Here is a 115,343-nt window from a genome sequence, read left to right on the forward strand (position 1 = left end):
ACAACCCCCACAAAAAACGGAAAACTAGGCGCGGCCCCGTCAACCCCCCACACCCCCCCCCCCCCCCCCCGCCCCCCCCCCCCCCCCCCCCCCGCCGCTGTTTTCCATTTCTGTAGCACGTCGCCGGGAACCGTCACGGCGATCTCACTGTCACGTAACACTCTCGTCATGGGCACCCTGTTTCCTTCTATTCGACACCGATTCCTATAGTGAAACCACCAGTCGAATCCGAGGAGCCCCCATGACGCTGGAAGCCACCGACACGTCCGTGCTGCGCCTCCCGTCCACGAACGGCCATGTCCCCGCGGCATCCGAGTCCCCGAGCCTGACCGAGCTCGCCCACGCGGCCGGTACCCGTTTCATCCTCGCCGTCTTCACCACCCTGTCCGGAAAGCCTTGCGCCAAGCTCGTTCCCATCGAATCCGTCGAGGAACTCGAGACCGAGGGCGTCGGCTTCGCCGGCTACGCTGCCGGCTCGATGGGCCAGGTTCCGAAGGATCCCGACCTCGTCGCCATTCCCGACGCCTCCTCCTTCACTCCGATCCCGTTCGTCCGCCCGGGTCTCGCGCTGGTGCACTGCGACCCGCACGTCGAGGGCAAGCCGTGGCCGTACGCACCGCGTGTGATCCTCAAGTCCGTGCTTGCACGAGCCGCCGAGCTGGGCCTCGAGGTCAACGTCGGCGCCGAGATCGAATACTTCCTGGTCAACAAGGACGAGAACGGGACGCTGCGCACTGCCGACGCGCTCGACATCTCCCGCCAGCCCTGCTACGACGCCCGCGACGTGACCCGCATGTACGAGCACCTGACGTCGATCTCGGAGGCGATGAACACCCTCGGGTGGGGCAACTACGCCAACGACCACGAGGACGGCAACGGCCAGTTCGAGCAGAACTTCCAGTACGCCGACGCGCTGACCACCGCCGACCGGGTGGTGACCCTGCGCTACCTGATCTCGGTGCTCGCCGAACAGCGCGGCATGACCGCCACGTTCATGCCCAAGCCGTTCGCCGACCGCACGGGATCGGGCATGCACATGCACCTGTCCCTGTGGAGCGACGGCGCCTCGGCATTCCCCGACGCCTCCGACCCGCGCGGCCTGGGCCTGTCGAAGACCGCCTACTCCTTCATCGCCGGGATCCTCGAGCACGCCTGCGCACTGCAGGGCGTCATCGCGCCGACGGTCAACTCCTACAAGCGCACCGGCGCGACCAGCACCTCCTCCGGCGCAACCTGGTCGCCGCGGTACGCGACCTACGGCGGCAACGATCGCACGCACTACCTGCGCGTCCCCGACCACAACCGCGTCGAACTGCGCGGCGGTGACGGCTCTGCGAATCCCTATCTCGCCACGGCCGCAACCGTCGCCGCCGGCCTCGACGGCATCGAGCGCAACCTCGACCCGGGCACCCCGGGTGTCGGAGGATCCACCGACACGCTGCCGATGACGCTGCTGCACGCGATGGACGCACTCGAGGCCGACCCGGTCGTCTCCGGCGCCCTCGACGCGGCCGGCGCGAATGTCTCCGACTACTTCGCCTCCCTCAAGCGCGAGGAGTTCTTCCACTGGCACAACACGGTCACTCCGTGGGAGATCGACAGCTACCTGACCGCCTTCTGAAAACCCTTCGGCTTCTTCCGGATTCATCGAACAGAACCATCGAACAGGAGAGACGACCATGTGTGGAATCGTCGGACTTCATCTGCGGGACGCCTCGCTCGAACCCCGACTCGGCAGCCTGCTGACCGGAATGCTCGGGCAGATGGTGGACCGCGGACCGGATTCGGCGGGCGTCGCCGTCTACGGCAACCCGGCCTTCTCCCCCGCTGGCGAATCGTCGGTCTCGGTGCTCGATGCGCCCTCGGATCTCGCCACGGTCGTCGGCGACGCACTGGGTGTGACCGTCGGTGCGCTCGACCTGGCACCGACCACCGTGCTGCACGCCCCCGTCCCCGCGGCCCTGCTCGCCGACACCGTCCGCAGCGTGGCCCCCACGGCGACCGTCATCGGCTTCGGTGACGACGTGACCGTCCTCAAGGGAATCGGCGACCCGCGCGTCCTCGCAGAGAACTTCGGCCTGCCGGCCGCGTCCGGCTGGCAGGGAGTGGGCCATACCCGCATGGCCACCGAATCCGCTGTCACCGCAGCGGGTTCCCACCCCTTCGCCGTCGGCCCGGACCAGTGCCTCGTCCACAACGGATCGTTCTCCAACCACCTGTCGATCAAGCGCGAACTCGAGGACGAGGGCGTGGTGTTCGACAGCCGGAACGACACCGAGGTCGGCGCGCGCTTCGTCGCGAAGCACCTGGCGGAGGGCGCGGATCTCGAGAAGGCACTGCGACTTCTCGGCGAGCGCTTCGACGGGTTCTACACCCTGCTCGTCTCCACCTCCGATTCCTTCGCCGTGGTCCGTGATCCGATCGCCTGCAAGCCCGCGATCGTCGCCGAGTGCGACGCCTACGTCGCCATGGCCTCGGAATTCCGCGCTCTGGCAGGACTTCCCGGCATCGCCGACGCCCACATCTTCGAACCCGAACCGGACCGGGTCTACGTGTGGCAGCGCTGACCGGCGCCGTGACCACCGACTCCGTCGCAACGACCACCGACCCCGCCGTCCCCACCTCGTCCCCGGAGGCAACCATGACCACCGACACCCTGCTCCCGACCGCCACCTACGACCTGGCGGTGACCACCACCCGCGAACTCAACGCGGCACTGCACGCGACGGAGGCCCCCGCCTCGGTCGAGGTCGTCAATCCGCAGGGCGCCCACGCGCTCGCGTGCGGACTGAACCGGCCGATCGACGTCCGCATCGACGGCCACGTCGGCTACTACGCGGCCGGGATGAACCAGCACGCGAACGTGACCATCGACGGCAACGCCGGCGTCGGGGTCGCCGAGAACATGATGTCCGGCACCGTGCGCGTCACCGGCGACGCGTCACAGTCGGCCGGCGCCACCGCCCACGGCGGACTGCTGGTGATCGAAGGCAACGCCGCCGCCCGCTGCGGAATCTCGATGAAGGGCGTCGACATCGTCGTCGGCGGCAACATCGGTCACATGAGCGCCTTCATGGGCCAGGCCGGCCGCCTCGTGGTGCTCGGCGATGCCGGTGAGGCCCTGGGTGATTCGCTGTACGAGGTGCGGATCTACGTGCGAGGCAGCGTCGCCTCCCTCGGCGCGGACTGCGTCAAGAAGGAGATGCGCCCCGAGCACATCGCCGAACTGCAGGAACTGCTCGACGCGGCCGGCTTCGACGCCGACCCGGCCGAATTCACCCGCTACGGCTCGGCCCGGCAGCTCTACCACTTCCACGTCGACAACGCTTCGGCGTACTGACGCCCCCGACGTACTTCCGCCCGCTCGACCCCCGAGGAGACTTCCATGACCTTCCAGCCCGGACTGCGTGAGTCGGCCACCTTCGACCGCAACGTCATCCACGAGATCCAGCGCGCCGCCGCGACCGGCATCTACGACATCCGCGGCTGGGGTGCCAAGCGCAAGGTTCCCCACTTCGACGACCTGCTCTTCCTCGGGGCGTCGATGTCGCGCTACCCACTCGAGGGCTACCGCGAGAAGTGCGAGACCGACGTCGTCCTCGGCGACCGCAACGCGAAATACCCCCTGCACCTGGATATTCCGGTGACCATCGCCGGTATGAGCTTCGGCGCCCTCTCCGGTCGCGCGAAAGAGGCCCTCGGACGCGGCGCCAGCGAGGTCGGCACGTCCACCACCACCGGCGACGGCGGCATGACCCCGGAGGAGCGCGGACAGTCCAAGCACCTGGTCTACCAGTACCTGCCCTCCCGGTACGGGATGAACCCCGACGACCTGCGCAAGGCCGACGCGATCGAAGTCGTGCTCGGGCAGGGCGCCAAGCCCGGCGGCGGCGGCATGCTGCTCGGCCAGAAGATCACCGAGCGGGTCGCGGGGATGCGCACCCTGCCGGTCGGCATCGATCAGCGCAGCGCGTGCCGGCACCCCGACTGGACCGGACCGGACGACCTCGCCATCAAGATCCTCGAGCTCCGGGAGATCACCGGCTGGGAGAAGCCGATCTACGTCAAGGTCGGCGCGACCCGCACCTACTACGACGTCAAGCTCGCCGTGAAGTCCGGCGCCGACGTCGTCGTGGTCGACGGCATGCAGGGCGGCACCGCCGCCACCCAGGACGTCTTCATCGAGCACGTCGGTATCCCGACCCTGGCGGCACTCCCCCAGGCCGTGCAGGCCCTGCAGGAGATGGGTGTGCACCGCACCCCCGGCGGCGTGCAGCTGATCGTCTCCGGCGGCATCCGCTCGGGCGCCGACGTCGCCAAGGCGATGGCCCTGGGTGCCGACGCCGTCGCCATCGGCACGGCCGCCCTGATCGCCCTCGGCGACAACGACCCGAAGTACCAGGCCGAGTACGAGAAGCTGGGCTCGGCCGCCGGCTTCTACGACGACTTCCAGGACGGCAAGGACCCGGCCGGCATCACCACGCAGGATCCCGAGCTGCAGGCCCGCTTCGATCCGGTCGAGGGAGGCCGCCGGCTCGCGAACTACCTGCGCGTGCTCACCATGGAGGCACAGACGATTGCCCGGGCGTGCGGCAAGTCGCACCTGCGCAATCTCGAACCGCAGGATCTCGTCGCCGTCACGATGGAAGCCGCCGCCATGGCTCGGGTCCCCCTGGCCGGCACCGACTGGATCCCCGGCCGCAGCAGCTTCTGACCCCGTGACGACCCCCGCAGCCCTGCTCGACGACCTCCGGGACTGGCAGGCACAGGCCGTCTGCCGGTCCCGGGACGTCGACTTCTTCGACGACGCACCCGAGGCCGTCGCCCGCGCCAAGTCCGTCTGCGCCTCCTGCCCCGTGCTGGAACCGTGCCGCGACCACGCGGCACTGGCCGGTGAGACACACGGGGTCTGGGGCGGGTTGACACCCACGGAACTGATTCGTCACCGGTGGCTCGCCCGAGCACGACACGAACGGGCCTGCCACAACCTATTCTCGAGAGGACACGACAGATGACCGCCTTCGACTCGCTCTGGGCATCGATCCTCGACGTCGGCAAGCATCCGACGACCGGGGGCTACCGTCGATTCGCTTGGAGCGACGCCGATCTCACCCTTCGGGAGTGGTTCCGCGGGTGTGCCGCCGAACGCGGCATGGACGTCGAAGAGGACCGCAACGGAAATCTCTGGGCCTGGTGGCTACCCGAAGGCTGGGTGGGCGATCCGACCGGCGCGTTCGTCACCGGCTCGCATCTGGACTCGGTGCCCGACGGCGGCGCGTTCGACGGTCCCCTCGGCGTGGTCTCCGCCTTCTCCGCGGTGGACATCGTCCGCGAGCGCGGCATCGTCCCGACCGTCCCGATCGCGATCACCGCGTTCTCCGACGAGGAGGGGGCTCGCTTCGGAGTCGCGTGCGTCGGCAGCCAGCTCACCACCGGAGCACTCGCTCCGCAGCGCGCGCTCGGTCTGCGGGACCGCGACGGAATCACCCTGGCCGAAGCGATGACCCGCGCCGGCCGGGTGCCCGAACACATCGGCGCCGACCCGGCTCTCGTCGACCGGGTCGGGGTGTACGTCGAACTGCACGTCGAACAGGGCCGGGCACTCGACCTCGTGGACGCGCCGGTCGCGGTCGCGTCGTCGATCTGGCCGCACGGCCGCTGGCAGTTCACCTTCACCGGCGAAGCCAACCACGCCGGTGCCACGCGCCTGGTGGACCGCCACGACCCAATGCTGGCCTACGCGTCGTCGGTGCACAGTGCCCGCTCGTGTGCCGCGTCGGCCGGCGCGGTCGCCACCTTCGGCAAGATCGAGGTATTGCCCAACGGCGCCAACGCGATCCCCTCGGAGATCAAGGCGTGGCTGGACGCTCGTGCCGCGGACGAGGAGACCCTGACGAAACTGGTCGCCGAGATCGAGGCCGAGGCCCGCCGGCACTGCCTGCCGGACGAGATCGGACTCGACGTCTTCGCCGAATCCATCACCCCGATCGTCGAATTCCCCGCCGGACCCCGCGAACGGCTGCGCCGGGCACTGTCCCATCTCGGAGACATTCCGGTGCTCCCCACCCAGGCCGGACACGACGCCGGCATCCTGTCCGAGAAGGTCCCCACCGCAATGCTGTTCGTGCGCAACCCGACCGGAGTGTCGCACTCCCCGCACGAGTTCGCCGAGCCCGGCGACTGCAACGTCGGCGCGCAGGCCCTGGCCGACATCATGGCCGACTGGACGGCGGGCAGCTAGATGGCGATACAGGTGGTGCGGGCCGGCGACCGACGTCGGGTGCCCTGGCGCAACGGCGCCGGGACGACCGAGGAGATCGCCACCGGCCCCTCCGGCGGTGGCGACCGACCCCTGTGGCGGATCAGTCTGGCCGATCTGGGGTCGGAACCGAGCGAGTTCTCCGCCTTCCCCGGCACCGACCGCATCTTCACCGTCGTCGGTGAGCACGGCGTCGAACTCGACGCGGGCCACGGATCCGAGTCGGTGAAGCCGTGGAGCCCCCACCCGTTCGCCGGGGAGGATGCGCCCCGCTGCATCCCACAGGGCGCCACCCGCGCGTTCAACGTCATGACCGACCGCGGGGGTGCCGGCGCCACCGTCACGTACCTGCCGCTCGACACCGAATTCGTCTCCCGGCCCGACGGAATCACCGCCCTGTACGTGCGGGCGGGCACCGTCCACGCGGGCACCGAGCACGCCGAGGCCGGCGACTGCATCGTGATCCGCAACGAGGCGATCACGCTGCGAGGAACCTCCACCACCGGACTGCTGGTGCACATCCGTCCGACCCCTGCTTCCCTCCCGTAGAACCGATCTCTCCCCCATCGACATCGACTTCCCCACGGACCTCCCTCGGGACGTCCGTCCGAACAAAGGATCCTCAGGTGACGGACACGACAAAGTTCCTGATCGTCGGTGGCGGCCTCGAAGGCCTGGCCATCGCCTACTCCCTCGCCGACCGCGGCGAGACCGACGTCCTGGTGCTCGAACGCGACACCCTCTGCTCGGGCATGACCGGCAAGTCCAGCGGCGTCGTGCGGTGCCACTACGGCACCCCCTCGCTGGCGGCGATGTCCTGGTACGGCGTCGACATCTTCACGCGCGCGACCGAGATCTTCGGTGACGACATGGCATTCCGCCAGTGCGGCTACGTCGTCGGGGTCGCGGAGAACAACGTCAAGCCGCTCGAGGCGAACATCGAGATGATGCAGGGCCTCGGGATCGCCACCGAACTCATCGCGCACGACAAGATGGCGGAGCTGTGGCCGGGCCTGAACCTCGACGACTTCGCACTGTTCGCCTACGAACCGCTCGGCGGCCGGGGTGAGGCCTACATGGCCGGAATGGCGTTCGGGGCGACGGCACGTCGGATGGGCGTGAAGATCCGGCAGAGCACCCCGGTGGTGTCGCTGCTGCAGAACGCCGCCGGCCGGGTCTACGGCGTCACGCTCGCCGACGGTTCCGAGGTGCACGCCGAGCAGGTCATCGTCGCCGCGGGCCCCTGGACGCCGGCGCTCGTCGCCGGAGTCGGCGTCGACATCGACGTCAAGGCGCAACGCGCCCAGCTGGTCCTCGTCGACCAGGGCGTCCCGACCCCGGAGGTCCCCGTGCTGTCCGATCTGGCGGGCCTGCAGTACATCTGCCGCGAGCCGAACGGCGAACTGCTGGTGGGCAACTCCGATCATCAGGCACCGGAGTACATCGATCCCGACAAGTACGTCAACCGCGCCGACGACTCGACGATCGAGAAGAACATCATGAAGCTCGGCAACCGCCTGCCCGACATGCCGGATCCCCGGCTCACCAGCTCGTACGTCGGCGCCTACGACGTCACCGAGGACTACAACCCCGTCATCGGCCCGTCGCCGGTCGAGGGCCTGTTCCTGGCGACCGGCTTCTCCGGGCACGGTTTCAAGATCTCCCCGGCCGTGGGCAAGCTGGTCGCCGACCTGCTCATCGACGGCAAGACCGACCTGCCGAACGTGAATCCGGACGATTTCCGATTCTCCCGCTTCGAGGAGGGCGACCTGCTCCTGAGCCTCAATCCCTACGAAGGAGCCGGTGAGATGCGCTGATCCCGGCACCTCCGACGGCCCTGCGCCCTCCGCGGATGCACTCGCAGCCGCGGAGGGCTCGCCCGTCACCGAAATACCCACCGCGAGAGGGTGTCCACTACCGGTGAACAAACGCTACGCTGCTGACATGGCCAGCCCCGACCGTCCCGTCCTCTACGACGATTCCGGACGCGAAGTCCCCCGCGGCACCCCCACGGGTGTGGATCTCGAACGGGCGATCGCCCACCAGGTGCGGTCGTTGCGCCTGGCCAGCGGGCTGTCCGTCGGGGACATGGCCGCCAAGGTGGGGATCTCCAAGGCGATGCTCTCGAAGATCGAGAACGCGCAGACGTCGTGCAGCCTGTCGACCCTCGCCCGGCTCGCGGCCGGCCTCGACGTTCCCGTCACCTCCCTGTTCCGCGGCGCCGACACCCGTCGTGAGGCCGTGTTCACGAAGAATGGCCAAGGCGCCGAGATCGTCGGCCGCGGTACGCGCGTCGGCCACCACTACGAGTTGCTCGGGGCACTGCGCGGACAGCACAAGCGGCTCGAACCGGTGCTCGTCACCCTCACCGACGCGAGCGACGTCTTCCCTCTCTTCCAGCATCCCGGCACCGAATTGCTGTACATGCTCGAGGGTGAAATGGTCTACGGGCACGGCGATTCCGAGTACCACCTGCAACCCGGTGACGCCCTGCTTCTGGACGGCGAGGGCCTGCACGGACCGAACGAGCTCGTGACGCTTCCCATCCGGTTCCTTGCAGTCACCGCGTACCCCGACAATCACCAGGGGTAGAGCGGCGTTCAGTCCAGGAACAGGTCGAGCTGGAGTTCGCCGTCGCCGGCCCGGTACTTGTCGAGGTCGGTGATCCCCGCCGCGGCGAGCACCTCGTCGTCGATGTAGAAGTTCCCGGTCGCCTCCGTGCTCGGTGACGTGAGCACCAGATACGCAGCATCCGCGTAGATCTCCGGTGTCCGGGACGAATTCACCATCTGCTCGCCGCCGAGCAGGTTCCGCACCGCGGCGGTCGCGATGGTGGTGCGCGGCCACAACGAGTTCACGGCGATGCCGTCGCCCTTCAACTCCTCGGCGAGCCCGAGCGTCGTCAGGCTCATGCCGTACTTCGCGATGGTGTACGCGAGCGCTCCGCCCGCCCATTTGGGATTCAGGTTCAGCGGCGGCGACAGCGTCAGGATGTGCGGATTACGCCCCGCGCTCGCGGATTGCCGCAGCGACGGAATCGCCAGCTTCGAGAGCAGGAACGTGCCGCGACAGTTGATGTCCTGCATGAGGTCGTACTTCTTCATGGAGATCCGGTCGGTCGGCGACAGGTCGATCGCGGACGCGTTGTTCACCACGATGTCGATTCCGCCGAACTGTTCGACGGTCCGGCGCACGGCCTCGGCGACCGCCTCGTCGTTGCGTATGTCCCCCACGAAGGGCAGTACCCGGCCGCCCGCCTCCTCGAGTTCGGCGGCCGCGGTGTAGATGGTGCCCGGCAGTTTCGGGTTCGGTGTGTCGGTCTTGGCGATCAGCGTGATGTTCGCGCCGTCCTGCGCCGCGCGGAGCGCGATCGCCAGGCCGATGCCCCGGCTGCCGCCCGACATGATCATGGTCTTTCCGGCCAGTGGCTTCGCGTCCGGTGTGCTCATGTGGGCTCCTCGTCGACTGCCGTCCGATTATGCCCGTCCGGTCACTGCCGTGTGCCCGAAACGCGCGGGTTCCCTCCTGCCACGGCAACGGCAGGAGGGAACCCGTCAGCGGTTCACTTCACGGTGGGAACGACCACCTCCCGGTCCGCCGCGAATTCCTCCGGACGCATCTTGGACGGCGCGCTGGCTCCGAAACTGTCCATGACGTAGGCGGTTTCGCCGTGCACCGGGACGTCGATACCCATGATCTCGGTTTCCTTGTCGACGCGCAGGCCGATGGTCTTGTCGATGGCCTTGGCGATCAGCCAGGTCACCGCGAAGCTGTAGGTGAACACCGCGGCCATGGCCAGGATCTGACGGCCCAGCAGGTCGATGCCACCGCCGAAGAACAGTCCGTCGACACCGGCCGGCGCCGCGGCAGTGGCCACGAACGCGATGAGCAGGGTGCCGACGACACCGCCCATGAGGTGGATGGCGACGACGTCGAGCGAGTCGTCGTACCCGAGCTTGAACTTCAGGCTCACGGTCAGGAAGCACACCGCGCCCGCGGCGAAGCCGATGAGCAGCGCGCCGAGCGGGGAGACGAGGCTCGCGGCAGGGGTGATGCCGACGAGCGCGGCGATCATGCCGGACACCGCGCCGAGCGTCGTGGCGTGCTTCTCCCGGATGCGTTCGACGAGCAGCCAGCCGAGCAGGCCCGCGACCGCGGCGATCATCGTGTTCAGCACGACCACGCCCGCGGTGTGGTTGGCACCGCCCGCGGAACCACCGTTGAACCCGAACCAGCCGAACATCAGGATGCCGCCGCCGAGCACCACGAGGGGGAGGCTGTGCGGACGCGGGACGTGCGGGAACCCGCGGCGCTTCCCCAGCGCGATCGCGAGTGCCAGCGCGGCGACGCCGGCGTTCATGTGCACGGCGGTGCCGCCGGCGAAGTCCTGCGCGCCGAGCACGTTGGCGATCCATCCCCCCTTGGTGCCGGCGTCCTCGTCGTCGAATGCGAACACCCAGTGCGCAACCGGGAAGTACACCAGCACGACCCAGATCCCGGAGAAGATCATCCATGCGGAGAACTTCATGCGGTCGGCGACGCCACCCGCGATGATCGCGACGGTGATGCCCGCGAACAGCAGGTGGAACGCCGCAGTCAATGCGGCGGGCAGCCCGTCCGACGGCTCGAGCAGCGAGCCGAGTCCGATGTCGGTGAACGGATTACCGATGAGTCCGAGGCCTCCGACACTGTCACCGAGCACCGCGGCCGGGCCGAAGAACACCCACACCACCCCGGCGACGGCGAAGCCCCCGAGAACCATCATGATCATGTTGAGTGCGCTCTTGACCCCGAGCATGCCGCCGTAGAACAGCGCGAGCCCCGGGACCATGAGGGCGACCGCCGTGAATGCCGCGAGAACCCAGGCAGTGTCGGCGGCAGCGATTGCCTCTTCCATACGTGTCCACCTTGTTCAGTCCTGAGGGAAATCCCTCCAACGTTTACCGGCGATCGTCTTATGTCGTTCATCACCGTTCCCCGAGAGTGAACGGTCTGTGTAAAACGCGGCCTCGCCCGCGGTGAACATTTCGTTAAGCACCCGAGTGGCCGAGGCAACATGAGCCGGGTCACTATGGACTCATGACGAGACGCGCACCTGTGGACGACATCGACGAATCGACGCTCGAGGTCACGGAGGCAAAGGACCACGCCGCCGGGGTTCCGGCAGTGCTCGTGTCGCTGCAGCGCGCGTACGCGCAGATGGGGGCGGCCCGCACCGTCTCGACCCTGACCCGCCTGAACCAGCGCCACGGATTCGACTGCCCCGGCTGCGCCTGGCCCGAGACGCCCGGCCACCGCAAGCCCGCCGAGTTCTGCGAGAACGGCGCCAAGGCGGTCGCCGAGGAAGCCACCCTGCGGACGGTGACCCCGGAGTTCTTCGCGCAGCACTCCGTCGACGAGCTGGCCGGAAAGACCGACTACTGGCTCGGTCAGCAGGGCCGGATCACCCATCCGATGGTGCTGTGGGCCGGTGGCAGCCACTACGAGCCGATCTCCTGGGACGCCGCGTTCGAGCTGATCGCCGACGAACTGCGCGGCCTCCCCTCCCCAGACGACGCCGTGTTCTACACCTCGGGGCGCACCAGCAACGAGGCCGCGTTCCTCTACCAGTTGCTCATTCGCAGCTACGGCACCAACAACATGCCGGACTGTTCGAACATGTGCCACGAATCGTCCGGCAGTGCGCTGATCGAGGCGATCGGCATCGGCAAGGGGTCGGTGTCGGTGCCCGACCTCGAGCAGGCCGATCTGATCCTCATCGCGGGGCAGAATCCCGGGACCAACCATCCGCGGATGCTGTCGACGCTCGAGAAGGCCAAGCACAACGGCGCGAAGATCATCGCGATCAATCCGCTGCCGGAAGCCGGCCTGCGCCGGTTCAAGGATCCGCAGAAGGTCAACGGCGTCCTCGGGCACGGCGTCGACATCGCCGACGAGTTCCTGCAGATCCGGCTGGGCGGCGACATGGCCTTGTTCCAGGGTCTGGGCCGGCTGCTGCTCGAGGCCGAGGACGCCGCGCCCGGCACCGTCGTCGACCGCGCGTTCGTCGACCGGTACTGCGCCGGGTTCGACGAGTACGAAAAGCACATCCGTGCAGTCGATCTCGATGTGGTCACGGAAGCCACCGGCCTGACCGAGCAGCAGCTCCGTGCCACCGCGGCGGATCTTGTCGCGTCGAAGGGGACGGTGATCTGCTGGGCGATGGGCCTGACCCAGCACACCCACGCGGTCGCGACGATCGGCGAAGCCGTGAATCTGCTGCTCGTGCGCGGCATGATCGGCAAGCCCGGGGCCGGGGTGTGCCCGGTGCGCGGGCATTCGAACGTGCAGGGCGACCGCACCATGGGTATCTGGGAGAAGATGCCCGAATGGTTCCTGGCGGCACTCGACACCGAGTTCGGGATCACCAGCCCCCGCCGGCACGGCTACGACACGGTCGAGGCGATCCGGGCGATGCGCGACGGCCGCGCATCGTTCTTCATGGGGATGGGTGGCAACTTCGTCTCCGCGACCCCGGACACCGCGGCCACCGAGGCCGCGCTGCGCAACTGCGCGATGACCGTCCAGGTGTCGACCAAGCTCAATCGCAGCCACGTCGTGCACGGCCGCACCGCGCTGATCCTCCCGACACTCGGCCGCACCGATCTCGATGTGCAGGCGAGCGGCAAACAGATGGTGTCGGTGGAGGATTCGATGTCGATGGTGCACCTGTCGCGCGGCCGACTGCACCCGGTCTCCGAACACCTGCGCAGCGAGGTCGCGATCGTCTGCGGTCTCGCCCGAGCCCTGTTCGGCCCGGATCATCCGGTGCGCTGGACCGCATTCGAGGGCAACTACGATCTGATCCGCGATTCGATCGCGCGGGTCGTGCCCGGGTGCGAAGACTACAACACGCGGGTGCGCCGGCCGGACGGCTTCCAGCTGCCGCATCCGCCGCGTGACGCGCGCGAATTCACCACGAGCACAGGCAAAGCCAACTTCTCGGTGAATCCGCTCGAATGGGTGCCGACGCCTCCCGGCCGGGTGATCCTGCAGACCCTGCGCAGCCACGATCAGTACAACACCACCATCTACGGTCTCGACGACCGCTATCGCGGGGTCAGCAACGGACGCAAGGTGATCTTCCTGCACCCGGAGGACGTCGTCGAACTCGGTTTCGCCGACGGGGATCTCGTGGATCTGGTGTCGGAGTGGACGGCGGCGGACGGGACCGTCGAGGAGCGTCGCGTCCACGACTTCCGCATCGTGCCCTACAGCACACCGCGGGGCAACGCGGCCGCCTACTACCCCGAGACGAACCCGCTCGTGCCGCTCGATCACGTCGCCGCGAAGTCGAACACCCCTGTGTCCAAGGCGATCACGGTTCGGCTGGAGAAGTCGGGGTCGGCCTGATGGGACGCGTCACGGCACGACGACCGGTCCTGCGGATCACCCCCGAAGGGAACGTCCGCCGGCCCGACACCCTGGCCGTCGAGGAACCCCTCGAGATCAGGCTCGCGGGACGGTCGCTGACGGTCACGATGCGCACGCCCGGCCACGACGTCGAACTCGCGCACGGTTTCCTGCTCGCCGAGGGCATCATCGGCAGCCGCGAGGACATCGTCGCGGTGCGGTACTGCAACGGTGTCGACGAATCCGGCGCCAACACCTACAACGTGCTCGACGTCGCGCTCGCCGACGGTGTCGACGTCGCGGACGGCGCCGGCACCCGGAACTTCCTGACGTCCTCGGCGTGCGGGGTGTGCGGGAAGGAGTCGCTGGACCAGGTCCGCACCCGCACCCGCTTCCCGCTCGCGACCGACGGGCCCGCGGTCACCGCCGAGGCGCTGGCCTCGATGCCCGACGCGCTGCGGAGGCGGCAGAAGATCTTCGACACCACCGGTGGACTGCACGCCGCGGGGCTGTTCACCCCGGACGGCGTGCTGCTCGCGGTCCGGGAGGACGTCGGCAGGCACAACGCCGTCGACAAGGTGCTCGGCTGGGCACTGATCGAGGACCGGGTCCCGCTCGCGGAGACGGTGCTCATCGTCAGCGGCCGCGCGTCGTTCGAACTCGCCCAGAAGGCCGTGATGGCCGGGGTCCCGATGCTCGGGGCGGTGTCCGCGCCGTCGTCGCTGGCGGTGGACCTCGCGGCCGACGCCGGCCTGACGCTCGTCGGATTCCTGCGCGGTGGATCCATGAACGTCTACACCGGCGCCGATCGCATCAAGGCCGGCGGCTGACCCCGACGGTCGGCGGTTGGCAGTCGGCGGCGACGGGTCGGCGACGGCAGCCGCGTCACCCCCCGTCTTCTCCGAGCGAATGTACCGTTCGCTCGATCCAAGGAGACGAACGGTACATTCGCTCGGAAGCAGGGGGCGCTCGGAAGCAGGGGCGGTCAGCTCCGGCGCGGGCGCGGGACGGTCTTGTCGACGAACAACGCTTCGACCGACACGCACACCGTGCCGTCCGCGGTCCTGATGTCACCGACCGTGTTGATCTTCGCGCCGTCCTGGGACATCAACCGGCCGCGGACGGTGAGCGGCACGAACAGTGGGGTCGGGCGGTGGTACCGCACGTTGAGCTGGGCCGTCGCGCCGCTGCGCCCGGCCCACGCGTTCGCGACCCCGAGGGTGTGATCGAGCAGCAGCGCGGACACACCGCCGTGCACGTGCCCGGGCGGGCCCTGGTACGGCAGCGTCAACGTCACGACGCCCTCGACCGAGCCGTCGTCGCGACCGGTCAGGACCAGCGGCGGGGCCACCGCGTTCTCCGGTCCGGCGACGGGGTCGTGCCGGGTGACGCCCTCCCCGTTCCACATGTCGACCAGGCGTTCCTCGACCTCGGGTGCATGCTCCTCGAGGTGCTCGGCGATGCTGTTCAGTTCTTCGGCGACGCGTTCGAGGTTGGCGTTGCCGCGATCGGTGCGCAGCAGCGCGTTCACGACCCGGCGGGCCGCGGCGGTCGCGCGGTCGACGGGGGTGTCCTGCGGCGCCGACGTCAGGACCGTGCCGTCGGGCGCCTTCCCGACGATGGGGTGTGTATCCGGATCGACCTTCATCGGACCTCCGTGGTTGCGTGGGTGAACACGTGCCGACCGCCCCCTCGGGGGCGTGCTCACTTTCCGGGTTCGGGATCGCGCGGCAGACCGAGGAGCCGCTCACCGATGATGTTCAGCTGGACGTTGGTCGTTCCTCCGGCGATGGACAGGCACTGCGCATTGAGGAACATCTGCGTCGGGGACCGACGGTCCTGCCCGCCGAGCAGTGCCGTGGGGCCGATCCATTCCATCGCGACCTCCCACACCTGCTGGATGTGCTCGACGCCGAGCAGTTTCGCGATCGACGACTCCGCGCCGGGCTGCGCGCCGGTCAGCGAACGCAGCGTCGACCGCAGTGCCATGAGGCCACCGATCTGCGCGTCGCACAGCATCTTGCCCAGGACCGTCAGCTGTTCGTCGTCGAGTCCACCTGGGACGTTCTCCGCCAGGGACAGCAGGGTTTCGCCACCCGCTCCGAGCGACGAGTCGTTCGACAGCGACACCCGCTCGTTGGCGAGTGTGGTGCGAGCGAGTTTCCAGCCGTCGCCAGGCTTGCCGACGAGGCATTCGTCGGGAACGAAGACGTCGTCGAGGAACACCTCGTTGAACAGCGCTTCACCGGTGATCTCCCGCAGCGGACGGATATCGAGACCCTCGGAGTTCTTGATGTCGATCAGGAAGTACGACAGGCCCTGGTGCTTGGCCGCACCGGAGTCGGTGCGCGCCAGACAGATTCCCCAGTCCGCGACGCGGGCCATCGACGTCCACACCTTCTGGCCCTGCAGTTTCCAGCCCCCGTCGACCTTCGTGGCCTTGGTGGACAGCCCGGCGAGGTCGGAGCCGGCACCGGGCTCGGAGAACAGCTGGCACCACACGATGTCACCGCGCAACGACGCCGGAACGAAGCGCCGCAGCTGCTCGTTGCTGCCGTGCGCGATGAGCGTGGGCACCACCCAGTTCCCGATGATCATGTCGTGCGGTTCGAGCTCCGCGGACCGCAGTTCCTCGGCGATCACGAGCTGGGTGACGGCATCGGCGCCCTTGCCCCACGGCGCGGGCAGATGCGGTGCGGTATAGCCCTTCTCGGCGAGGTACCTCGTCCGATCGGCACCCTCGAGATCGACGGCCGGTGCGAGTTCGGCACGGACGTCGGCGCGGATCTGCTCGGCTTCGGCGGGCAGGTCGACACCGAGGACGCGGCGGGCGCCGCCGAGGGTGAGCGTCGCGACCCGGCGCTTCCAGGATGCGGTGGAGCCCGACAGGATCCGCAGCGACTGCGCGCGCCGGAGATACAGGTGCGCGTCGTGCTCCCACGTGTAGCCGATGCCGCCGAGGATCTGGATGCAGTCCTTGGTGACCTGGAACGCGGTCTCGGGCGCGACCGCCGCGGCCGCCGCGGCGGCGAGCGACGCCTCGTCGGCCGGGATGTCCTCGCCCTGCGCCCGCGCGGCGTCCCACGCGGTGACGCGGGCCTGCTCGGTGAGGCTCAGCATGCGGGCCGCCTTGTGCTTGACGCCCTGGAACTGGCCGATGACCCGCCCGAACTGCTGACGCACGCGGGCGTAGTCTGCGGCGGTCGTGGTGGCCCAGTCGGCCAGGCCGGCCGCCTCGGCCGCAAAGAGGGTGGCGGCGAGATCGAGGACCCGCTGCGCGTCGAGCGTCAGCAGGTCGCCGGCAGCGAGAACCACGCCGTCGACGGTGATCTCGGCGTTGCGCCGGACCACGTCGTGGCTGGGCAGGTCGGTGACGTCGAGACGGTCGCGATGCAGGGTGACGAAGGCGAGTTCGCCCGCGTCGTCGGCGGCGAGCAGGAACACGTCGCCGACCTGACCGCCGAGCACATAGCCCGAGGTACCGGACAGGGTGGCGGTGCCGCCGTCGCGGGTGATGCGCAGACCGCCGGGTTGCAGGGACACCGCGCCGGACAGCGCGCCGTCGGCCAGCCCCGCGAGTTCGCCGGTGCGACCGGCGGCATGCAGGACGGCGGAGACGATCACGGTGGGCAGGAACGGGCCGGGCACCATCGCTCGACCGAGTTCCTCTGCGACGATTGCGGTTTCGAGGAGGGTGAACCCGGCGCCACCGACCTCTTCCGGCAGGTGCAGTCCGAGCATGCCGAGTTCGGCGAGCGAACCCCAGTACTGCGGTCGCGTCTCGGTCTTGGCCTCGACGGCGTCGCGGATCACAGCGGGGGTCGCGTGGCGCGCAGCCCATCCGCGCACGGAATCGCGGAGTTCGCGGTCCTCGTCACTCAGTCCGATGGTCATGAACGGGTCCTTAGGTCGGAAGCTCGGGAAAGTTTCGCCACCCCTCCGCCTTTCCGAGCGAATGTACCGTTCGCTCGATCCAAGGAGACGAACGATACATTCGCTCGGATAGGGGCGGGGGATTCGGCGGGTGGGGGGTGCACAGCCGGGATGGCGCGGGTACAGGTGGAACGGTCTAGATGCGCTCGATGATCGTGGCGGTGGACAGCGCCCCGCCCGCGCACATGGTGATCAACGCGGTGGAACGATCGGAGCGTTCGAGTTCGTGCAGGGCGCTGGTGATCAGCCGGGCACCGGTGGAACCGACCGGATGTCCCAGCGCGATCGCGCCGCCGTTGACGTTGACCTTGCTCATGTCGGCATCGAGAACCTGCGCCCACGACAGGACGACCGACGCGAACGCCTCGTTGATCTCGACGATGTCGATGTCCGACAGCGACATTCCGGTGCGTTCGAGGACGTCCCGGGTGGAGTCGATCGGGCCGTCGAGATGGAAGTACGGGTCGGAGCCGACGAGGGTGGACGCGAGGATCCGGGCTCGCGGGCGCAGGCCTGCCGCGCGCGCCTTGTCCTCGTTCATGAGCATCACCGCGGCCGCGCCGTCGCTGATCTGGGACGAGTTGCCGGCGGTGTGGATTCCGCCGTCCATCACCGGTTTCAGGCCGGCCAGCGCCTCCGCGGTGGTGTCCCGGAGGCCGCCGTCGGTGGTGACGGTCGCGACCTCCCCGGTGGGTTCGCCGTCCTTGGTGACGACGGGCGCGACCACCGGGACGATCTCACGGTCGAAGCGGCCTTCGCTCCACGCCAGCGCTGCGCGTCGCTGCGATTCCAGCCCGAACGCGTCGACGTCGGCGCGGGTGATCCCCCGGTGGGCGGCGATCCGTTCGGCGGAGGTGAACTGGTCGCCCATGTCGACGGTCCAGTCGTCCGGGTAGGGATTGCCGGTGCCGGGTGTGTTGGCCTGGCCGAGGAATACGCGGCTCATCACCTCGACGCCGCAGCCGATTCCGGCGTCGATCTGCCCGGACGCGATGAGCCCGGCGACCATGTGGACGGCCTGCTGCGACGATCCGCACGCGCAGTCGATGGTGGTGGCGGCGGTGCGGTACGGGAACCCGGCGTGCAGCCATGCCTGGCGGGTCACGTTGTTGGACTGCTCCCCCGCCTGGGTGACGACGCCACCGACGAGTTGCCCGATCCGGTCCGCGGGCAGGCCGGTCCGGTCGAGGACGGCCTTCTGGGCGGCGCCCAGCAACACAGCCGGATGCACTCCGGACAGTTGCCCGCGACGACGGCCGATCGGCGTCCGCGCGGCCTCGACGATGACGACGTTGCTCATGTCCACTCCCTGCTCCCCGAATACTGAAATTTATTCTATTCCGCCGACGGGCCGCTCCCCCGTCCATCCCACCGAGCGGGACCACACTGCTCAGCGCCGATGTCGGAGACACACCGGGGGCACGAGATCGCCTGTAGCGCTGGGAAAATTGCCTTCACGACCAGCTCACCGGTGTTACAGTGCCCACACCCGTATCCAGTTCGAACGAATCGACGCACTGCGCCGGGAACGCCGACCGGCGCCCACCGCTGTCACGAGGAGGGCTCCATGCCCGATTTCTCCGGCAAGACCGTCGTCGTCACCGGCTGTTCGTCCGGGGTCGGCGCTGCCACCGTCACCAAGCTCGCCGCCCGGGGCGCCACCGTGATCGGCGTCGATCGAGTCGAGAGCACCGATCCCGCGATATCCCGGATGGTGGTGGGCGATCTGTCGACGCACGCCGGCGTCCTGGACATCGCCGAGCAGATCGCCGGTCCCGTCGACTCGCTCATCAACAACGCCGGTGTCGCCGCGACCCTGCCGTGGCGGACCGTGCTGTCGATCAACACCCTCGCACCGCGCGACCTCACGCGCGCGCTGACCCCGAAGTTCACACCGGGGCCCACCGTCGTCACGACCGCCTCGCAGGCCGGATTCATGTGGCAGCAACACTACGACCTGCTCAACCAGTTCCTCGCCGTCGACGACTGGGACGCCGCGCTCGACACGTTCGCGAACCATCCCGGTATCGAAGGCGCGTGCTACAGCCTCTCCAAGGAGGCCGTCATCATCTGGTCGAAGAACCTGGCCGTCGAGGGCAAGGCCACCGGGCTGCGTTCGAACAGCGTCTCCCCCGGCACGATCGGCACGCCGCTGCTGAAGGACTTCACCGCGACGATGGGTGAGGACACCATCAACGGCGCCGCGGCGTGGGCGGGCCGGCACGGTCGCCCCGAGGAGATCGCCGACGCCCTGCTGTTCCTCGCGTCGTCGGAGTCCACCTGGATCAGCGGCGCGGATCTTCCGGTCGACGGCGGGTTCGGCGCATACGTACACCGCACGTTCATCGCACCGGCGCTCGCCGCGATGGCCGCGCAGGACACCGGGAACTGAGGACAGACCGCAAGGGGCAGTGCATCGATCACCACACCGCCCCTTGCGTTTTCGGCTCGCTACGGCGCCATGTCCAGCCAGCCGGTGAAGCCCGACGGATCGTGGCGTCCCATGACCGCGTGCTCGAACATGCCCCAGCCCACCCGGCCGTCGATGGTCGCCTTCGCGACGTGGTCGATGGTGGAGAACGGGAGCCGGCCCAGAAAGTCCCGGCTGGTGGTGTCCACGAAGGACGACGACGACCAGTTCTCGCCCTTCCACTCGCCGTGCGTCCACTCCGGGTCACCGCCGTAGCCGGCGCCGTGACTCAGCGAGATGAACCCGAGGGGCTCGATGTCCACGACGACGGGCTCGCCATTGGGCGTGGTCAGGTGCAGCCGTGCGGACTCGGGATGCCGTGTGCCGCTGCGGTAGTTCACCTCGACGCGGGGCCAGCCCAACTGCTCGACCCGGCCGTCCGCGAAGACGCGGGTGGCGTGATTGAGGGTGCGGTGCCCGTCCTGCGACTCCTGCACGATGACGACGAGCGCGAAGTCGTCGAAGCGCAGCGGGACGTAGGTCCAGTAGTGGCCGCCACGGTTCTCGTAGGTCCAGCGACCCTGCGGATCCGGCTCGCCGACGGGACGGATCCCCCAGGAGCGGTCGCGCGTGCCCATCCAGATCTCAGGATCGACGGCGAAGTCCTTGCCCTGCACCGACAGGGTGCCGGACCAGCTACCGACCTGGGCGAAGCGGGACGCGTCGAGGATCGGTCGCGGACCGGACATGAGGATGTGCGCCTCCTCGAGCACGGCGGGAAACGAGCCGTCCCACGTGATGTCGCACGAGAGGTCGTCGTGCTCGCAGATCACCCGGATCTTCTGCAGGGGCTCGACGACCTCGAGCCGATAGCCGCCGACCTTGCTCTCCATCGAACGCTCGTCGAGCGCGTCCGAGAACCGGACTGCGACCTGCGAGTCACCGTGCCGCACGGTGACGAACGCGTCGACGACACTCAGGTTCGGGTAGACCCCGAAACCGGTGATCAGGAAGATGTCACCGGTGCCGTCGTGGGCGTTGAAGTAGTTGCGGTCGTAGAAATTCCGGTCCGTGGAGGACACACGACCCAGCGACAGCGGCGACTGGTGAATCGGATATTCGTCGAGCTGAACCGGTTTCATCGGCGTCACTTCTCCCAATCGTAGGAATCGTCGATCAACTGCGCGAGCATCGCGTGGTGGAGCACCAGACGGTCGGGGTCGGCGGGGATCTCCATTTCCCCGAAGTGCACGCGGCGCCGCATGATCTGCGACATCACGATGCCGTGGCGCAGTGCGGCGTACACGAGGTAGAAGTCGAGGTCGCGGACCTCGACGCCGGAGATCCTCTCGTATTCCGCCACGACGTCCGAGCGCCGGAGGAATCCCGGCAGGCCGGGGATCGAGAACTGGTCGGCGATGTCCTGGAACATGCGATGGAAGAAGATGAACCAGCCCAGATCCAGTTCGCGGGGAGCGAGCGCAGCCGACTCCCAGTCGAGGACCGCAGCGACGTCGGTGCCCCGGTACATGATGTTGCCGATCCGCGCGTCGCCCCAGCACAGCACGTCCGCGGACGGCTCGGCCGGCCAGTTCTCCTCGAGCCAGTCGAATGCCTTCTCCAGCACAGGGATACGAATCCCGTCCTCGCGGCGGGTCCATTCGTAGTAGGCGCACTCGTTCTCGAAGTGCCGACGCAGGCTCGACTGCCCGTCCGGAGCGACCAGCGCGGGAAACTTGGACGCGGGATCGACGATCGCGTGGATGTCGGCGAGAACCTTCACGCTCGCGCTCTGCACGGCCCTGCGGGTGTCGTCGTCGGCGTCGAGCAGCCAGCCGGTGAACACGTACGGCGGGTTGTCCACGGGCACGACACCTTCGGCGCGATCCATCACGAGGAACGGCCGGCCGAGCGGGCCCGCGGAGGTCTCGACCCACCGCACCTTCGGCACCGCGATGCCACCGTGTTCGCGGACGGCGGTCATGACCTCGAACTGGCGCTGCAGGTCGTAGCCGGGGAACACCGGATACGCGTCCTCCTCGGGGGCGAGCCGGGCGACGAGCTGTGCCGTCTGCTCCGCACCGTCCTTCGTCCAGTCGAGATCGAACAGGACCGAGATGCTGGACATTCCGGAGTGTTCCGGTCGCGTCAGGTTGTGGACACGCGGCGGCGCGTCGGCGCCGAGACGCTCGCCGAGCCGGCCTTCGAGCCGGCCGCGCAGCTCGTCCAGGTCGGTCTCGCTGGTCTTGATCTCCTGCTCCGCACCTTCAGGCACCACACTCTCGGCGGTCATGCCCGTACCTCCCGTTCGTCGACGAAGTAAGCCCGTGCGACGCGCTGCGGTTGCCGGAAATCGTTCGCGTCGAAGCGGGGTGTTCGGATGAGGGTCGCGATCGTGGCGGATCTCGTGCTGCGTAAGCATTTTCGATCCGCCCTGCGACGGGAGCGCCTTGTCCCATGTAGTCACCCCCGTTGCCGACCCCCTGGGGACAAAGATAGACGCTGGTCCAACTTCTTGGAACCCGTTCCAGGAATTCTCGCAAGTCCGGGCGAACCTTCTACGCTGACAACGACTCAGCGCCTCGCCCACGCGTACGGCGGAACGAGAGGCCCGACGAGGAAAGTGCGGACACCATGAGCGAGCCCACGGCACTCGGTCGCCGCGAGCGGAACAAGCTGCGGACCCGGCAGCGCATGCTGGACGCGGCCAGACGGCTGTTCGCCGAACGCGGCGTCGCCGGTTCGACGATCGAGGACATCGCCGATCTCGCCGACGTCTCGCGCGCAACGGTTTTCAACTACTTCCCCAGCAAGGACGACCTGATCACGGCTCTGCACGCGAGTCACATGGACGCGCTGACAACCCTGATCGACCAGCTGCTCGCGCAGGACCTCACCACCGCGGAACGGATCGCGGGCGTCTTCGCCGACTTCGCGCGTGAATCACGTCGGTATCCCGGTTACATGCGGGCGGTCACCGGCGAGATCGAAAGGGATCTCGGCACACCCGATACCGCCCGCGAACGCACGCAGCGATTCGACGAGCAGATGCTGCGCATCGTCGAGCCCGGTGTCGAGCGCGGCGAGGTCCGCACCGACTACCCGCTGCCGTTCCTCGCGCAGATGGTCGGCGCCGTGTACGTCTCGACGCTGCGGCACTGGCGTCAGAACCCGGACGACGACGGCACCGAGAGCTTCGACCGGGCAGCACGATTCGCTGCCGACGCCCTTGCGCCCGGAACCGGACCCGGTCGCGGTCACGGGTAGCGCACCCGCGACCGCGACCGGTACAGGGACTACTTCGCGGCTTCGAGAGTTGCCTTGGCCCACCGGTAGTCGGCCTTGCCCGCGGGAGAACGCACGATCGTGTCGACGCCGACGACCAGTCGCGGCACCTTGTAGCCGGCGATCCGGTCGGCGACATGCGCGATCAGCTCGTCGAGCTCGGGCACCGCGTGGCCCTCGCGCGGCTGCACGACGGCTCCGACGCGCTGCCCGTAGCGTTCGTCCTCGACTCCCGCGACGAGCACATCCATCACGGCCGGGTGGCTCTTGATGGCCATCTCCACCTCTTCGGGATACACCTTTTCCCCACCGGTGTTGATGCACAGCGAGCCGCGTCCGAGCAGCACGATCGTGCCGTCCTCCTCGACTTCGGCCATGTCCCCGAGGACCGACATGCGGACCCCGTCGATGACCGGGAAGGTCGCCGCGGTCTTCTCCGGGTCGCCCCAGTACCCGAGCGGCACGTGGCCGGCGCGGGCGATATAGCCGATCTCGCCGGAACCCGGCTCGATCGGGCGCATCCGCTCGTCGACGACCTTGACGGTCGGCTTCGCGGCGATCCGCATCCGGCCGTCCTCGCCGATCGACAGATCGCCGTCGATGCCGGACTCGGAGGATCCGAATCCGTCGCGCACCATGACGTTCGGCAGCAGCGAGACGAGCTGCTCGCGGACCTGCTTGGAGAACAGCGCGCCGCCGGACCCGACGACGAACAGCGAACTCAGGTCGTACTCGGAGCCGTGTTCGGCGATCGCGTCGGCGAGCGGACGGGCCATCGCGTCGCCGACGATCGTCATCGTCATCACGCGTTCGCGTTCGACGACCGCGAGCACCTCCTTCGCGTCGAACGCCGGGAGCACGACCTGCGAGACGCCGAGGCAGAAGGCACTGAACATGCTGTACATCGCGGCGCCGTGGATAAGCGGCGCGGTGAGCAGCCACGTCATTTCCGGCATGTTCGCGGCCTGGTTCGCAACCGACGCGATGTCCGAGTGCGGCTCCCCCATCGAGTTGCCGCCGGACAGTGCCGCGAAGAAGAAGTCCTCGGCGCGCCACATCACGCCCTTCGGCATGCCGGTGGTGCCACCGGTGTAGATGATGAACTGGTCGTCGCCGCTGCGCGGTGCAAAGTCGCGCGCGTCGGACTCCGCGGCGACCGCCTTGTGGAAGTCGGCGGTGGTGACCGTCCCCCAGTCGACGTCGTCGGCCGGTCCCACGGTGACGATGTGCCGGACCGTCGGCGTGCGCGGCAGGACCGCGGCCGTCCTGGGCGCGAACTCACCGTCGGCGACGATGGCGGCGAGTTCGGCGTTGGCGAACAGGTAGGCCAGCTCGGCGTCGACGTAGCGGTAGTTGATGTTGATCGGGACGGCCCGGATCTTCAGGATCGCCAGAAGCGCTTCGACGAATTCGGTGCTGTTGCGCATGTAGAGACCGACGTGCTCACCTGCGGAGATCCCCGCACCGGCCAGATGGTGAGCGAGCCGGTTGGCTGCGGCATCGAGTTCGCGGTAGGTGAGGCGGCTGTCCCCACAGATGATCGCGGTGCGATCGGGGACGGCGTCGGCGATGGCTTCGAACAGGTCCGCGAGGTTCAGCGACATCGAGATTCCTTCTGACACAGTGGTGGAAACCGTCGCGACACCGTGACATCTGTCACCCCGGCGATTCCGGCTACTCCCGACCAGTGGGACAGCGCCGGACCGGCCGTCCGGTCCACGCCACAAACTAGAACCAATACTAGTTCTGCCCCGGGGGGCGCGTTGCGACCCGTGGCATCCGCACACAGGAGAGATCGCATGGGCGAATCAGTCAGCTTGGCCGGCCGCACCGCCGTCGTCACCGGAGCCGGCGCGGGTCTCGGCCGCGCCGAGGCGCTCGCTCTCGCCGCCGCAGGCGCCGCGGTCGTCGTCAACGACATGGGCCCGGCCGCGCACGACGTCGCCGACGAGATCACCGCGGCAGGAGGCCGGGCGGTCGCCGTCACCGGCGACGTCTCCGACTGGTCGCTCGGCGGCCGTCTCGTCGACGAGGCCGTGAGCACGTTCGGCTCCCTCGACATCCTGGTCAACAATGCGGGCATCCTGCGCGACAAGATGATCTTCAACCTGTCCGAGTCCGACTGGGACGACGTGATCCGCGTCCATCTCAAGGGCCATGCCGCCACCTCGCACGCCGCCGCCGTGCACTGGCGCAATGCGAGCAAGGCCGCCGGCGCCCCCGTCTACGGCCGGGTCGTCAACACCTCCTCCGAGGCATTCCTGTTCGGTTCGGCCGGGCAGCCCAACTACTCGGCGGCCAAGGCGGGAATCACCGCGTTGACCCTGTCCACCGCACAGGGCCTGGCCCGCTACGGTGTCACGGCGAACGCGATCTGCCCGCGCGCCCGGACCGCGATGACCGCCGGGACGTTCGGCGAGAACGAGAACCCGAACGGCGGACTCGATCCCCTCGCACCCGAACGCGTCGCGACCCTGGTGTCCTACCTGGCATCGCCCGCGTCCCACGAGATCACCGGCCAGGTCTTCGTCGTGTACGGCAAGATGGTCGCGCTCATGGCCTCACCGAAGGTCGAGAACCGTTTCGACGCAGCGGGATCCGAGTTCACGGTGAACGAACTCGACGAGCAGCTGTCCACCTACTTCACCGGCCGCGGCAGGTACGAGACGTACTCGGCGTACAGCGTGGCCGAGCTGGAGAAGCCCGCACTCGCCATCGACTGACCGGATCCGAGACCGAAAGCAGACGCACGACATGAGGCTTGCAGGCAAGGTTGCGATCGTCACCGGCGGCGCCGGTGGTATCGGACGAGGCATCGTCCGCGCGTTCACCAAGGAAGGCGCGAAGGTTCTGTTCGTCGACGTCGACGCGACCGCGGGTGCCGCGCTCGAAGACGAACTGGGAAGCAGCACAGCACGATTCCTCGAAGCGGACATCTCCGAGGAGACGAGCGCCGACCGGATCGTGGCGGCTGCGGTCGACGCGTTCGGGAAGGTCGACGTGCTGGTCAACAACGCGCACGCGTCGAAGCAGGCACCGCTGCTCGAGACCACGCAGGAAATGCTCGACCTGTCCTTCGGAACGGGCTTCTACCCGACCTTCCGGCTGATGAAGGCCGCGCACGCCCAATTGGCCGCGAACCGCGGTTCGGTGATCAACTTCGCGTCCGGAGCCGGCATCGAGGGCAACGTGACGCAGAGTTCCTACGCCGCGGCCAAGGAGGCGATCCGCGCGATCAGCCGGGTCGCGGCCAACGAGTGGGCCGCCGACGACATCAACGTCAACGTCATCTCCCCGCTGGCGCTCACCGAGGGCGTCCAGGCATACATCGAGGCGAACCCCGGCGTCGAGCGGGCGCTGCTGTCGAAGACGCCGCTGGGCCGCTTCGGCGACCCGGAATCGGACATCGGCCGGGTCGCGGTGTTCCTCGCCAGCGACGACGCCTCGTACATGACCGGTCAGACGCTGATGGTCGACGGCGGCAGCGTCAAGCTGCGCTGAGCACCGAATCCGCAGGAACGGCCCCCGCAGAACCGACACGGCCCCCGGCAGATGCCGGGGGCCGTGGTCGTGAAGTTCGGAGCCGTCGAAGTTCGGAGCCTAGGCGGTCTTGTCGCGACGCTCGCGGTCCTGCTTGCGGGGAACGATCGTCGGCAGCACGTTGTCGGTGACGGTCTCCGCGGTCACCACGACCTTCTCGACGTCGTCGCGGCTCGGGATGTCGTACATCACCGGCAGCAGCACTTCCTCCATGATCGCGCGCAGGCCGCGGGCACCGGTGCCTCGCAGGATCGCCTGGTCCGCGACCGCTTCGAGTCCGTCGGTGGTGAACTCGAGTTCCACACCGTCCATCTCGAACAGGCGGACGTACTGCTTGACGAGGGCGTTCTTCGGCTCGGACAGGATCTGGACGAGCGAGTCCTTGTCGAGGTTCGTCACGGACGCCACGACGGGCAGGCGGCCGATGAACTCGGGGATCAGACCGAACTTGATCAGGTCCTCCGGCATGACCTCGGCGAAATGGTCGGTGGTGTCGATCTCGGCCTTCGAGCGCACCTCGGCGCCGAAACCGATTCCTCGCTTGCCGACGCGATCGGACACGATCCGCTCGAGGCCCGCGAACGCACCGGCCACGATGAACAGCACATTGGTGGTGTCGATCTGGATGAATTCCTGGTGCGGGTGCTTGCGTCCGCCCTGCGGCGGCACCGACGCCTGCGTGCCCTCGAGGATCTTCAGCAGCGCCTGCTGCACGCCCTCCCCCGACACGTCGCGGGTGATCGAGGGGTTCTCGCTCTTGCGGGCGATCTTGTCGACCTCGTCGATGTAGATGATGCCGGTCTCGGCCCGCTTGACGTCGTAGTCCGCGGCCTGGATGAGCTTGAGGAGGATGTTCTCCACGTCCTCGCCGACATAGCCGGCTTCGGTGAGGGCGGTGGCGTCGGCGATGGCGAACGGCACGTTCAGCATCTTCGCCAGCGTCTGCGCGAGATAGGTCTTGCCGCAGCCGGTGGGGCCGAGCAGCAGGATGTTGGATTTGGCGAGTTCGACGGTCTCGCCGCGCGCGTCGCGGGTCCTGTCGCCCGCCTGGATGCGCTTGTAGTGGTTGTAGACCGCGACCGCGAGGGTTCGCTTCGCGGAGTCCTGGCCGATCACATAGTTGTCGAGGAATTCCCGGATCTCGGCCGGTTTGGGCAGCTCGTCGAGCTTGACCTCACTGGATTCGGCCAGTTCTTCCTCGATGATCTCGTTGCAGAGATCGATACACTCGTCGCAGATGTAGACACCGGGGCCTGCAATGAGCTTCTTGACCTGCTTCTGGCTCTTTCCGCAGAACGAGCACTTGAGCAGATCTCCGCCATCACCGATACGTGCCATCTGTCAGGTCCCCTACTTCCTCGTGTGCGTGCAACCGACCCCGGGACCGCCGACAGTGCCGGTCCGGCGAGCGCGCCTCGGTTCGACCGTACCCGGAGATCACCACGCAGGTCGACCTGTTGTCCGCGTTTCGAAGGTCATATTTGTGTGGTGCACTGTGGTTTCCTCATGCGGCGCACAGTGTTTTCTTCGTGCGGCGCAGTTTTCTTCGTGCGGCGCACCGGGATTTCGTTCCGCCGCGTGTGGACCGGCCCGGTCCGGAAGCCCGCGGTGGCGGTGCCTCGGACCGGGCCGTGCCGGTCACTTCTGTGCCGAGAGCTTGCGGTACTCGAGCACGTTGTCGATCAGGCCGTATTCGACGGCCTCGGCCGCGGTGAGGATCTTGTCGCGGTCCGTGTCCTTGCGGATCTGGTCGGGATCCTTGCCGGTGTGCTTGGCGAGCGTGGTCTCCATGAGGCGACGCATGCGCTCGATCTCGGCGGCCTGGATCTCCAGGTCGGAGACCTGGCCCTGGATACCGCCGGTGGCGGGCTGGTGGATGAGCACGCGGGCGTTCGGCAGCGCGAGACGCTTGCCGGGGGTGCCGGCGGCGAGCAGCACGGCCGCGGCCGAGGCGGCCTGGCCGAGGCAGACGGTGGTGATGTCGGCGCGCACGTACTGCATGGTGTCGTAGATCGCCATCAGCGACGTGAACGAGCCACCCGGCGAGTTGATGTACATGGTGATGTCGCGGTCCGGGTCGAGCGACTCGAGAACCAGCAGCTGCGCCATGACGTCGTTCGCCGACGCGTCGTCGACCTGCACGCCGAGGAAGATGATGCGTTCCTCGAACAGCTTGTTGTAGGGGTTGGATTCCTTCACGCCGTAGCTCGAGTGCTCGATGAACGACGGAAGGATGTAGCGCGAGGAGGGGCCGGCCGGTGCGGCTCCGCCCAGAGCGCGGGGATCGAAAAGGTTGGTCATCGCTTCTCCAAGAAGTTCGTGATGCGGGGGACGGATCGTCGGGGTCGGCTAGTTGCCGGTGCCGCCGGCCTGCGTGGCCCGGGACACGACGTGGTCGACGAAGCCGTACTCGAGCGCCTCGGCCGCGGTGAACCAACGGTCCCGGTCGGAGTCGGCAGTGATCTGCTCGACCGTCTGACCCGTGTGCTCGGCGATGAGCTCGGCCATCTCCCGCTTGGTGTGCGCGAACTGCTCGGCCATGATCGCGATGTCGCTGGCGGTACCACCGATGCCCGCGGACGGCTGGTGCATCATGATCCGCGCGTGCGGAAGGGCGTACCGCTTGCCCTTGGTACCGGCGGACAGCAGGAACTGTCCCATCGAGGCGGCCAGGCCCATGCCGAACGTCGCGACGTCGCACTCGACGAACTTCATGGTGTCGTAGATCGCCATACCGGCGGTCACCGAACCACCCGGGGAGTTGATGTAGAGAGAGATGTCGCGCTCCGGATCCTCGGCCGCGAGCAGGAGGATCTGGGCGCAGAGCTTGTTGGCGATGTCGTCGTCGACCTGGGTACCGAGGAAGATGATCCGCTCGCGGAGCAGGCGCTCGTAGACCGAGTCGCTGAGGTTCAGCCCAGCGGTGGCCGAGGTCATCGTCGGACCGATGGATGTCGCCGGATTCTGAGGAGTCACGGTACCTGCCTTCTCGTCAATCGTGGATTGCTGACACAGACACTAACGAAAGCGGGGCGGCACCGGATGCCCGGTGCCGCCCCAATTCGCTTACAGCGGAACGATCAGCGTGTTCTACTCGGCCGACTCGTCGGCCGCAGCCTCGTTCTCCGCGCCCTCGGCCTCGGCCTCGGCGCCCTCTTCGGTCTTCGAACCGAACAGCGTCTCGGTGTCGACGGTCGCACCGGTGGTGTCGGTCACGGTCGCCTTGTTCACGACGCTGCCGAGCGCCTTGCCGCGACGCACGTCCGCGAAGATCGCGCCGAGCTGGTTCGCCTGGCTGATCTGCTGGATGAACTGCTCCGGCGGGATGCCGTAGCGCTGCGCCTGGAAGAAGATGCGCTCGGTGAGCTCCTGCTGCTCGACCGTGGTGCCCTCGGCCTCGGCGATCGCATCCAGCAGCAGCTGGGTCTTGACGGAACGCTCGGCGGACTCGCGGGCGTCCTTGTCGAACTCCTCGCGGCTCGAACCCTGCTCCTCGAGCAGCTCGTTGAGCTTGGTCTCGTCATGGTCGAGCGCGTGGATGGCGTCGTGCAGCGCGCTGTCGATCTCGGCCTGGACGACGGCCTCGGGCAGCGGGACCTCGACGGCCTCGAGGAGAGCCTCGAGAACCTTGTCGCGGATCTGGCCGGCCTGCTCGACCTGCTTGACGCGCTCGACGCGCTCACGCAGGTCCGCCTTCAGCTCGTCGAGGGTGTCGAACTCGCTCGCGAGCTGCGCGAAGTCGTCGTCCTCGGCGGGAAGCTCGCGCTCCTTGACGGAGTTCACCTTGACGGTGACGACGGCTTCCTTGTCGGCGAACTCACCGGCGACGAGCTTCGAGGTGAACTCGGTGGAGCCACCGGCCTCGAGACCGATGATGGCCTCGTCGAGGCCCTCGATGAGCTGGCCGGAGCCGACCTCGTGGGACAGGCCCTCGGTCGCGGCCTCCGGGACGGGCTCGCCGTCGACGGTGGCCGACAGGTCGATGGAGACGAAGTCGCCGTCCTGCACGGGCCGCTCGACACCCTTGAGGGTGCCGAAGCGCTGGCGCAGCGAGAGAAGCTGCTCGGCGACGTCCTCGTCGGTGATCTCGACGGGATCGACGGTGACGGCGATCTCGGAGAAATCGGGGAGGGTGATCTCGGGGCGGACGTCGACCTCGGCGGTGAACGCCAGCTCGACGTTGTCCTCGATCTTGGTGAGCTCGATCTCGGGCTGGCCGATGACCTTGACGTCGTTGGTGGTCACGGCCTCGCTGTAGCGGGGGCCGATCGCGTCGTTGACGACCTGCTCGAGCACGGCGCCGCGGCCGACACGAGCCTCCAGCAGCTTGCGGGGAGCCTTGCCGGGACGGAAGCCGGGCAGGCGGATCTGGCTGGCGAGAGCCTTGAACGCGCGGTCGAAATCAGGCTGGAGCTCCTCGAAGGGCACCTCAACGTTGATACGGACTCGCGTCGGGCTGAGCTGCTCGACGGTGCTCTTCACGGACATGCTCCTTCTGTGTCGTGCTCTTGTCTAGGTCTGACTACAGGCGCCGATTTCTCCGCCGCCGTTCGTTCTGGTCGGGATGACAGGATTTGAACCTGCGACCCTCCGCTCCCAAAGCGGATGCGCTACCAAGCTGCGCCACATCCCGTCGTCCAACCGGTTCCCGTCGACCGCCCGGGGACCCGCTGAGGAATCCTACGGCCCCCCGATTATGAAATCCAAAGCGAGGTTCGGTACAGTCTCATCCGGCAGCGACGGAGACGGCGATCCCGGCAGAAGTCGCTTGCTCGCGGGGATGTAGCTCAATGGTAGAGCCCCAGTCTTCCAAACTGGCTACGCGGGTTCGATTCCCGTCATCCCCTCCACGGGACCTCACGCCCGCCACCACTTCCGGTGGCGGGCGTGAGTCGTTTCCGGGCACCCCGTTCCTGTTCCTCCCGGTCACCGTTTCGACTCGAAACGGTCATCACACCGAGATCGAACGGGTTCCGCCGGTGTCGGTATGAGAACGTTCCGAGCATGAACGACGCTTCCGGCCGTCCCGCCGCGCCCTCTGAGCAGACGGCGCTGCGGTCGACGATCGTCGCCGCCGTCCTGCTCGACGCCTCGCCCGACTGGGATCGGGTCGGCGAGATGCTCTCCGGCGGAACCCCCGAAACGCCGGCGTTCCGGCACCGCGTTCTCGACGTGCCGTTCGGGTTGGCGCCGCCGCGATGGGCCGGCGAACACGACTCGGACCTGCCGTGGCAACTCGATCGGGTGACCCTGCCCTCCCCCGCGACCTTCGACGACGTTCTCGACTACGCCCGCACGACCTCCGCCGCCGCGGTCCCGGAACATCCCGGGTGGGAGCTGACGCTGGTCGAGGGGTTGCTCGGCGGCCAGTCCGCCCTGCTGATCCGCATTCACCACGCGTACGCCGACGGCGCCGACGGCACCCACATCACCGCCCGCATCGTCGACCTCGAACGACACGGTCACGAACACCCGGAACCCGAGCCGGAAACGACGACCGCGGAGGACGCGACCGATCGGGCAGCCGGCTCGTTCGGTTCCCTCGTCGAGTCGATCGGCGGACTGGTGCAGTCCCTCGCGGCGCCGCTGCGGTGGTTCACGTCGTCCGCCGAACCCGCCAGGACCGGCGCCCGCCGGCTGCACGTGGTCGACGTGCCGCTCACCGAGTTGCGGGCGGCCGCCGAGCGCGCGGGCAGCACCCTGGACAGCGCGTTCCTCGCGGCGGTGCTGCTCGGGCTGGCCGATTACCGGTTCCGCTGCGGTATCGACGTCGACGAGCTGAGCCTGGCGATGCCGCTGGCCCCAGAGAACGGTGGTACAGGGAACGGCGGTGCCGGTATCAGCCTGGCCCGAGCCGACCTGCCGGTCCCCGCCGACGATCCGGCGCTGCTCATGCGACTGCTCGACGAGTACTCCGGCCCCGCCACCGAACCCGGCCGGCACCTCGCACCCCCACCGAACCTGCTGCCGGCGGTGATCGACGACCCGCTCGACCACGACGACGTGTTCGCCTGCACGGTGCCGGGATCGCACGTGCCCTTGTACGTGGCTGGCGCGAAGATCGAGAAGTACTACGGCTTCGGGCCGACGCTCGGTTCGGCGTTCAACGCGACCCTGATGTCGTACCTGGACAGCTGCTGTCTCGGGTTCACGATCGACACCGACGCGGTGCGCGACGCCGAGATGTTCGACGACTGCATCCGCGCCGGTCTGCTCGCAGTCCTCGAGAGCTGACCGTCGGTAGGCTGGGCGTCGTACCCGCACGCACAGTCGGAAGGCGCATCGCCGTGGAACTCCTGCTCATCGTCCTTGCCGTCGGCGCGGTCGTGTACTTCGTGTCGCGGAGCCAGAAGAAATCGTCCGGCCACAGCGCGGTCCGTCTCGACGATGCGAAGGCGGACGCCCGTCAGGCGATCGAGCGTCTCGGCGGTCAGATCTACAACCTGACCGGGACCGACGACGCCTCCAAGCAGGCGCTCGCGGACGCGTCCGAGCGCTACAACGCGGCCGGCTCGCAGATCGAGCAGGCGCAGACGCCGGCGCAGGCGCGCCTCGCGAAGCAGAGCGCTCTCGAAGGGCTGTACTACATCCGGGCGGCCCGCATCGCGATGGGCATGGATCCCGGACCGGAGATCCCGCCGCTCGACGGCCAGAAGTCGGCCGGCGCCGTCACCGAGGAACGGCAGATCGAATTCGAGGGCCGGCAGGTGTCCGCATCCCCGTCCCCGTCGCCGCGGACGCCGAACTACTACCCCGGCGGCCGGGTCGCGGGCCGTCCGGTGCCGGCGGGCTGGTACTCGGAACCGTGGTGGAAGCCGGCGCTGGTCGCGGGCGCCTGGGGCGTGGGCTCGATGCTGCTGTTCTCGGCGATGTTCTCGGGCATGGCCGGGGTGCCGTACGACGCGCAGGCGTTCGAGAGCGGTGTCGGCGACGGCACCGCGGACGCCGGTGACGTGGGCGGCGGTGAGGACTTCGGCGGAGACGATTTCGGCGGCGGAGACGACTTCAGCGGTGGTGACGACTTCGGCGGCGGCGGCGACTTCGGGGGCGGGTTCGACTTCGGTGGCGGCGACTTCGGGGGCGGGTTCGACTTCTGACCGGCGCAGCCGAATTGTCGATCCTGTCGACGTAGGCAGCCGCTCCGATCGGCGGCCACCGGTGTTCGGGGACTTCCGACCGGAACGGCCGGGATCGTGGACTCTGGCTGCGGCGCTCGCAAATGTGGGATCGTCCGAACATGGGCACCGCAGGACGGCGCATGGCGCAGACCGATTTCCTGACGTGGAGCATGGAGCAGGACCCCGCGCTGCGCTCGACGATCGTCGCCGTCATCACACTCGATTCGTCCCCCGACTGGGACCGCGTCGTCGAGATGATGGACCGCGGCACCCGGGACGTCCCGCACTTCCGGCACCGGGTCGTGTCCGTCCCGTTCGGCCTGGGCGCGCCACGCTGGGTCGCAGACCCGGACTTCGACCTGTCCTGGCATCTGCGGCACACCGCGCTGCCGTCCCCCGGCACGATCGACGACGTCCTGGAACTCGCCCGCATCGCGGCCATGACGGCGTTCGACCGGGCCCGGCCGCTGTGGGAGCTGACCGTCGTCGACGGCCTCGCCGACGGAGGCGCAGCGATCCTGCTCAAGGTGCACCACGCGCTCACCGACGGTCTCGGTGGCATGCAGATCACCGCGCACATCGTCGATTTCACGCGGGAGGGCACCCCGCGGCCGGAACCGCCCGCTCCCCCGGAACCCGAGCGCCTCGGCTCGTGGGACCTCGTGACCGAACTGCTCGAGGATTACGGGTCCCAGGCCCGCGGCATGGTCGGCCGGGGACTGCGGTCGGTGTGGCCCGCGACCCGCGCGGTGGTCACCGACCCGGTCGGAGCCGCGCGCGGTGTGCTCGGCACGGTGTCGTCGGTGGCCCGCTATCTGCGGCCGATCACGACGACCGCGTCGCCGGTGATGACCGAACGCGCCTTGGGCCGGGCGCTGTTCTCGTTCGATGTCCCGCTCGAGGGGCTCCGCGCGGCGGGGCATCGCGCCGGATGCACCGTCAACAGCGCCTTCCTCACGGCACTGGTCGTCGGCCTGCACCACTATCACCGCGCTCACGACGCCGACGTCGAGTCGTTGCGGGTGACGATGCCGCTGAGCGTGCGCCGACCGGACGACGAGATGGGCGGCAACCGCATCAACCTGGCGCGATTCGCGCTTCCGGTACACGGCGGCGACGTCGACGACCTCATGCGGGAGATCGAGTCGATCGTCCGTGCGTGGCGGGCGGAACCGGCGCTCGATATGGGCGAGGTGCTCGCCGCTCCGCTGAACATGTTGCCGCCGGCGGTGGTCGGCAGCATGCTCGAGCACGTCGACTTCCTGGCCTCGAACGTGCCGGGATCCCCGGTCCCGCTGTATGTGGCGGGTGCGCGGGCCGAGCGGTACTACGCCTTCGGGCCGACACTCGGGTCGGCGTTCAACGTGACGATGGTGTCGTATCTCGGCACGTGCTGCCTGGGCGTCACGCTCGACGTCGGGGCAGTGCCGGAACGGGCCGTGTTCGAGGAGTGCATCCGCACCGGGTTCCGGGACGTCCTCGGCGAGGAGTCGGACGAATCCGTGTCGTGACGGTCGGGCGGGGTCGTGACGGTCAGGCGGGCTGGCAGGTCGGGCACCAGAACAGGTTGCGCGCCTGCATGACCGAATGCAGGACGGGGGTGCCGCACACGCGGCAGGGATCACCGGCGCGGCGGTAGACGTAGGTGCGGGGCCGGTCCTTGGCATAGGCCGGGGCGCCGTGATCGTGTTCGGGCCGAACGACGTGCATACGGCCGCGCTCCATCCCGATCTGCATGAGTTCGACCAGGTCCGCCCACATAGCGTCGAATTCGGTGCGCGACAGGTTCTTTCCGGGTCGTTCCGGGCTGATGCCGTGGCGGAACAGCACTTCGGCCCGATACACGTTGCCAACCCCGGCGATCACCGCCTGGTTCATGAGCAGAGATCCGATTGCGGTGCGGGACTTGGATATCCGCGCCCACGCCAGATCCGGGTCGGCGTCGGCGCGCAGCGGATCGGGCCCCAGCCGGGCCTCGATGGCGTCGACCTCGTCGGGGGTGAGCACATCACACGCCGCGGGGCCGCGCAGATCGCTGCCGTGCTCGACCCCGATCATCCGCATGCGCACCTGACCGACCGGCGGGCCGAGCGGCAGCGCGGATTCGGTGAACTCGCCGTAGATGCCGAGGTGCACGTGCACCACGGCGCCGGTCTCGTAGTGATGGAACAGGTGCTTGCCCCACGCTTCGGCGTGGGTGAGTACCCGCCCGTCGACGAGCGCGGCACCGTCCGAGAACCGCCCCTGCGGGCTCGAGACCCGCACCGCCGCACCGGCGTAGTGCCGCTGGTGCAGGCGGGCGAGCCTGTGGAGTATGTGTCCCTCGGGCACCGGGCCCCCGGACTACGCGCCGGGGACGGCGGGAGCGACGCCGGTCTTCTCGTACTCGGCGAGGATGTCGATGCGACGCTGGTGCCGCTCCTCGTTCGACCAAGGGGTCGCCAGGAACGCGTCGACGATCGCGAGCGTCTCCTCGAGCGTGTGCATGCGACCACCGATGCCGATGAGCTGCGCGTTGTTGTGCTCGCGGGCGAGCTTGGCGGTCTCGACGCTCCACGCGAGGGCACAGCGGGCGCCGGGCACCTTGTTCGCGGCGATCTGCTCGCCGTTGCCGCTGCCTCCGAGGACGATGCCGAGGCTGCCCTCGTCGGCGACGGTGCGGCGAGCCGCTTCGATGCAGAACGCGGGGTAGTCGTCCTGGGCGTCGTATTCGTGTGCGCCGCAGTCGACGGCTTCGTGACCGTTGGCGGTCAGGTGTTCGATGATCTGGTTCTTACGTTCGAAGCCGGCGTGGTCGGCACCCAGGTAAACGCGCATGAGTCAAGAGTCTAACGAGCCCGATGCGGGGCCGACGAACGGCACGGAGCACCCCGTATGCGGGAGGCCGGCAGCAACCCGACGGATTGCCCGAATCCTCGGAACTGGCTGCCGGCCTACCGGATCTACTCGAAGCTCGGACCCTCGGTCCGGGTGCGCTTGAGTTCGAAGAAGTGCGGGTAGCTCGCGAGCGCGACCACGCCGTCCCACACCTTGCCGGCTTCCTCGCCGCGCGGGATCTTCGAGAGCACCGGGCCGAAGAACGCGACCCCGTTGACGTGGATCGTGGGGGTTCCCACATCGGGGCCCACCGCGTCCATGCCGGCGGCGTGGCTCGCGCGCAGCGCCTCGTCGTAGGCATCGGTGTCGGCGGCCTTCGCCAGTTCCGGGTCCAGGCCCAGATCGGCGAGGGCTTTGCCGATCACGGCGGGGAAGTCGTCGTTGCCCTCGTTGTGGATCTGCGTGCCCAGCGCCGTGTACAGCGGGTCCAGGATCTCGTCGCCGTACTTCTGGGCGGCGGCGATCGCCACACGCACCGGACCCCACGCCTTCTTCATCTTCTCGGCGTACTCGGCGGGCAGGTCGCGTCCCTCGTTGAGGACCGCGAGGCTCATGACGTGGAAACGCGCCTCGATGTCGCGCACCTTGGTGACCTCGAGGATCCATCGCGAGGTGATCCAGCACCAGGGGCAGAGCGGGTCGAACCAGAAGTCGGCAGTGTCCTTGGTGATCGCTTCGCTCACGGGGTCCTTGGCGGTGGCTTCGCTCACGGAATTCTCCTCAGATGTCCCGTCGTCGACACGTCGACGACAACCGATGCTGTCGACAGCACAACGTCGCAGCAAGCCGGATTCTTCCCGAACCGCACCAGCGCCCGCGCGGCACACCGTACGGTCGAATCGACCGCACGACTCGTGACACGGGAGACTGCGATGCCCAGCGAAGAAACGTTCGTGATCGTCGGCGGCGGACTGGCCGGTGCCAAGACCGCCGAGGAACTGCGCGCCCGCGATTTCCCCGGGCACATCGTGCTGCTCGGCACCGAGGAGCATCTGCCCTACGAGCGACCGCCGCTGTCGAAGGAGTATTTCGCCGGCAACAAGCGGTTGCTGGACTTCACCGTCCAGCGCGGCGACTGGTATCGCGACCACCGGATCGAGCTGCGCCTGGGCACCACCGCCACGGCGCTGGATCCGGCCGCACACACGGTGACGCTGCCGGACGACTCGGTGCTGCACTACGACAAGCTGGCGCTCGCGACCGGCTCGCGGCCCCGGACGATCCCGCTGCCGGGCGCCGACGCGTCGGGGGTGTACGTGTTGCGCACCGTCGACGACGCGGACGCGCTGCTCTCGGTGGTGCGCGCGGACGGGGCCCGCCTGGTGATCGTCGGCGCCGGCTGGATCGGGCTCGAGGTCGCCGCGAACGCCCGCGGGCACGGCGCGGAGGTGACGGTTCTCGAGACGGCCGCACAGCCGTTGCAGGCCGCGCTGGGCCCCGAGATCGGTGCCGTGTTCGCGGACCTGCACCGCGCGCACGGCGTCGACCTGCGGTTGCAGACGTCGGTCGAGGAGATCGTCGTCGAATCGGGTCGCGCCACCGGGGTGCGCCTCGGCGATGGCGGTGTCGTCCCCGCCGACGCGGTGCTGCTCGCCGTCGGCGCGGTGCCGAACATCGAGCTCGCGCGGGAGGCGGGGCTCGCCGTCGACGGCGGGGTCCTCGTCGACAGCACGCTGACCACCAGCGACCCGGACATCGTCGCGGTCGGCGACATCGCCGAGGCCGAGCATCCGGTGCTCGGCGGCCGGGTCCGCGTCGAGCACTGGGCGAACGCGTTGAATCAGCCGGCGGTCGCGGCGGCGACGATGCTGGGCCGGCCGGCGTCCTACGAGCGGCTCCCCTACTTCTTCACCGACCAGTACGACCTGGGCATGGAGTACGTGGGGCACGCACCGCGCGATGCGACGGTCGTGACCCGCGGCGACGTCGCGGGCCTGCAGTTCCTGGCGTTCTGGCTCGACTCCGACGATCGGGTGCGGGCGGGGATGAACGTCAACATCTGGGATGCGGGCGACGAGATCCGCGCGCTGCTGGGCTCCGGCACCGCCGTGGATCGGGCGAGGCTCGCCGATCCGGGTGTGGCGCTGGCCGATCTCGCGGGGTGAGCTTCGCCGCCCGCAGCGGGTCCGACGGGTCCACGGTGTCCGCACGTGGTGGGATTGGTTCGTCGCAACCCGTCGTGTAGAAGGAGATCTTCGTGGCACCACCGAATCTGACCCGTGAGCAGGCTGCTGAACGGGCCGCGATCCTGTCGGTCGACAACTACCGCATCGAACTCGATCTCACCGACGGCGCGGGCGCACCCGGCACCACCACGTTCCGTTCGATCACGACGGTCACGTTCGGAGCCACCGAGGGTGCGTCGACGTTCATCGACCTGATCGCGCAGAAGGTGAACTCGGCGACGCTCAACGGCTCCCCCCTCGACGTGTCCGGCTACACCGAGGACACCGGTCTGGCGCTGACCGGGCTGGCCGAACGCAACGAACTGGTCGTCGACGCGGACTGCCTGTACACGAATACAGGTGAGGGTCTGCACCGGTTCGTCGATCCCACCGACGGTGCGGTGTACCTGTACTCACAGTTCGAGACGGCCGACGCCAAGCGCATGTTCGCGTGCTTCGACCAGCCGGACCTGAAGGCCACGTTCGACCTCTCGGTGACCGCGCCGGAGGACTGGGCGGTGATCTCCAACGCCGAGACGGTGCAGACCGTCGCCGCCACGCCCGGCAAGCACATCTTCCGCACGACACCGCGGATGAGCACCTATCTGGTCGCGCTGATCGCCGGCCCGTACTCGGTGTGGACGGATGCGTACACCGACGAGCACGGCACAATTCCGCTGGGCATCTACTGCCGCGCGTCGCTCGCAGAGTTCATGGACGCCGACCGGCTGTTCACCGAGACGAAGCAGGGCTTCGACTTCTATCACCGCAACTTCGGGGTGCCCTACGCGTTCGGTAAGTACGACCAGTTGTTCGTGCCGGAGTTCAACGCGGGCGCGATGGAGAACGCCGGGGCCGTCACGTTCCTCGAGGACTACGTCTTCCGGTCGAAGGTGACCCGCGCGTCGTACGAGCGGCGCGCCGAGACGGTGCTCCACGAAATGGCGCACATGTGGTTCGGCGACCTCGTGACCATGCGCTGGTGGGACGATCTGTGGCTCAACGAGTCCTTCGCGACGTTCGCCTCGGTGCTGTGCCAGTCCCGCGCGACCGAGTACACCAACGCGTGGACGACGTTCGCGAACGTCGAGAAGTCGTGGGCGTACCGCCAGGATCAGCTGCCGTCGACGCATCCGATCGCCGCGGACATCCCCGATCTGGCGGCCGTCGAGGTCAACTTCGACGGCATCACCTACGCGAAGGGCGCGTCGGTGCTCAAGCAGCTCGTCGCGTACGTCGGCGAGGAACCGTTCCTGGCGGGTCTCCGCGACTACTTCCGCGACCACGCCTACGACAACGCGACCTTCGACGATCTGCTCGCGGCGCTCGAGAAGGCGTCGGGCCGCGACCTGTCCGGGTGGGGCGCGCAGTGGCTCAAGACGACGGGCCTGAACATCATGCGCCCCGATTTCGAGGTCGACGCCGACGGGAAGTTCACCCGGTTCACGGTCGTGCAGGAGGGAGCGCAGCCGGGTGAAGGCGAGTTCCGGGTGCACCGCCTGGCGATCGGCGTGTACGACGACGACGGTTCCGGGAAGCTGCTGCGCACCCACCGCGTCGAGATCGATGTCGATGCCGCCGCCCGCACCGACGTGCCGGAGCTCGTCGGGGTGCCGCGCGGGCAGTTCGTGCTCGTCAACGACGACGACCTGACGTACTGCTCGGTGCGGCTCGACGAGCAGTCGCTGCGCACGGTGATCGAGCGGGTCGGCGACATCGCCGAGCCGCTGCCCCGCACGCTCGTGTGGTCGGCGGCGTGGGAGATGACGCGGCAGGCCGAGCTCAAGGCCCGCGAGTTCGTGGCGCTCGTGCAGCGCGGTGTGGCCGCCGAGAGCGAGGTGGGTGTCGTGCAACGGCTGCTCATGCAGGCACACACCGCGCTGGGCAGCTACGCGGATCCGGCGTGGGCGGACAGCCAGGGCTGGGCGGACTACGCGAACCGGCTGCTGGAACTGGCCCGCGCGGCCGAGCCGGGATCCGATCATCAGCTCGCCTTCGTCAACGCCCTGACCACGGCGCAGTTGTCGGCGTGGCACACCGAGGTGCTCGCCGAGCTGCTCGCCGCCGATCCGTCGACGGTGGGGTTGCCGGGGCTGGTCGTCGACACGGATCTGCGGTGGCGGATCGTGCAGGCGCTCGCCGCGGCCGGAGAGATCGACGCCGACGGTGTCGAGTCCCCGGTGATCGACGCGGAGGCCGAGCGCGATCCGACGGCCGCCGGTGCCCGTCAGGCGGCGGCCGCGCGGGCGGCCCGTCCGCAGGCGGCGGTCAAGGAACAGGTGTGGCAGACGGTGATCTTCGACGACACGGTCCCGAACATCACCGCCCGCGCGATCATCGGCGGGTTCGCCCCGGCCGGCCAGAGCGAACTGCTCGAGCCGTACGTGGCGCGGTACTTCGCGGACGTTCCGGGCGTGTGGGAGCGGCGATCGAGCGAGGTCGCGCAGACCGTCGTGGTCGGCCTGTACCCGGCGTGGTCGATCTCGGAGGCGTCGGTCGCGGCGGCCGACGAGTTCCTCGCCGGTGACCTGCCGCCCGCGCTGCGCCGGCTCGTCGTCGAGGGCCGCGCCGGCATCGTGCGGTCGCTGAAGGCCCGCGCCTTCGACGCCTCCTGAAAGCGGCTGTCTCCAGAAAACCACTGAGGGGTGTCTCCCCGCTGCCGAACAGCAGGGAGACACCCCTCAGTGGGAAGCGCCGAAGATCAGGGCGCGACGATCGCGTTCGCGATGACGCGGACGGCGCTGACCAGGCCGTCGAGAAGGTGGCCCTGGCCGAAGGACGCGACCGCGGCGGTCACGCCGAGCTGCGCGACCCGGTCCGTGACGCGATCCGCGACGTCGACGCCGCTGCGGATCTGGATCGACCGCTGGTTCGGGTAGACGGCGATGAGCACCGAACGCGCCGCCTCGGGGGTCTGCGGGAAGACCGCGTCGGTGGCCGCCGCCGGGTCCGTCGCATCGCCGATGTAGGTGTTGAACCGCACCTTGGTGGCGCGGGTGGCCTCGGAGAGTGCGTCGTCGAGCGCGATCAGGTCCCGCTCGGCGAACGGCGGGTTCTCGTCGAACGTGTGGTCGAGGCCGGCCGGGATGGCCCGCGAGATGCGTCCGCTCGCCGTCAGTGCGGCGGCGTACGGCAGGTTCTCCGGCGCGATCGCCGGGGCGTGGATCACGTCACCACTTGCCACTTGCGGTACCTCCGATCAGTTCCGTCGCCGAACCGGCGTGTCCGTGCCCACCGTGGTGTCCGTGTCCGGTCACCTCGTCGACAGCGCTCCACAGCACCGGCTCGTGATCCCACTTGTCACCGAGCTTGTACTCGGCCGGATTCGGGGTCGCGTACTTCGGCCCGATGTAGCCCAGCCCCGCGACGATCAGGACCACCAGCAACGGGATGCCCACGAATATCAGGGTTGTCTCGAGAATGCTCACACCGCAAACGGTAGCCCAGCCGGTACCATCCCGGCGCACTTGGCCCGGGATGTCTCCGTTGCGCTCAGGCGGCGCCCTCTCCCAGATACGGCAACCAGGTCGGATGCAGCTCCGGCAGGGTGGCCAGCAGACGCCAGTGCCGACCCTTCGGCGGCACCAGTGAGGCCCGCAACGTCCAGCCCAGTTCGCTGAGCAACCGGTCTGCTTTCTTGTGGTTGCACGACGCGCAGCAGGCGACGCAGTTCTCCCAGGAATGCTCGCCACCGCGGCTGCGCGGAACGACGTGATCGATGGTTTCGGCCTTGGCGCCGCAGTAGGCGCACCGGTTGCCGTCCCGGTGCATGAGCGCGGCCCGGGTCATCGGCACCCGCGCGTGGTAGGGCACGCGGACGAAGGTGCGCAGCCGGATCACCGAGGGAAGCTGCACGGACCGTTCCGCCGAGTGCACGACCGGTGCCTGCGGGTCCTCGTGCACCGTGTCGGCCTTGCCGCAGGTCATGAGCACCACCGCGCGGCGCGCCGGCAGCGCGGTCAGCGGTTCGAAGGTGGCGTTGAGCAGCAGCACCCTCAACGCGAACCAGTCCGGTAGGGCACCGGGGTCGCGCACGACCCGCAGAGTGTTGGCCCCCGGGACCCCGTCGAGGGTCTCCGCGGGCGGGAGTTGTCGATGTGCGCTGCTGCGGTGCTTCATGCGACCTCCGGAAGACTGGCAATAGTGCACCACGGATGCCGCGACATCGCACCCCGAATTCGCCGACATGTTGCGGTCGGGGTGTGAACGTCCCGTACCGCCCCGGCGCCCTTACTGCAGAAGCAGGCACAATGGGCGGGCGAGAGGGAATGGTGAGCAACGATGAGTGACGAGCAGACCTTCTACGACGCGATCGGTGGGGCCGAGACGTTTCGGAAGATCACCGCGCGCTTCTACGAAGAGGTCGCCAAGGACGAGGTCGTCCGGCCGCTGTATCCGGAGGAGGATCTGGGCCCGGCGGAGCGCCGCATGCGCATGTTCCTCGAACAGTACTGGGGCGGTCCCCGCACCTACTCCGACGAGCGGGGGCACCCGCGGCTGCGGATGCGCCACCACCCGTTCAAGATCGGCCCGATCGAGCGGGACGCGTGGCTGCGGTGCATGCACACCGCGATCGCCTCGATCGACGACACCACGCTCGACGCCGCGCATCGCCGCCAGTTGCTCGACTACATCGACATGGCCGCCGACTCGCTGATGAACTCGCCGATCTGACCCTTCCGGCGCAGTTCGGCGGCTCAGCCGCGGCCGAGCACCGACCGGATTCTGGTCACGACGCGCAGCGCGAACGCGATCGGCGCGGGGAGGTTCCGGCGCAGGATCGCGTGCTTGCGCACGTATTCGGGGACCTGCCAGACCGCCCAGGTTCCGGCGCGGAACAGGGCGGCGTCCCCGGCACGCAACGTGCGGGGCGGGAAGTCGTCGGCGGACACGGTGACGGCGCCGTCGACGATGTGCACGATCTCGTCGACGGCGAAGTACCAGTTGAACCGGCCCGCGGTGCAGTCCCAGACGTGCGTCGTCGTGGTCCGATCCGTGCTGGTCGACCACTGGCCGCAGCGCGCGCGGGGGTCGCCCGCGATGATCCAGGCGGGGTCGATCGGGTCGTCGGCGAGCTCGACGTCGTCGAGGCGGGCAGCCACCACGGATGTCCGTTTCATGCCGATCGTCCTATCACGCGGGGTCCCCCGGCCGCGACCTCGTGACTCGCCTCCCACGACACCCGCGGCCGAGATTTGACACCATGTTTGCGTGTCAAGGCCGCAGAGCACGTCGTCCCCGGCACCTCCTGTTCCGGTGCCCTGGTGGCGCGATGCCGTCTTCTACCAGATCTATCCGCGGTCGTTCGCCGACGCGAACGGTGACGGTGTCGGCGATCTCGCCGGCATCCGTGAGCGCCTCGGTTACGTCGAACTGCTCGGTGTCGACGCGATCTGGCTGAACCCGGTGATGCGGTCCCCCATGGCCGATCACGGTTACGACGTGTCCGATCCCCGGGACATCGATCCGCTGTTCGGCGATCTCGACGACTTCGACGAGCTGGTCCGGGAGGCGCATGCCCGGCGGATCCGCGTCGTGATGGATCTGGTGCCGAACCACACCAGCAACGAGCACCCGTGGTTCCGCGCCGCCCTCGCCGCACCGCCGGGCAGCCGCGAACGCGCCCGCTACCACTTCCGCGACGGCCGGGGCCCCGGCGGCGACGAGCCCCCGAACAACTGGCCGAGCATCTTCGGCGGTCCCGCCTGGACGCGGATCACCGAACCCGACGGCACCCCCGGCCAGTGGTATCTGCACCTGTTCGCCCCCGAACAACCCGACCTCAACTGGGGCAACGAAGAGGTCTTCGCGGATCTGGAACGGACCCTGCGGTTCTGGCTGGATCGGGGCGTCGACGGCTTCCGCATCGACGTCGCGCACGGCATGGCCAAACCGGACGGCCTGCCGGACCACGACGGGTGGCAGTCGAACAAGCTGCTCTCGCACTTCGACACCGATCCGCGGTTCAACGATCCGAACGTGCACCACATCCACCGGCGGATCCGGAAGGTCTTCGACGAGTACCCGCACGCAGTGGCGATCGGCGAGATCTGGGTGCACGACCCGCAGCGGTTCGCGGAGTACCTGCGCCCGGACGAGCTGCATCTCGGATTCGACTTCCACCTCGCGCTGACCGGGTGGGACGCGACCGCGATCCGGGAGGCGATCGAGGGTTCGCTCGCCGCGGTCGCTCCGGTGCAGGGAACCCCGACGTGGACGCTGTCCAATCACGACGTCTCCCGGGAGGTCACCAGGTTCGGCGGCGGTCCGGCCGGGATCGCGCGGGCCCGGGCGATGCTGCTCGTCGAACTGGCGCTGCCGGGGGCGGTGTTCGTCTACAACGGAGCCGAACTCGGGCTCGCCGATGTCGACCTGCCCGACGAGGCCCTGCAGGATCCGGTGTGGAAGAGGTCCGGGTACACGGACCGCGGTCGCGACGGCTGCCGGGTTCCGCTGCCGTGGGAGGGCGACCGGCCGCCGTTCGGGTTCACCTCGGCCGCGCAGGGCTGGTTACCGCAGCCGGAGGACTGGGCGGAGCTGACCGCCGAACACCAACTCGAGGACGTGACGTCGATGCTGTCGCTGTACCGGGCGGCGCTCGAGCTGCGCCGTCGCCGCCCGGAGTTGTCCGGCGGGATCGATTGGTACGGAAGCCCACCCGGCTGCCTGGCGTTCCGGCGGCAGGGCGGGCTGACGTGCGCGCTCAACACCACGGACGATCCGGTGCCGCTGCCCCCGGGTGCGGTGCTGCTCGCCAGCGCACCGGGTGCGGACACCCACCTGCCGCCGAACAGCGCGGCCTGGTTGCTGTGACACCGGAACGGCCGCCACGGTTACGAAAAGCTTTGCGTCACAACACGTTCAGACCAATTCCCCCGCCGCGTCGCAGGTACACCGAACCGTAGCGGGCGTCGAGCCGCAGCCACGTCGCGGTGGCCCGCACCCGCACCACCTCGGCGGGGTCGATGCGCGCGAGGTCGATCTCCGCGGTGGCGCCCGCCGGACCGACGGGCACGAAACCCATGCCGTTGAGCGCGAACACCAGCCGCATGGGCACCCCGACCGTGAGGCCGCCGCCGGTGACCTCGAGCACCTCCTGCGCGAGCAACGACACCGGCGGTCCCTGCGCCCCCTGTTCCCGGGTCGCCGCGACGCCGCGCTGGGCGAGATCGACGAGCACACGCGCGGGAACGTCGTCGACGTGGACGTAACCGTCCTCCGGTGGCAGCGACCCCCGCCAGGCCGAATCGACCGCCCAGCCGGGGTCGATGTTCTCCCCCGCATCGGGTGCGGTCAGTGCCGCACGCAGTCCGTCCGCGGCCACGCACGTGTCGGCGGGGGTGACGGTACCGCGCAGCACTCGCACGGCCAGGGCGTCGAACCCGGTGCGCACCCACGCCGCGAGCAGGCCGTCGCGCCGGCGGTGCAACCGCACGACGGTCGATTCGTCGAGCCGCAGTGCCCGCCCGAGGAAGGTCGCCAGGTCGGCCCGGTCGTCCGCGTCCGGGATGTGGACCTGCCGTTCGGCGTGTCCCGGCTCAGCCACGGCGCCACCGCTGCAGGAATTCTCGTTCGGGGGCAGTGAGTCGGCGCAGCTTCTGGGTGTCGATGTCGAACGCGGCGATCTGCGTCGACGCGACGATCGACGGCGGCGTATCGACGGGCGCGCCACCGGGCCGCACCTCGTAGCCGATCGTGAAGTCGACGGCGCGCACCTGTTCGGTCCACATCACCACGTCCAGCGGGCTGTCCTCGTGCCGCAGCTGGCCCCGGTACCGCACGTGCAGGTCGGCGATGACGGCTCCGTCGCGCAGGTTCACGGTGGGCCGGCCGTCGGCGAACAGCCACGGGATGCGGGCCTCCTCGAGCAGGGTCACCATCCGCGCGTGGTTGACGTGCTGGAACACGTCCATGTCGGACCAGCGCACCACCACCTCGGTCCGGAACCCGAACTGCTCCGCCGCATCCTTCACGTGCTACCTCCGATCGGGTGCACCCGCGCGCACCATGGTCCTGATCTGCCGTGCCGCCACCAGCAGCGTGGCCAGGTCCAGGTTTCCAGATGCGAATATCTCCTCGAGCGCCGCCCTCGCACGCACGAGCCGCGACCCGTTCGACAGCTCCCAGTCCTCGATCATCTCGACGCTGGTCTCCTCCGGTTCGGCGCCGGCGAGCACGTCCCGGGTCAACGCCCGCAACGATCCGTACAGTTCGTCGCGCAGCGCGAGCCGCGCGAGCGAATGCCACCGGTCGCCCCGGTCGAGTTCGGAGACCGCCGACAGCAGCCGGTCGACACCGAGGTGCGCGTCCATCGCGTAGTACAGCTCGGCGACGATCTCCTCGTCGCGTTCGACGATGTCGGCGATGTCGATGACGTCGAGCAGCGGGAACTGGTCGAGCAGTCGGAACACGTCCTCGGTGAGTGCGCGGGGGGCACCCCGGGAGAGCAGCGGCGCCATCCGGTCGCCGAGGTCCTCGCGGACGTGGCCGCGCATCCATTCCCCCACCCGCGGGGCCAGCTGCGCGAACGGCGCCCGGTAGCGGGCGATCTCGGCGCCGACGGCCAGCGGCTGCGGCCGGTTCGACAGCAGCCACCGCGACGCCCGGTCCAGCACCCGGTTGGATTCGAGCAGCAGGTCGTCGGCGACGTCGGTGGGGATGTCGGCGCTGCGGATGCGCGTCCACAACTGCGGCAGCCCGAAGATCTCGGTGGCGGCCGCGTAGGCACGGATCGCGTCCGTGCTCGACGCCCCGGCGTCCTCGCTCAGCCGGTACACGTAGGTGATGCCGCCGTTGTCGACGGTCTCGTTCGCGAGGATCGTCGCGACGATCTGCCGGCGCAGCGGATGCGCCTTGATTCCGTTGCGGAACCGCTGCCGCAGCGGCTCCGGGAAGTAGCCGGGCAGCCGGGTGGCGAACGTTTCGCTGTCGGGCAGGTCGGTCTCGAGCAGGTCCTCGACGAGGGCGAGTTTGACGTGGGCGAGCAACGTGCACAACTCGGGTGAGGTCAGTCCTTCACCGGCCTCGAGCCGCTGTTCGATCTCCTCGTTGTCCGGCAGCGCCTCGAGGGTCCGGTCGAGGCCGCGTTCGGCGACGAGGGCGTTGATCAGGCGCTGGTGCACCCCGAGGAGCGCCGGTGCCGACGCCCGGGACACGCCGAGCACCCCGTTCTGGGCGATGTTGTCGGCGAGGACGAGCCGGGCGACCTCGTCGGTCATGGATTCGAGCAGCGGATTGCGTTCGGACTCCGGCAGTTCCCCGGCGGCGACCATCGAATCGAGCAGGATCTTGATGTTGACCTCGTGGTCGGAGCAGTCCACCCCGGCGGAGTTGTCGATCGCGTCGGTGTTGATCTTGCCGCCGGCGCGGGCGTATTCGATGCGGCCGCGGGGGGTCACACCGAGATTGCCGCCCTCCCCCACCACCCGCGCCCGGATCTCGTCGCCGTCGACGCGGACCGCGTCGTTGCTCTTGTCTCCGACGTCCGCGTGCGTTTCGGTGTGGGCCTTGACGTAGGTGCCGATGCCGCCGTTCCACAGCAGGTCGACGGGGGCGCGCAGGATCGCGCGGATCAGCTCGGGCGGAGGCAGTTCGGTGACCTCGTCGGGTAGGCCCAGCGCAGCCCGGGCCTCCGGCGCGAGCGGAATCGACTTGCGGGTGCGTTCCCACACCCCACCGCCGGTACCGATCAGCTTCGGGTCGTAGTCCGCCCAGGAGGACCGGGGCAGTTCGAACAGCCGGCGTCGTTCGGCGTAGGAGCGGGCCGCGTCGGGGTCCGGGTCGAGGAAGATGTGCCGGTGGTCGAACGCAGCGACGAGCCGGATGTGCTCGCTGAGCAGCATGCCGTTGCCGAACACGTCACCGCTCATGTCGCCGATGCCGACGACGGTGAAGTCCTGTGTCTGCGTGTCGAGACCGAATTCGGCGAAGTGGCGTTTGACGCTCTCCCACGCCCCGCGCGCGGTGATGCCCATCGCCTTGTGGTCGTATCCGGCCGAACCCCCCGAGGCGAACGCGTCGTCGAGCCAGAAGCGATGCTCGCGCGCAACCTCGTTGGCGAGGTCGGAGAACGACGCGGTGCCCTTGTCCGCGGCGACGACGAGGTAGGGGTCGTCGCCGTCGCGGCGCACGACCCGGGCGGGCGGAATCGCCTGGTTGGTGCCTCGGTCGAGGTTGTCGGTGATCTCGAGCATGCCGCCGACGAACCGGCGGTAGCAGCGTTCGCCCTGCACGCGGACGGCGACACGGTCGACCGCGGGGTCCCCGGTGGGGGCGACGGGCTTCTTGACCACGAAGCCGCCCTTGGCGCCGACCGGCACGATCACCGCGTTCTTGACGGCCTGAGCCTTGGCGAGACCGAGGATCTCGGTGCGGTAGTCCTCGCGGCGGTCGGACCAGCGCAGCCCGCCACGCGCGACCGGACCGAACCGCAGGTGCACACCCTCGACTTCGGGCGAATAGACGAACATCTCGAATTTCGGCCGGGGACGCGGTAGTTCGTCGATCTCGCTGGGATCGAGCTTGAACGTCAGGATGCGTCTCATCGCGTCCCGGTCGTCGACCGGAACGAAGTAGTTGGTGCGCAGGGTGGCCCGGATCAGCGCGAACAGCCCGCGCAGGATGCGGTCGGCGTCGAGACCCGTGACGGCGTCGATCGCCCGCTCGAGTGCCGCGACGAGGTCGCGTTCACGGGCCGCCGAGACCGCCGGGAGCAGTTCCGGATCGAACATCGTCTCGAACAGTTCGACGAACAGACCGGTGGTGCCCGGGGCGGCGAGCAGCACCCCGGCGATGCGGTACTCGCTGTACGGGAAGCCCGCCTGCTTCAGGTATTTCGCGTAGGCGCGCAGCATCGCGGCCCGACGCCAGGTCAGCCCCGCGCGCAGGACCAGTTCGTTGAACCGGTCGCCGGCGACCGCCCCGTGCCACACCGCCTCGAATGCGTCGGTGAAGCGTTGCGGCATCGCGGATTCCGGGTCTACGTCGACCGGCATGTCGAGCCCGAAATCGTATATCCAGCAACTCATCCGGTCCGCGCGGATGATCTGGTACGGCCGCTCGTCGACGACGTCGACACCGAGGCTCTGCAGCGCCGGCAGCACCCGGCTCAGCGTGATGCCCTCGCTGCCGATGTAAAGCGCGAAACGCCACCGGCGCGGCACGGCGTCGTCGGGGCGGTACAGCAGCATGTCGATCGAGTCCGCCCGCAACGCCTCGAGGCGCGCCACGTCGGCGAGGGCGTGCGCCGGGTCGAAGTCCTCCTTGTACGCGTCGGGAAAGACGTCCGAATAGCGCTTCACGAGCGCAGGATCGATGGTCGGGTCGTCCGCGGCGATCTCGGCGAGCCGGTCGTCCCAGCTGCGGCTGGCCTCGGCGAGCAGACCCTGGATGCGCAGCCGTTCGGCTTCGGTCGTGTCGACCCGGACGTCGGGTGCACCGACCGCCGAACGGATCGTCACGTGCAGCTGCGCAAGATCACCCTCGGTGACACGGGCCGTGTAATCGAGTGTCCCCCCGCCGAATTCGCGCAACAGTATCTGCTGCATCGCGACGCGGACGCGGGTCGTGTAGCGGTCGCGCGGCAGATACACCAGGCACGAGACGTACCGGCCGAACGGATCGACGCGCACGAACAGCCGGACCTGACGACGCATCCCCACGACCGAGGACACGGTCCGGTACAGGGTGTCGGTGTTCATCGAGAACAACTCGATCCGCGGCATCGACTGGATGATCTCGAGCATCGCCTGCCCGGTGAACGAGGACATCGGCACGCCCGCCCGGGCGATGGCACCGCGTACCCGGCGCGACAGCATCGGGATGTCGAGGACGTTCTCGTGCAGTGCGGTGACCGTGAGCACCCCGAGGAACCGGTGCTCGCCGACGATGCGGCCGTCGTCGTCGAGGTTCGCCACGTCCACGAAGTACGGGTACACCGACCGGTGCACGGTCGCCGGCAGCGAGCCCTCGGTGAGCACCAGCAGCGGACGGTCCGCCGGTTCCGCGACGGCCGGCAGATCGATCGGATCGTGTGTCACCTGGTCGCGGAGCAGACCGAGGCCGCTGCCCGGTACCGGGTGGATCGGGCGCGCACCGTGCTCGTCCGGGTCCCCGAGGTTGTACTGGCGGTAGCCGAGGAGGGCGTAGTTACCCTCCCCCAGCCAGCGCAGCAGCGCCGCCGTCTCGGTCAGCTCCTCGGCGGTGCGCGCGCCCGGCGGGTCGGTGGCGAGCGCCTCCAGGTACGCCTCGAGTTCGCGGCTGCGATCCTGCATGGCGTCGGTGTCCGTCACCACCTGGCGGACATCGGCGAGCACCACCGGAAGCTCGGCGTCCACGGCGTCGAGCGCCGAATCGGTCGTGGTGGGGTGCAGCTGCACGTGGATCCACGATTCGGCGGTGGCGTCGTCGGCTCCCGCCGGGACGGTGGTCAGCGCGACCAGCTCCCCCGTCGGTCCGCGCCGGGCCCCGAAGATCGGGTGCACGACCTCGCCGACGGTGACACCGAGGCGCTCCAGCAGGGACGTCACCGACTCCACCAACAGCGGCATGTCGTCGGTGACGATCTGCACTGCCGGACCGATCCCGTCGCGGCGCCCGGCCCGGTACACGTGCGTCACGGCGGTACCCGACGGGCGGTGCCGGCCCAGTTCCAGATGCGCCTGAATCGCACGGCGCAGATCGGTGAGCTCGCCGCCGCCCTGTCGATATGCCCGTTCCAGTACCTCGACATCCGACGAAACATGCTGCGATGCAGGCGACTCGGCCATGATGACCCTCCTCACTCGGATCTGCTGCGCAAACGCGAACGCCGCGGACAGGCCCGAAGTCGAGCCTATCCGCGGCGTGGCGTCCGAGGAGGGAAACGAGCGTCAGCCGACGGCTACGGCCAGGTATTCGCCGAGCATCCGGCGCTCGTCGTCGGTGAGCGCCCGGGCGGAGTCGGTGGCCGGGTCGAACCCGACCAGCACCGCGTCACCGAGTCCGCACACGTTGCCGTGCACGTCGGTGACGACGTGCCGGAGCGTGTAGGACGTGGTGCCGAGCCGCAGCACCGTCACCGTGACGGTGATCGGACCCGACTCGTCCTTGAGCGGCCGCAGGAATTCCACGTCGGTCTTGCGCACGACGACCGGCAGGGGCTCGAACGGTGCGGATCGGAAGAACTTGATCCGCGCCTCCTGCATGTACTCGACGAACTTGGTGTTGTTCACGTGCCCGAGCCGATCGGAATCGGCCCAGCGCACCTCGAGCTCGCAGGCGAACGCCTTGCCGCCCCGGTCGGCCACGCGCGGGTCAGTCACGCGTCAGCTTCCGGTGGGTGACCCGGTGCGGGCGGGCGGCCTCGGCGCCGAGACGCTCGATCTTGTTGGCCTCGTACGCCTCGAAGTTGCCCTCGAACCAGAACCACTTGCCCTCCTCGACGTTGCCCTCCCACGCGAGGATGTGGGTGCAGGTGCGGTCCAGGAACCAGCGGTCGTGGGAGATCACGACGGCGCAACCCGGGAACTGCTGCAGCGCGTTCTCCAGCGAGCTGAGGGTTTCGACATCGAGGTCGTTGGTCGGCTCGTCGAGCAGGATCAGGTTGCCGCCCTCCTTGAGGGTCAGCGCGAGGTTCAGGCGGTTGCGCTCACCACCGGAAAGAACCTCCGCCGGCTTCTGCTGATCCGGGCCCTTGAACCCGAACGCCGACACGTACGCGCGCGACGGCATCTCGTTCTGGCCGACCTCGATGAAGTCGAGCCCGTCCGAGACGACCTCCCACACGGTCTTCTTGGGGTCGATGTTCGCGCGGGTCTGGTCGACGTAGCTGAGCTTGACGGTCTCGCCGACCTTGACGGTGCCCGAATCGGGCTGCTCGAGACCGACGATGGTCTTGAACAGGGTGGTCTTGCCGACGCCGTTGGGGCCGATCACACCGACGATGCCGTTGCGCGGCAGGGTGAACGACAGGTCCTTGATGAGAACCCGGCCGTCGAAGCCCTTGTCCAGGTGCTCGACCTCGACGACGACGTTGCCCAGGCGCGGCGGCGTCGGGATCTGGATCTCCTCGAAGTCGAGCTTGCGGTGCTTCTCGGCTTCGGCGGCCATCTCCTCGTAGCGGGCCAGACGCGCCTTGTTCTTGGTCTGCCGGGCCTTGGCGCCGGAGCGGACCCACTCAAGCTCCTCCTTGAGGCGCTTCTGGAGCTTCTGGTCCTTCTTGCCCTGCACCTCGAGGCGCTCTGCCTTCTTCTCCAGGTAGGTGGAGTAGTTGCCCTCGTAGGGATGCAGCTTGCCGCGGTCGACCTCACAGATCCACTGCGCGACGTGGTCGAGGAAGTACCGGTCGTGGGTGACGGCCAGCACTGCGCCCGGGTAGGACGCGAGGAACTGCTCGAGCCACAGCACGGACTCGGCGTCGAGGTGGTTGGTGGGCTCGTCGAGGAGCAGCAGGTCCGGCTTGCTCAGCAGCAGCTTGCACAGCGCGACACGGCGGCGTTCACCACCGGAGAGGTGGGTGACCGGCTCGTCCGGCGGCGGGCAGCGCAGCGCGTCCATCGCCTGCTCGAGCTGCGAGTCGATGTCCCACGCGTTGGCGTGGTCGAGCTCCTCCTGGAGCTTGCCCATCTCCTCCATCAGCTCGTCCGAGTAGTCGGTGGCCATGAGCTCGGCGATCTCGTTGAACCGGTCGAGCTTGACCTTGATCTCGCCGAGACCCTCCTCGACGTTGCCCCGGACCGTCTTCTCCTCGTTGAGCGGAGGTTCCTGCAGCAGGATGCCGACGGTCGCTTCCGGGTCGAGGAATGCCTCGCCGTTGCTGGGCTGATCCAGCCCGGCCATGATCTTCAGGATCGACGACTTGCCCGCGCCGTTCGGTCCGACGACACCGATCTTGGCTCCCGGGTAGAAGCTCATGGTGACATCGTCGAGGATGACCTTGTCACCGTGCGCCTTGCGCACCTTCTTCATCGTGTAGATAAACTCCGCCATGCGTACCAGCGTATCGGGCCGGGCGTGGGAACCCACATCCTGGACTTTCTCCCCGGCCCGCGAGCGCACGCACGGCCGGAGTAGCTATCCGGCGAACAACCCCGCCACGAACGGCGTCGTGTCCGGCAGCGACGCGAACATCGTGTCGTCGTGATCGCCCGGATACGGCCGGAACCGCAGGTCGGCGCCGCCCGCGGTGAGGTCGGCGGCCAGCTTCACCGACAGCGGCGGCGGCACCATCGTGTCGCGCACCCCCTGGCCGATGAACAGGGGACGGTCGTAGCCGCGGGTCGGAACCCCCACGTAGTCGGCGAACACCGACCGGAACCGTTCGTCCCAGAGCGGCCGGGAGAGCAACTCCCCCACCTTCACGTCTCCGTACCGCTCGTCGAACTCCTCGTAGCAGAGCGTCTCGGCGGCCTCGAGCAGCTCGACACCGCGAGGTGAGAGAAAGCTGTTCACGTCCAGGTCGGAGCGTGCCGCCCGGAGCCCCGCGAACAGGTAGCCGGTGTAGGCGGTCAGCCCCTCGAGACCGAGGTCGGGGAAACCGGGGAAACCGAGCGGGTACAGCAGCTCGAGGTTCGACGGCGCGCCCGTCGCGACCATGCCCCGGAAGTCCAGTTCGGGGGCGCGGGCGGTGGCCGCGTGCGCGGTGTGCAGGGCCGCGTGCCCGCCCTGGGACTGGCCGATCACCACCCAGCGGTCCGACAGCGAGGGTTCGACCGCGCGGGCCGCGCGGACGATGTCGACGATGCTGTTCGCGGCGCTCGGACCGTCCAGGTAGGTGTGGATGCCCTCGGTCCCCAGCCCGGGATAGTCCGCCGCGACCACCGCGTATCCCTGCGCGAGCCAGTGATCGAGGTAGGCGGTGTCGCGGGGTCCGCGCGGTCGCACCGACGGTGCGCAGTCGTCGGCGATGCCGTACGTCCCGTGCGCCCACGCCACCACCGGACGGCCCTCGGCGGGTGCGGGGCCCGGCGGCAGGAACAGCACCCCGGTCCCGACGGCCGGGGCACCCGACCGCCACTGCGTGCGGTATTCGATGCGCTCGGCGACCGCGGCCCCCGGCACCGACAGCTCGGCGGGCAGCGGCCGCACGTCGATCACCGAGCCGGGGACCGGGTCGGCACCGGCCGTCGGCGACAGCGCCGCACAGAGGACCACCGCGCCCAGAACCGTCGCGAGCCCGACCCGCACCCGACCCATCTCCCACCCCCGTGTCCGCCGATCTGCCGCTCTCAGCGTGGCAGACGCGGACCGGTTCGGTGTCCGGTTCTCAGCGGCCTTCGCGGTCGCGGCGGGCGAGTTCGGCGAACATCGCGTTGTGCGCGGCGAGTTCGGCGTCGTGGTCCCGCTCCGCCGCCCGGTCGACGCGCCGCGCGACGCGTTCGTCGCTGCGCGACCACTGCACGAGCAGCGCGAGCATCACCAGCACCAGCGGGATCTCGCCCGCGGACCACGCGATGCTGCCGCCGACCTTCTGGTCGGAGAACAGGTCTTCGTTCCACGGCAGCGCCAGGCCGCGGTAGTACGTCTCGGCCATCACCGTGCCCATGCTCATGAGCGTGACGCCGAAGAACGCGTGGAACGGCAGCGAACCGAACACCATCGCCAGCTTCGTCACCGGCTGCACGTCCCGCGGGGACGGGTCGACGCCGATCACCACCCAGTAGAAGAGGTAGCCGCTCATCAGGAAGTGCAGGTTCATCAGCACGTGCGCGGCGTGACTGTCGACGGAGGATTCGAAGATGCCACCCAGGTACAGCGCGTAGAAGCCGCCGACGAACATCACCGACGCCACGAGCGGATGGGTGAAGAACCGTGACGGCGGGCTGTGCAGGAATTCGAGGATCCACTCGCGCGGGCCGGGCGCCCCGTCGCGGCCGGCCGGCTTGAACGCGCGCAGCGCGAGCGTCATCGCACCGCCGAGCGCGAGCAGCACGGGAGCGAGCATCGACATCGCCATGTGCGCGCCCATGTGGACGCTGAACATCGCCGGCGAGTACATCCCGACACCCGAGGACGTCGCGACCAGCAGCACGAAGCATCCGCTGAACCAGGCGATCGCCCGGCCCACCGGCCAGGAGTCGCCGCGCTTGCGCAGCGTCCACATGCCGAGCGCGTACGCGGCGGCGAGCACGACGGCCGCGGTGCCGAAGATCAGGTCGAACCGCCACGGGCCGAAGAACAGGTTCGCGAAGGTGGGCGGGCCGTCGAGGTTGTAGCCGAGTTCCACCTCGAGGACGCTCGGCGACGTCGTGGGGGCGGGCGGTGGGGTGCGTCCCAGTCCGACGGCCAGGCCGACCGTCGCCGCGAGCAGGATCGTTTCCACCGCCGCGAACCGGACCAGGGCGCCGCGGCTGGTGGGGTCGGCCTCGAGGGCCGGCAGCGCGCGGCGGCGCTGCGCCCAGCCGAGGATGCCGATCAGGATCAGGGCGACGGCCTTGGCGATGACGAGCCGTCCGTAGGTCGTGGTCAGGAGATCGTCGAACGGCACCCGCACGGCGGAGTTGACGATGCCGCTCAGCGCCATCACCACGAACGCGATGCCGGCGACGACCGAGAACCGGCGGGCCGCGAGATCGGTGTGGTCACCGCCGCGGCGCGCATGCACGAACAACGCGAACAACCCACCGGCCCACACCGAGGCCGCCACCAGGTGCAGCACGAGGCTGTTGGTGGCCATGTCGTGCGAGCCGCCCGAGGAGGAGTGCCCGGTCAGGGCGATCGGCAGGAGCGCGATCAAGGACAGCAGCAGCAGGTAGGGCACCCACGCCCAACGCACCGCGAAACGGATCAGCATCGCCAGCACGACGGTGAGGACGAGCGTCCATGCCCACGCCGACGCGACCTCGACCTGCCCGACGGCCCGCCACATGTTCACCGGCTTGATCGCCTCCCCGAGCGGCTGCCCGGAGGTGTCCGACAGGGTCAGCGGCACCAGCAGCGCCGAGCACAGGGCCCATACGAGCGCCGCCGCCCCGGCGGTCCGCACCGACCGGTAGCCGTCGACGTCGAGCACGCCGCTGCGTTGCGGGGGCACGAGGAAGGCCGCGAAGAACAGCGAACCGATCGTGGCGACCGCGGCGATCTCCGCGACACCCCGGACCGCCGGCAGCCCGTAGGTGGTGAGCGGGCCGGGATCGGGGATACCGAGCAGCACGAGCGCCTGCGACGCGGACAGTCCGACCACGATCGCTGCGACGATCGCCGAAATGACGCCGAACACGACATACAGGGCGGTCGTGCCCGATCGTGGGGCGGAGGTGGGTTCGGATTCGGGCTGCGCGAGCTCGGGTGCTGCCATGGCTACCAGGGTAGGACGTGCCCGGAGTCCCCTACGACACGACGTCGGAGCACAGTGTCCACCGTCACCACCGCGTCCGCGTCGACGATGGGACCGCGGCCCCGGGGCTCATTCCGGGCGCGTGGGCACCGGGTCTCCGTTGCGGAGCGAGGATTCGTATCCGGTCGTCAGCCAGAAGACGGTGCGATCGATCGTGGGGATGATGTCGGTGATCGCGATGTGCCCGTCGTGGTATCGCCCCACCAGCCCGTAGACGAGGCTCGACAGGATCGATTCCAGTTCGGCGACGAAGTCGGGGTCCACGTCCGACAGGACCGCCTGGCCGACCGGCACGACCACGTCGAAACCCCGCAGGGCGAGGGTTTCGCCGCCGGGTGCGGTCCGCACCCGGAAGTAGGCGAGGAGCATCGCCGGGTGCTGCACCCACGGTTCGAAGATCGCCCGCATCACCCGCATCATCGCCGGGTGCAACGGCTCGCCGGGATCGCGGCTCTGCTTGACGATGCCGGAGTGGTTCTCCGCCATCCAGCGTTCGATCGCGGCGAGGATCAGCTCGTCGCGCGTCGGGTAGCGCTTGTAGATGGTCGACAGCGAGGTGCGGGCGCGCCGCGCCACCTCGCGTAGCTGGACCGCGTCGTATCCCCCGCTTTCGAGGAGTTCGACGACGGTGTCGAGGAGTCGGTCCGAGGTCCGGTCGACCCCGCCCTCCACATCAGCATTCTCCATTTTGTGAATTTCCTTGCCGCATAGTGGTAACCCGGTTATCGTATGCCCAGTAACAAGGTTACTCGGCTCCGACGCGGCGACGGGGCGATCGGAAACACCCACGCCGCCGGTTCCAGCCCGCACTCACCCTGTGGAGCACCCATGCCACCGATACGACTGCACGTCGATCACGATCTCTGCGAGGCGCACGCCCTGTGCACCGAGATCGCACCGGAGGTCTTCGACCTCGGCGACGACGACCTCGCCCACTGCGACGAATCACCACCGGAAGCGTTGTGGCCCAAGGTGAAATCCGCCGCCAGTGCCTGCCCTCGCCAGGCCATCAGCTTCACCGAGACATAGCCACTGCCCGAATCGAAAGGCCGGCATTCCGATGACCGATCTCGCATCAGTCGACTACTTCTCCGACGGAGAGGTCGCACAAAGCCCCTTCGAGTACTTCGATCAGCTCCGGGACCGAAACCCGGTCTACCGCGAACCGCACTACGGCGTCGTGGTCGTCACCGGCCACCAGGAGGTGGTCGAGGCTTTCAAGAACAGCGACGCCCTCTCGGCGGTCAACTCGATCGGCGGGCCGTTCCCCCCGCTACCGTTCATGCCCGAAGGCGACGACATCACGGAGCAGATCGAAGCGCACCGTCACCAGTTCCCGATCTTCGAGCACCTCGTCACGATGGATCCGCCCGATCACACGAAGGCCCGCGCGCTGCTGGGCCGGCTCCTCACTCCGAAACGCCTGAAGGAGAACGAGGAGTATCTGTGGACGCTCGCGAACGAGCAACTCGACGAATTCATCGACAACGGTCGCTGTGAATTCCTCGGCGAGTACGCCAAACCCTTTGCGACGCTGGCCATCGCCGATCTGCTCGGTGTCCCGCAGGAGGACCGCGACGAGTTCCGGCGGGCGCTGGGTGCGGACGCACGGCCCGGCGCGCGGGTCGGCGCCCTCGACGGCGAGCCGGTCGGTATCAATCCGCTCGAATACCTGGACGATCGTTTCAGCGGCTACCTCACCGAGCGGCGACGCGAGCCCCGAGGCGACATCCTCAGCGGCCTCGCCACCGCTACCTACCCGGACGGCTCGATCCCCGAGATCATCGAGGTCGTACGGCCCGCGACTTTCCTGTTCGCGGCCGGTCAGGAGACCGTGACGAAGCTGCTCAGCTCGGCACTGCGGGTCCTCGGCGAGCGACCGGAATACCAGAAGATCCTGCGTGAGGACCGCAGCCTCATCCGGCCCTTCATCGAGGAGTCCCTCCGCTTCGACAGCCCGACGAAGGTCGATTTCCGCCTCGCCCGCAAGACCACCACGATCGGTGATGTCGACATCCCGGCCGGGACCGTGGTGATGCTGAGTCTCGCGGCCGCGAACCGTGATCCGCGCAAGTTCGAGGATCCGAACGAGTTCCGCTTCGACCGGCCGAACGCCCACGACCACATCGCGTTCGGCCGCGGACTCCACACGTGCGCGGGGGCACCGCTGGCCCGCATCGAAGGCCAGATCACCCTCAATCGCCTGCTCGATCGGATGAGCGAGATCCGGCTCTCCGAAACCGAGCACGGGCCGGCGACCGACCGCCGGTACACCTACGAACCCACGTTCCTGCTGCGCGGACTCACCGAACTCCACATCGAGTTCACGCCGAGCTAGTGCGCTTCGCGCCCGTGTGCCTTTGTGGCGACTGGAGCCGCCACAAAGGCACACCGCAGGGGTCAGCGCTGCAGCCGGGCGAGTATGTCGGCCAGGTGATTTGCCAGCTCGTCCTGTTCGGGGACGATCGCCGGATCCGCCACCAGGGTGATCCCCAGCTCGCCCGCGTACGACAGCACCGCGAAGGTCACACCCACGTTGCCGGGGGTGACCACCAGCGGCACCAGCGACCGCACCCGGAACCCGGCCAGCCCCACGGGCTCGGCCGGGCCGCGCAGATTGGTCACGAAGGTGTGCACCATCCGCTGATGATCGATGAACAACCGGAACAGTCCGAGCCGGCTCAGCGCCCGGAACGCCGATCCGAGCGGCCCGCCGGACGACGCACGATCCGGAAGATGTTCGCGGGCAGCGCTCGTCGCCGCGACGATCCGCGCGAGCCGGGTCTCGTCGTCCGCGATGGCCGGTACCGAGACGGGGCGGACACCGGTGGCGTTGCCGAGACGGTCCGCGGTCGTGCTGCGGCGCCCCGAGATCGGCACCGACACCACCAACCGGTCGGGATGCTCCCCGCGAGCTCCCAGGACAGCCAGCATGGCACCGGTCACTGCCGTCACGACGACGTCGTTGACGGTGCCGTGGTGGCGGTGCGCCAAGGATGTGACGTCGGCCAGCGGAACGGTGATCCGTGTGACACGCCGCCGGCTCGACGTCGGCCGGTTCAGCGAGGTCGGCTCAACGAGGCGCGGCACGCTTCGGCCGAGACCGAGTTCGCGCAACCCCGCGAATCCTCGGCGCATCGCGACCGGGAACGCCCGCACCGCCGCGAGCTTCGCTCGCGCGGCATCGGCGGCCAGCGCCTTTCGGCTCGGCGGTGGCTGCGGAAAGACCGGGCCGGCGATCGGCGGTCCGCCGTCGGTCAGCGCCGCCAGCACCGCCAAGCCGCCGAGGCCGTCGGCGAGCACGTGGTGCAGGACCACGATCAGGGCGCTTCGTCCGCCCGATCGGTCCGTCACCAGTCGCGCCTGCCACAACGGACGGTCGTGAGGAAGGGGGGTGCAGACGAATTCGGCTGCGAGGTGGAAGAGTCGCCGTTCGTCTGCCGGGACGGGCCAATCCTGTTCGGCCAGATGCTGTTCGAGCGCGAAGCCCGGGTCGTCGACCCACACCGGATGCCCACAGCCGAACGGCACTCGCTGCAGTCGCTGTCGCAGCCGCGGAATTCGGGGAGTCCGCTCCGCGAGGTGCGTTCTCAGCGTCGACAGATCGGGCCCGGGCGCTGCGTCGAACTCGAGGATCGCACCGATGTTCATCGGTACCGGTCCACGATCGGTCGCGAGCACGGTGAGGTCCGCCGGACCGGCGCGCTCGATCCGGACCCGACCCGAGGTGTCGGTGTTCGCGTTCGACACGGAGATCACCTCCAGCACCGGATCATCGCTCCGCGACGACGGTTTCGAGCACGTCGTGCAAGGCGCCGAACGTGTCCGCGGGCAGCAGCGCATCGCAGTACGGCAGCGCCGCGGCCATCGCCCCGGTACTCGGCGTGAAGCCCGGGCTTCCGGCGCGGGGATTGAGCCACACGACGCGGTGCGCGCGACGGCGGATCCGCGCCATCGTCCGCGCCAACTCGGCCGGTTCGTCGCTGTCCCAGCCGTCCGAGGCGATCACGACGATCGCGCCGCGCAACAGGTGCCCGCGGTGCGATCCGAGGATCTCGGCGAGACTGCCCGCGATGCGGGTGCCGCCGAACCGGTCGGCGACCTTCGCGTTCGCCTCGTCGACGGCCCGCTCCACGGAACGGTGGGCAAGGGTCGCGGTCAGACGGGTCGGCGCGGTCGCGAATGCGAAGACCTCCGCATCACCGGACCGGACCGCCGCCCGCATCAGGTGCAGGTAGATCTCGGCGTAGCCGCGCATGGACCGGCTCACGTCGCACAGCACCACGATCCGGCGGCGGCGCCTGCGGGGCTGCGAATGCACCAGCCGGACGAGTTCGTAGCCGGTGTGCCGGGACCTCGCGATGCTCGCGCGCAGATCGATGCGTCCGCTGGTGCGCTGTTCCCGACGGCGTGACCGGCGGGTCGGCCACCGCACCGCGAGTTGCTCCAGCGCGGCGCCGAGATCGCGCAGCGCCGCCGGATCCATGTCCCCGAACCGCTGGTCCGCGGAGCCCGCCAGCGCGGAGGCCAGCTTCTCCCCCGGCCTGGTGTCGTCGCGGGTGTCCGCCACCGCGGCACGGGTGACCCACGGAACGGGGGCCGCGGCGTGGGAGGTGGAGGCGCGGGCGTCCGCGACGTTCGGCTTTCCGATCGGATCGGCGCCGCGCCGGGCGCTGTCGTCGGGACCGGTGCGCCGTGCGTGCGGATCCAGTTGCAGCGCAGCGTGATCGAACACGGCGGTGAACGCGGCGTCGAATCCGGCGAGGTTGTCGTAGCTGCCGACGAGGGACAGCCGCGCCACCCAGTACAGGCGGCTGCGGGTGCGCGGCGGGTGCAGGTGCAGGGCGCGGCTGAGGGTGGCGGACGCGTCGGCGGGCACGGTGACACCCCCGGCACGCAGCCGGTCGACGAGCGCGACCGCGAATGCGGCGCGGTCGACGCCGCGCAGCACGCCTCCGTCGTCGGGTTCCTGCGGCATCACGGGGTTCCCGCGAACTCCCCGTAGGCGCCGCGGATCGTGTCGAGGTCGTCGGGGGTCTTGGCGAGGGCGGCCAGCCCGGTCGCGTCGGACCGCACGAGATCGCTGACGCCGAGCGCAGCGAGCGCGGACACCCAGTCGATGGTCTCGGCGATTCCCGGGGCCTTGTCCAGGTCGAGGGTGCGCACGGTCGCGACGAACTCCGCGGCGCGGGCGATCAGCGCCGCGTTCGCGACGGGCACGGTGCGGCGCAGGATCGCGACCGCCCGTTCCCGGTCGGGATAGTCGATCCAGTGGTACAGGCAGCGGCGGCGCAGTGCGTCGTGCAGGTCGCGACTGCGGTTGGAGGTGAGCACCACCACCGGCCGCCGGGTCGCGGCGAGGGTGCCCAGTTCCGGCACGGTGACGGCGAACTCGCCGAGGAATTCGAGCAACAGCGCCTCGAATTCGTCGTCGGCACGGTCGATTTCGTCGACGAGCAGCACCGGTGCGGTGGGGCCGCGGTGTCGCACGCACTGCAGGACGGGCCGCTCGAGAAGGAATTCCTCCGAGTACAGGTCGGCCTCGCGCAGGGTGTCGCCGCGGGATTCGGCGAGGCGGATGGCGAGCAGTTGCCGCTGATGGTTCCAGTCGTAGAGGGCTTCGCTCGCGGTCAGCCCCTCGTAGCACTGCAGCCGGATGAGCGGCGCGTCGAGTGCCAGGGCGAGTGCCTTGGCCGCGGTGGTCTTCCCCACTCCCGGTTCGCCTTCGAGCAGCAGCGGCCGGCCGAGTTCGACGGCGAGGAACAACGCCGTGGCGGTCCCCTCGTCGAGCAGGTAGTCGTGCGCGTCGAACCGGCGGATCACGTCGTCGACGTCGGTGAACGTCGGGGCCGGGCCGGGCACCGTCACGCCGCGTGCTCCTTCTCGTAGGCGCGGCGGCAACCGGGGCAGCAGAACCACACATCGGTGCCGTCGAGGTTCAGGTGCGGGGTGGAGTCGGTGACGGTCACGGTCATGCCGCACACCGGGTCGACGGCGGTGATCGGCTGCGGCGCGGACACGGGCGGTGCCACCTTGCCGCTGCGGATCGTGCGCACCACGTCCGCGACGATGGACAGGCCGATCTCCGCGGCGGTGCGGGCTCCGATGTCCAGGCCCGCCGGGGTGTGGATGCGGGCAAGTTCGGAGGCGGTGGCGTCGAGCTGCTCGAGGACCTCGGGCCCGCGCTTGCGGCTCGCGACCAGACCGATGTACGGGGCACCGGCGTCGAGGCCGGAGCGGATCACCGCGGCCTCCTCCCCGCCGAGGCTCGCGACGATCACGGCGGTCGCCCCGTCCGGCACGTGGGTGCCGGGCAGCCGGACCACGGCGAGGTCGAGGAGCTCCCCGAACGCCGCGACCGCCTCGGCTATCGGGGACGTCCCGAAGATCGCGAGGATCGGCGCCGGCAGTTGCGGTTCCAGGAAGATCTCCATGGCGCCTCCGGATTGGCAGGGATTGACCGCGACGGTCGCGCCGGGCGCCTCGGGAAAGACGCCCGCGTCCCCCGGCAGCACCCGCAGCAGCACACTCTCACCGGTATCGAGCGCCTCGCGAGCGGCGACGCGCACGGAATTCTCGGTGCACTGCCCACCGACGAAGCCCTCGATGGTGCCGTCGCCGAGCACGAGCGCGCAGTCCCCGGATCTCGCGGACGTCGGCTTCTGTGCCCGCACCACGGTGGCGCGGACGAACGGCCGGCGGTCGGCGGAAAGCTGCGCGGCCCGCGCGGTGAGGTCCATGGTTCTCTTCACCCTCCCGTCAGATCGGTGGTGTCGCCCGGCCCTGCATCGCCTCCCACACCCGCGACGGCGTCAGCGGCATGTCGGCGTGCCGCACCCCGAACGGTTTCAGTGCGTCGACGACGGCGTTGACGACGGCAGGCGGGGACCCGACGGTCGCGGACTCGCCGATACCCTTCGCGCCGATCGGGTGGTGCGGCGACGGGGTGACGGTGAATCCGGTCTCGAGGTGCGGCACCTCGAGCGCAGTCGGGATCAGGTAGTCCATGAAGGAACCGCTGAGACACGTTCCGTTCTCGTCGAATTCGATCATCTCCATCAGCGCCATCCCGATGCCGTCGACGATGCCGCCGTGCACCTGGCCCTCGATGATCATCGGGTTGATGCGGGTGCCGCAGTCGTCGACGGCGAGGAACCGCCGCACCTTCACCTGGGCGGTACCCGGGTCGATGTCGACGACGCAGAAGTACGCGCCGTACGGGTAGGTGAGATTCTCGGGGTTGTAACAGATCTGGGCTTCGAGCCCGCCCTCGATCCCCTCCGGCAGGTCGCCGGCGCCGTACGAGCGCATGGCGATGTCCTGGATCGTGACGGCCGCGTCGGGGTCGCCCGCGACGTGGAAGCGTCCCTTCTCCCATTCCAGGTCGGCGACGGACACCTCGAGCATCCCGGAGGCGATGATCTTCGCCTTGTCGCGGACCTTGCGGGCGACCAGCGCGGCCGCGGCGCCCGAGACCGGGGTCGAGCGGCTGCCGTAGGTGCCGAGCCCGAACGGGGTGTTGTCGGTGTCGCCGTGCACGACGTCGATGTCCTGGGGTGGAATGCCCAGTTCCTCCGCGACGATCTGCGCGAACGTCGTCTCGTGGCCCTGCCCCTGCGACTGCACCGACAGCCGGACCACGGCCTTGCCGGTCGGGTGCACCCGCAGCTCGCAGCCATCGGCCATGCCCAGGCCGAGGATGTCCATGTCCTTGCGCGGCCCGGCGCCTACGGCCTCGGTGAAGAACGACATGCCGATGCCCATGAGCTCGCCGCGCTCGCGCCGCTCCGCCTGTTCGCGGCGCAGCTCGTCGTAGCCGATCATGTCCATGGCCTTGCGCATCGTCGTCGCATAGTCGCCCGAGTCGTACTTCCACCCGGTCTTGCTCATGTACGGGAACTGGTCCGGGCGCAGCAGATTCTTCAGCCGCAGCTGCGCCGGGTCCATGTCGAGGTCGTAGGCGAGGCAGTCCACGAGCCGTTCGACGAAGTACACGGCCTCGGTGATGCGGAACGAGCACGCGTACGCGACGCCGCCGGGCGCCTTGTTGGTGTAGACGGCGGTCATGTGGCAGTAGGCGGCTTCGATGTCGTAGCTGCCGGTGAACACGCCGAAGAATCCGGCCGGGTACTTCACCGGGGCCGCGGTGCCGTTGAAGGCGCCGTGGTCGGCGAGGACCTGCGAGCGGATCGCCAGGATCTTGCCGTCCTTGGTGGCCGCGATCTCCCCGACCATCACGTAGTCGCGGGCGAATCCGGTGCTGACCAGGTTCTCGCTGCGGTCCTCCATCCACTTGACCGGTTTGCCGGTCAGCAGCGACGCCACGATCGCGCACACGTAGCCCGGGTAGATCGGAACCTTGTTGCCGAAACCGCCGCCGATGTCCGGGGAGATCACCCGGATCTTGTGCTCGGGCAGACCTGCGACCAGCGCATACAGGGTGCGGTGCGCGTGTGGGGCCTGGCTAGTGGACCACAAGGTCAGCTTGCCGGTGACGCGGTCCAGGTCGGCGACGGCCCCGCAGGTCTCCATCGGTGCCGGGTGCACGCGCGGGTAGACGATCTCCTGGCGGCTCACCACGTCGGCCTTCGCGAACGCGGCGTCGGTGGCGGCGGCATCGCCGGTCTCCCAGTCGAAGCAGTGGTTGTCGGTCTTGCCGTCGAGGTCGTCGCGGATCACCGGCGCGTCCTCCGCGAGTGCACGGCGGACATCGATCACCGGGTCGAGCTGCTCGTATTCGACGTCGATGAGCTCGAGCGCGTCGCGCGCGGAGTAGCGGTCCTCGGCGACGACGAACGCGACCTCCTGCCCGAAGAACCGCACCTTGTCGGTGACGAGGACAGCCTGCACGTCGTTGGACAGGGTCGGCATCCACGCCAGGCCCTTGGCGGCGAGGTCGGCGCCGGTGACAACGGCTTTGACCTTGGGATGCGACTGCGCGGCGGTGGTGTCGATGCTGACGAGTTTCGCGTGCGCGACGGGGGCGCGCAGGATCGCCAGGTGCAGCATCCCGGGCAACTGGACGTCGTCGACGTAGTTGCCGCGCCCCCGGATGAAGCGGGGATCCTCCTTGCGGAGCATCCGGCCGTGCCCGCACGGTGTGCGGTCGTTGTCGACGGTCTCGGGATCCTGCCGGTCGGGTTCGACGGCGGTCATGACACTGCTCCCTCGGATTCGGTGAGCTGTTCGGCGGGGGCGTGTTCGGCGGCCCAGCGCACCGAACGCACGATGGTCGTGTAGCCGGTGCAGCGGCAGATCTGGCCGGAGATCGCCTCGCGGATGGTGGCTTCGTCGGGGTCGGGATTGCGGTCGAGCAGGGCGCGCGCGGTGATCATCATGCCCGGCGTGCAGAACCCGCACTGCAGGCCGTGACACCGCATGAACCCTTCCTGGACCGGGTCCAGCACGCCGTCCTTCTCGAGCCCTTCGACGGTGAGGACGTCGTGCCCGCCTGCCATCGCGGCGAGCGTCGTGCACGACTTGACGGGTTCACCGTCGACGGCGACGACGCAGGTGCCGCAGTTGCTGGTGTCGCATCCCCAGTGGGTTCCGGTGAGCCCCAGGTGGTCTCGCAGGAAGTGCACGAGAAGCGTCCGAGGTTCGATCTCCGCGGTAACAGGCTCCCCGTTCACCGTCATCGAAACCTGCATGAGTTCAGCCCCTTTCGGAAACTGCGAGCCGTTCGACGGAGCGGCGCAGCGTGCGTACGGTCAGTTCCGACGCGAGATGACGTTTGTAGTCGGCTGTTCCGCGCTGATCGGCGTCAGGGTTGCACGCGGCCGCGGCTCGCGCGCCGGCCTCGCGGAACAGTTCTTCGGAAGGTTCGGCGCCGCGCAGGAATTCGCCGAGTTCGGCGAGCGCGTCGGGATCGGGACGCACCGCGGTGAGCGCGACCCGCGCCTGCTCGATCGTCTTCCTGTTCATCCACACTGCCGCCCCGGCGGCAGCGATGGCCCAGTCCCCCGCACGCCGTTCGACCTTCGCGTATGCACTGGATCCGTTGCCGTGGCGCGGCAGGCGCACCTCGACGAGCAGTTCGTTGCTCGCGGCGGCAGTCTCGTAGGGACCGAGCTCGAAGTCGGCGAGCGCAAGCTCCCGGGTTCCGGACGGTCCGCGCAGCACGCACGTGGCGTCGAGCGCGGTGCACACCGTCGACAGATCCTCGGCAGGATCGGCCTGGCACAAGGACCCGCCGAGGGTGCCGCGGTTGCGGACGACCGGGTCGGCGATCACTTTCTCCGCGTCCCGGAAGATCGGGAACACCGCGGCGAGTTCGTCGGACTCGAGCAGTTCGCGGTGGCGGACCATCGCGCCGATCCGCACCACGTCGTCACCGATGTCGATGTAGCCCAGCTCGCCGGCGAGGTCGTTGATGTCGATCAAGAACTCGGGGTTCGCCAGCCGCAACTTCATCATCGGCAGGAGGCTGTGACCGCCGGCGATGACCCTCGCCTCGTCCCCCAGCTTGTCCAGCAGCGCGATCGCGTGGTCGACGCCGGTCGCGCGTTCGTACTCGAATGGCCCTGGTACCTGCATGTGAAACACCTCACATCCGGTTACATGCGCAGTGTATCGTCGCGGCAGGATCCTGCAGGAGAATCGGGCGATTCCGACCGGATCGACAACTCACCGCCTGCCCGAAATTCCCGATCACGGGCAGAGCAGATACGATGCTCCTCGCGCCTCCGTAGCTCAGGTGGATAGAGCAAGAGCCTTCTAATCTCTAGGTCGCAGGTTCGAATCCTGCCGGGGGCACCATCACCACTCTTTCGTCTCGTCTCCCGGCACCAGTTCTTCGCGGCACACTGGACCGGTAGCCGCACTCCGCCTGACGAGAGGAGCCGCTCGTGACCGAGACGACCGGCGAACACCCTGTCACTGCACGCGCGAACGGACCGACCGTCGTACTCGATCTTCTCGACGGCATCGGTGTCGCGCTCGACCTCTCGCAGGCCCGGACACTGCTCGAGCAGTTGCAGGCGGCGATCGCGAAGGCCGAGCGCCTCGACGACTGACTCCCCCGGATTCAGTCCTGCGCGTCGATCTTGGCCCGCGCGTCCTCGATCCACGGCGGGGAGATGAAGATGCCTTCCGCTTCCACACAGATCCCGTCGGGCCCGGCTATGTGGCCGGTGACGAACGCCTTGCGACCCTCGCGGCGGTCGAGCTTCGCCTCGGCGTGCAGATCGCCGAGCGGCGTGGGCGTGCGGTAGCGGAGAGTGAGGGTGCCGGTCATGCCGGGTGAGCCCCCGACACGAGCGGCGTCGCCGAGGACCTGGTCGAGAACGAGCGCCGAAACGCCCCCGTGGGTGTGGCCGGCCGGCCCCTCGTAGCCGATGTGCAGGTGGAAGTCCGTCCAGACCCGGCCGTCCGGGTCGGTGTTCATCTCGAGCGGCGGAGCCACCGCGTTGCGCAGCCCTAATGCAGCGTTGCCCCAGGAACGGAATTGGCCGGCGTCGTTGAACCGTGTCCCGTACGGTCCGGGGTCGCGTCGCCTCCCGAGGATCGCCGCGGCCGCCGCGAGGTGTTCGCGAGCCCGGCGGATCTCGTCGTCGTCGGCCTGGGTGGAGATACCGAGCGGAATGAGCGCGCGGATGTCCTCGACCAGCGGCCCGTAGAGCGCCGCCTGGTGCGCGACCTCGTCTTCGGACAGGCCGTCGTTGATGTAGAGGCTGATGACGTCGGTCATGCGGGCTCCTGCGGTGTCGGGACACGGTCGCCGGATTCGAACTGCGCGGAGCCGAAGGTGTCAATCTCGCGTTCCGGTGACCGGGACAGGGTCCACGCGCGCACGGCCGCAACACCCCCCGTCCGAGGGATGGTCCGGCGGCACGGCGTCGTCCGATACTGAGAGCACAGGAAAGAACCTCGATCGAGCGCGAATCCTGTAGTAGAAGAACGTATCTCGACGAGGAGGTCGGATGATGCGGCATCACCGGCTGTTCCGATCCGCAGGACCGGCGATTGCAGCGTTCCTGGTTGCGGGAGGGTTGTCCTGGTACAGCGCGACAGCGGCTCCGGACGGGAGCCGCACCTCCTTCGGATCCTCGGGGAACCTCGGCAACGGAGTGGTTCGAACCTTCGCCTCCGTGGACCCCGGCGGTGAACCGGCCGCGGTCGGCGTCCGGGTTTCGGCGGCCGCACTCGACGGCCTTCCCACCGAACCGGCCATGCTCATGCTCGATTTCCCGGCAGAGGCGTCCGCGACTGCCTTCGACCACCTGATGCTCAACTGGAACCCACACGGACACGAACCCGAAATCCTTTTCGGTAAGCCTCATTTCGACTTCCACTTCTACATGACCGACATGGCGTCGATCATGCGGATCGATCCGGCGGCACCCGAGTTCGGCACGCAGGCCGCCCACTTTCCCGACGCCCGGTACATGCCGCGCGACTACGTCTCCCCGCCCGGCGCGCTGGCGTCCGAACTGGCGGTGCCGTTCATGGGGACGCACTGGGTCGACGCGACCGAAGGCATGATCCCGGGCGTCTACGACTTCACCGAGACGTTCATCAACGGATCCTGGGACGGCACCTTCACGTTCATGGAACCGATGATCACCCGTGCATGGCTGCTCACCGAGCCGACCTTGCAGGAGAGCATCAAACAACCTCAGGCCTACCAGAAGTCCGCGTACTACCCCACCGTCTACACCGTCCGATTCGACGACAGCACACAGGAGTTCGAGATCACCCTGTCCGAGATGGTGTACCGCACCGGGTCCTGAGACCCGTGGCACCTATCCGCGGCGCGCTCAGTCATCCGCTCTGACGATCGTCAGAGCGGATGACTGACGGTCGAGCGGGTCCGTGAGGGACGTACCTATCACGGTGAGTCGACCAGCGCGAGCAGCCGATCTGCGGCGGCCTCAGCGCCGTCGGTGGCCCGGATCCGGGTGCCGAGCGCAGCCGCCGCGATCCGGTAGCGCTCCGAATGCACCAGATCGTCGATCGCGTCGCGGATCTTGTCGGGGCTCGCCGTCCTGCGGAGCACCTTCCCGGCACCGGCGGAAGCCACCGCCTTTCCGATCGCCGGCTGGTCGGTGAGCGGCGACATGGGCATGATCAGCATCGGAAGACCATGGGCAAGAGCCCGGAACGTGGTGGCGTGCCCTCCGTGCCCGATCACCGCGGAGCATTCCGGCATCAACTCGTTGTGCGGAACGTACCGGTGGACCGTCGCATTCGCCGGTACACGGAATCCCGCGGGGTCGACCGAGGGTCCGGTCGTGACGACCAGCTCGACGTCGGTGCCCTCGACGGCGTCGAGGATGTTCTGCAGGGTCCTGCGCTGGCCCGCGAATCCGGCCGTGCTGAGACTGGCCAGCACCCGTGGTGGGGTCCGCCCCACCGCCGCCTCCCGGACATCGTGCACGGCCCCGGTCCACACCACGTGCCCGTTCGTCCGCCCGGCTCCGTCGCGAGCCGCGGGATCGAACTCGGGGTCCGAGCACACCAGTTCGAGATCGGAGTGGTGCCACACACGCCGGGGACCGAGCCCTTTCGTTCGGGCGACGATACCGAACGGGCCGCGCCGGAACGATCCGTAGAACATCGCGTAGAAGGTGTGGAACAGCGCGACGTGTCGCAGTCCCTCACGGGCGGCCGCATCGAGCGCGTTGAACAGCATGCAGTCGACGACCACCAGATCGGCCGGATCGGCGCGCACCTCGTCCCGGAGATCCTGCCCGACTCCCGGTTCGGTGACCATCGTGATCCCCATTGTCAGGACCGTCCACGTGCTCAACTGGTCGTGGGGGCGCCACGGCGGGGAGTTCCGGTAGGCGCGGAATTCGAGCCCGGCCGATTCGATCTGCGACTGCTGCATCGCGTGCCCGAGAACCCGGACGCGGTGACCGCGGCGATGCAGTTCCCTGCCGATACCCAGCGCCGGCGGCACATTGCCGCCGGCTTCGAACGTCACGATCAGGATGTCGGACACGACGTTTCCTCCCTCTCCAGGACGCCCCGACCGGTAGCTACGGGTTCTGTTCGCTTCGTGCCGCCCCGACGAACGAGCCGTCCGGTCCGACCGGCGCACCGAAGTGCGGCAGATGGTGGGCGAAGAACAGGTGCGCGACGAGTTCCTGACGGCTGTTGACGCCGAGCTTGGCGTAGATGCTCTTCAGGTGGTCCTGGACGGTGTAGGGGCTGATGAACATTCGTTGCCCGATCTCCGCCCGCGTCTCGCAGGCGAGGACATGTCCGAGCACCTCCGCCTCCCGCGCGGTGAGTCGGTACAGGTCGGTCACCAGCGCGACGATCTGCGCGGGATGGGCCGGTTCCAGCGTGACGACCACCCGGCCTGCCGCTCCCCGGCCGTCGAGTCGCCCTGCGCGCAGCACCAGCCATTCGCCGTCGGCGGTGCGCATCCGGGTGACCACCGCGTCGCCCGAATTCCGGAAACGCACGGCCGCCGCGACCGCGGGCATCATCCGGATCCGCGAGTCGCCGCCCATCCGATCGAGAAATTCCAATGCGCGCGGGGTCGCCGACTCCACCTCGTCGTCCTCGCCGACGATCACCACGGCGGGGCCGTCGGACACCTCCGCCGCCACCTGTGGCGCCTGCCGGATCAGCGACAGGCGCAGGCCTTCGCCGATCTCGCGGGCAATCTCGGCGAGCGCTTTCAATTCCGCATCGCAGAAGCGGTCGCCGGGTCCGCGCATGAGCGTCCCGCCGCCCCACACCCGGTTGTCGCGCCCACGGAACACCAGACGGACCTCGTCGTCCATCCCGAGCGGTTCGAGTATCTGCTGATACGGCAAGGCATCCCGGACATCACCGTCGATGGCGTCCCGGATCGTCTGGACTCCCTCCGGTTTCCGGGCGAGCCTGCTGTAGGTGTTGGCGTAGGGCGAAGTGCCGTACTCCAGTTCGGCGACGATCTCGACCGCGCGGCCGGTCGGGTCCGTCACGTCGACCATCGTCGCGGACGTGATCATCAGCGTCCCGGGATCAACCGTGCCGACCATGCCCCGATCGAACGGGATCCGTCTGCGGATCACGCTCAGCGCTGCCTGCCCGAAGTCGGACGGGCTGTCGGTGGCGAGCGCGGCATCTCGGATGGACGAGCGAAGTGCTCCGACCGTCCGAGATGCGGCCATGCCCCGCTTCTCGGCCATGACCTCAGTATGCGCAGGCCGAGATAGCCGTCGGTACCCCTCACACGTGGGGTGTGTCGAGAACCCGTCCGGGTTGCGCGGGTGCACGGCACGGCCGGACGATGACAGCTGTGACCGGTTTCGTGGAGGTCCGCCCGTACGCCGAACTCAACGCGTTCGTCGCCGCCGAATGCCGGGGCGTCGCCTCGCGCCGGCCGTTCCGTCCCCACCAGACCGTCAAGGACGTCGCCGAGGCGATGGGCATCCCGCACACGGAGATCGACCTGATCGTCGTCGACGGCGAGCCCGTCGATTTCGGATACCGGCCGCGCACCGGCGCCCGCATCGCGGTGTATCCGGTCTTCGAGGCACTGGGCATCGAACCGATCGAACGGCTGCGGCCGGCGCCGCTGCGCGACCCGCGGTTCGTCGCCGACGTCAACGTCGGCAAGCTGGCCCGCTACCTGCGCCTGCTCGGGTTCGACGTGCAATGGTCCCCTACCGCGGCCGACGAGACGCTCGCCCGGGTCAGCACCGACGATCAGCGCATACTCCTGACCCGGGACCGCGGTCTGCTCGCCCGCAAGGTGATCACCCACGGTCTGTTCGTGCACGCGGTCGATCCGGTCGAGCAGGTCGTCGAGGTCGTCCGGCGGCTCGATCTGACGTGCCGGCTCGCGCCCTTCACCCGCTGCATGCGCTGCAACGACCCGCTCGTGGAAGTGCCCAAGTCGGAGGTTCTCGATCAGCTCGAGCCGCTCACCCGCCGGTACTACGACGACTTCCGGCGCTGCGTCGGCTGCGGCCGGGTGTTCTGGGCAGGGTCGCACCACGATCGGCTCGTCACCCTCGTGGAGACGATCCGCGCGCGGGTATGAGCCCAGCGCCCTACGCGACAGCCAGCGCCAGGAGCGCTACCAGTGACGGCACGGACTGACACAATGAACCGACCACGCCCGACCCGCGCGGTCTGCTCATCGCCATCCGGTCCGAGGCGAACAGCGCGATCCCGGCCAGGAACATGAACGCGCACGTGTAGATCACGAGGGTGCGGCCCGGGGTGTCCTGGCCGGCCCACCACAGGGCGACACCGACGATCGCGCCCGATCCGAGAAACAGGTTGTAGAAGCCCACGTTGAAGGCCCACATCCGGACCGGAGGGACGTCGGCGGTGGGCACGCGGAACAGGTCCCGGTGGATGCCGGGCCGGAGGAACAGGATCGACTCCCACGCGAATGCCAGCAGATGCACCGCGGCGGCGACGAGTGCGGCGACCTGGGCGACGACGATCATGACGACCCACTTCCTTCACCGAACCGGATGTCGTGCCGGCCGGCCAGCGCGGCCAGCAAGGGTGGCAGCTCGGCCTGGGCATGCTGTTCGCGCAACACACCGGCAAGGTCGGAGAAGAAGCCGCTCATCGCCGTACCGGCACTGACGAGAAGGAACACCGCGTTCGCGGTGAGCACCGAAAAGGTGTTCATCGTCCCCGCGGCAATGTCGAGGGAATCTCCCGGCGCGAGATCGCAGCTCGCGCCGTCGACGTGGACCCGGATCCGTCCGCGCAGCAGGTGGTAGGTCTTGGCCCAGGACTCCGCGTGCAGCGGGGGCGGTTCGCCGAGACGTGGCGCCTCGACCAGCATGAGTTCGTATGCACCGCCGGTGTGCTCGTGGGACGAGAGGACCGTGACATCGGCGTCCGGGAGCGACAGCCGCGTGCCCGAACCGGACCGTTCGAGATGAAACCCTGACATACCGTGACGTTAGATCCGGCGAAACCGACCGGGACATCCCAGGAATCGGGGATGTCGACGGCAGCAGGGACCGGCGCATACTGGGCTCATGCTCGAAGTGCGCGCTGAGCGACTGCGCCGGGGCATCCTCGCGTTGGCGGGCACCGGCGCGGGCGTCGCCGAAGTACACGAACGGGCCATCGAACTGGTCGATCGCACCGTGCGCAGCGACCTGACGTGCTGGGCACTGATGGATCCACGGACGCTGACGTTCGGTTCGATGACCAGCGGACGCGTCCGCATCCCCAGCGAGTACGAACTGCTGCTCGCCGAATCCGAATGCGGCGGACACGATCCCGCGACCTTCGCCGAGGTCGCCCGCAGCGGGCGGACGGTCGTCCGGGCGTCCGATCTCCCGAGTGCCGACGTCGCGCACAGTCTCCGGCACGGCGCGGTATGGAAACCGCTCGGACTCGACCGCGAGCTGCGGGTGGCCTTCACCGTCGACGGATACTGCTGGGGTGCAGCAGGATTCGTTCGTTCCGGAACGGACTTCAGCGATCGCGAGGTCGAGTTCCTGACGATGGTGGCCCCGGCTCTGGCGGCGGCGACGCGCGCCGCCGCCGTGCACACGCTGCGGCCGCACCCCGGGGACGATCCGGGTCCCGCGGTGGTGCTGACCGACCCGTCCGGCGACCCCGTCGGGCTCACCGCGGCGGCCCGTCTCTGGCAGGACCGGCTGACCGGCCCGGTGCGGCTGGCGGTGCTGTTGCGCGCCGCGACGTTCGGGGCACGATCGAGCCCTTCCGGCGTCTTCCGCACGCATATCAGCGACGGGCACGGGTACTGGGTCCTGGTGCGCGCCACCGCGCTCGACTCCGACGGCGACGACAGCCGCACGGTGGTCACCCTCGAACCGGCCCCGGCGGACGAGTTCACCGATCTCCTGTTCGCGGCATACGCGCTCACCACGCGCGAACGGGACGTGTGCACCGACGTGCTGGCGGGTTTGTCGACGGCCGAGATCGCACGTCGCCGGGGTATCAGTGCCAATACCGCTCAGGATCACCTCAAGTCGGTGTACGCGAAGACCGGCGCGGGCAGCCGGGCGGAACTCGCCGCACTCCTGGCCGGACGGCAGGGCTGAGGCGCTTCGCGCCGGTGTGCCGTTGTGGCGGTTGGGACCGCCAGAAGGGCACACGGTTCGAGACCGCCGGGGAGCCCTGGCGCCCGGGTCCGATGCGGTTCCGCTGCACTAACAGATCGCCGTGGTTGCCGCCATCCGAACCTCACTCCGGACGAGCGAACCGCGGCGGAAAAATGCGCCGAAAATCCGGTTCGTGGCCCTCACCTGCGGCGATTCCCCGGGGCGATGGGCACTGTGTCTTTTCTCCCACCTTGGCTCCTGATGAAGGATCTGCCGTTGTTACGACCTATAGTGACTTAGGTAAATGTCATGTAACAGTGTTCTCACAGTCAGGCAGGTGGGCGTGTCGACCTCGGACCGCATCGAAGAGATCTACGAGCAGGTCAAGGCTCGCAACGCAGGTGAGCCGGAGTTCCATCAGGCGGCGGCCGAGGTGTTCGAATCTCTGCACGTCGTGCTGGACCGGCATCCCCGTTACTTCGAATCCGGACTCATCGAGCGGCTCTGCGAGCCCGAGCGGCAGATCATCTTCCGCGTGCCGTGGATCGACGACCAGGGCAACGTGCACGTCAACCGCGGTTTCCGCGTGCAGTACAACAGCGTGCTCGGCCCCTACAAGGGCGGCCTGCGCTTCCACCCGAGCGTCAACCTCGGCATCGTCAAGTTCCTCGGCTTCGAGCAGATCTTCAAGAACGCGCTGACCGGCCTGCCCATCGGTGGCGGCAAGGGCGGCTCGGACTTCGACCCGAAGGGCCGCTCCGAGCAGGAGATCATGCGCTTCTGCCAGTCCTTCATGACCGAGCTGCACCGCCACATCGGCGAGTACACCGACGTTCCCGCAGGTGACATCGGCGTCGGCGGCCGCGAGATCGGCTACCTGTTCGGCCAGTACAAGCGCCTCACCAACTCCTACGAGTCCGGTGTCCTCACCGGCAAGGGCCTCACCTGGGGCGGCTCGCAGGTCCGCAAGGAAGCCACCGGTTACGGCGCGGCGTACTTCGTCAACGAGATGGCCAAGGCGGCCGGCAGCACCCTCGAGGGTCGTACCGCTGTCGTCTCCGGCTCCGGCAACGTCGCGATCTACGCCATCGAGAAGATCCACCAGCTCGGCGGCAAGGTCGTCGCGTGCTCGGACTCGTCGGGATACGTCCTCGACAAGGCCGGCATCGACCTGGACCTGCTCAAGGAGATCAAGGAGGTCCGACGGGGCCGCATCTCCGAGTACGTCGACGAGCGCGGCGACGCCGAGTTCTACTCGGGCGGCAACATCTGGAACGTGCCGTGCGACATCGCGCTGCCGTGTGCCACCCAGAACGAGCTCGACGAGGCGTCCGCGAAGGTGCTCGTCAACAACGGTGTCAAGGTCGTCGCCGAGGGCGCGAACATGCCGACCACGCCGGGTGGCATCGCGGTCTTCCGTGACGCCGGTGTCGCGTTCGCGCCGGGCAAGGCCGCGAACGCCGGTGGTGTGGCCACCTCCGCGCTGGAAATGCAGCAGAACGCCTCGCGCGATTCGTGGCACTTCGACTACACCGACGAGCGTCTGGCCGGCATCATGCGCGACATCCACAGCACGTGTGTCGAGACGGCCGCCGAGTACGGCAAGCCGGGTGACTACATCCACGGCGCCAACATCGCCGGCTTCGTGAAGGTCGCCGACGCGATGTTCGCACTGGGTGTCATCTGATCCACCCCGATCCACACGAAAGGCCCGCTCGTTCGAGCGGGCCTTTCGTGTCGGTGCAGGTCAGCCAGTGGTGTCGTCGTGGTCGAGTTGCGCCTTGCGCGCAGCCTCGCGCATCTCGATACCGTCGGAGATCCAGTTGCCGATCTCGCGGGTGACGTCCCGCACGGCACCGGCGATGATGCCGGCGATGTTCCCGACGTGGGTCGCGGCGGATTCCGTCAATTCCTGGACCGTGTCCTTGTTGCGTTCGAAGCGTCCAACCATGCGCTCTCCCCCTCAGACGGTGTCGTGGACGAGCGTACGCGCAGCACGGGTCCCTCGCGCTTCCTCGAACTCCGCGCCGGGCTCGGGCTCGACGACCGCCGGTTCGGGACGTGGGCGGCGCTCGATCACGACCGCGGTCTCACGCTGGTCGGACACCCAGGAGGGCGGCAGCGCCAGCCGGAAGATCTTGCCCCACACCGACGCGACCTGCCGGAGCAGTCCCCCGGTGTTGTAGGGCAGGCCGTGCTTCTCGCACAGTGCCCTCACCTGCGGTGCGATCTGCGGGTAGCGGCGGGCCGGCAGATCCGGGAACAGGTGGTGTTCGATCTGGTGGGACAGGTTGCCGGTCATCAGGTGCATCAGCGACGACCCGCTGATATTCGCGCTGCCGAGCAACTGGCGCACGTACCACTCGCCACGGGATTCGTCGGCGGTTTCCTCCTGTGTGAACGACTGGACGCCGGACGGGAAGTGCCCGCAGAAGATGACGGAGAACGCCCACACGTTGCGCACCAAGTTCGCGGTGGCGTTGCCGAGGAGGGTCGGAACGAACAGCGGGCCGCTGAGCAGCGGGAACACGACGTAGTCCTTGAGCACCTGCCGGCCGGCCTTGTGCCACCACCCGCGCGCGAGCGGCCCCAGCTCGCGGATGTCGCGTTTGCCTGCCAGCACGCGGTCGGCCTCGGCGTCGTGCAGCATCACGCCCCACTCGAACACCAGCATCAGGACTGCCGCATAGAGCGGATTGCCCAGGTAATAGGGCTTCCACGGTTGCGCCGGGTCCATGCGCAGGATGCCGTACCCGATGTCGCGGTCCATGTCGAGGATGTTGGTGTAGGTGTGGTGCACGAAATTGTGCGAGTGCCGCCACTGATCCGAGGGGCACACCGTATCCCATTCGAAGACACGAGAATTCAGTGCGGGCTCGCGCATCCAGTCGTACTGGCCGTGCATCACGTTGTGCCCGATCTCCATGTTGTCGAGAATCTTCGACACGCTCAGCGCGGCGGTACCGGCGATCCACGCAGGGGGCAGGAATCCGAGGAACAGCAGGCCGCGGCCGGCCACCTCGAATCCCCTCTGCGCCTTGATGACCCGGTAGATGTAGTCGCGGTCCTCGGAGCCGAGGGAGGCGACGGTGCTCTCCCGCAGGGTGTCGAGCTCCCGGCCGATCTCGTCGACCTGATCGCGGCTCAGGATCACCGGATCCGGGTCGGGGTCACGGTTTCCGGACAGGAACGGCAGGAAGGGTATCGCGGGTAGGGACAATCCGAACATGGTGTCCTCCAAAGGTTTCGGGCCGATCAATATCGGCCGCGGCTACAGTTCGACCGCGACGTCACCGACCGGGGCGTTGACGCAGATCCGGATGCGCGTGTCGGGTTCGGCGTCGAGTTCGCCGGTGCGGACGTCGCGGGTGCAACCGGATCGGCGGATCGAGGTGCAGGTGTGGCAGATGCCCATGCGGCATCCGTGATCGGGTCTCAGACCGGCGGCTTCGGCCTGCTCGAGCAGGGTGGCGCCGGTGTTGTCCGCGACCACCCCGGACGCGGTGAACCTGACCTCGCCGGTGGCGTCGCTCGTGTCGAGGACAGGAAGGGTGAATTCTTCGGTGCGCAAACGATGTTCGGCGCCGACCTCGCGGTAGACCTCGCGGACGCGTGCGGTCAGACCCGCCGGTCCGCACGCATAGGTGGGGGTACCGGCGAACCAGGGGACGACGGCGTCGAGGTGTTCGCGGCGGAAGCGACCGCGCAGGTGGCCACCGTCCCCGCCGGTGTAGGCCAGGACGACCTCGACGTTGGCGCGAGCGGCGAGTTCGTCGAGTCTCGCACGTTGCGGCACGTCTGCCGGGGTGCGCGCGTAGTGCAGGAAGGTGATCGCGCCGGTGTGCCCCTCGTTGGCGAGGGTGTGCAGCATCGACAGCACCGGCGTGATGCCGCTACCGCCGCTGACCAGCAGCAACCGGTCCGGACGAACCGGCGGGAGAACGAAGTCGCCGTCGGCTGCCCCGAGGTCGACGACGTCACCCGGCCGGGCGCAGTCGTGCAGGTAGCGGGACACCAGACCGTCCGGGTGGGCCCGCACGGTGAGGACGATTCGGTCGTCGTACTGCGAGGTCGAGGGCGAGTAGCAGCGGGTGTGCCGGACCCCGTCGACGACGACGCCGAGCCGGATGTGCTGACCGGCCTCGAATCGGCAGCGGCGGGCCGGACGCAGCGTGAGCGTGGTCATCTCGGGCACGGTGCGGTCGATGTCGACGATCCGCGCCCGCGTGGCCTGTGTGGCGAGCAGCGGATTCAGCAGCTCGAGGTAGCGATCCGGGTGGTGCGGCCAGGACATCAGCCGCAGTGCGCCGGTGACCGCCTTCGTGGCGCGGCGGGCAGCGGTGGTGCGAGTGACGGGTGAAGCGACCATGGCGGGACCTCCCGACCGATCGGATTTCTAGTGCACACTTGTACACTGAATTAGTGTTGCAGCACTCACCCGCCCCCTGTCAACACGTGAGTGACCTCCGTTACACCGATTTTCGATTCGCGGAGGCCGCTCTGCATAGACTCGGACCCGTGTCCGTAGTTCCCGTCCCCGAACCCGCCAGCCGGGCCGCCCGCAAGGAACGCACGCGCCGCGCACTGCTCGACGCCGCACTCGAATTGTCGGCGGATCGGAGTTTCTCCACGGTGAGCCTGCGAGAGGTCGCCCGTCGGGCGGGGATCGTCCCCACCGCGTTCTACCGGCATTTCGCCTCGATGGACGAACTCGGCGTCACCCTGGCCGCCGATACGATGCGCGTGCTCCGGCAGGTGCTGCGCGATGCGCGCCGCGCCCGCAACGCCGGCGACAACGCCCGTGCGTCGCTGGCCGTCCTCGTCGAACAGATCCGCGCCCACGAGGCCTCGTTCCGCTTCCTCGCGCGCGAACGGCACGGCGGGCTGCCCGAGGTGTCCCGCGCCGTCAACGACGAATTGCATTTGCTCACAGTGGAACTCGCTGTCGACCTCGGCAGCATGGCGGGGCTCGGCGACTGGAGCGACGACGACCTGGAGATGGCCGCCGCCCTGCTCGTCGTCGCCCTGCTCGAGGTGGCCGTCGACCTGCTCGCCGTCGAAACGGGCGGACCGGACGAGGCCGCGGTGATCGCACGCGGTGAGAAGCAGATGCGCCTGATCATTCTCGGCATGGGGGCCTGGAAACCGGCCCACGAGTGACCGCTACACCGTACGGTGGCGCCATGTTCGAGATCAGCCGCGTCGCGCTCGGAGACCTCACATTCGACGTCCGCGTCGCCGGGCCCGAAGACGGCCCTCCGCTCGTGCTGCTGCACGGCTTCCCCGAAACCGGGCGCAGCTGGGAACCGGCGGGCCGGTTGCTCGCCGACGCGGGCCTGCGGGTGATCGTCCCCGACCAGCGCGGCTACTCCCCCGGCGCCCGGCCCACCGAGGTGTCCGCGTACGCGGTCGGTGAACTGGTCGGCGACGTCCTCGGCCTGCTCGACAGTTTCGGTATCGAGGCGGCGCACGTGGCCGGGCACGACTTCGGCGCGGTCGTCGGCTGGCATCTCGCTGCACATCATCCCGATCGCGTTCGCACACTCACCGCGGTGTCGGTGCCGCACCCCGGCGCCTACAGCTGGGCGCTGCAGCACGATGCCGACCAGAAGTCCCGCTCCGCGTACATCAAGCTGTTCCGGATGGAGGGCACGGCCGAGTCGGCGCTGCTCGACAACGGCGCCCGGCGGCTGCGCGCGATGTACAACCCGATGCCCGATCGCGCTGCCGTGGACGAGTACGTGCGGGTGCTCACCGCGCCCGGCGCGATGACCGCCGCCCTGAACTGGTACCGCGCGTTGACCAGGGACTTCCGCAGCATTCCGTCGGTGAAGGTGCCCACCACCTACGTGTGGAGCACCGCCGACGTCGCGGTCGGCCGGGCCGGCGCCGAACGGTGCGGCGAGTTCACCGAAGCGGACTACGACTTCGTCGTGTTGGACGACGTGAGCCATTGGATTCCCGAGGAGGAACCGGCGGCACTGGCGGAGTCGATCCGGGCACGCATCGCGGGCTGACGGGCCACCCCTCAACCGGCGTCACCGCTCCGCAGCGCGCAGAGCATTTCCAGTTCGTCGACGACCGCGTCGAGCGGTGCCGCACTGCGTTGCGCCTGCGCCAGGATCAATCCGCCTTCGAGCGCGCTGACGACCATCGTCGCGAGGGTCGCGGCGCGGGCCGGATCGACTCCGTCGCCGACGAGCCGCGCGCCGATCATCTCGGTCCAGCGCGCAAAGGAGATCCCGGCGAGGTCACGGGCCGACGCTTCGGTACCCAGCGCTGCCGCCACGATCGGGCAGCCCGCGACGTAGTCGGTGCCCTCGAGCCCGCGTCGCCACAGGTCGACGATGGACCGGACCGCGGTGACGGTGTCGCCGGAGTCCAGGATCCGCTGGATTCTGTCGGTCAGCTGGTCCGCGGCCGAGCGCGTGGCTTCCTCGATCAACTGGCTCTTGCCGCCGGGAAAGTGGTGGTAGATCGATCCTCGGGGGGCGCCGCTGTGGGCCAGGACATCGGCGAACGAGGTCGCGGCCACCCCACGTTCCCGCATCAGGGCCACGGCGCTGGCCGTCATCGCCGCGCGTGGTCCCCCGTCCTGTCGCCGTGCCATGACGCCCTCCTCGATCCGATGGGGATTGCCCTCTCGCATTATGTATGTTGTCATACTTAGAAGCCCAGTTCCAGGACGTCAGGAGTCCACCGTGACCGAACTCGACACCACCCGCGACACCGACGTCTGCGGAACCGGCACCCACGTCTTCGACGACGCCGTCGCCCTCGTCGCCGCCGACGCGCACCGCTACACGGGCCGCACGCACCCGGCGTACGCGAACATGGTCGGGCCGTTCGGCGGCATCACGGCCGCGACGCTGCTGCGCGCGGTCCAGCAGCATCCCGAGGTTCTCGGCGTTCCCCTCTCGCTCACCGTCAACTACTGCGGTGCGCTGGCGGACGGCGAATTCGAGATCGTCGCTCGTCCGGTGCGCACCAACCGCTCCACCCAGCACTGGTCGATCGAACTGTCGCAGGACGGGGCGGTCACGACCACCGCGACCGCGGTGTTCGGCACCCGACGCGAGACCTGGTCGTCGACCGAGGCCGTCGCACCCGACGCGCCCCCGGCGGAGGACGTCTCCGAGCAGTCGCTGCCGGAATTCATCGCCTGGGCACGCAACTACGAGATGCGTTTCGTCGAGGGCGCCGTGCCCGGCCCGGAGACCGGCGAGCACCCGGATTCGACGACGACGCTGTGGGTGCGGGACACTCCCCCGCGACCGCTGGATTTCGCAGCGCTGACCGCGCTGTCCGATGTGTTCTACCCGCGCGTGTTCCTGCGCCGCGGGCAGTACATGCCCGCCGGAACCGTGTCGCTGACCGTGTACTTCCACGCCGACGAGCACGCCCTGGACCGCCAGTCCGACGCGTCCGTCCTCGCGACGGCGCGCTCGCAGCATTTCGGCAAGGGCTATTTCGATCAGTCCGGCGAGCTGTGGAGCAGCGACGGCGAACTGCTCGCGACCACTCACCAGCTGGTCTACTTCAAGGGCTGACCACGACCTCCGGCCTTCAGGGGCTGCCCCACGGCCTCCGGTGCCCGCACGGCCAGCAGCGCCGCGAGGCCGGCGCCCAGCACCACGAGCAGCCCGGCGATGCCGGCGCGGTCCGTGCCGAAACCCCAGGCGAAGAACCCGAACAACGTCGGCGCCAGGAACGACACCGCCCGGCCTGTGGTGGCGTAGAGCCCGAACATCTGCCCTTCCCGGCCCGGCGGCGTGATCCGTGCCAGGAAGGTGCGTGCCGACGCCTGCGCGGGCCCGACGAACAGGCACAGCAGCAGCCCGAAGATCCAGAACAGCAATGGTCCGGACACCGCGAGCAGAACGACGCCGACGACGATCATCGCGGCGAGCGAGACGACGATGACCGCCTTGGGACCGACCCGGTCGTCGATGCGGCCCGCGACGAGCGCACCGAGCGCGGCCACGACATTGGCCGCGACACCGAACAGCAGCACGTCACCCGTCCCGATGCCGTAGACGGTCACGGCCAGTACCGCCCCGAACGTGAAGACCCCGGCGAGACCGTCGCGGAACAGCGCCGACGCGCCGAGAAACCAGACGGTGCGGCGATCCGCGGTCCACAGGTCCCGCAGATCGCGCCACAGCACCCGGTACGCCTCGGTGATGCGGCCCTTCTCGGCACCGGGGTGGACACCGGTCGGCGGCAGTTCGGGAACAGCGAGCAGCACCGGGATCGCGAAGATCCCGAACCACGCGGCGGCGAGCAGCGCGACCAACCGGATGTTGGTGCCGTCGTCGGTGCTCAACCCGAGGAATCCGCGGGTGTCGCCGTCACCGGCGATGAAGCCCGTGTAGCACAACAACAGCAGCACGATGCCACCGAAATAGCCCATGGACCAACCGAATCCGGAGACCCGTCCGATGTTCTGCTCGGTGGAGATCTGCCGCAGCATTGCGTTGTAAGGCACCTGGGCGAGCTCGACGATCACCGATCCCACACCGAGCAGCACCAGCCCCAGCCAGAGGTAGTGATAGTCGTCGCGCACGAAGTACATCCCGGCCATCGCGGTGACGGTGACGAACGTGAGCACCGCGAGGGAGCGTTTGCGACGGCCGGTCGCGTCGTAGTGTTGCCCGGAGATCGGCGCGGTGACCGCGATGACGAACCCCGCGATGCCCAGGGCCCAGCCCAACCACGTACTCGCGGAGACGGTTCCGGGCAGGTCGTCGCCGACGGCGTCGGTGAGATACACGGAGAACACGAACGTGAGGATCACCGCGTTGAACGCGGCCGATCCCCAGTCCCACAGGCCCCACGCGAAGACCTGCCGCCGCGTCGTCGCCGTCCCGATTCCCGCCGGCGCGGCCGTGTGTGCGCTCATTCCCGCAGCCTAAACCGGCCGTTCGAGAACCGCCCCATATGACTGTTGGTGTGCCGATATTTCGGTGCACCAACCGTCATGTCCGTCTTGTACGTGCGCGGGCACGCTCGAAACGCTGTACGACCACGTCGAAGTGGTCCAGTTCCATCCAGCTCCACCGGATGACCTCGAACCCGAGGTCGCGCAGGGCGTCCTCCCGGAACTTCTCGGCGACGAGGTCACGCCGGTCGGAGTACTTGCCTGTCCCGTCGAACTCTCCGACGATCCCGAACTCCTCCCAGAAGAAGTCGAGGCGGAAACGGCGACCGTCGCGTGTGACGACCTCGTGCTGGAGGTGTGGACGGGGCAGACCCGCGTCCTCGATGCGTACCCGCGACAACGACTCGCCGACGCTCTCGCTGCGCGCGTCCAGGAACCCTGCGACCGCCCGGGCTCGTGCGATGCCGTTGAGGCCGCAGGCGGAGTCGAGGATGCGCGGTAACGCGGCTGCCGCCGCGGGGTCGCTGCGCAGGAGCGCATCGCCGATGACGACCGCCTGCGGGCGCGGTGCGGTCCGCGCGACGTCCGCGATCGTCCGCGCCACCGACGTCACCGGCACGTCGTCGACGGTCGCGAGGTCTGCCTCCGACAACCGCGCCGCATGGAAGTGCAATCGTCCCCGCCGTCGTGCGCCCGCGCTCGGTGGCCGCGACACGTGCACACGTGTGAGCGGAAGATTCCATACCGGCGCCCCGTGCAGGACCGCGGCGGAGACGTGGCTGATCACGTGTCCCGGGCTCAGCGTCGAGCCGAGATGCCGCGCGAGCACGCGGTGCCGGCCGGTGTCGTCGAGCGCGTCGTGGTCGCACCTTCGCAGATGGACGCCGTGCGCGATCGGAGCCAGTTCACCGCGTCGAAGGTCGCGCGCGATCTCGAAGGCGGAGACGCCGGCCGCGAGTAGTTGTGCGCGCGTGAGCACTCGTGGATCCCCCATGCGGGTGATCGTGCCGCAGCGTCCGTCGGCGATCCGCCCGGAGACCACCGAATCCGCCGCGCCTGTGGACGGAGCAGCTGCCTGTGGACAACTTGCGGATGAGGACTGCGGCGCCCGAAACAGCGGTTGGTGTACCGATATTTCGGTACACCAACCGTCGTTCTCGACCTGTCTAGACGGTGGCGCCGGCGAGTAGGCCTGCCACCGACTGCCGCATCACGGCGGCGGCCTCGTCGACCCCGAGTTGCAACTCGTCGCGCAGAACGGCCCACGAGCCCCAGGTCGCGGCGGCTCCGAGCGCGTATACCAGGCGGTCGCGCCGGTCCCGGTCGAGGTTTGCGAGTTCGCGGGCGAACAGGATCTTCACCTCGTCGGTGACCCGCGCGATGCAGCGCGCGCGATGAATCTTGAGCGCTTCGGAGAACTGCTGGCGCAGGAGCGACGCCCGCGCATACGGAGCGATGAACTCGAGCAGCCGCGCGCGCTGCCGGCAGAACCCGTCGATCCGTTCGGACAGCGGGAGGTGCGCCGGCACCGGCTCGAACATTTCGTCCTGGCGGCGCAGCATCTCCGCGCCGGTGAATGCCATCAGGGTGTCGAGGTCGTTGAAGTTGACCCACAGTGCCCGCAGCGAGACCCCGGCCTGTTCCGCGACCTGCGCGCCGGTGGGCTTGAGCATGCCCGCCCGGAGCAGCTCGATGTGTGCCTCCACCACTGCCCTGCGAGTGCGTTCCGCGCGGGCTGTTCGACCGTCCGTGACAGTTGTGACCACGATCCCTCACTTCGTTCGACCGCACCGAGCCGGTAGGCCTCGGCAGCGCTTCGCAACCTGCCCTGCGAACAATACCGACCAACCTCCCCGTTTAGGAGAATTGGTTCGAACGACACGGCCGATGAGTTCCGGCCCGCGGCGACTAGGCTGACCCACCGTGACTCTGCCGAACCCCACCCCAGACGCCCGCGCGGTCGTGACCGGCGCCTCCTCCGGTATAGGTGAGGCCCTCGCCACCGAGCTCGCAGCGCGCGGCCACTCGCTCATTCTCGTCGCCCGTCGCGGCGAAGTGATGGAAGAGCTCGCCACGACACTCCGTCAGAAGCACGGCGTCACCGTCGAGGTGCGCGCCTGCGACCTGTCCGACCGCGACGCTCGCGCCGAGCTGGTCGAGGAGCTCGCCGACCGTCACGTCAGCATCCTGTGCAACAACGCGGGTATCGCCACGTTCGGCCCCGTGTCCGGCCTGGATCCGGCGTACGAGCGCGCGCAGGTCGAACTCAATGCGGTCGCCGTGCACGACCTCACCCTCGCGGTGCTGCCGCAGATGGTCGAGCGACGCGCGGGCGCGATCCTCAACGTCGGATCGGCGGCGGGCAACATGCCGATCCCGAACAACGCGACGTACGCCGCGACGAAGGCATTCGTCAACACCTTCTCGGAGTCGCTACGCGGTGAGCTCAAGGGCACCGGCGTGAACGTCACCCTGCTCGCCCCCGGCCCGGTGCGCACCGAGACCCCCGATCCGGCGGACGCGTCGATCGTCGACAAGCTCGTCCCCGACTTCCTGTGGATCTCGAGCGAGCACACCGCGAAGGTGTCGCTCGACGCGCTCGCCGAGAACCGCATGCGCATCGTGCCCGGCCTGATCAGCAAGGCGATGTCGGTCGCGGGCAACTACACGCCGCGCGCGATCGTCGCCCCGATCGTCGGCACCTTCTACAAGAAGCTCGGCGGCTAACGCCGCTTACGGCCGGTGCCGAAGATGCTGCGGGAGATCTCCCGACCCGCAGCCGAGGCCGCCGACCGCAGGAAACTCTTCATCGCGGAGCTGCCCAGCACCTGTTCGACGATCGTCGGCCCCTCGTCCCGGGGGGCCGGCATCGTTTCGGACAGGTCCGGCAGTGGCGGCACGTCCAGCGGCGGATCGACGTTCGGCGCGCCCGCGACCTTCGCCGTCAGCATCTCGTACGCGGATTCGCGATCGATGGTCTGCCCGTACTTCGCGAACAGCGGATGGCCCTGGGCGGCGGTGCGGATCGCGTCGTCGCCGACGGTGTCCATCAGCGACCGTGGCGGCCGGATCCGGGTCCATGCGACCGGCGTCGGGGCGCCCTTCTCGGACAGCACGGTGACGATCGCTTCACCGGTCCCGAGCGAGGTCAGCGACTTCTCCAGGTCGTAGAACGCCGTCTTCGGGTACGTGCGGACCGTCTTGGTGAGCGCCTTCTGGTCGTCGGGCGTGAACGCGCGCAACGCGTGCTGCACCCGCGCACCCAGCTGGGACAGGATCGCGTTCGGGATGTCGGTGGGCAGCTGCGTGCAGAAGAACACGCCGACGCCCTTCGACCGGATGAGCTTGACGGTCTGCTCGACCTGCTGCAGGAACGCCTTCGACGCGTCCGCGAACAGCAGGTGGGCCTCGTCGAAGATGAAGACGAGCTTGGGCTTGTCCAGATCGCCTTCCTCGGGCAACGTCTGGAACAGGTCGGCGAGCACCCACATCAGGAACGTGGAGAACAGCACGGGACGCGCGGCCTGGGCGCCCAGCTCGAACAAGCTGATCACCCCGTTGCCGCCGAGGATGCGCAGCAGATCCTCGGTGTCGAACTCCGGTTCACCGAAGAACGTGTCGCCGCCGTCGGCCTCGAGGTTGACGATCGCGCGCAGGATGACGCCCGCGGTCGCGGCCGAGACGCCCCCGATGCCTTTGAGGTCGGCCTTGCCCTCGTCGCTGGTCAGGTACGCGATGACCTGCCGCAGATCCTTGAGATCGAGCAGCGCCATGCCCCGCTGATCGGCCCAGTGGAAGATCAGCCCGAGCGTCGATTCCTGGGTGGTGTTCAGGCCGAGCACCTTGCTCAGCAGGATCGGACCGAACGCCGTGACGGTCGCGCGCACCGGGATGCCGATGCCCTCGGTGCCGAGCGAGAAGAACTGCGTCGGGAATCCGGCAGGGGTCCACGACGGATCGCCGGTCTCGGCGGCGCGGGTGACGAGCGCGTCGCTGCTCTCCCCGCGCGCGGACAGACCGGACAGGTCGCCCTTGACGTCGGCCATCACCACCGGCACGCCCGCGGCGGACAGCTGCTCGGCGATGCCCTGCAGGGTCTTGGTCTTGCCGGTACCGGTCGCGCCGGCGATCAGACCGTGCCGGTTCATCATGGCCAGCGGAATCCTGACCCGGGCGTTCGGAGCGACGACGCCGTCGTGCACGACGGTGCCCAGTTCGAGGGCGGCGCCGGAGAAGGCGTAACCGGCGGCGATCTCCGCGGCCGGGCCCGCGGGTTCGGCCGCCTCGGGTTCGGCTGCCTCGGCGAGCGCACTCTCCGAGGTCGCTTCGGCCCCGGCTTCGGCCTTCCCCGCCGCAGCGTCGGCCTCGGCCGCGGCGGCGGCCTCCTCGGCCTCGCGTTGGGCGCGTTCGGCTGCAGCGGCGGCTTCGGCGGCTACGCGGGCCGCTTCCTCGGCGGCCGCCTTCGCTGCCTTCGCCTTCTCGGCGGCGGACAGCGCCTCGTCGGACCGGGTCGGATCCACGGTCATGTTCAGCCCTCCTCGAACCAGCACGGCCGGCGTCGGTTTACACCGCAGACCTTATCCCGCTGACGCAGCTGACTAGTCTGTACTCTCGTGCAGGACAAACTTGTTTGGATCGATTGTGAAATGACCGGTTTGCGTATCGGTAGCGACAAACTCATCGAAATCGCCGCGCTGGTCACCGACAGCGACCTCAACGTGCTCGGCGAGGGCGTGGACATCGTGATCCACGCCGACGACGATGCGCTGGCCGCGATGCCGGACGTCGTGCAGCAGATGCACGAGCGCTCGGGGCTGACCGAAGAGGTGCGCCGCTCGACGGTCACGCTGGCCGAGGCCGAGAAGCTCGTCCTCGACTACGTGCGGGCGCACGTGCCGGAGCCCGGGACCGCTCCCCTGGCCGGCAACTCCATCGGCACCGACCGGCAGTTCATCTCCCGGGACATGCCGGAACTCGACAACTACCTGCACTACCGCATGGTCGACGTCAGCTCGATCAAGGAACTGTGCCGACGCTGGTACCCCCGCATCTATTTCGGCCAGCCCACGAAGGGCCTGTCGCACCGCGCGCTCGCCGACATCAAGGAGTCCATCCGGGAGCTGCGCTACTACCGGCGCACCGCGTTCGTCGCCCCGCCCGGGCCGTCGTCTGGGGACATCACGAGCGTCGTAAAGGATCTTGGACCGGCCTGACCAGGCGATTCGTCGTTTTCGGGTAGAGCAGGCTAGTATTTCAATCGCAGTCGCAACCGGCTCCGGCCGATAGCGGATGCAATGGTGAGTGTAGTTCAGTTGGTAGAGCACCAGGTTGTGATCCTGGCTGTCGCGGGTTCGAGTCCCGTCACTCACCCCCAAGAAAGGCCCCGACCGCAAGGTCGGGGCCTTTCCTTTTTGCGCCTCCCGGCCGAGGACCGTGCGCCCACAGCCTCTACCCACTCCTGACCCCCTTACGACGACGGAGGGCGACCAGAATCCGGTCGCCCTCCGTCGGGGTGCACAGCCCGTGCCCCGGGGTCAGGTGTTGGCGTTGCCCGCCTTCCACGTCGACCACGGGATGTTCCAGTCGCCGAGACCTTCGGTTCCCTCCAGGACTCCGCCGACCGTGTTGCGCACGATGACGATGTCGCCGCGCTTGGTGTTGTCGAAGATCCACTTCGCGTTCGCCGGGCTGAGGTTCAGGCAGCCGTGGCTGACGTTGCGCACTCCCTGATCGCCCAGCGACCACGGCGCGGAATGGAAGAAGATGCCGCTGTAGGACATGCGCGTCGCCCAGTCCACCGGCGTGCGGTAACCCTGCGGCGAGTCGGCCGCCACCCCGTACGTGGACGAATCCATGATCATGTGGTCGAAGCGGTCGCCGATCGTGTAGACGCCGTTGGGGGTGGGGGTGCTGTCCTTGCCCATCGACGTCGGCATCGACATGATCGCGCTGCCGTTGCGGTTGACCACGACGGTCTTCGTGTTGTCGTCGACGTCGATGATCACCGCGTCGCCGATGGTGAACGACGAGTGCACGTCCGACTGGCCGAACAGTCCGTCACCGAGGTCCTTGCCGTACGCCTTCACGTCCACGGTCACGGTCGTGCCCGGCGTCCAGTAGTTCTCCGGCCGCCACCGCACCTCACGATTGCTGAGCCAGTAGAACGCACCCTCGACGGGCGGATTCGTGACGATGGTGATGGCCGCCTCGGCCGCGCGCCGGTCCGGGATGTTCTCGTCGAACTGCACCGCGACGGGCTGGCCGATACCGACGACCGAGCCTTCACCGGGCAGCACGTAGGGCTGGGTGAGGTTGCCGGGCGCGCTCGTGGTGAATGTCGCGACGGACGTGGTCGCCCCGCCGAGCCCGTACGCGACCGTCTCGAGCGTGTACTTGCGGTTGTAGCCCAGCGGTTCGGAGTTCGCCCAGGTGGTGCCGTCCGGCGCGAGCACGCCGGCGACCGACGCCCCGTCGGGATTGCGGAGCGTGACGGAATCGAGCTTGCCGTTGACGACCGAGACGGTCACCGGATCGATCGGCGAGAAGCCGACACCGCCGTCGACGACGCTGGAGGACACCGTGGGCTTGATGAGTGCGGCGAGGGGATTCGAATCGATGGGGACCTCGTCGGCACCGCCGGCCGAACCGCCGGCACATGCAGTGACGAAGGTCATGACACCGACCAGTACCGCCCCCAACACCGCCACGGTCGTACGCCGGGAGCGGCGCCGCGGCGTCCGCACACTCTTCTCGATCACTCTCAACCCTCCGATTCCGGACCTCCCCCAGGCCGCAAAACTGCACGTCAATGCGTGTCTCATCGATGATGCCAGCCGGTGAAGACCGAGACCAAATCTGAAACCTCGACGACGAATAACGTTCGAATACCAATCGCCCCGCCACCCACTCGCGTTACCCGCAGACATCGAGGAAATCGCCGTTGACCAGGCGATTTGGCGCCGTACAGCGGAGTGTGTAATCTTCTCTTCGTCGCCGGGACAACGGCCCGGAGACAAACCGCCAAGCGCCATTAGCTCAATTGGCAGAGCAGCTGACTCTTAATCAGCGGGTTCGGGGTTCGAGTCCCTGATGGCGCACAACAGAAGGCCCGCACCGAATTCGGTGCGGGCCTTCTTCGTTCTCCGGGTCTCACCACTCGATGACGACCGGGTCCCCGATCTTCACGTTCTCGAAGTACCACCGCGCGTTCTCGGTGCTGAGGTTGATGCAGCCGTGGCTGACGTTCGCGTAGCCCTGCGAATCCACCGACCACGGTGCGGCGTGCACGAAGATTCCGCCCCACGTCAGACGGACCGCGTATTCGGTGTCGATGCGGTACCCCTCGGGGTCGTCGATCGGAACACCGTAGGTCGACGAGTCCATCACCAGGTTCCGGAACTTCTCGAGCACCGGGAAGGTCCCGGTCGGCGTCTCGTATCCGGGCTTGCCCATCGACGCCGGCATGGTCCGGACGATCTCCCCGTTCAGGGACACGGTGAACTGGTGCGTGGACAGGTTCGCAACCGCGACGAATTCGTCGCCGGTCCGGAACTGCGTCCGGGTGCCGCCGGCCAGGACGGTGACAGCGGTGTGGCCCGGCCAGAATCGGTCCGGAACCCACTCGAGGTGACGGTCGTCGCGCCACCGGAAGGCGCCGGCGACGGGCACGGACGGGATGACCGCGACGGATCGTTCGGCGGCGGCCCGATCGGTCACCGTGGCGCCGAAGCGGACGGTCACCGGCTGCGCGATACCGACCACGGCTCCGTCCGAGGGCGCCAGCGCGGCCACCGGGGGCCCGCCCGGGGGCGCGATGCCGATGCGACCGGCGGAGGCGGCGGACCCCGTAGCCAGCGCGACGCTCGCGGCGAGGATCGCGACCAGGACGAGTCGTGCAACATGCTGCGCAGTCCGCATGACCGTCACCCCTTCGAAGACGAGACGATCGACGTCTTCTCAGTGAACCACGCCGAGATGTGAACCACGCCAAGATCGAAGTCGCAAGAAAGTGATATGTCACAGCGACCGACGCAAAGACGAGGGCACCGCCGTCCGTGAACGGACGACGGTGCCCTCGGATCGACGGATCGTCAGCGCAGCAGTCTGCGCAGAACCAGAGCGCCCACGACGACGCCGACCGCGATGACGGCGTACTTGACGTTCGGCTGATTCACCTTGGCGACGAGCGTCTGCTTGGTGTTGGCAACAAGAGTCTTCGGATTGGTCCGCGCACTCAATTCGTCGAGCGTGCTCGCGAGCTGGTTGCGGGCGTTCTCGATGTCCCGCTCGATGGCCTCGGTGTCCCTACGCACGTGATCCTCCAGGAGTCGCTGTGTGTGCTGCGACCACGGTAGTGGACGCGCGGTCCACTACCGTGGCGGACGTGACGGATAACAGCAGACTCGCCCCCGGCGACCCCGCGCCCGAGTTCACCCTCCTCGACGCCGACGGCAACGAGGTGTCGTTGTCGGACTACCGCGGCCGCAAGGTGATCGTGTACTTCTACCCCGCCGCGAGCACGCCCGGCTGCACGAAGCAGGCATGCGACTTCCGCGACAACCTCGCCGAACTGAACGACGCCGGGCTCGACGTCGTCGGGATCTCCCCCGACAAGCCCGCCAAGCTCGCGAAGTTCCGCGACAAGGAGGAGCTGACCTTCCCGCTGCTCTCCGATCCGGAGAAGACCACGCTCACGGCGTGGGGCGCGTTCGGCGAGAAGAAGATGTACGGCAAGACCGTGACCGGCGTGATCCGCTCGACCTTCCTCGTCGACGAGGAGGGGAAGATCGAGGTGGCGCAGTACAACGTGCGCGCCACCGGGCACGTCGCGAAGTTGCGTCGCGACCTGTCGGTCTAGCTCGCGGACCGCTCGGCCAGGGACCGCAGGAGCAGCGCCTCCGCGACGGCGAGGTTCTCGATCTCCGTCGGATCCACGCTCTCGTTCGGAGCGTGGATGACGCACCGCGGCTCCTCGACACCGATCAGCGCGATCTCCGCTCCCGGCACGGCCCGCTGCAGGGCCGTGCACAGCGGGATCGAGCCGCCCTGGCCGGCGGTTCCGACCTCGCGCCCGTACGCGGCCGCGAGCGCCGCGCGTAGGGCGGCGTATCCGGGGCCGTCGGTGGCCGCGCGGAACGGTTCGCCGAGGGCTTCGCGCTCGATGCGCAGGTGCGCACCCCACGGCACGTGCGCTTCGAGGTGGGCGACGAGGGCGTTCTGCGCGACCAGCGGGTCCAGACCCGGTGGCACCCGCAGGTTCAGCCGCGCCGAGGCGCGGGGCGCGATCGCCGCCACCGAGCCGACGACGGGCGGTGCGTCGATGCCGAGCACGGTCAACGCCGGCCGCGCCCACACGGCGTCGGCGACGGTGCCGGTCGACAGCAGCGACACCCCGTCGAGCACACCGGCGTCGGCGCGGAACCGGTCTTCGGGATAGGGCACCCCGTCCCACTGCCCGAGGGTGTCGAGGCCGTCGACGACGGTGTTGCCGTGTTCGTCGCGCAGGGTGTTCAGCAACCGGACGAGGGCGGCGAGCGCGTCGGGGGCGGCGCCGCCGTACTGCCCGGAATGCACTTCCCCGGCAAGGGTTTCCACATGGACGACGACGTTCGCGATACCGCGCAGCGACGTCGTGACGGTGGGCCGGCCGACTTCCGCGTTGCCGCAGTCGCCGATCACGATCAGGTCGGCGGCGAACAGGTCGGGGCGCTCCGCGACGAGGTGTTCGAGCCCGGCCCCGCCCATCTCCTCGGACCCTTCGACGACGATCCGCACGCCCACCGGCAGGGGCCCGTCGGCGAGGGCCGCGCGCAGCGCGAGCAGGTGCATCACGATGTTGCCCTTGCAGTCCGCGGCGCCCCGGCCGTACCAGCGACCGTCCCGTTCGGTGAGATCGAAAGGCGGCGTGAGCCAGAGGCTTTCGTTACCCGGAGGCTGAATGTCGTAGTGGCTGTAGAGCAGAACCGTGGGAGCTCCGGCCGGGGCCGGACTGTGTCCGACGACGGCGGGGCAACCGTCGGACGTCTCGACGAGTTCGATGTGCTCGATACCGGCGGCGGCGAACGCGTCCCGTACCCAGCGGGCGGCGGCGAGGCACTCCTCCGCGGGGAACTGTCGCGGGTCCGCGACCGAACGGAAGGCGACCAGGGTCGCGAGTTCGGTTCGGGCGGTGGGCATCGCGGCCCGGATCCGGTCGCGGATCCGCTGCAGGGTGTCGGTGTCGGTCACGCTCACACGCCTCCTCGGTGTGTCGGACGAAGGTCTCACGATCGGGCACCGGTGCTCGTCCTGTTCGGTTCCCGTCGCAATCGTAGGATCGTGCGCCGCCGTCTGCCGTTCCGGTGCCGCACGGCGCGCCGACCGCGTAGCGTTGTTTCTCGACATCCGGGCCACCGTCGAACCAGTTCCGGCCCGTGGACGGAAAGGCACTGCGATGCCCACCGAACTGTCACCCTTCTACAAGCAGGTCCAATCCCACTACGACCTGTCCGACGAGTTCTTCGCCCTGTTCCTCGACCCGTCGATGACCTACAGCTGCGCGTACTTCGAACGGGACGACATGACGCTCGAGGAGGCCCAGCTCGCCAAGATCGACCTGGCCCTTGGCAAGTGCGACCTGCAGCCCGGCATGACGCTGCTCGACATCGGCTGCGGCTGGGGATCGACGATGTTCCGCGCGGTCACCCACTACGACGTCGACGTCGTCGGCCTGACCCTGAGCCGCAACCAGTACGAGCACGTCGCGGCCGAGGCCGCCCGGCTGCCCGGTCCGCGGACCGCGCGGGTCCTGTTGCAGGGCTGGGAGGAGTACACCGGCACCGCCGACCGCATCGTGAGCATCGGAGCGTTCGAGCATTTCCGCCGGGAACGCTACGACGAGTTCTTCGAACGGTGTCACCGGATGCTGCCCCCGGGTGGGCGGATGCTGCTGCACACCATCATCGGGCACACCCTCGCGACGCTGAAGTCCCGCGGCATCCCCGTGACCCGCGAGAACGCCCTGTTCCACCTGTTCATCAAGCGCGAGATCTTCCCCGGCGGGCAGCTTCCGCAGCCCGAGGTGGTCGTGGCGGGCGCCGAACGCGCCGGGTTCCGCGTCGAACGCGTCCATCCGCTCGGCCCGCACTACGTCCGCACCCTCGAGCACTGGGCCGCGGCGCTGGCGGACCGGCGCGCCGAAGCGGTCGCGCTGTCCTCCGAGGAAATGTACGAACGCTTCATGAAATACCTGCGCGGATCGGCCGAGCATTTCCGAACCGGACATATCGACGTCATGCAGTTCACCCTCGCCGCATGAGCACCGTGAGCACGCTCGGCCGTGTTTGCTGCGACTCGCCCTCACGGCAATCTCTCGGCATTCCCGCGCACTGCGGCTAGCCTGGGGCGCGTGGAGTCTGCAACGAACGTGCGCAAAGCACCGCGCCGGATCGATCCGGCGTTGGAAGTACAAACAGCGCCACAAGAACTCGTGCCGCGGCGGCGACCGACGCAGGAACGCAGCCGGCGCAAGTTCGATGCCCTGCTCGCCGCGTCCCGCGAGCTGCTCACCGAGGTCGGATTCGAGTCGTTCACCTGCGAAGAGGTCGCGTCCCGCGCGGACGTGCCGATCGGCACGCTCTACCAGTTCTTCGCGAACAAGTACGTCATCGTCTGTGAACTGAACCGCCAGGACCTCGTGGGTGTGCAGGAGGAACTGGCCCAGTTCAACGGCAAGATCCCGTCGGTCGACTGGCTGCGGTTCCTCAACAGCTTCGTCGACCACATGGCCGGGCTGTGGACCACCGATCCGTCCCGCCGCGAGGTGTGGCTGGCGATGCAGTCGACCCCGTCGACCCGCGCGACCGGGGCCATTCACGAACGCAAGTTCGCCGAGCAGGTCGAGCGGATGCTCGCACCGCTCACGCCCGACACACCGAGGCCGCGCCGCAAGCTGATGGCCGAAGTCCTCGTCCACGTCGTCTACTCGATGCTGAACTTCTCCGTGCAGGACGATCAGACCCACGCCGACGCGGTCGTCGAACTGAAACGGCTGATGGTCGCATACCTACAGGTCGCCGAACAGGACTCGAGGGCCCGGGCGAAGAAGCGCAAGCGGCTGCAGGCCCGCGCGGAGGAAGCCGGAACCGGCGACGGGGACGGCAGCCGCGAGAAGGGCGAGGCCGCCGACGCGGACACGGTCCCCGAATCGGGCACGGCCCCGGAAACGAGTGAAGCCGAGGAGGCTGCAACCTCCCCGGCTTGAACCGGTCGACCGGATCTACGCGTCCGGGGCCTCCTCGAGAACGACGAACGCTCCGGCCATGTCACCGTCGTGGGTGAGCGAGACGTGGATGCTCATGCCCGCCAGATGCTCGGCGACGGCACCGTGCAACCGGATACCGGGCCTGCCCCACGCATCCGAGACCACCTCGATGTCGCGGTGGATGCCCTCCGGCAGCACCGGTGGGTGACCGAACAGTGACGCCGACCATGCCTTGATCAGCGCTTCCTTGGCCGCCCACCGGGCTGCGAAGTGGCGTCCCGGACGGGAGCTGCGGGTGTTCGCGTCGCGACGCTCCCCCGGCGTGAAACTCGTGAGCATCGTGGTGCCGGGACGACCCAGCTGCTCCTCGAACTCCGTCACCGAGACCAGGTCGAACCCGACACCCGCAACTCCCATCCGGCGCTACTCGTTTCCTACTTGCAGCCGGGCAGACCCGAGCGGTACACGTCGTCGTCGCCGAGACGCGCGTCCGCGCTGAGCAGCACGTCCGCCTCGAGCTGACGCGACGCCGCCGCCGGAACCCCGTCGCCGCCGAGGCGGCGATCCGCCGGACGCTGGTACAGCGCGGCACCACCGGTCATCGCGTCGGCCAGGCGGCGCTTGCCGGCGACCGTGCGCTGCTGCGCCTGCGCGAGGTAGGTCTCGCGCCGCTCGGCGGGGATCGCCTCGACGAACGCCTGCGGGTGCACCACCGCGATCAGTCCGGACACGTGCCCGAACCCGAGGCTGGTCAGCAGACCGGCCTTGAGCGCGTACTCCTCGCCGAACCGGATCGGGGTCCGTGCCCACACCAGGTGCTCGAACTGAGCCATCTTGTCGTCGACGCAGTCCAGGCTGCGGTTCGGCGGGACGACGCCCTGGCTGAGGACCTGGCACAGGCCGATCAGCTGGAACGCTGCCGCGCCACCCTTGGCGTGACCGGTCAGGCTCTTCTGGGACACCACGAACAGCGGGTTGCCCTCGCTGCGGCCCAGCGCACCGGCCAGACGTTCGTGCAGCTCGGCCTCGTTCGGGTCGTTCGCCGCGGTCGACGTGTCGTGCTTGGAGATCACGGCAATGTCGTCGGCGGTGACACCGAGCTTGCGCAGCTCCCGGGCCAGGCCGGACTCGAGCCCACCGCGACCGGCGCCGAGAGCACCGATACCCGGAGCCGGGATCGAGGTGTGCACGCCGTCGGCGAAGGATCCCGCCCAGGCGACCACACCGAGAACCGGCAGGCCCATCTCCAGCGCCAGGTCACCGCGCGCCAGCAGCACCGTGCCACCACCGGCCGACTCGACGAACCCACCGCGACGGCGGTCGTTGGCCCGCGAGAACCGGTTGTCGCTGATGCCCTTGGCGGTCATGTCCTCCGACTTGGCGGTCGCGGACATGTCGCCGAAGCCGACGATGCCCTCGATGCCCAGGTCGTCGAAGCCGCCGGCGACGACCAACTGCGCCTTGCCCAGCTTGATCTTGTCGACGCCCTCCTCGACGGACACCGCGGCCGTGGCGCACGCCGCGACCGGGTGCACCATCGCGCCGTAGCCGCCGACGTAGGACTGCACGACGTGCGCGGCGATGACGTTCGGCAGGGCTTCCTGCAGGATGTCGTTCGCGCGGGACTCGCCGAGCAGCGTGTCGATGTACAGCGACCGCATCGAGGACATGCCGCCCATGCCGGTGCCCTGCGTGTTCGCCACCAGCGACGGGTGCACCCAGCGCAGCAGTTCCGACGGGGTGAAGCCACCGGTGAGGAACGCGTCGACCGTCGTGACAATGTTCCACAGGCCGACCCGGTCCACCGACTCCGCCATGTCCGCGGGGATGCCCCACTTGGTGACGTCGAATCCGGTGGGGATCTGGCCGCCGACCGTGCGGGTCAGCTTCGCCTTGCGCGGCACGCGGATCTCGGTGCCGGCCTTGCGGGTGACCGTCCAGTCGCCGGACTCGGCGTCCACGGACGCGACCGTGTTCTCCGGGTCGGCGTCGACGAACGCGCGGGCCTCGGCCTCGGAACCGACGACGAAGGACAGGTCCTTGTCGAGGAACACCGAGGTCAGCAGCGGTGCGGTGTTGTCGACCATGGCGCCGTCGTCGGCGTAGCGGCGGATGCCGCAGCGCTCGACCACCGCGTCGTGGTAGCGGTCGGCGATCTCCGCCTCCGGCACCAGTTCACCGGTCTCGGTGTCGTAGAAGCCGGGCTTCGGGTCGTTCTCCCACTCCACCAGGCCGGTCACCCAGGCCAGCTCGAGCACACCGGCGGCCGACAGTTCCTCGTCGACCTCCATCTCGAAGCGGGTGCGGGCCGAACCGTAGGGGCCGAGCTCGCCGGCGCCGACGATCACGACCAGGTCGGCCGGGTCGACGTCGAGCTTCTCCCAGGCCGGGACGGGCAGGTCGGCGTCGAGTCGCGGCGCGGACGGCAGGGCCGCGATGGTGCCCGACTCGTCCTCGGCCTCGGTCTCGGCGGCCTCGGCCGCGTCCTGGGCCTGCTTCGCGAGGGTCGGCAGGTCGACGTCCGCCTCCGACAGTCCACCGGTCAGGTCCGCGACCAGCGGCTTGTCGGCGGCGAGGCGACGAGCCTCCGGGCCGACCAGCTTCAGCAGCTCGGTGGCCATCTCCTGCGTCGACCAGGTGCGCACACCGGCCGCCTCGACGGCCTCGACCAGCGGGTCGTTGCCGCCCATCAGGCCGGTGCCGCGCACCCAGCCGATGAGAGCGTGCGCAAGGGTGACGCGCTCGGCCCACGTGCGCTCGGCGTTCCAGCGGTTGACCACCGCGTCGAGCGCGGCCTTGGCCTCACCGTAGGCACCGTCGCCACCGAACTTGCCGCGGTTCGGGGAACCGGGCAGCACCACGTGCAGGTGGGTGTCGACGTCGCGGTCGTTGCCGATCGCGGCGAGACCGGCGATGAGCCGCTCCACCGACCACAGCAGCACCCGCATCTCCATCTCGGCGCGGGCACCCGCGTCGGCGAGGGAACCGGCCACGCGCGGCGCGGCGAACGGGAACAGCAGCGTCGGGGTCAGCGCGTCCTTGATCAGCTTCTTGGCGCCGCCCGCGTTCTCCACGGTCTCGGTGCCGATCCACTCGATCAGGGCGTCGACGTCCGCGTAGGACGCCATGTTCGCCGGGACCACCCACAGCGCCGCGCCGGCCCGTGCGCTCTTCGCGTACAGCTCCTTGTAGAAGCCGAGGCGGCTGTCGTTGAGGCTGGACGTGGTCACGACCACGGTCGCGCCACCGCCGAGCAGCTTCGCGGCGACGGCTGCGCCGATGCCGCCCTTGCTGGCGCCGGTCACGACCGCGACCTCGTTCGCGTATTCGGCGTCGGTGACCTCCGCGGCGACGGTCGCGATGCGGCCGAAGGTCTCGGCGAGCACGGTGCGGCCGGCCTCGGTGGCCTTGCGCTGCCAGAAGGAGGCGTGCGCGGCGACGGTCGCGCCGGAACCGGCGAACCGCTCGACCTCGATCGCCGCACCCAGCCACACGCGGGCCAGGTCCTCGCGGGCGGTGGCCCAGCGGTCGTCGATCAGCACGGCCTTGCGGGCGTCGAACGCCGGGGCGACCTGACGCGGCCAGTCGGAGCCGAGCTCCGCGGAGACCAGATCGACCAGTTCGCTGTCCGCCTTGTCCGCCAGACCCGAGGTCTGCTCGGCCAGGCCGAGCTGCTCGAGCACGAGGCGCGCGGCGTTGGCGAGCACACCGTCACGGCCGGTGATCTGCTCGGCGAACTCGCCGAGAGCAGCGGCGTCGACGGTCGCTCCCCCGCCACCACCGGCGGCCGGCATGGACACCGCGATACCGCGGCGGCCGGCGACGGACTGCACGGCGGCGTCGATCAGCGTGTCGACGGCGGCGGCGTCGGAGAGGGCGCCCTGCGACAGGCCGCCCAGGTCGCCGCCACGGATGGAGGCGCCGTCACGGCTGCCGAGTGCGACCTCGGCGGTCACGTGCTGGGTCCAGCCTTCGCCCAGGCCCCACACCTTGGTGACGCGCTCGGCGATGTAGGCCGGGCGCTTGCCGGACGGTCCGAACACCTTGCGCAGGTGATCGTTGATCGAGTCGGTCAGCACCGGGCCGAAGGGGCGGTAGGTGCGGGCCAGACGGTCGACGGTGGCTGCCAGCGCGCCCATGTCGGCGTCCGCGGCACCGTCGATCGCGCCGAGCGACAGCTCGGAGCCGAGGTCGACGAGCAGCTGGTTGCGGCGCGAGGACACGCCGTCGCACAGCGCCTCGATGGTGTCGACGGGGCCGATCTGGTCGGGACGCAGCTTCGTCCACAGCGCGATGAGGACCTTGGTGGCGTCGGCGGCCTTGAACGCGATGTCGTCGGGACGCGGTCCACCGGCCGGTGCGGCGGCCGGAGCCGCTGCCGGGGCGGGAGCCGCGGCGGCCGCGGGGGCCGCCTCCGCTGCCGGAGCAGCGGGCTCGTCGTCCTCGACCGGGGCCGGATCGACGTCGGTCGAGTACACGATCGACGCCTCACGCTCGATGTTGAGCACCTCGACGGGCTCACCGAAGCGGCCGGGCAGCTTCAGGGTCTGCGACGCCAGGTTCGCGACGGTCGGGGCGGCACCGAGGCCGACCTCGACGAACCGCTCGACACCGAGGCCACCGTCCTCCTCGGGGGCGAACAGCAGGTCCTGCGTCTCGATCCAGCGGACCGGCGACGCGAACTGCCACGCAAGGAGCTCGGCGAGCACGACGCGGGTCAGCTCGACCGGCTTCGCGGCCCAGGCGTCGAAGTCCGCGAGGACCTCGGCGAGGGGCTCGGAGGGAACCAGATCGGCGATCTCCTGGATGAACTCGCGGCCCAGGTTGAACGGCTTGGGCACGAGGTTCGGGATGTAGCGGCCGATGAGGATGTTCGGGTCGATCTGCTCCGGGAGCAGGTGCAGCAGACGCTCGCGGAAGTCGTCCACGCCGCCGCGCAGGACGGTCGAGTGGAACGGCACGTCGATACCGGGGACCAGGATGAACGCGCGCTTGCCGCCGAACTCGGCGACCTTGCGCTCGATCACGGACTCCAGGGCCTCGAGACCCGCGACCGTGCCCGCGATGGCGTACTGGGAGCCGCGCAGGTTCAGGTTCACGATCTCCAGGAACTCGCCGGCCTCCGCGGCGACACCCGCCACGAAGTCCTGCAGGTCCTCGTCGGCGACACCGAACTGCGACGGCCGGATCGCGGCCATGCGGTAGTTCGAGCGGCCGTGCTCGTCACGCGGGACGAGGGCGTGCATCGCCGAGCCGCGCTGGAACACGACCTCGAGCACCGCCTCGAGCGGCAGCACACCGGCGACCGCGGCGAGCGCGTTGTACTCACCGACCGAGTGGCCCGCGAGGAACGAGCCCTCGACGAACGCGCCGGCCTCGCGGAGTTCGGCGATCTGCGCGACACCGAGGGTCGCCATGGCGACCTGGGTGAACTGCGTCAGGTGCAGCACGCCGTCCGGGTGCTTGTGGGTGACGCCGCGGGCCTTGAGCACGGTCGGGTTGTCGCGCACGACGGCCAGGATCGAGAAGCCCAGCGCCTTGCGGGTGTGCTTGTCGGCGCGGTCCCAGATCTCGCGGGCGGCCTTGCTGCGGGCGCGGGCGTCGAGGCCCATGCCGGGACGCTGGATGCCCTGGCCGGGGAACGCGTAGACGGTCTTCGGGGCGGCGGTGCGGCCGGTCGCGACCATCACCAGGTCGCCGTCGACGCGGCAGCCGACCTCGATGATCTCGGCGCCCTTGTCGGTGCCGACGCGGTCGACGCGCACGTCGATCTGCGCGCCCGGACGGACCATGCCGAGGAACCGGGCGGTCCAGGCGGTCAGGCGGCGGACCGGCAGCTTCGCGTCGGCCTCGATCGCGGTCACGACCTGCTGGGCGGCGGCCGACAGCCACATGCCGTGCACGATCGGCGAGCCCAGGCCGGCGAGCAGCGCGGCGTTGTCCGAGGTGTGGATCGGGTTGTGGTCGCCCGAGACGCGAGCGAACGCGCTCATGTCGGTCGGGGCGACGATCACGGCATCGCGGCGGCGGCGACGCGGGGTGTCCGCGGCGTCCTCCGACAGCGATCCACCGGCGCGGACCGGGTCGGCGAGTTCGACGGTGCCGGTGCGGCCGCGGATCGCGAACCGCTCGATCAGCTGCGCGACGACGTTGTCGCCGGAGCCGTCACCGTTGTCGGCTGCGATGTCGACACGCACCTCGACGACACGACCGAGGTCGGTGTCGGCGACGTCGGTGACCTGCGCCTTGACACCGAGGATCGCGGGATCGGTCGGCAGACCGTTCTTGACGTCGATGGCGTGGTCGAGGTGGACCAGATCGAGCATGCCCTCGATGACCGAGAGGTTGTCGTCGGTCTTGGACGCGCCGAGCGCGGCGAAAACCGCGGGCCAGCACGCACCGACGAGCACGTCGGGCACACCGTTCGGGCCGGTGGTCAGGTTGGCGGGCAGGCCGGCGCCGGTGACACCGGCGTGGTCGGCGATCTTCTCGGGCAGCCAGCCGAGGGTGATGCGGGCGGCGCCCTTCTTCACAGCGGGCAGTTCCTGCCCGGCGGCGACACCGAGCAGCGCGGACATCGACGCGGCGGCGTCCTCCTCGGTGACGACCGGCGCACCGCCGGTGCGGACGGAGGCCGGGACGGTGATGCGGATCTCGACGGCCTTGTCGCGCAGCAGCGGCACGCGCAGGCCGACGTGCTCGTCGTCGAGGACGCTCAGGGTCGCACCGGTCGGGGCGTGAACGGCGGCGCCGTCGGCCTCGACGGTCCACTCGGCGACATCACCGAGACGGTGGACCGGGTTGAGGGTCTGGCGCCCGGCCCACGCGACGTCCGGAGCGGACAACACGGCGTCGAGCAGCCCGGCGGCGCGGTCCTGGTGACGACGCGCGACGACCTGCACCGGCTCGGCGCCGGCGGCGAGCAGCTCGTCGACGGTGGCCTTCTCGAAGCGGTCGAGCAGCTCACCGACGGGCTCGTCGGCGCGGGTGATGCCCGCGACGGCGACGGTGCCCGGGATGACGCAGACCTGGTCGGCGGTGTAGCGCGGGTCGTGCGCCTGCCACAGCGAGTCGGACCGCCACCAGCGACGCACGTCCTGGTCGACGACCGGCACGAAGTTCACCGGCTTGCCCGGGGTGCGGCACAGGGAGATGAAGAACGGCACGTCCGCCGGGTGCAGCACGACGTCACCGGCGTCCGGGTACTGCCCGGTCAGCGCCTTGAGCGCCGCGTAGGGCCGCTCGAGTACGGCGTCGTCGTCGAACAGCGTCGGGATCGGGCCGCGGTCGACCGGATGCAGGCGGGCCTCGGCACGCTGCAGCATCTCGCGGAAACGCTCACGCCACGACACGTCCAGCCACGGGCTGGTGTGGGCCTCGGCGACGGCGTCGCCCAGGTCGGTGCCGCAGTCGAACTCGCACGCGGAATCGGTGCCGACCGCGAGCTCCAGGTAGCGGGTGAGCCACTGCAGGTAGGTCATCTCGGCGACGTCACCGAAGTACGGCTTCGCGGTGACGTCCAGCGCGGCGATGATCTCGTCGCGGCGGGCGGCGACGGCGTCGGCGTCACCGGCGACCTCGTCGAGCAGGCGGCCGGTACGCGATGCGGCGTTGTCGATCTCGTGGATGTCGGCGCCGAGCTGGCTGCGGCCCGAGGCCATACCGCCGGACGCGGTGCCCGCACCGACCCAGTCGGGGGTGCCGGGGGTGTCGACGAGCAGCTGCTTGACCTCGGGAGCGGTGGTCGCCTCGAGGGTCGCCATCGCGGCGGTGCCGACGAGGATGCCGTCGAGCGGCATCGCCGGGAAGCCGTACTCGGTGGACCAGCGGCCGGTCAGGTAGTCGGCGGCCCGCTCCGGGGTGCCGATGCCACCGCCGACGCACAGCACCAGGTTCGGGCGGGTGCGCAGCTCGGCGTAGGTGTCGAGCAGCAGGTCGTCGAGGTCCTCCCACGAGTGGTGACCACCGGCGCGGCCGCCCTCGATGTGGACGATGACCGGGTAGTCGGGGACCTCGTTCGCGATGCGGATCACCGAGCGGATCTGCGCGACGGTGCCCGGCTTGAACGCGACGTGGCTGATGCCGGCCTCGGTGAGCTCCTCGATGATCGAGACCGCTTCCTCGAGCTCCGGGATACCGGCGGTGACGACGACGCCGTCGAACGGCGCGCCCGCAGCGCGGGCCTTCGGCACGAGACGCTTGCCGCCCACGTGGAGCTTCCACAGGTACGGGTCGAGGAACATCGAGTTGAACTGCACGGCGCGACCCGGCTCGAGCAGCTCCTTCAGCTCCTCGACGTGGTCGGCGAAGATCTGCTCGGTGACCTGGCCACCACCGGCGAGCTCGGCCCAGTGGCCGGCGTTCGCGGCGGCAGCGACGATCTTCGGATCCACCGTCGTCGGGGTCATGCCCGCGAGCAGGATCGGCGAACGGCCGGTCAGGCGGGTGAACGCGGTCTCGACACCGAGGCGGCCGTCGGGCAGAGCGACAGGCTTGGGCGCGAACTCGGTCCACGCGCGCGGCACCTCGGGCTCGGCGCCCGGGGTGAGCAGGTTGCGCTGGCCACCGCGGGTTGCGGCGGCGATGATGCCGACGCCCTGGCCGCGCAGACCGGCGGAGGTCATGCGGGTGAGGAGCTCACCGGGGCCGAGGTCGAGGATCCACGAGGCACCGGAGGCGACGGCACCGTCGACGAGGTCGACCCAGTCGACCGGGTCGACGAGGATCGCCTGAGCGAGGGAACGGGCGAGCTCGACGTCGAGGTCGCAGCGCGACGCCCAGTCGGCGACCTGCTCGACCGCGTCCGCGAGGGCCGGGTGATGGAAGCCGACCTCGGCGGAAACCGGCTCGAAGGTCGGGTCGAACACGGCACCGCCGCGCTTCTTCGACTCGCGCTCGCGGGTCTCCGCGGCGGAGATCTCCTCGCAGCGCTGCTGGACGCGTGCGAGCGCGGCCGGCGGACCGGACAGCACGACGCGACGGCGGCCGTTGCGGATCGCCACGACAGCGCTGCGCTCGGGGTCCTGGCCCTCGAACACGTCGGCGACGATGGCGCGCAGACGCTCGGGATCGACACCCGCGACGGCAAGCATCGGGAAACGCTCGGCACCGGAGATGAGGCCGCGGCGGCGGCCGACGAGGGTCGCGGCAGCACCGATGAGCTGCGCGATCGCGAGGATCTCGGCGTCCTTGCGGCCACCGGCAGCGACGGCCTCGACCGACAGCACACCCTGGGAGTGGCCGATCGCGGCGGTCGGCGCGTGCGCGGACACGTCGAGACCCTGGTTGGCCAGGGCGCGCAGGGCGGCGACCTGGGTGAGGAACACGCCGGGGAGGGACACCGCGGCGGAAGTCAGTGTGGCGGCGGACGGGCCCGCGGCCGGCTGCTCGTCCTCGTCAGCGACGTCCTGCTCGAGGATCCATGCGACGGGGTCGAAACCGGCGGGGCGCACGACCACCAGGTCGTGGGCGACCGGAGCGAGGGCTGCTGCGGCGGCGTTGACCAGGTCCGTCAGGACCGGCTCGAGGCCGTTGTCACGGCTGAGTTCGTCGAGCGAGCTGAGCCAGGGAGCACCCTGACCACCGAACGCGAGAGCGTAGGGCTCACCGGCGAGAATCTTGTCGACCAGTGCGCCGGACCGCGAAGTGGTGACCCCCCGTTCGTTTGTGCGTCGTGATGCCTTCGAGTTCCGTCCGTTGTCGGCTGGTGTGGTCTCGTCGATCGTCACGCGTGTTGTTCCTCTCCTGAACACCCCTGCGGTCGAGGCGTGAATCCTTTGGAAGCACTCGCCGTCGTTGGCGTGTTGCATGGGCTCTCATCTGCTCTTACGTGCGTGGCCCAGATTGACACAGAATCATGAGGAATTCCTCATGTTTTGTTTCGCGAAGAGTGTCGCGCGGTGCCCTGACCAGTGATTTGTCTCACAGTAACGGCGAAGGTAACCCGCGAGTAGGTGTCGTCCGCGCTGGCTGGGCCGGTGCGAGGACGTCCACGAACCCGAGGAAACCCTCACGTTTATTGTTATCTAATCGTTACTATCTTGACGAGCGAGCGGCGGCGTGCTCGAGCAGCGAAACTTGTCGGACCCGAGCGTTACCTTCACTTCGTTCGAACACACTTTCGATTCGAGGGGCGCAATGGTGAGACCGGTCAAGTACACGAAAGAGATGCTCGAGGAGGCCGTTCGGTTGTCAGCCAACCTCTCCGCTGCGATACGACTGATGGGCGGAAGACCCGACGGCGGCACGCACGCGCACATCTCCAGAAGGGTCAAACGACTCGGAATCGACACCTCGCACTTCACCGGAGAGAACCCGCAGAAAGGTCGTCCCCCGAAGAATCGCCTCCGCTGGGACGAGATTCTGACGCTCAAACCCGTCGCTTCGAACCGCCAGGCTCCGAAGCGGTTACGGAGGGCTCTCATCGAGTCGGGACGACCCCACAAGTGCGAGGGGTGCGGAATCGGACCGGTGTGGTGCGACGAGCCGTTGGTATTTCACGTCGATCACATCGACGGAAACCACTTCGACTCCCGACCGCACAACGTGCGATTCCTGTGCCCCAACTGCCACAGCCAGACCCCCACGTGGGCGGGACGACGCAGGTTCAGCTTCGAATCGGAGCAGTCGGGTTCGTGACGTATTGTGTCCGTGGCGCGCGAGTGGCGGAATGGCAGACGCTCCAGGCTTAGAACCTGGTGCCCTTGAGGGCGTGGGGGTTCGAGTCCCCCCTCGCGCACACGTAGCAGTACCGTGAACTGCGGAAACGAGGTCACGAACTCCCGGGTTCGTGACCTCGTTTCGTTCACAACTGTCGAATACCGCCTCGCGCGGGTTTCCGACTCATCGCCCACCGGAAACCCAGCGTGACCTGGCGCACGGCAACCGACCGGTCTTGGCAGGTCGGCGCCCCATTCGGGTACCGTCGATGTCGTGTCCGAAACTCGTCGTCCGCCCCGCCGGGTCGCGCTGATCGTCCTGGTCGTCGTCGCGGCGACCGGATGCCTCGCTCTCGGGTACTGGCAGTGGACCCGTTTCGAGGCAGTCGGCGGTACCGCCCAGAACCTGGGATACGCCTTCCAGTGGCCGGCGTTCGCGTTCTTCTGCGTCTACGCGTACCGACGGTTCGTGCGCCTCGAAGCCGAGGAGTCGGAGGCCGAGCAGACCGGGGATCCGCGGCCGTCCGCATCGTCCGAGCCCACCGAGATTCCGGAACACCTGCTGCCCCCGCGGCCCGGCCGGAATCTCGAACCGGCCGACGACGCCGACCTCGACGACCCCGAGGCCCGGCAGACACTGGAGTACAACGAATACCTCGCGCAGCTCGCGCGCAGGTCCGGAAGGAGCGGTCAGTGAGCACCACCCCCGAGAAGACCGGCACAGCGCCGCGGACCCTCAGCGACGCCGACCGGAAGAAGATCTCCTCGGCGCTCCTGCGATACCGCGTCCTCGCCTACGCCACCGGCATCTGGCTGCTGGTGCTGGTCGGCGAGATGATCGCCAAGTACGTCATCGGCATCGAGAACGTCCCGTCGTGGATCGCGATCGTGCACGGCTGGGTGTACGCCGTGTACCTGGTGCTCACGTTCGACCTGTCGATCAAGGTCCGCTGGCCGCTGACCCGGACGATCGGAACGCTCATCGCCGGCACCATCCCGTTCCTGTCGTTCTTCGTCGAGCACAAGCGCACCCGGCAGGTGAAGGCCGACTTCGGGGTCTGACACCCGCCCCTGCGGCACCCGACCTGTGACACGCGAACCTTGGGACCCCGCGGCGGCGGGAGTCCTGCGCCTGCCGTCGGGCCGGCTCGTCCGGGGCCGCGGCCTGCGCCATCCGTTGCCCGACGGTCCGCTCCCGACGTTCGCGGTATACCTGCAGCGTCGCGATCCCCCGCCGACACCGTGGCCGTCACGCTGGGTGCGATGGCCCGATTTCCGCCTCCCGACCGACCGTGTCGACGCCGCGGCCGCGATCCACGAGGCATGGGAGCGCGCCGCCGACGAACGAGTGGAGATCGCGTGCTCCGGCGGACTCGGACGCACCGGCACCTTCCTCGCCTGCCTCGCCGTCCTCGACGGCGTGCCACGCGGCGAAGCGGTCACGTTCGTCCGCCAGCACTACTCGCCGCGCGCCGTCGAAACACCTTGGCAGCGAAGGTATGTCACTCGCTTCCGCTAGACGTTCAGCTTGCCGACGGTAGGCTCCGCGGCACCGAACTTCAGGCTCAGTTCGCGCCGCGCGGCGCGATCCCCCACCCGCTCGAGGAATCGCCGGCCCGCCGGGGTGCGGTTGATCACCGTCGACTTGACGACGTTCCCCGCGATGACGGGCGCGACGGCCAGCGGCGGAACGGAGGGCAACCCCAGATCACGCAGGCCCTCGGCGCCGAGGAAGAAGCGGAGCATGCTCAGCAGGCGCAGTCGCTCGTAGTGTCCACGCAGTGTCGGGAACCGGCGGTAGTTCAGATCTCGCTGGCCGTCGACGAGGGCGCGGGACAGATCGGCACCGGCGGGCGTGACGTCGTCCTGCACGAGCACGACGTGGTAGTTGAAACGGTGCTGTTGACGTTCGCTGTCGAACAGCCACTCCTCGTCGATGCCCATGAGCCAGCCCACGTACTTCCACAGGTGCATGACCGCGCGGGATTCGTCGCGCGAAACCCGGTAGCCGAGGGCGCGGACGCCGAGCAGCAGTGTGCCGTTGAACAGTCCGAGGGTTGCGGCCTGGTCGGTCTGGTTGATGGGCAGGCCCCAGCGCTGGACGTCCCAGCGGCCGTTGGTCTCGAATCGGTGATTGACCAAGGCGTGCATGGCACGCACGTGCACGGTCAATTTGAATCCTTCACCGCCACGGCGCATCCCGCCCGGCTCGCCGACCGCGGTGCCCCACTTCTGGGTTTCGCCGAGTCGTCGCATTGCGGTGGAGCCGGTCAGACCTCCGGTCGCGACCAGCAGGTCCGGCGGGCCACCGAAGCGGTAGCCGCCGATCAGCGAGAGCTGGAGCAGCACGTCGTTGCGGCTGCGGCCCATGCGGCGGAACGCCCGCGCGCCCTTCTCGAGCAGGTCGAAGTCGACCCAGTCGGGCACCGTGTCGACGACGGCGAAGAACTCGCGCAGCGCCTCGGGAGCGTCGGCGACGCTGTCGATTCCGTGTTCGAGGGCCTGGTGGAACTGCCGCATGGTGACGCGCTGCGGGTCGGTGCGGTCGCGGCGCATCGCGTGCACGAGGGACGCCCCGAGCTCGTCGCGCGCGAACATGCGCCGGCCGATCCGATCGAGCAGTTCCTCGTCGACGGTGTCGACCTTGGCGAAGTGCTTCAGGGGCCGGCCGATGCGCTCGTTGCGCGGGCGGATTCCGGCGAACCGCGCAGGGTACGGACCGGCTTCGGCGTCCGTCGACAGCTCCCGTGTCATCATGCGGGTCATGTTCACACGAGCGTTTACTCGCGTTCAATTCGCATTTCGGGGGCACCTGTGACGACACCCGACCGCCGGCAGATGCGGCGTACACCGCGACAGGACCGCTCCCGTGCGATGGTCGAGCGCATCGTCGACGCGGGCCGGGCAGTTCTGCTGGAACACGGCTACGAAGGCGCGTCGACGAACCGGATCGCCGCCCACGCGCGCATCAGTCCGGGGTCGCTGTACCAGTACTTCCCGAACAAGGACGCGATCGTCGCGGAGGTCGTCGATCGGTGGACGACGGAACTGCATGCTCGCATTTCGCGCGTGTTCACGACGGCACTGGAGGGACCCACCTGGTCGTCGTCGGTACGGGCCACGATGCTCGAACTGCTCGACGCGCTCGGCGAGAACCCGCGGTTGCTGCGGGTGATGATCGAACAACTCCCCCGCACCTCGGGCAGTCGCCTATCGGAGTTCGAGCAGCGCATCGAGACCCTGTTCGCGGTGTGGCTGCGTTCCAACCGCGCGCATCGCTCGGGCCGGCCTCTCGACACGATCGCGTGGATGCTGGTGCGGACCGTCGAGAACGTCGCGATCGCGTACGTCCTGGAGCAGCCCGACATCGATCGCGAGACGGTCGCGGACGAGATGACCGCGATGGTGACGACCTACGTGCAGACGGTGCTGCAGGGCGGCTCCGCCGCCCGTGTGCAGTAGTGGCGGCTCCGACCGCCAGAAAGGCACACCGGGGGTTTCATCCCTCCCCTCCTCGGGTACTTGCCCGAAATATCGGATTACACCGAGGGGAACATTCGTGAAGATCGGTCCGGCAGACCAAACCCTGGAGCCTCGTCGAGAATCACCAGGTCAGGTGCGGCGGGCCATCGGCGCGTCCGCGATGGGCAATTTCACCGAGTGGTTCGACTACGGCGTCTACGCCTACACCGCCACCTACATCGCCGACTCGTTCTTTCCCGGCGACCTCGAGTCCGCCACACTGCTCACGCTGGGTGTCTTCGCCGTCTCGTTCCTCGTGCGACCGCTCGGCGGCTTCGTGTGGGGCCCGCTCGGAGACCGGCTGGGCCGGAGGCAGATCCTCGCCCTCACCATCCTGCTGATGGGTAGTGCGACGGTGCTGCTCGGCGCCGTGCCCTCGTACACGTCGATCGGGTTCTGGTCGCCGGTGCTGCTCGTCCTGCTCCGCATGATCCAGGGCTTCTCGACCGGCGGCGAATACGGCGGCGCGGCGACTTTCATGGCCGAGTACTCCCCCGACCGCAAGCGCGGCTTCTACGGCAGCTTCCTCGAGTTCGGCACGCTGGGCGGATTCTCGGTCGGCGCGATCCTCGTGCTGATGGTCGACCTGCTCTCGACGGACGCGTTCATGGCGACGTGGGGCTGGCGGCTGCCGTTCTTCGTCGCCGGTCCGCTCGCGTTGGTCGGTCTGTATCTGCGTTCCAAGCTCGACGAGACCCCGGTGTTCCGGGAACTCGAGGCGGCGCACGAGGAGGAGAGCAGCGTCGGTGCCGAGTTCAAGGACCTCATCGCCAGGTATTGGCGACCGATCGTCAAGCTCATGGGCCTGGTCATCGCCCTGAACGTGTGCAACTACACGCTGCTGAGTTACATGCCGACCTATCTGGAGAACCGGATCGGGCTGACGAGCACGGCGTCGCTGGTCCTGGTGGTGATCGGCCAGCTCGCGATGATGGCGGTGATCCCGTTCTCGGGCGCGTTGTCGGACCGGGTCGGCCGCAAACCGCTGTGGGCGGTCTCGATGGGTGGCCTGCTGGTTCTCGCGATCCCGATGTATCTGCTGATGTCGGTGAACTTCGGCTGGGCGATCGTCGCGTTCACCACCCTCGGCCTGTTGTACGTCCTGCAGTTGTCGACCATTTCGGCGACGTTCCCCGCGATGTTCCCCACGCACGTGCGGTTCGCCGGATTCGCGATCTCCTACAACGTCGCGACGTCGCTGTTCGGCGGGACCGCCCCCGCGATCAACGAGTGGCTGGTCGAGCGGACCGGCAACGATCTCGTGCCCGCCTTCTACATGATGGGTGCGTGTGCGGTCGGCCTGGTCGCACTGTGCTTCGTGGCCGAGACGGCGGGCGCGTCGCTGCGCGGACGCGGCATCCCGGGCATCGACACCCCGGCGCATCCCACCGCCCTGGCGCAGACCTGACGAACCGGAAGCCGCTCCCCGCCCGCACATTCGGGCAGGGAGCGGCCACGTTCGGTCCCGGGCTCAGCCCCTGGTCAATGCCTCGAGCGCCGGCACCAGCAGCGCGAGGGCGCGCCCGCGATGCGACGCCGCGTCCTTCTCCTCCGCGCTGAGTTCGGCGGAGGTGCGTTCCTCACCTTCCGGCCGGAACACCGGGTCGTATCCGAAGCCGTTGGTGCCGCGCGGCGCGCGTTCGATCGAGCCGCGCCATTCGCCGCGCACCACGGTGACCGCCGCGTCGTTCCCGGCGGGAACCGCCAGCGCGCACGCCGACACGAACGCGGCGCCGCGCCGTTCGTCGGGAACGTCCGCGAGCTGGGCGAGCACGAGCGCGGTGTTCGCCTCGTCGTTGCCGTGCGCGCCGGACCAGCGCGCCGACAGCACACCCGGCATGCCGTTGAGGGCGTCGACCTCGAGCCCGGAGTCGTCGGCGACGCACGGCAGGCCGGTGGCGAGCGCACCGTCGCGGGCCTTCGCCGCGGCGTTCTCCTCGAAGGTCGCGCCGGTCTCCGGGGCCTCCGGGAAGGGCGGAACCTCGTCGAGACCGACCAGCTCGATACCGTCGATCCCGGCGCGATCCAGGACGCGCTGCAGTTCCCGCAGTTTCTTCGCGTTCCGGCTCGCGACGAGCACCTTCACCGTCATGTCAGGCCCCGAACTTCTTCTTCACGGGTTCGACGATCTCCGGCTCGGGAAGCACCCCCGGGTACGGCTGCGCGAGCACCTCACGCTGGATGCGGCACAGTTCCTCGATGCCGGCGAGCGCCGAGTCGAGCAGCCCGTCGAGCGTCGAGCGCGCGAAGGTCGCGCCTTCACCGGTGCCCTGGATCTCGACGAGGGTGCCGGTGTCGGTGGCGATGACGTTCATGTCGACCTCCGCGCGCGAGTCCTCCTCGTACGGCAGGTCGAGGCGGATACGGCCGTCGACGACGCCGACGCTGACCGCCGCGATCTGGCACGAGATGGGCTGCGGATCGGTGAGGCGGCCCGCGGCGCGCAGCCAGGTCACCGCGTCGCACAGCGCGACGTAGGCACCGGTGATCGCGGCGGTGCGGGTGCCGCCGTCGGCCTGCAGGACATCGCAGTCGAGCGCGATGGTGTTCTCCCCGATCGCCGCCAGGTCGATGCAGGCGCGCAACGAGCGGCCGACGAGTCGGCTGATCTCCTGGGTGCGTCCGCCGATCTTGCCCTTCACCGATTCGCGACCGCTGCGGGTGTGGGTGGCAGCCGGCAGCATCGCGTATTCCGCGGTGAGCCAGCCCAGGCCCGATCCCTTGCGCCAGCGCGGCACGCCTTCCTCGACGCTGGCCGTGCACATGACGCGGGTCTGCCCGAATTCGACGAGCACCGAGCCCGCGGGGTGATTGGTGAATCCTCGGGTGATCCGGATGTCGCGGAGCTGATCGTCCGCCCTGCCGTCTTCTCGTGTGGTCACCCGACGAGCGTAGGCGATCGGTCAGATGCGGTAGACGTCCCCGGCGGAGACGGCGTGCACCGGGCCCGAGTACTCCGCTTTCGCTTCGGCGATGACGTCCTCGCGCGACGTCCACGGCGGAATGTGGGTGAGCAGCAGCTCCCCGACCCCGGCCCGCGCGGCGACCTGGCCCGCTTCGGTGCCGGACAGGTGCATGTTCTCCGGTCGTGCCGCGGGGTCGTGGGTCCACGACGCCTCGGCGAGCAGCACGTCGGCGCTGCGCGCGAGGTCGACGACCTCGTCGCACATGCCGGTGTCGCCGGTGTACACGAAGGTGCGGCCGGAGTCGCTGGTGATGCGGAACCCGTATGCCTCGGGCGGATGGTTGACGCGACGGGAGCAAACGGACAGTGCCCCGAAGCGGAAGTCGCCGCCGTCGGTGAGGGCGTGGACGTCGAGGGTGTCCGACACGTCGTCGACCTCGCCGGCGCATTCGGCGGAGGCGACGCCCAGCCGGTGTGCGGCGTCGCCGGGCCCGTACAGCGAGACGCGGCCTTCGGGTCGGTTCGGGGAATAGCGACGCCACACGAGCAGACCGGGGATGTCGAGACAGTGGTCGGCGTGCAGGTGCGAGAGCAGGATGGAGACCTCGCCGGGATCGGCATGCCGCTGGAGTGCGCCGAGGACGCCGGGACCGAAGTCGATCACGAGCGGCGGGGTGTCCGGGGCGGTAAGCAGGTAGCCCGACGCCGGAGAATCGGGCCCGGCGACACTGCCCGAGCAGCCCAGAACGGTCATGCGCATAGAGGTCATGCTGCCACGTCGCACGTCCTCGTTGAAGCAGAGCCCGATTACGACCCGGCAACTCACAGTTACACGAACAATGTGACGTGGAGGTCGGGGAGGTGAACGGATCGTCTACGTCTCCGATCCGGAGGGTCCGCCGCTCCTCAGCGCGGCAGCGTGCCGGGCGGGATCGCTGCCCGGCGGGCCCGGCGGGCGTCGGCGGAGAGGACCCACGCGGCGAGGACACCGCCGATCGCCCCGAACAGATGACCCTGCCAGGACACGTGGGGGTCGCTGGGCAGCACTCCCCACAGCATGCTGCCGTAGACGAGCAGCACGACGACACCGATGACGATCTGTCCGGTGTGCCGAGTGAACCAGCCGCGGACGATCAGGTAGGTCAGCCAGCCGAACACCAGTATCGACGCACCGATGTGGATGTAGCCGGGACCGGCGAACAGCCAGGTTCCCACTCCCCCGACGATCCAGATGATCGCGGTCGCGGCGAGGCCCCGGGCGATCCCCGACAGCAGCACGAGGAATCCGAGGACGAGCAGCGGCACGGTGTTCGCCGACAGGTGCGCCCAGCCGTCGTGCAGCAGCGGCGCGAACAGCACTCCCGACAGGCCGTCGATGGAGCGCGGTGCGATCCCGGCCGCGTCCAGGTCCGCGGAGGTGACGGAGTCGACGCCTTCGATCCCGTAGAGCAGTCCGACGAAGCCACCGATCCACAGGGCGGCACGTTGCCACATCGGCCGGGTCACGGCGCCGGTTCCGGTCGGTTCGGTCATGGGTCCATTGTGCTGTGCGCGGCGGCCGCGCGCCGCGATGCGACGGTCACCGCGCGTCGAACGCGGTGCCGTACACGTCGCGATAGGAGGGGATGCCGGCGAGCCCGGTCGCGCTGAGCAGCGCGTCGACGATCGCCTGTTGCACCACCTCGGCCGCGGCCTCGCACACCGCGGCGAGCACCGGCAGCTCCGACGCGAACGCGTCGGGCAGCAGTCCGGGCGCGGGAAGATCGGCGGTGCCGGTGGACAAGGCGAACAGGGTGTCCCCGTCCAGTGGTGAGTGGGCCGGACGGATCGCGCGGGCCAGGCCGTCGTGCCCGGCGA

The 115,343-nt window shown here is 68.9% G+C and carries 101 protein-coding genes and 6 tRNA genes (1 of these 107 running past the window's edge); 47 read left to right on the forward strand and 60 right to left on the reverse strand.

The genetic code is table 11. The features are described from left to right. Positions 1-241: 241 nt before the first annotated feature. The 9 genes from glnT (at position 242) to ACWDTS_RS14150 (ending at position 8,851) form a co-directional block, all read left to right on the forward strand. A complete protein-coding gene (gene glnT / locus ACWDTS_RS14110) occupies positions 242-1,621 on the forward strand; it encodes a type III glutamate--ammonia ligase (RefSeq protein ID WP_450118434.1) in 1,380 nt (459 codons plus the stop codon). 58 nt (positions 1,622-1,679) lie between these two features. Then, positions 1,680-2,567, forward strand: coding sequence for a glutamine amidotransferase (locus ACWDTS_RS14115; protein ID WP_450109477.1), 888 nt, complete (start codon positions 1,680-1,682; stop codon positions 2,565-2,567). Positions 2,568-2,641: 74 nt separating this feature from the next. After that, positions 2,642-3,340 carry a GltB/FmdC/FwdC-like GXGXG domain-containing protein gene (locus tag ACWDTS_RS14120; RefSeq protein WP_450118476.1) on the forward strand — a complete coding sequence of 233 codons (699 nt, stop codon included), beginning with the start codon at positions 2,642-2,644 and terminating at the stop codon, positions 3,338-3,340. A gap of 45 nt (positions 3,341-3,385) precedes the next feature. Then, positions 3,386-4,714, forward strand: coding sequence for an FMN-binding glutamate synthase family protein (locus tag ACWDTS_RS14125; RefSeq protein ID WP_197250793.1), 1,329 nt, complete (start codon positions 3,386-3,388; stop codon positions 4,712-4,714). Positions 4,715-4,718: 4 nt separating this feature from the next. Beyond that, a complete protein-coding gene (locus ACWDTS_RS14130; protein WP_450118435.1) occupies positions 4,719-5,015 on the forward strand; it encodes a WhiB family transcriptional regulator in 297 nt (98 codons plus the stop codon). After that, positions 5,012-6,241 (forward strand): allantoate amidohydrolase, encoded by a 1,230-nt coding sequence (locus ACWDTS_RS14135; protein WP_197250796.1) that lies wholly within the window; start codon positions 5,012-5,014, stop codon positions 6,239-6,241. Before ACWDTS_RS14130 ends, ACWDTS_RS14135 begins: the two co-directional genes overlap by 4 nt. Then, entirely contained in the window at positions 6,242-6,808 is a 567-nt protein-coding gene (locus tag ACWDTS_RS14140) for a HutD/Ves family protein (RefSeq protein ID WP_450118436.1), read from the forward strand. A gap of 77 nt (positions 6,809-6,885) precedes the next feature. Beyond that, entirely contained in the window at positions 6,886-8,076 is a 1,191-nt protein-coding gene (locus tag ACWDTS_RS14145) for an NAD(P)/FAD-dependent oxidoreductase (RefSeq protein ID WP_450118437.1), read from the forward strand. Between the two features lie 127 nt (positions 8,077-8,203). Then, entirely contained in the window at positions 8,204-8,851 is a 648-nt protein-coding gene (locus ACWDTS_RS14150; RefSeq protein WP_197250801.1) for a helix-turn-helix domain-containing protein, read from the forward strand. A gap of 8 nt (positions 8,852-8,859) precedes the next feature. Here the strand turns inward: ACWDTS_RS14150 and ACWDTS_RS14155 are convergent, their stop codons facing one another. Both ACWDTS_RS14155 and ACWDTS_RS14160 read right to left on the reverse strand, forming a co-directional pair. Then, positions 8,860-9,708 carry an SDR family oxidoreductase gene (locus ACWDTS_RS14155; protein WP_197250803.1) on the reverse strand — a complete coding sequence of 283 codons (849 nt, stop codon included), beginning with the start codon at positions 9,706-9,708 and terminating at the stop codon, positions 8,860-8,862. A 113-nt stretch (positions 9,709-9,821) separates the two neighbouring features. Continuing rightward, positions 9,822-11,156, reverse strand: coding sequence for an ammonium transporter (locus ACWDTS_RS14160; protein ID WP_197250804.1), 1,335 nt, complete (start codon positions 11,154-11,156; stop codon positions 9,822-9,824). Positions 11,157-11,338: 182 nt separating this feature from the next. Here ACWDTS_RS14160 and ACWDTS_RS14165 point away from each other — a divergent pair, with 182 nt between their 5' ends. Both ACWDTS_RS14165 and fdhD read left to right on the forward strand, forming a co-directional pair. Next, the gene (locus tag ACWDTS_RS14165) at positions 11,339-13,651 is read left to right on the forward strand and encodes an FdhF/YdeP family oxidoreductase (RefSeq protein WP_450118438.1); all 2,313 of its coding nucleotides are present in this window, start codon (positions 11,339-11,341) and stop codon (positions 13,649-13,651) included. Continuing rightward, positions 13,651-14,481 carry a formate dehydrogenase accessory sulfurtransferase FdhD gene (fdhD, locus tag ACWDTS_RS14170; protein ID WP_248676524.1) on the forward strand — a complete coding sequence of 277 codons (831 nt, stop codon included), beginning with the start codon at positions 13,651-13,653 and terminating at the stop codon, positions 14,479-14,481. Before ACWDTS_RS14165 ends, fdhD begins: the two co-directional genes overlap by 1 nt. 155 nt (positions 14,482-14,636) lie before the next feature. Here the strand turns inward: fdhD and ACWDTS_RS14175 are convergent, their stop codons facing one another. The 3 genes from ACWDTS_RS14175 to ACWDTS_RS14185 all read right to left on the reverse strand — a co-directional run bounded on the left by ACWDTS_RS14175 (position 14,637) and on the right by ACWDTS_RS14185 (position 18,884). Further along, positions 14,637-15,299 (reverse strand): PaaI family thioesterase, encoded by a 663-nt coding sequence (locus ACWDTS_RS14175; RefSeq protein ID WP_450118439.1) that lies wholly within the window; start codon positions 15,297-15,299, stop codon positions 14,637-14,639. 56 nt (positions 15,300-15,355) lie between these two features. Then, entirely contained in the window at positions 15,356-17,545 is a 2,190-nt protein-coding gene (locus ACWDTS_RS14180) for an acyl-CoA dehydrogenase (RefSeq protein ID WP_450118440.1), read from the reverse strand. 175 nt (positions 17,546-17,720) lie between these two features. Next, positions 17,721-18,884: a steroid 3-ketoacyl-CoA thiolase gene (locus tag ACWDTS_RS14185; RefSeq protein ID WP_248673941.1), complete on the reverse strand. Its 1,164-nt coding sequence runs from the start codon at positions 18,882-18,884 to the stop codon at positions 17,721-17,723. A gap of 267 nt (positions 18,885-19,151) precedes the next feature. Between ACWDTS_RS14185 and ACWDTS_RS14190 the strand changes: the two genes are divergently transcribed. Beyond that, positions 19,152-19,976, forward strand: a complete 825-nt coding sequence (locus tag ACWDTS_RS14190; protein ID WP_450118441.1) for an SDR family oxidoreductase — start codon at positions 19,152-19,154, stop codon at positions 19,974-19,976. A 59-nt stretch (positions 19,977-20,035) separates the two neighbouring features. Here ACWDTS_RS14190 and ACWDTS_RS14195 read toward each other — a convergent pair whose 3' ends face one another. Both ACWDTS_RS14195 and ACWDTS_RS14200 read right to left on the reverse strand, forming a co-directional pair. Continuing rightward, positions 20,036-21,136, reverse strand: a complete 1,101-nt coding sequence (locus tag ACWDTS_RS14195) for a hypothetical protein (protein WP_450118442.1) — start codon at positions 21,134-21,136, stop codon at positions 20,036-20,038. Between the two features lie 5 nt (positions 21,137-21,141). Next, positions 21,142-22,287 (reverse strand): phosphotransferase family protein, encoded by a 1,146-nt coding sequence (locus ACWDTS_RS14200; protein ID WP_450118443.1) that lies wholly within the window; start codon positions 22,285-22,287, stop codon positions 21,142-21,144. A 341-nt stretch (positions 22,288-22,628) separates the two neighbouring features. Here ACWDTS_RS14200 and ACWDTS_RS14205 point away from each other — a divergent pair, with 341 nt between their 5' ends. Next, positions 22,629-23,261, forward strand: a complete 633-nt coding sequence (locus ACWDTS_RS14205; protein WP_450118444.1) for a TetR/AcrR family transcriptional regulator — start codon at positions 22,629-22,631, stop codon at positions 23,259-23,261. A gap of 29 nt (positions 23,262-23,290) precedes the next feature. Here ACWDTS_RS14205 and ACWDTS_RS14210 read toward each other — a convergent pair whose 3' ends face one another. Then, positions 23,291-24,883 (reverse strand): acyl-CoA synthetase, encoded by a 1,593-nt coding sequence (locus tag ACWDTS_RS14210; protein ID WP_450118445.1) that lies wholly within the window; start codon positions 24,881-24,883, stop codon positions 23,291-23,293. A gap of 195 nt (positions 24,884-25,078) precedes the next feature. On the opposite strand from ACWDTS_RS14210, the gene ACWDTS_RS14215 reads away from it, so the two are divergent. Further along, positions 25,079-26,002: a 3-oxoacyl-ACP reductase gene (locus ACWDTS_RS14215; protein WP_450109463.1), complete on the forward strand. Its 924-nt coding sequence runs from the start codon at positions 25,079-25,081 to the stop codon at positions 26,000-26,002. 31 nt (positions 26,003-26,033) lie between these two features. Then, entirely contained in the window at positions 26,034-26,780 is a 747-nt protein-coding gene (locus tag ACWDTS_RS14220; RefSeq protein WP_450118446.1) for an SDR family NAD(P)-dependent oxidoreductase, read from the forward strand. A 99-nt stretch (positions 26,781-26,879) separates the two neighbouring features. Here ACWDTS_RS14220 and clpX read toward each other — a convergent pair whose 3' ends face one another. The 5 genes from clpX to ACWDTS_RS14245 all read right to left on the reverse strand — a co-directional run bounded on the left by clpX (position 26,880) and on the right by ACWDTS_RS14245 (position 31,452). Next, complete coding sequence (clpX, locus tag ACWDTS_RS14225; protein ID WP_197251980.1) at positions 26,880-28,157, reverse strand: ATP-dependent Clp protease ATP-binding subunit ClpX; 1,278 nt, start codon at positions 28,155-28,157, stop codon at positions 26,880-26,882. A gap of 300 nt (positions 28,158-28,457) precedes the next feature. After that, positions 28,458-29,120, reverse strand: coding sequence for an ATP-dependent Clp protease proteolytic subunit (locus tag ACWDTS_RS14230; RefSeq protein ID WP_197251981.1), 663 nt, complete (start codon positions 29,118-29,120; stop codon positions 28,458-28,460). Between the two features lie 48 nt (positions 29,121-29,168). Continuing rightward, entirely contained in the window at positions 29,169-29,795 is a 627-nt protein-coding gene (locus ACWDTS_RS14235; protein WP_450109461.1) for an ATP-dependent Clp protease proteolytic subunit, read from the reverse strand. 114 nt (positions 29,796-29,909) lie between these two features. After that, positions 29,910-31,301, reverse strand: a complete 1,392-nt coding sequence (tig, locus tag ACWDTS_RS14240; RefSeq protein ID WP_197251983.1) for a trigger factor — start codon at positions 31,299-31,301, stop codon at positions 29,910-29,912. 74 nt (positions 31,302-31,375) lie between these two features. After that, a tRNA-Pro gene (locus ACWDTS_RS14245) sits at positions 31,376-31,452 on the reverse strand. Between the two features lie 143 nt (positions 31,453-31,595). Between ACWDTS_RS14245 and ACWDTS_RS14250 the strand changes: the two genes are divergently transcribed. The 4 genes from ACWDTS_RS14250 (at position 31,596) to ACWDTS_RS14265 (ending at position 35,448) form a co-directional block, all read left to right on the forward strand. Continuing rightward, positions 31,596-31,669, forward strand: a tRNA-Gly gene (locus ACWDTS_RS14250). Positions 31,670-31,823: 154 nt separating this feature from the next. Further along, positions 31,824-33,053 carry a wax ester/triacylglycerol synthase domain-containing protein gene (locus ACWDTS_RS14255; RefSeq protein ID WP_450109460.1) on the forward strand — a complete coding sequence of 410 codons (1,230 nt, stop codon included), beginning with the start codon at positions 31,824-31,826 and terminating at the stop codon, positions 33,051-33,053. A gap of 53 nt (positions 33,054-33,106) precedes the next feature. Next, positions 33,107-33,916 carry a DUF1542 domain-containing protein gene (locus tag ACWDTS_RS14260; protein WP_450118447.1) on the forward strand — a complete coding sequence of 270 codons (810 nt, stop codon included), beginning with the start codon at positions 33,107-33,109 and terminating at the stop codon, positions 33,914-33,916. 161 nt (positions 33,917-34,077) lie between these two features. Next, on the forward strand, positions 34,078-35,448 hold the full coding sequence (locus tag ACWDTS_RS14265; RefSeq protein WP_450118448.1) for a wax ester/triacylglycerol synthase domain-containing protein: 1,371 nt from the start codon (positions 34,078-34,080) through the stop codon (positions 35,446-35,448). Between the two features lie 22 nt (positions 35,449-35,470). On the opposite strand, the gene ACWDTS_RS14270 is transcribed toward ACWDTS_RS14265, so the two are convergent. The 3 genes from ACWDTS_RS14270 to ACWDTS_RS14280 form a co-directional block, all read right to left on the reverse strand. Then, positions 35,471-36,268 (reverse strand): Fpg/Nei family DNA glycosylase, encoded by a 798-nt coding sequence (locus ACWDTS_RS14270; protein WP_450109457.1) that lies wholly within the window; start codon positions 36,266-36,268, stop codon positions 35,471-35,473. A gap of 12 nt (positions 36,269-36,280) precedes the next feature. After that, complete coding sequence (locus ACWDTS_RS14275; protein ID WP_248673946.1) at positions 36,281-36,754, reverse strand: ribose-5-phosphate isomerase; 474 nt, start codon at positions 36,752-36,754, stop codon at positions 36,281-36,283. A 125-nt stretch (positions 36,755-36,879) separates the two neighbouring features. Further along, entirely contained in the window at positions 36,880-37,497 is a 618-nt protein-coding gene (locus tag ACWDTS_RS14280; protein ID WP_450118477.1) for a DsbA family oxidoreductase, read from the reverse strand. A gap of 189 nt (positions 37,498-37,686) precedes the next feature. Here ACWDTS_RS14280 and ACWDTS_RS14285 point away from each other — a divergent pair, with 189 nt between their 5' ends. Beyond that, positions 37,687-38,919 carry an NAD(P)/FAD-dependent oxidoreductase gene (locus tag ACWDTS_RS14285; protein ID WP_450118449.1) on the forward strand — a complete coding sequence of 411 codons (1,233 nt, stop codon included), beginning with the start codon at positions 37,687-37,689 and terminating at the stop codon, positions 38,917-38,919. A gap of 92 nt (positions 38,920-39,011) precedes the next feature. Then, positions 39,012-41,594 carry an aminopeptidase N gene (gene pepN / locus ACWDTS_RS14290; RefSeq protein WP_450118450.1) on the forward strand — a complete coding sequence of 861 codons (2,583 nt, stop codon included), beginning with the start codon at positions 39,012-39,014 and terminating at the stop codon, positions 41,592-41,594. 86 nt (positions 41,595-41,680) lie between these two features. Here pepN and ACWDTS_RS14295 read toward each other — a convergent pair whose 3' ends face one another. From ACWDTS_RS14295 to ACWDTS_RS14305, 3 genes are all read right to left on the reverse strand, one after another. Then, complete coding sequence (locus ACWDTS_RS14295; protein ID WP_450118451.1) at positions 41,681-42,163, reverse strand: DUF5130 family protein; 483 nt, start codon at positions 42,161-42,163, stop codon at positions 41,681-41,683. Further along, the gene (gene ctaJ, locus ACWDTS_RS14300) at positions 42,150-42,407 is read right to left on the reverse strand and encodes an aa3-type cytochrome oxidase subunit CtaJ (RefSeq protein WP_450118452.1); all 258 of its coding nucleotides are present in this window, start codon (positions 42,405-42,407) and stop codon (positions 42,150-42,152) included. The genes ACWDTS_RS14295 and ctaJ overlap by 14 nt, the downstream gene beginning before the upstream one ends. Before the next feature lie 64 nt (positions 42,408-42,471). Further along, positions 42,472-43,098, reverse strand: a complete 627-nt coding sequence (locus tag ACWDTS_RS14305) for an HNH endonuclease (RefSeq protein WP_197251993.1) — start codon at positions 43,096-43,098, stop codon at positions 42,472-42,474. A gap of 162 nt (positions 43,099-43,260) precedes the next feature. Here ACWDTS_RS14305 and ACWDTS_RS14310 point away from each other — a divergent pair, with 162 nt between their 5' ends. Beyond that, on the forward strand, positions 43,261-43,653 hold the full coding sequence (locus ACWDTS_RS14310) for a globin (protein ID WP_197251994.1): 393 nt from the start codon (positions 43,261-43,263) through the stop codon (positions 43,651-43,653). Positions 43,654-43,676: 23 nt separating this feature from the next. On the opposite strand, the gene ACWDTS_RS14315 is transcribed toward ACWDTS_RS14310, so the two are convergent. Beyond that, positions 43,677-44,099: a cupin domain-containing protein gene (locus ACWDTS_RS14315; RefSeq protein ID WP_450118453.1), complete on the reverse strand. Its 423-nt coding sequence runs from the start codon at positions 44,097-44,099 to the stop codon at positions 43,677-43,679. Between the two features lie 91 nt (positions 44,100-44,190). Between ACWDTS_RS14315 and ACWDTS_RS14320 the strand changes: the two genes are divergently transcribed. Further along, positions 44,191-45,792: a glycoside hydrolase family 13 protein gene (locus ACWDTS_RS14320; protein ID WP_450118454.1), complete on the forward strand. Its 1,602-nt coding sequence runs from the start codon at positions 44,191-44,193 to the stop codon at positions 45,790-45,792. A gap of 37 nt (positions 45,793-45,829) precedes the next feature. On the opposite strand, the gene ACWDTS_RS14325 is transcribed toward ACWDTS_RS14320, so the two are convergent. From ACWDTS_RS14325 to ACWDTS_RS14360, 8 genes are all read right to left on the reverse strand, one after another. After that, the gene (locus tag ACWDTS_RS14325) at positions 45,830-46,525 is read right to left on the reverse strand and encodes a hypothetical protein (protein ID WP_450109450.1); all 696 of its coding nucleotides are present in this window, start codon (positions 46,523-46,525) and stop codon (positions 45,830-45,832) included. Beyond that, positions 46,518-46,952 (reverse strand): acyl-CoA thioesterase, encoded by a 435-nt coding sequence (locus tag ACWDTS_RS14330; protein WP_197251997.1) that lies wholly within the window; start codon positions 46,950-46,952, stop codon positions 46,518-46,520. The genes ACWDTS_RS14325 and ACWDTS_RS14330 overlap by 8 nt, the downstream gene beginning before the upstream one ends. Positions 46,953-46,955: 3 nt before the next feature. Continuing rightward, positions 46,956-51,746: an NAD-glutamate dehydrogenase gene (locus ACWDTS_RS14335; RefSeq protein WP_450118455.1), complete on the reverse strand. Its 4,791-nt coding sequence runs from the start codon at positions 51,744-51,746 to the stop codon at positions 46,956-46,958. Positions 51,747-51,848: 102 nt separating this feature from the next. Continuing rightward, the gene (locus ACWDTS_RS14340; protein WP_450109448.1) at positions 51,849-52,280 is read right to left on the reverse strand and encodes an acyl-CoA thioesterase; all 432 of its coding nucleotides are present in this window, start codon (positions 52,278-52,280) and stop codon (positions 51,849-51,851) included. Beyond that, positions 52,273-53,946, reverse strand: coding sequence for an energy-dependent translational throttle protein EttA (gene ettA / locus ACWDTS_RS14345; protein ID WP_450109447.1), 1,674 nt, complete (start codon positions 53,944-53,946; stop codon positions 52,273-52,275). Before ettA ends, ACWDTS_RS14340 begins: the two co-directional genes overlap by 8 nt. 84 nt (positions 53,947-54,030) lie before the next feature. Then, on the reverse strand, positions 54,031-55,152 hold the full coding sequence (locus ACWDTS_RS14350) for a lipase family protein (protein WP_450118456.1): 1,122 nt from the start codon (positions 55,150-55,152) through the stop codon (positions 54,031-54,033). A gap of 70 nt (positions 55,153-55,222) precedes the next feature. Further along, positions 55,223-57,253 (reverse strand): cytochrome c oxidase assembly protein, encoded by a 2,031-nt coding sequence (locus ACWDTS_RS14355; RefSeq protein WP_450118457.1) that lies wholly within the window; start codon positions 57,251-57,253, stop codon positions 55,223-55,225. 108 nt (positions 57,254-57,361) lie between these two features. Next, positions 57,362-57,979 carry a TetR family transcriptional regulator gene (locus ACWDTS_RS14360; protein WP_450118458.1) on the reverse strand — a complete coding sequence of 206 codons (618 nt, stop codon included), beginning with the start codon at positions 57,977-57,979 and terminating at the stop codon, positions 57,362-57,364. A gap of 141 nt (positions 57,980-58,120) precedes the next feature. On the opposite strand from ACWDTS_RS14360, the gene ACWDTS_RS14365 reads away from it, so the two are divergent. Together ACWDTS_RS14365 and ACWDTS_RS14370 are read left to right on the forward strand one after the other, a co-directional pair. Beyond that, complete coding sequence (locus tag ACWDTS_RS14365) at positions 58,121-58,321, forward strand: ferredoxin (protein ID WP_450109443.1); 201 nt, start codon at positions 58,121-58,123, stop codon at positions 58,319-58,321. 31 nt (positions 58,322-58,352) lie between these two features. Beyond that, on the forward strand, positions 58,353-59,630 hold the full coding sequence (locus ACWDTS_RS14370) for a cytochrome P450 (RefSeq protein ID WP_450118459.1): 1,278 nt from the start codon (positions 58,353-58,355) through the stop codon (positions 59,628-59,630). 62 nt (positions 59,631-59,692) lie between these two features. Here the strand turns inward: ACWDTS_RS14370 and ACWDTS_RS14375 are convergent, their stop codons facing one another. From ACWDTS_RS14375 to ACWDTS_RS14405, 7 genes are read right to left on the reverse strand one after another with little or no spacing between them, the layout of a single operon-like run. Next, positions 59,693-61,042 (reverse strand): wax ester/triacylglycerol synthase domain-containing protein, encoded by a 1,350-nt coding sequence (locus ACWDTS_RS14375; RefSeq protein WP_450118460.1) that lies wholly within the window; start codon positions 61,040-61,042, stop codon positions 59,693-59,695. 22 nt (positions 61,043-61,064) lie between these two features. Next, on the reverse strand, positions 61,065-62,270 hold the full coding sequence (locus tag ACWDTS_RS14380; protein WP_450118461.1) for a vWA domain-containing protein: 1,206 nt from the start codon (positions 62,268-62,270) through the stop codon (positions 61,065-61,067). Continuing rightward, positions 62,270-63,160 carry an AAA family ATPase gene (locus tag ACWDTS_RS14385; protein ID WP_248673955.1) on the reverse strand — a complete coding sequence of 297 codons (891 nt, stop codon included), beginning with the start codon at positions 63,158-63,160 and terminating at the stop codon, positions 62,270-62,272. Before ACWDTS_RS14385 ends, ACWDTS_RS14380 begins: the two co-directional genes overlap by 1 nt. Then, complete coding sequence (locus ACWDTS_RS14390) at positions 63,157-64,032, reverse strand: XdhC family protein (RefSeq protein ID WP_248673956.1); 876 nt, start codon at positions 64,030-64,032, stop codon at positions 63,157-63,159. The genes ACWDTS_RS14385 and ACWDTS_RS14390 overlap by 4 nt, the downstream gene beginning before the upstream one ends. A gap of 19 nt (positions 64,033-64,051) precedes the next feature. Next, positions 64,052-66,448 carry an aerobic carbon-monoxide dehydrogenase large subunit gene (locus ACWDTS_RS14395; RefSeq protein ID WP_248673957.1) on the reverse strand — a complete coding sequence of 799 codons (2,397 nt, stop codon included), beginning with the start codon at positions 66,446-66,448 and terminating at the stop codon, positions 64,052-64,054. Further along, positions 66,445-66,942, reverse strand: coding sequence for a (2Fe-2S)-binding protein (locus ACWDTS_RS14400; protein WP_248673958.1), 498 nt, complete (start codon positions 66,940-66,942; stop codon positions 66,445-66,447). The genes ACWDTS_RS14395 and ACWDTS_RS14400 overlap by 4 nt, the downstream gene beginning before the upstream one ends. Positions 66,943-66,946: 4 nt before the next feature. Then, on the reverse strand, positions 66,947-67,828 hold the full coding sequence (locus ACWDTS_RS14405) for an FAD binding domain-containing protein (RefSeq protein ID WP_450118462.1): 882 nt from the start codon (positions 67,826-67,828) through the stop codon (positions 66,947-66,949). A 145-nt stretch (positions 67,829-67,973) separates the two neighbouring features. Here ACWDTS_RS14405 and ACWDTS_RS14410 point away from each other — a divergent pair. Then, positions 67,974-68,050: transfer RNA gene (locus ACWDTS_RS14410), tRNA-Arg, on the forward strand. An 89-nt stretch (positions 68,051-68,139) separates the two neighbouring features. Beyond that, positions 68,140-68,307, forward strand: a complete 168-nt coding sequence (locus ACWDTS_RS14415) for a hypothetical protein (protein WP_450118463.1) — start codon at positions 68,140-68,142, stop codon at positions 68,305-68,307. Positions 68,308-68,318: 11 nt separating this feature from the next. Here ACWDTS_RS14415 and ACWDTS_RS14420 read toward each other — a convergent pair whose 3' ends face one another. Continuing rightward, the gene (locus ACWDTS_RS14420) at positions 68,319-68,981 is read right to left on the reverse strand and encodes a PaaI family thioesterase (protein WP_197256783.1); all 663 of its coding nucleotides are present in this window, start codon (positions 68,979-68,981) and stop codon (positions 68,319-68,321) included. 232 nt (positions 68,982-69,213) lie between these two features. On the opposite strand from ACWDTS_RS14420, the gene ACWDTS_RS14425 reads away from it, so the two are divergent. Further along, complete coding sequence (locus ACWDTS_RS14425; RefSeq protein ID WP_450118464.1) at positions 69,214-70,023, forward strand: DUF5602 domain-containing protein; 810 nt, start codon at positions 69,214-69,216, stop codon at positions 70,021-70,023. A 98-nt stretch (positions 70,024-70,121) separates the two neighbouring features. Here the strand turns inward: ACWDTS_RS14425 and ACWDTS_RS14430 are convergent, their stop codons facing one another. Both ACWDTS_RS14430 and ACWDTS_RS14435 read right to left on the reverse strand, forming a co-directional pair. Next, entirely contained in the window at positions 70,122-71,237 is a 1,116-nt protein-coding gene (locus ACWDTS_RS14430; protein ID WP_450118465.1) for a glycosyltransferase, read from the reverse strand. Positions 71,238-71,274: 37 nt separating this feature from the next. Then, positions 71,275-72,420, reverse strand: a complete 1,146-nt coding sequence (locus ACWDTS_RS14435) for a helix-turn-helix transcriptional regulator (RefSeq protein ID WP_450118466.1) — start codon at positions 72,418-72,420, stop codon at positions 71,275-71,277. 110 nt (positions 72,421-72,530) lie between these two features. Between ACWDTS_RS14435 and ACWDTS_RS14440 the strand changes: the two genes are divergently transcribed. Next, positions 72,531-73,277: a Mut7-C ubiquitin/RNAse domain-containing protein gene (locus ACWDTS_RS14440; RefSeq protein WP_248673997.1), complete on the forward strand. Its 747-nt coding sequence runs from the start codon at positions 72,531-72,533 to the stop codon at positions 73,275-73,277. Between the two features lie 10 nt (positions 73,278-73,287). On the opposite strand, the gene ACWDTS_RS14445 is transcribed toward ACWDTS_RS14440, so the two are convergent. Both ACWDTS_RS14445 and ACWDTS_RS14450 read right to left on the reverse strand, forming a co-directional pair. Further along, positions 73,288-73,692, reverse strand: coding sequence for a DUF1304 domain-containing protein (locus tag ACWDTS_RS14445; RefSeq protein WP_197256779.1), 405 nt, complete (start codon positions 73,690-73,692; stop codon positions 73,288-73,290). Next, positions 73,689-74,153: a cupin domain-containing protein gene (locus ACWDTS_RS14450; RefSeq protein ID WP_197256777.1), complete on the reverse strand. Its 465-nt coding sequence runs from the start codon at positions 74,151-74,153 to the stop codon at positions 73,689-73,691. Before ACWDTS_RS14450 ends, ACWDTS_RS14445 begins: the two co-directional genes overlap by 4 nt. Positions 74,154-74,241: 88 nt before the next feature. Between ACWDTS_RS14450 and ACWDTS_RS14455 the strand changes: the two genes are divergently transcribed. Next, entirely contained in the window at positions 74,242-75,279 is a 1,038-nt protein-coding gene (locus ACWDTS_RS14455) for a helix-turn-helix transcriptional regulator (protein ID WP_450118467.1), read from the forward strand. A gap of 343 nt (positions 75,280-75,622) precedes the next feature. Then, positions 75,623-76,966: an NADP-specific glutamate dehydrogenase gene (gene gdhA / locus ACWDTS_RS14460; RefSeq protein WP_450118478.1), complete on the forward strand. Its 1,344-nt coding sequence runs from the start codon at positions 75,623-75,625 to the stop codon at positions 76,964-76,966. A 60-nt stretch (positions 76,967-77,026) separates the two neighbouring features. Here the strand turns inward: gdhA and ACWDTS_RS14465 are convergent, their stop codons facing one another. Genes ACWDTS_RS14465 through ACWDTS_RS14475 form a run of 3 tightly spaced genes read right to left on the reverse strand, consistent with a single transcriptional unit; the run spans position 77,027 to position 79,648 of the window. After that, on the reverse strand, positions 77,027-77,230 hold the full coding sequence (locus ACWDTS_RS14465; protein ID WP_450109968.1) for a hypothetical protein: 204 nt from the start codon (positions 77,228-77,230) through the stop codon (positions 77,027-77,029). Positions 77,231-77,242: 12 nt separating this feature from the next. Next, a complete protein-coding gene (locus ACWDTS_RS14470; protein ID WP_450109967.1) occupies positions 77,243-78,508 on the reverse strand; it encodes a fatty acid desaturase family protein in 1,266 nt (421 codons plus the stop codon). Positions 78,509-78,550: 42 nt separating this feature from the next. Next, entirely contained in the window at positions 78,551-79,648 is a 1,098-nt protein-coding gene (locus ACWDTS_RS14475) for a ferredoxin reductase (protein WP_450118468.1), read from the reverse strand. A gap of 149 nt (positions 79,649-79,797) precedes the next feature. Between ACWDTS_RS14475 and ACWDTS_RS14480 the strand changes: the two genes are divergently transcribed. Both ACWDTS_RS14480 and ACWDTS_RS14485 read left to right on the forward strand, forming a co-directional pair. Next, a complete protein-coding gene (locus tag ACWDTS_RS14480) occupies positions 79,798-80,439 on the forward strand; it encodes a TetR family transcriptional regulator (RefSeq protein WP_307846587.1) in 642 nt (213 codons plus the stop codon). A gap of 23 nt (positions 80,440-80,462) precedes the next feature. Continuing rightward, positions 80,463-81,296 carry an alpha/beta fold hydrolase gene (locus ACWDTS_RS14485; RefSeq protein WP_197256765.1) on the forward strand — a complete coding sequence of 278 codons (834 nt, stop codon included), beginning with the start codon at positions 80,463-80,465 and terminating at the stop codon, positions 81,294-81,296. A gap of 11 nt (positions 81,297-81,307) precedes the next feature. Here ACWDTS_RS14485 and ACWDTS_RS14490 read toward each other — a convergent pair whose 3' ends face one another. Continuing rightward, complete coding sequence (locus tag ACWDTS_RS14490; RefSeq protein WP_197256763.1) at positions 81,308-81,889, reverse strand: TetR/AcrR family transcriptional regulator; 582 nt, start codon at positions 81,887-81,889, stop codon at positions 81,308-81,310. Between the two features lie 91 nt (positions 81,890-81,980). Here ACWDTS_RS14490 and ACWDTS_RS14495 point away from each other — a divergent pair, with 91 nt between their 5' ends. Further along, positions 81,981-82,829: an acyl-CoA thioesterase gene (locus ACWDTS_RS14495; RefSeq protein WP_307846585.1), complete on the forward strand. Its 849-nt coding sequence runs from the start codon at positions 81,981-81,983 to the stop codon at positions 82,827-82,829. Here ACWDTS_RS14495 and ACWDTS_RS14500 read toward each other — a convergent pair. The 3 genes from ACWDTS_RS14500 to ACWDTS_RS14510 form a co-directional block, all read right to left on the reverse strand. Beyond that, the gene (locus ACWDTS_RS14500) at positions 82,814-84,181 is read right to left on the reverse strand and encodes an MFS transporter (RefSeq protein WP_197256760.1); all 1,368 of its coding nucleotides are present in this window, start codon (positions 84,179-84,181) and stop codon (positions 82,814-82,816) included. The two genes, ACWDTS_RS14495 and ACWDTS_RS14500, sit on opposite strands and share 16 nt — an antisense overlap. A 76-nt stretch (positions 84,182-84,257) precedes the next feature. Then, the gene (locus ACWDTS_RS14505; protein WP_197256758.1) at positions 84,258-85,154 is read right to left on the reverse strand and encodes a type IV toxin-antitoxin system AbiEi family antitoxin domain-containing protein; all 897 of its coding nucleotides are present in this window, start codon (positions 85,152-85,154) and stop codon (positions 84,258-84,260) included. Positions 85,155-85,326: 172 nt separating this feature from the next. Next, a complete protein-coding gene (locus tag ACWDTS_RS14510; RefSeq protein WP_307846583.1) occupies positions 85,327-85,869 on the reverse strand; it encodes a TetR/AcrR family transcriptional regulator in 543 nt (180 codons plus the stop codon). A gap of 214 nt (positions 85,870-86,083) precedes the next feature. On the opposite strand from ACWDTS_RS14510, the gene cmrA reads away from it, so the two are divergent. After that, complete coding sequence (cmrA, locus tag ACWDTS_RS14515) at positions 86,084-86,887, forward strand: mycolate reductase (protein ID WP_197256754.1); 804 nt, start codon at positions 86,084-86,086, stop codon at positions 86,885-86,887. On the opposite strand, the gene ACWDTS_RS14520 is transcribed toward cmrA, so the two are convergent. Further along, entirely contained in the window at positions 86,884-88,686 is a 1,803-nt protein-coding gene (locus ACWDTS_RS14520) for a helicase HerA-like domain-containing protein (protein WP_197256752.1), read from the reverse strand. The genes cmrA and ACWDTS_RS14520 overlap by 4 nt on opposite strands. An 87-nt stretch (positions 88,687-88,773) precedes the next feature. On the opposite strand from ACWDTS_RS14520, the gene orn reads away from it, so the two are divergent. Next, positions 88,774-89,373 (forward strand): oligoribonuclease, encoded by a 600-nt coding sequence (gene orn / locus ACWDTS_RS14525; protein ID WP_197256750.1) that lies wholly within the window; start codon positions 88,774-88,776, stop codon positions 89,371-89,373. Positions 89,374-89,456: 83 nt separating this feature from the next. Further along, positions 89,457-89,534: transfer RNA gene (locus tag ACWDTS_RS14530), tRNA-His, on the forward strand. Positions 89,535-89,694: 160 nt separating this feature from the next. Here ACWDTS_RS14530 and ACWDTS_RS14535 read toward each other — a convergent pair. After that, positions 89,695-90,834 carry a L,D-transpeptidase gene (locus ACWDTS_RS14535; RefSeq protein WP_197256748.1) on the reverse strand — a complete coding sequence of 380 codons (1,140 nt, stop codon included), beginning with the start codon at positions 90,832-90,834 and terminating at the stop codon, positions 89,695-89,697. Between the two features lie 350 nt (positions 90,835-91,184). Here ACWDTS_RS14535 and ACWDTS_RS14540 point away from each other — a divergent pair. Beyond that, positions 91,185-91,257: transfer RNA gene (locus ACWDTS_RS14540), tRNA-Lys, on the forward strand. Between the two features lie 52 nt (positions 91,258-91,309). Here ACWDTS_RS14540 and ACWDTS_RS14545 read toward each other — a convergent pair. Continuing rightward, the gene (locus ACWDTS_RS14545) at positions 91,310-92,077 is read right to left on the reverse strand and encodes a L,D-transpeptidase (RefSeq protein WP_197256746.1); all 768 of its coding nucleotides are present in this window, start codon (positions 92,075-92,077) and stop codon (positions 91,310-91,312) included. Positions 92,078-92,250: 173 nt separating this feature from the next. Beyond that, positions 92,251-92,472: a DUF3618 domain-containing protein gene (locus tag ACWDTS_RS14550; RefSeq protein WP_197256744.1), complete on the reverse strand. Its 222-nt coding sequence runs from the start codon at positions 92,470-92,472 to the stop codon at positions 92,251-92,253. A 71-nt stretch (positions 92,473-92,543) separates the two neighbouring features. Here ACWDTS_RS14550 and bcp point away from each other — a divergent pair, with 71 nt between their 5' ends. Then, positions 92,544-93,017: a thioredoxin-dependent thiol peroxidase gene (gene bcp, locus ACWDTS_RS14555; RefSeq protein WP_197256742.1), complete on the forward strand. Its 474-nt coding sequence runs from the start codon at positions 92,544-92,546 to the stop codon at positions 93,015-93,017. Here the strand turns inward: bcp and ACWDTS_RS14560 are convergent. Beyond that, a complete protein-coding gene (locus tag ACWDTS_RS14560; RefSeq protein ID WP_450109965.1) occupies positions 93,014-94,393 on the reverse strand; it encodes a M20/M25/M40 family metallo-hydrolase in 1,380 nt (459 codons plus the stop codon). The genes bcp and ACWDTS_RS14560 overlap by 4 nt on opposite strands. 199 nt (positions 94,394-94,592) lie before the next feature. Here ACWDTS_RS14560 and ACWDTS_RS14565 point away from each other — a divergent pair, with 199 nt between their 5' ends. Continuing rightward, complete coding sequence (locus ACWDTS_RS14565; RefSeq protein ID WP_197256740.1) at positions 94,593-95,456, forward strand: cyclopropane mycolic acid synthase family methyltransferase; 864 nt, start codon at positions 94,593-94,595, stop codon at positions 95,454-95,456. A 90-nt stretch (positions 95,457-95,546) separates the two neighbouring features. Further along, positions 95,547-96,401: a TetR/AcrR family transcriptional regulator gene (locus tag ACWDTS_RS14570; RefSeq protein WP_248673983.1), complete on the forward strand. Its 855-nt coding sequence runs from the start codon at positions 95,547-95,549 to the stop codon at positions 96,399-96,401. A 15-nt stretch (positions 96,402-96,416) separates the two neighbouring features. On the opposite strand, the gene acpS is transcribed toward ACWDTS_RS14570, so the two are convergent. Together acpS and ACWDTS_RS14580 are read right to left on the reverse strand one after the other, a co-directional pair. Continuing rightward, the gene (acpS, locus tag ACWDTS_RS14575) at positions 96,417-96,818 is read right to left on the reverse strand and encodes a holo-ACP synthase AcpS (RefSeq protein WP_248673984.1); all 402 of its coding nucleotides are present in this window, start codon (positions 96,816-96,818) and stop codon (positions 96,417-96,419) included. A gap of 17 nt (positions 96,819-96,835) precedes the next feature. Beyond that, positions 96,836-106,129, reverse strand: coding sequence for a fatty acid synthase subunit beta domain-containing protein (locus ACWDTS_RS14580; protein WP_450118469.1), 9,294 nt, complete (start codon positions 106,127-106,129; stop codon positions 96,836-96,838). A 927-nt stretch (positions 106,130-107,056) separates the two neighbouring features. Here ACWDTS_RS14580 and ACWDTS_RS14585 point away from each other — a divergent pair. The 4 genes from ACWDTS_RS14585 to ACWDTS_RS14600 all read left to right on the forward strand — a co-directional run bounded on the left by ACWDTS_RS14585 (position 107,057) and on the right by ACWDTS_RS14600 (position 108,578). Beyond that, positions 107,057-107,139: transfer RNA gene (locus tag ACWDTS_RS14585), tRNA-Leu, on the forward strand. 194 nt (positions 107,140-107,333) lie between these two features. After that, positions 107,334-107,756: a transcriptional regulator gene (locus ACWDTS_RS14590; RefSeq protein WP_197252928.1), complete on the forward strand. Its 423-nt coding sequence runs from the start codon at positions 107,334-107,336 to the stop codon at positions 107,754-107,756. Further along, entirely contained in the window at positions 107,753-108,121 is a 369-nt protein-coding gene (locus tag ACWDTS_RS14595) for a DUF3817 domain-containing protein (protein ID WP_197252927.1), read from the forward strand. Before ACWDTS_RS14590 ends, ACWDTS_RS14595 begins: the two co-directional genes overlap by 4 nt. A gap of 25 nt (positions 108,122-108,146) precedes the next feature. Continuing rightward, positions 108,147-108,578, forward strand: a complete 432-nt coding sequence (locus tag ACWDTS_RS14600; protein ID WP_450109963.1) for a protein-tyrosine phosphatase family protein — start codon at positions 108,147-108,149, stop codon at positions 108,576-108,578. Here ACWDTS_RS14600 and ACWDTS_RS14605 read toward each other — a convergent pair. Beyond that, entirely contained in the window at positions 108,575-109,816 is a 1,242-nt protein-coding gene (locus ACWDTS_RS14605) for an oxygenase MpaB family protein (protein ID WP_450118470.1), read from the reverse strand. The two genes, ACWDTS_RS14600 and ACWDTS_RS14605, sit on opposite strands and share 4 nt — an antisense overlap. Positions 109,817-109,873: 57 nt before the next feature. Between ACWDTS_RS14605 and ACWDTS_RS14610 the strand changes: the two genes are divergently transcribed. Continuing rightward, complete coding sequence (locus tag ACWDTS_RS14610) at positions 109,874-110,521, forward strand: TetR/AcrR family transcriptional regulator (RefSeq protein WP_450109961.1); 648 nt, start codon at positions 109,874-109,876, stop codon at positions 110,519-110,521. 181 nt (positions 110,522-110,702) lie between these two features. Then, the gene (locus tag ACWDTS_RS14615; protein WP_231610816.1) at positions 110,703-111,989 is read left to right on the forward strand and encodes an MFS transporter; all 1,287 of its coding nucleotides are present in this window, start codon (positions 110,703-110,705) and stop codon (positions 111,987-111,989) included. A gap of 63 nt (positions 111,990-112,052) precedes the next feature. Here the strand turns inward: ACWDTS_RS14615 and rdgB are convergent, their stop codons facing one another. From rdgB to ACWDTS_RS14640, 5 genes are all read right to left on the reverse strand, one after another. After that, the gene (gene rdgB / locus ACWDTS_RS14620) at positions 112,053-112,673 is read right to left on the reverse strand and encodes an RdgB/HAM1 family non-canonical purine NTP pyrophosphatase (RefSeq protein WP_248673991.1); all 621 of its coding nucleotides are present in this window, start codon (positions 112,671-112,673) and stop codon (positions 112,053-112,055) included. A gap of 1 nt (position 112,674) precedes the next feature. Continuing rightward, positions 112,675-113,463 (reverse strand): ribonuclease PH, encoded by a 789-nt coding sequence (gene rph, locus ACWDTS_RS14625; protein WP_197256199.1) that lies wholly within the window; start codon positions 113,461-113,463, stop codon positions 112,675-112,677. Positions 113,464-113,484: 21 nt separating this feature from the next. After that, positions 113,485-114,246: a cyclic nucleotide-degrading phosphodiesterase gene (locus ACWDTS_RS14630; RefSeq protein ID WP_197256201.1), complete on the reverse strand. Its 762-nt coding sequence runs from the start codon at positions 114,244-114,246 to the stop codon at positions 113,485-113,487. A gap of 146 nt (positions 114,247-114,392) precedes the next feature. After that, complete coding sequence (locus ACWDTS_RS14635; protein ID WP_197256203.1) at positions 114,393-115,019, reverse strand: rhomboid family intramembrane serine protease; 627 nt, start codon at positions 115,017-115,019, stop codon at positions 114,393-114,395. Positions 115,020-115,065: 46 nt separating this feature from the next. Continuing rightward, positions 115,066-115,343 carry the 3' end of a P1 family peptidase gene (locus ACWDTS_RS14640; protein WP_450109958.1) on the reverse strand. Its footprint extends 832 nt past the window's final position, so only the last 278 of its 1,110 coding nucleotides appear in the window; its start codon lies off the right edge, out of view — the gene reads right to left on this strand; it ends in the stop codon at positions 115,066-115,068.

The sequence above is a fragment of the Rhodococcus sp. NPDC003383 genome, assembly GCF_053589115.1.

Excerpts from the sequence above, each read along its gene's own strand:
- ACWDTS_RS14115 (WP_450109477.1), top strand. The coding sequence starts at position 1,680 with ATGTGTGGAATCGTCGGACTTCATCTGCGGGACGCCTCGCTCGAACCC.
- fdhD (WP_248676524.1), top strand. The coding sequence starts at position 13,651 with ATGGGACGCGTCACGGCACGACGACCGGTCCTGCGGATCACCCCCGAA.
- ACWDTS_RS14185 (WP_248673941.1), bottom strand. The coding sequence starts at position 18,884 with ATGAGCAACGTCGTCATCGTCGAGGCCGCGCGGACGCCGATCGGCCGT.
- ACWDTS_RS14230 (WP_197251981.1), bottom strand. The coding sequence starts at position 29,120 with ATGACCAACCTTTTCGATCCCCGCGCTCTGGGCGGAGCCGCACCGGCC.
- ACWDTS_RS14490 (WP_197256763.1), bottom strand. The coding sequence starts at position 81,889 with ATGGCACGGCGACAGGACGGGGGACCACGCGCGGCGATGACGGCCAGC.
- ACWDTS_RS14395 (WP_248673957.1), bottom strand. The coding sequence starts at position 66,448 with ATGACCGCCGTCGAACCCGACCGGCAGGATCCCGAGACCGTCGACAAC.
- ACWDTS_RS14370 (WP_450118459.1), top strand. The coding sequence starts at position 58,353 with ATGACCGATCTCGCATCAGTCGACTACTTCTCCGACGGAGAGGTCGCA.
- ACWDTS_RS14400 (WP_248673958.1), bottom strand. The coding sequence starts at position 66,942 with ATGCAGGTTTCGATGACGGTGAACGGGGAGCCTGTTACCGCGGAGATC.
- ACWDTS_RS14190 (WP_450118441.1), top strand. The coding sequence starts at position 19,152 with ATGCCCGATTTCTCCGGCAAGACCGTCGTCGTCACCGGCTGTTCGTCC.
- ACWDTS_RS14310 (WP_197251994.1), top strand. The coding sequence starts at position 43,261 with ATGAGTGACGAGCAGACCTTCTACGACGCGATCGGTGGGGCCGAGACG.
- ACWDTS_RS14565 (WP_197256740.1), top strand. The coding sequence starts at position 94,593 with ATGCCCACCGAACTGTCACCCTTCTACAAGCAGGTCCAATCCCACTAC.
- ACWDTS_RS14305 (WP_197251993.1), bottom strand. The coding sequence starts at position 43,098 with ATGAAGCACCGCAGCAGCGCACATCGACAACTCCCGCCCGCGGAGACC.
- glnT (WP_450118434.1), top strand. The coding sequence starts at position 242 with ATGACGCTGGAAGCCACCGACACGTCCGTGCTGCGCCTCCCGTCCACG.
- ACWDTS_RS14470 (WP_450109967.1), bottom strand. The coding sequence starts at position 78,508 with ATGTTCGGATTGTCCCTACCCGCGATACCCTTCCTGCCGTTCCTGTCC.
- ACWDTS_RS14120 (WP_450118476.1), top strand. The coding sequence starts at position 2,642 with ATGACCACCGACACCCTGCTCCCGACCGCCACCTACGACCTGGCGGTG.
- acpS (WP_248673984.1), bottom strand. The coding sequence starts at position 96,818 with ATGGGAGTTGCGGGTGTCGGGTTCGACCTGGTCTCGGTGACGGAGTTC.
- ACWDTS_RS14350 (WP_450118456.1), bottom strand. The coding sequence starts at position 55,152 with ATGGGTCGGGTGCGGGTCGGGCTCGCGACGGTTCTGGGCGCGGTGGTC.
- ACWDTS_RS14485 (WP_197256765.1), top strand. The coding sequence starts at position 80,463 with ATGTTCGAGATCAGCCGCGTCGCGCTCGGAGACCTCACATTCGACGTC.
- ACWDTS_RS14220 (WP_450118446.1), top strand. The coding sequence starts at position 26,034 with ATGAGGCTTGCAGGCAAGGTTGCGATCGTCACCGGCGGCGCCGGTGGT.
- ACWDTS_RS14455 (WP_450118467.1), top strand. The coding sequence starts at position 74,242 with ATGCTCGAAGTGCGCGCTGAGCGACTGCGCCGGGGCATCCTCGCGTTG.
- ACWDTS_RS14445 (WP_197256779.1), bottom strand. The coding sequence starts at position 73,692 with ATGATCGTCGTCGCCCAGGTCGCCGCACTCGTCGCCGCCGCGGTGCAT.
- ACWDTS_RS14355 (WP_450118457.1), bottom strand. The coding sequence starts at position 57,253 with ATGGCAGCACCCGAGCTCGCGCAGCCCGAATCCGAACCCACCTCCGCC.
- ACWDTS_RS14140 (WP_450118436.1), top strand. The coding sequence starts at position 6,242 with ATGGCGATACAGGTGGTGCGGGCCGGCGACCGACGTCGGGTGCCCTGG.
- ACWDTS_RS14200 (WP_450118443.1), bottom strand. The coding sequence starts at position 22,287 with ATGACCGCCGAGAGTGTGGTGCCTGAAGGTGCGGAGCAGGAGATCAAG.
- ACWDTS_RS14425 (WP_450118464.1), top strand. The coding sequence starts at position 69,214 with ATGATGCGGCATCACCGGCTGTTCCGATCCGCAGGACCGGCGATTGCA.
- ACWDTS_RS14210 (WP_450118445.1), bottom strand. The coding sequence starts at position 24,883 with ATGTCGCTGAACCTCGCGGACCTGTTCGAAGCCATCGCCGACGCCGTC.
- ACWDTS_RS14275 (WP_248673946.1), bottom strand. The coding sequence starts at position 36,754 with ATGCGCGTTTACCTGGGTGCCGACCACGCCGGCTTCGAACGTAAGAAC.
- ettA (WP_450109447.1), bottom strand. The coding sequence starts at position 53,946 with ATGGCGGAGTTTATCTACACGATGAAGAAGGTGCGCAAGGCGCACGGT.
- ACWDTS_RS14380 (WP_450118461.1), bottom strand. The coding sequence starts at position 62,270 with ATGCCGCAGGAACCCGACGACGGAGGCGTGCTGCGCGGCGTCGACCGC.
- ACWDTS_RS14615 (WP_231610816.1), top strand. The coding sequence starts at position 110,703 with ATGGGCAATTTCACCGAGTGGTTCGACTACGGCGTCTACGCCTACACC.
- ACWDTS_RS14365 (WP_450109443.1), top strand. The coding sequence starts at position 58,121 with ATGCCACCGATACGACTGCACGTCGATCACGATCTCTGCGAGGCGCAC.
- ACWDTS_RS14135 (WP_197250796.1), top strand. The coding sequence starts at position 5,012 with ATGACCGCCTTCGACTCGCTCTGGGCATCGATCCTCGACGTCGGCAAG.
- ACWDTS_RS14255 (WP_450109460.1), top strand. The coding sequence starts at position 31,824 with ATGAACGACGCTTCCGGCCGTCCCGCCGCGCCCTCTGAGCAGACGGCG.
- ACWDTS_RS14150 (WP_197250801.1), top strand. The coding sequence starts at position 8,204 with ATGGCCAGCCCCGACCGTCCCGTCCTCTACGACGATTCCGGACGCGAA.
- ACWDTS_RS14205 (WP_450118444.1), top strand. The coding sequence starts at position 22,629 with ATGAGCGAGCCCACGGCACTCGGTCGCCGCGAGCGGAACAAGCTGCGG.
- ACWDTS_RS14175 (WP_450118439.1), bottom strand. The coding sequence starts at position 15,299 with ATGAAGGTCGATCCGGATACACACCCCATCGTCGGGAAGGCGCCCGAC.
- ACWDTS_RS14160 (WP_197250804.1), bottom strand. The coding sequence starts at position 11,156 with ATGGAAGAGGCAATCGCTGCCGCCGACACTGCCTGGGTTCTCGCGGCA.
- ACWDTS_RS14475 (WP_450118468.1), bottom strand. The coding sequence starts at position 79,648 with ATGGTCGCTTCACCCGTCACTCGCACCACCGCTGCCCGCCGCGCCACG.
- ACWDTS_RS14165 (WP_450118438.1), top strand. The coding sequence starts at position 11,339 with ATGACGAGACGCGCACCTGTGGACGACATCGACGAATCGACGCTCGAG.
- ACWDTS_RS14265 (WP_450118448.1), top strand. The coding sequence starts at position 34,078 with ATGGCGCAGACCGATTTCCTGACGTGGAGCATGGAGCAGGACCCCGCG.
- ACWDTS_RS14215 (WP_450109463.1), top strand. The coding sequence starts at position 25,079 with ATGGGCGAATCAGTCAGCTTGGCCGGCCGCACCGCCGTCGTCACCGGA.
- ACWDTS_RS14180 (WP_450118440.1), bottom strand. The coding sequence starts at position 17,545 with ATGACCATCGGACTGAGTGACGAGGACCGCGAACTCCGCGATTCCGTG.
- ACWDTS_RS14195 (WP_450118442.1), bottom strand. The coding sequence starts at position 21,136 with ATGAAACCGGTTCAGCTCGACGAATATCCGATTCACCAGTCGCCGCTG.
- ACWDTS_RS14630 (WP_197256201.1), bottom strand. The coding sequence starts at position 114,246 with ATGCGCATGACCGTTCTGGGCTGCTCGGGCAGTGTCGCCGGGCCCGAT.
- ACWDTS_RS14500 (WP_197256760.1), bottom strand. The coding sequence starts at position 84,181 with ATGAGCGCACACACGGCCGCGCCGGCGGGAATCGGGACGGCGACGACG.
- ACWDTS_RS14405 (WP_450118462.1), bottom strand. The coding sequence starts at position 67,828 with ATGCAGGTACCAGGGCCATTCGAGTACGAACGCGCGACCGGCGTCGAC.
- ACWDTS_RS14505 (WP_197256758.1), bottom strand. The coding sequence starts at position 85,154 with ATGGGGGATCCACGAGTGCTCACGCGCGCACAACTACTCGCGGCCGGC.
- rdgB (WP_248673991.1), bottom strand. The coding sequence starts at position 112,673 with ATGACGGTGAAGGTGCTCGTCGCGAGCCGGAACGCGAAGAAACTGCGG.
- ACWDTS_RS14155 (WP_197250803.1), bottom strand. The coding sequence starts at position 9,708 with ATGAGCACACCGGACGCGAAGCCACTGGCCGGAAAGACCATGATCATG.
- ACWDTS_RS14285 (WP_450118449.1), top strand. The coding sequence starts at position 37,687 with ATGCCCAGCGAAGAAACGTTCGTGATCGTCGGCGGCGGACTGGCCGGT.
- ACWDTS_RS14520 (WP_197256752.1), bottom strand. The coding sequence starts at position 88,686 with ATGACCGTGGATCCGACCCGGTCCGACGAGGCGCTGTCCGCCGCCGAG.
- ACWDTS_RS14125 (WP_197250793.1), top strand. The coding sequence starts at position 3,386 with ATGACCTTCCAGCCCGGACTGCGTGAGTCGGCCACCTTCGACCGCAAC.
- ACWDTS_RS14390 (WP_248673956.1), bottom strand. The coding sequence starts at position 64,032 with ATGGACCTCACCGCGCGGGCCGCGCAGCTTTCCGCCGACCGCCGGCCG.
- ACWDTS_RS14635 (WP_197256203.1), bottom strand. The coding sequence starts at position 115,019 with ATGACCGAACCGACCGGAACCGGCGCCGTGACCCGGCCGATGTGGCAA.
- ACWDTS_RS14450 (WP_197256777.1), bottom strand. The coding sequence starts at position 74,153 with ATGTCAGGGTTTCATCTCGAACGGTCCGGTTCGGGCACGCGGCTGTCG.
- ACWDTS_RS14545 (WP_197256746.1), bottom strand. The coding sequence starts at position 92,077 with ATGCGGACTGCGCAGCATGTTGCACGACTCGTCCTGGTCGCGATCCTC.
- ACWDTS_RS14420 (WP_197256783.1), bottom strand. The coding sequence starts at position 68,981 with ATGACCGACGTCATCAGCCTCTACATCAACGACGGCCTGTCCGAAGAC.
- ACWDTS_RS14605 (WP_450118470.1), bottom strand. The coding sequence starts at position 109,816 with ATGATGACACGGGAGCTGTCGACGGACGCCGAAGCCGGTCCGTACCCT.
- ACWDTS_RS14335 (WP_450118455.1), bottom strand. The coding sequence starts at position 51,746 with ATGGCCGAGTCGCCTGCATCGCAGCATGTTTCGTCGGATGTCGAGGTA.
- ACWDTS_RS14360 (WP_450118458.1), bottom strand. The coding sequence starts at position 57,979 with ATGGAGAATGCTGATGTGGAGGGCGGGGTCGACCGGACCTCGGACCGA.
- ACWDTS_RS14435 (WP_450118466.1), bottom strand. The coding sequence starts at position 72,420 with ATGGCCGAGAAGCGGGGCATGGCCGCATCTCGGACGGTCGGAGCACTT.
- ACWDTS_RS14465 (WP_450109968.1), bottom strand. The coding sequence starts at position 77,230 with ATGGTTGGACGCTTCGAACGCAACAAGGACACGGTCCAGGAATTGACG.
- clpX (WP_197251980.1), bottom strand. The coding sequence starts at position 28,157 with ATGGCACGTATCGGTGATGGCGGAGATCTGCTCAAGTGCTCGTTCTGC.
- ACWDTS_RS14535 (WP_197256748.1), bottom strand. The coding sequence starts at position 90,834 with ATGACCTTCGTCACTGCATGTGCCGGCGGTTCGGCCGGCGGTGCCGAC.
- ACWDTS_RS14315 (WP_450118453.1), bottom strand. The coding sequence starts at position 44,099 with ATGAAACGGACATCCGTGGTGGCTGCCCGCCTCGACGACGTCGAGCTC.